General features: G+C 63.9%; 105 protein-coding genes and 3 tRNA genes (1 of these 108 cut by a window edge). 41 read left to right on the top strand and 67 right to left on the bottom strand.

From position 1 onward, the window contains the following. Both fliF and fliE read right to left on the bottom strand, forming a co-directional pair. On the bottom strand, window positions 1–1,329 hold the 5' portion of the coding sequence (gene fliF, locus BMZ48_RS05320; protein WP_091532671.1) for a flagellar basal-body MS-ring/collar protein FliF. The gene continues 312 nt to the left of window position 1, outside the view; the window shows 1,329 of its 1,641 coding nt (coding positions 1–1,329); it begins with the start codon at window positions 1,327–1,329; its stop codon lies beyond the left edge, outside the window. A gap of 16 nt (window positions 1,330–1,345) precedes the next feature. After that, the gene (gene fliE / locus BMZ48_RS05315) at window positions 1,346–1,672 is read right to left on the bottom strand and encodes a flagellar hook-basal body complex protein FliE (protein WP_091532669.1); all 327 of its coding nucleotides are present in this window, start codon (window positions 1,670–1,672) and stop codon (window positions 1,346–1,348) included. Between the two features lie 192 nt (window positions 1,673–1,864). On the opposite strand from fliE, the gene BMZ48_RS05310 reads away from it, so the two are divergent. Continuing rightward, the gene (locus BMZ48_RS05310) at window positions 1,865–3,013 is read left to right on the top strand and encodes a CaiB/BaiF CoA transferase family protein (protein WP_091532668.1); all 1,149 of its coding nucleotides are present in this window, start codon (window positions 1,865–1,867) and stop codon (window positions 3,011–3,013) included. Window positions 3,014–3,075: 62 nt separating this feature from the next. Here BMZ48_RS05310 and fadA read toward each other — a convergent pair whose 3' ends face one another. Beyond that, window positions 3,076–4,236 (bottom strand): acetyl-CoA C-acyltransferase FadA, encoded by a 1,161-nt coding sequence (gene fadA, locus BMZ48_RS05305; protein ID WP_091532667.1) that lies wholly within the window; start codon window positions 4,234–4,236, stop codon window positions 3,076–3,078. 30 nt (window positions 4,237–4,266) lie between these two features. Then, complete coding sequence (gene fadB / locus BMZ48_RS05300) at window positions 4,267–6,420, bottom strand: fatty acid oxidation complex subunit alpha FadB (protein ID WP_091532666.1); 2,154 nt, start codon at window positions 6,418–6,420, stop codon at window positions 4,267–4,269. Between the two features lie 549 nt (window positions 6,421–6,969). Between fadB and BMZ48_RS05295 the strand changes: the two genes are divergently transcribed. Beyond that, entirely contained in the window at window positions 6,970–7,533 is a 564-nt protein-coding gene (locus BMZ48_RS05295) for a hypothetical protein (protein ID WP_143383636.1), read from the top strand. A 99-nt stretch (window positions 7,534–7,632) separates the two neighbouring features. Then, a complete protein-coding gene (locus BMZ48_RS05290; protein ID WP_091532662.1) occupies window positions 7,633–8,583 on the top strand; it encodes an ArsR/SmtB family transcription factor in 951 nt (316 codons plus the stop codon). Here BMZ48_RS05290 and BMZ48_RS05285 read toward each other — a convergent pair whose 3' ends face one another. From BMZ48_RS05285 to BMZ48_RS05270, 4 genes are read right to left on the bottom strand one after another with little or no spacing between them, the layout of a single operon-like run. Beyond that, the gene (locus tag BMZ48_RS05285; RefSeq protein WP_091532660.1) at window positions 8,584–9,273 is read right to left on the bottom strand and encodes an SDR family NAD(P)-dependent oxidoreductase; all 690 of its coding nucleotides are present in this window, start codon (window positions 9,271–9,273) and stop codon (window positions 8,584–8,586) included. A gap of 26 nt (window positions 9,274–9,299) precedes the next feature. Then, window positions 9,300–10,019 (bottom strand): DNA polymerase III subunit epsilon, encoded by a 720-nt coding sequence (gene dnaQ / locus BMZ48_RS05280; RefSeq protein ID WP_091532658.1) that lies wholly within the window; start codon window positions 10,017–10,019, stop codon window positions 9,300–9,302. Window positions 10,020–10,049: 30 nt separating this feature from the next. Next, the gene (rnhA, locus tag BMZ48_RS05275; RefSeq protein ID WP_091532656.1) at window positions 10,050–10,508 is read right to left on the bottom strand and encodes a ribonuclease HI; all 459 of its coding nucleotides are present in this window, start codon (window positions 10,506–10,508) and stop codon (window positions 10,050–10,052) included. A gap of 54 nt (window positions 10,509–10,562) precedes the next feature. After that, window positions 10,563–11,369, bottom strand: a complete 807-nt coding sequence (locus BMZ48_RS05270) for a class I SAM-dependent methyltransferase (protein ID WP_234981531.1) — start codon at window positions 11,367–11,369, stop codon at window positions 10,563–10,565. Window positions 11,370–11,379: 10 nt separating this feature from the next. Here BMZ48_RS05270 and gloB point away from each other — a divergent pair, with 10 nt between their 5' ends. Both gloB and BMZ48_RS05260 read left to right on the top strand, forming a co-directional pair. Beyond that, a complete protein-coding gene (gene gloB / locus BMZ48_RS05265; protein ID WP_091532982.1) occupies window positions 11,380–12,165 on the top strand; it encodes a hydroxyacylglutathione hydrolase in 786 nt (261 codons plus the stop codon). A 157-nt stretch (window positions 12,166–12,322) separates the two neighbouring features. Beyond that, entirely contained in the window at window positions 12,323–13,369 is a 1,047-nt protein-coding gene (locus tag BMZ48_RS05260) for a transglycosylase SLT domain-containing protein (RefSeq protein ID WP_159431094.1), read from the top strand. 12 nt (window positions 13,370–13,381) lie between these two features. Here BMZ48_RS05260 and lon read toward each other — a convergent pair whose 3' ends face one another. After that, window positions 13,382–15,715 carry an endopeptidase La gene (lon, locus tag BMZ48_RS05255; RefSeq protein WP_091532981.1) on the bottom strand — a complete coding sequence of 778 codons (2,334 nt, stop codon included), beginning with the start codon at window positions 15,713–15,715 and terminating at the stop codon, window positions 13,382–13,384. Between the two features lie 394 nt (window positions 15,716–16,109). On the opposite strand from lon, the gene BMZ48_RS05250 reads away from it, so the two are divergent. Then, on the top strand, window positions 16,110–16,865 hold the full coding sequence (locus BMZ48_RS05250) for a phosphoadenylyl-sulfate reductase (protein WP_091532651.1): 756 nt from the start codon (window positions 16,110–16,112) through the stop codon (window positions 16,863–16,865). Between the two features lie 48 nt (window positions 16,866–16,913). Here BMZ48_RS05250 and BMZ48_RS05245 read toward each other — a convergent pair whose 3' ends face one another. After that, window positions 16,914–17,567 (bottom strand): MBL fold metallo-hydrolase, encoded by a 654-nt coding sequence (locus BMZ48_RS05245; protein ID WP_091532649.1) that lies wholly within the window; start codon window positions 17,565–17,567, stop codon window positions 16,914–16,916. Then, window positions 17,564–18,718 carry a transaldolase gene (gene tal / locus BMZ48_RS05240; protein ID WP_234981529.1) on the bottom strand — a complete coding sequence of 385 codons (1,155 nt, stop codon included), beginning with the start codon at window positions 18,716–18,718 and terminating at the stop codon, window positions 17,564–17,566. Before tal ends, BMZ48_RS05245 begins: the two co-directional genes overlap by 4 nt. 159 nt (window positions 18,719–18,877) lie before the next feature. On the opposite strand from tal, the gene BMZ48_RS05235 reads away from it, so the two are divergent. The 3 genes from BMZ48_RS05235 to BMZ48_RS05225 all read left to right on the top strand — a co-directional run bounded on the left by BMZ48_RS05235 (window position 18,878) and on the right by BMZ48_RS05225 (window position 21,063). Beyond that, entirely contained in the window at window positions 18,878–19,291 is a 414-nt protein-coding gene (locus BMZ48_RS05235) for a hypothetical protein (protein WP_091532645.1), read from the top strand. 54 nt (window positions 19,292–19,345) lie between these two features. After that, window positions 19,346–19,618: an outer membrane protein assembly factor BamE domain-containing protein gene (bamE, locus tag BMZ48_RS05230; RefSeq protein ID WP_091532979.1), complete on the top strand. Its 273-nt coding sequence runs from the start codon at window positions 19,346–19,348 to the stop codon at window positions 19,616–19,618. A gap of 95 nt (window positions 19,619–19,713) precedes the next feature. Next, on the top strand, window positions 19,714–21,063 hold the full coding sequence (locus BMZ48_RS05225) for an NUDIX domain-containing protein (protein ID WP_159431093.1): 1,350 nt from the start codon (window positions 19,714–19,716) through the stop codon (window positions 21,061–21,063). A 33-nt stretch (window positions 21,064–21,096) separates the two neighbouring features. Here BMZ48_RS05225 and BMZ48_RS05220 read toward each other — a convergent pair whose 3' ends face one another. The 3 genes from BMZ48_RS05220 to purM are packed head-to-tail and all read right to left on the bottom strand — an operon-like array spanning window position 21,097 to window position 23,504. Then, complete coding sequence (locus BMZ48_RS05220) at window positions 21,097–21,807, bottom strand: DUF3108 domain-containing protein (RefSeq protein WP_159431092.1); 711 nt, start codon at window positions 21,805–21,807, stop codon at window positions 21,097–21,099. Continuing rightward, a complete protein-coding gene (gene purN / locus BMZ48_RS05215; protein ID WP_234981528.1) occupies window positions 21,804–22,469 on the bottom strand; it encodes a phosphoribosylglycinamide formyltransferase in 666 nt (221 codons plus the stop codon). Before purN ends, BMZ48_RS05220 begins: the two co-directional genes overlap by 4 nt. 3 nt (window positions 22,470–22,472) lie before the next feature. Next, complete coding sequence (purM, locus tag BMZ48_RS05210) at window positions 22,473–23,504, bottom strand: phosphoribosylformylglycinamidine cyclo-ligase (protein ID WP_091532639.1); 1,032 nt, start codon at window positions 23,502–23,504, stop codon at window positions 22,473–22,475. 91 nt (window positions 23,505–23,595) lie between these two features. On the opposite strand from purM, the gene BMZ48_RS05205 reads away from it, so the two are divergent. The 3 genes from BMZ48_RS05205 to hda are packed head-to-tail and all read left to right on the top strand — an operon-like array spanning window position 23,596 to window position 25,993. Further along, on the top strand, window positions 23,596–24,201 hold the full coding sequence (locus BMZ48_RS05205; RefSeq protein WP_091532637.1) for a DUF8605 domain-containing protein: 606 nt from the start codon (window positions 23,596–23,598) through the stop codon (window positions 24,199–24,201). After that, window positions 24,198–25,304 (top strand): AI-2E family transporter, encoded by a 1,107-nt coding sequence (locus tag BMZ48_RS05200; protein ID WP_091532635.1) that lies wholly within the window; start codon window positions 24,198–24,200, stop codon window positions 25,302–25,304. The genes BMZ48_RS05205 and BMZ48_RS05200 overlap by 4 nt, the downstream gene beginning before the upstream one ends. Next, complete coding sequence (gene hda / locus BMZ48_RS05195; protein WP_159431091.1) at window positions 25,301–25,993, top strand: DnaA regulatory inactivator Hda; 693 nt, start codon at window positions 25,301–25,303, stop codon at window positions 25,991–25,993. The genes BMZ48_RS05200 and hda overlap by 4 nt, the downstream gene beginning before the upstream one ends. Here the strand turns inward: hda and BMZ48_RS05190 are convergent. Both BMZ48_RS05190 and wrbA read right to left on the bottom strand, forming a co-directional pair. Beyond that, a complete protein-coding gene (locus BMZ48_RS05190; protein ID WP_091532631.1) occupies window positions 25,911–26,291 on the bottom strand; it encodes a DUF2069 domain-containing protein in 381 nt (126 codons plus the stop codon). The two genes, hda and BMZ48_RS05190, sit on opposite strands and share 83 nt — an antisense overlap. Then, window positions 26,284–26,892, bottom strand: coding sequence for an NAD(P)H:quinone oxidoreductase (gene wrbA, locus BMZ48_RS05185; RefSeq protein ID WP_091532630.1), 609 nt, complete (start codon window positions 26,890–26,892; stop codon window positions 26,284–26,286). The genes BMZ48_RS05190 and wrbA overlap by 8 nt, the downstream gene beginning before the upstream one ends. Window positions 26,893–26,946: 54 nt before the next feature. Between wrbA and BMZ48_RS05180 the strand changes: the two genes are divergently transcribed. After that, window positions 26,947–27,732, top strand: a complete 786-nt coding sequence (locus tag BMZ48_RS05180) for a LysM peptidoglycan-binding domain-containing protein (protein ID WP_091532628.1) — start codon at window positions 26,947–26,949, stop codon at window positions 27,730–27,732. Window positions 27,733–27,792: 60 nt separating this feature from the next. Here the strand turns inward: BMZ48_RS05180 and BMZ48_RS05175 are convergent, their stop codons facing one another. The 8 genes from BMZ48_RS05175 to hemA form a co-directional block, all read right to left on the bottom strand. Continuing rightward, on the bottom strand, window positions 27,793–28,389 hold the full coding sequence (locus BMZ48_RS05175; RefSeq protein ID WP_091532626.1) for a lytic transglycosylase domain-containing protein: 597 nt from the start codon (window positions 28,387–28,389) through the stop codon (window positions 27,793–27,795). A 14-nt stretch (window positions 28,390–28,403) separates the two neighbouring features. Continuing rightward, on the bottom strand, window positions 28,404–30,107 hold the full coding sequence (locus BMZ48_RS05170) for a proline--tRNA ligase (RefSeq protein ID WP_091532624.1): 1,704 nt from the start codon (window positions 30,105–30,107) through the stop codon (window positions 28,404–28,406). A gap of 69 nt (window positions 30,108–30,176) precedes the next feature. Then, complete coding sequence (locus BMZ48_RS05165) at window positions 30,177–31,739, bottom strand: EAL domain-containing protein (protein ID WP_091532623.1); 1,563 nt, start codon at window positions 31,737–31,739, stop codon at window positions 30,177–30,179. Window positions 31,740–32,123: 384 nt separating this feature from the next. Then, on the bottom strand, window positions 32,124–32,462 hold the full coding sequence (locus BMZ48_RS05160; RefSeq protein ID WP_091532622.1) for a hypothetical protein: 339 nt from the start codon (window positions 32,460–32,462) through the stop codon (window positions 32,124–32,126). After that, window positions 32,455–33,183 carry a HesA/MoeB/ThiF family protein gene (locus BMZ48_RS05155; RefSeq protein WP_091532621.1) on the bottom strand — a complete coding sequence of 243 codons (729 nt, stop codon included), beginning with the start codon at window positions 33,181–33,183 and terminating at the stop codon, window positions 32,455–32,457. Before BMZ48_RS05155 ends, BMZ48_RS05160 begins: the two co-directional genes overlap by 8 nt. Next, window positions 33,180–34,028 (bottom strand): peptide chain release factor N(5)-glutamine methyltransferase, encoded by an 849-nt coding sequence (gene prmC / locus BMZ48_RS05150; RefSeq protein ID WP_091532619.1) that lies wholly within the window; start codon window positions 34,026–34,028, stop codon window positions 33,180–33,182. The genes BMZ48_RS05155 and prmC overlap by 4 nt, the downstream gene beginning before the upstream one ends. Before the next feature lie 11 nt (window positions 34,029–34,039). Continuing rightward, on the bottom strand, window positions 34,040–35,122 hold the full coding sequence (prfA, locus tag BMZ48_RS05145; RefSeq protein WP_091532618.1) for a peptide chain release factor 1: 1,083 nt from the start codon (window positions 35,120–35,122) through the stop codon (window positions 34,040–34,042). A 50-nt stretch (window positions 35,123–35,172) separates the two neighbouring features. Continuing rightward, window positions 35,173–36,429, bottom strand: a complete 1,257-nt coding sequence (gene hemA, locus BMZ48_RS05140) for a glutamyl-tRNA reductase (protein ID WP_091532616.1) — start codon at window positions 36,427–36,429, stop codon at window positions 35,173–35,175. A 137-nt stretch (window positions 36,430–36,566) separates the two neighbouring features. On the opposite strand from hemA, the gene BMZ48_RS05135 reads away from it, so the two are divergent. The 8 genes from BMZ48_RS05135 (at window position 36,567) to ychF (ending at window position 43,682) form a co-directional block, all read left to right on the top strand. Then, window positions 36,567–38,312 carry a tetratricopeptide repeat protein gene (locus tag BMZ48_RS05135; RefSeq protein ID WP_091532614.1) on the top strand — a complete coding sequence of 582 codons (1,746 nt, stop codon included), beginning with the start codon at window positions 36,567–36,569 and terminating at the stop codon, window positions 38,310–38,312. After that, window positions 38,309–38,917, top strand: a complete 609-nt coding sequence (lolB, locus tag BMZ48_RS05130) for a lipoprotein insertase outer membrane protein LolB (protein ID WP_091532612.1) — start codon at window positions 38,309–38,311, stop codon at window positions 38,915–38,917. Before BMZ48_RS05135 ends, lolB begins: the two co-directional genes overlap by 4 nt. A gap of 17 nt (window positions 38,918–38,934) precedes the next feature. After that, window positions 38,935–39,801, top strand: a complete 867-nt coding sequence (gene ispE / locus BMZ48_RS05125) for a 4-(cytidine 5'-diphospho)-2-C-methyl-D-erythritol kinase (protein WP_091532610.1) — start codon at window positions 38,935–38,937, stop codon at window positions 39,799–39,801. Window positions 39,802–39,885: 84 nt separating this feature from the next. Next, window positions 39,886–39,960: transfer RNA gene (locus tag BMZ48_RS05120), tRNA-Gln, on the top strand. A gap of 114 nt (window positions 39,961–40,074) precedes the next feature. Then, on the top strand, window positions 40,075–41,028 hold the full coding sequence (locus BMZ48_RS05115; RefSeq protein WP_091532608.1) for a ribose-phosphate diphosphokinase: 954 nt from the start codon (window positions 40,075–40,077) through the stop codon (window positions 41,026–41,028). A gap of 148 nt (window positions 41,029–41,176) precedes the next feature. Next, the gene (locus BMZ48_RS05110; RefSeq protein ID WP_091532606.1) at window positions 41,177–41,863 is read left to right on the top strand and encodes a 50S ribosomal protein L25/general stress protein Ctc; all 687 of its coding nucleotides are present in this window, start codon (window positions 41,177–41,179) and stop codon (window positions 41,861–41,863) included. A 93-nt stretch (window positions 41,864–41,956) separates the two neighbouring features. After that, on the top strand, window positions 41,957–42,586 hold the full coding sequence (gene pth, locus BMZ48_RS05105; RefSeq protein WP_091532604.1) for an aminoacyl-tRNA hydrolase: 630 nt from the start codon (window positions 41,957–41,959) through the stop codon (window positions 42,584–42,586). Between the two features lies 1 nt (window position 42,587). Further along, entirely contained in the window at window positions 42,588–43,682 is a 1,095-nt protein-coding gene (ychF, locus tag BMZ48_RS05100; RefSeq protein WP_091532602.1) for a redox-regulated ATPase YchF, read from the top strand. A gap of 140 nt (window positions 43,683–43,822) precedes the next feature. On the opposite strand, the gene BMZ48_RS05095 is transcribed toward ychF, so the two are convergent. The 3 genes from BMZ48_RS05095 to dapA form a co-directional block, all read right to left on the bottom strand. Further along, window positions 43,823–43,915 (bottom strand) — tRNA-Ser (locus tag BMZ48_RS05095). Window positions 43,916–43,980: 65 nt separating this feature from the next. Then, entirely contained in the window at window positions 43,981–44,295 is a 315-nt protein-coding gene (locus tag BMZ48_RS05090) for a hypothetical protein (RefSeq protein ID WP_091532600.1), read from the bottom strand. Then, entirely contained in the window at window positions 44,292–45,173 is an 882-nt protein-coding gene (dapA, locus tag BMZ48_RS05085) for a 4-hydroxy-tetrahydrodipicolinate synthase (protein ID WP_091532598.1), read from the bottom strand. The genes BMZ48_RS05090 and dapA overlap by 4 nt, the downstream gene beginning before the upstream one ends. A gap of 171 nt (window positions 45,174–45,344) precedes the next feature. On the opposite strand from dapA, the gene BMZ48_RS05080 reads away from it, so the two are divergent. The 5 genes from BMZ48_RS05080 to BMZ48_RS05060 all read left to right on the top strand — a co-directional run bounded on the left by BMZ48_RS05080 (window position 45,345) and on the right by BMZ48_RS05060 (window position 49,194). After that, complete coding sequence (locus BMZ48_RS05080; RefSeq protein ID WP_091532596.1) at window positions 45,345–45,884, top strand: glycine cleavage system transcriptional repressor; 540 nt, start codon at window positions 45,345–45,347, stop codon at window positions 45,882–45,884. Window positions 45,885–45,913: 29 nt separating this feature from the next. Further along, window positions 45,914–46,372: a peroxiredoxin gene (locus BMZ48_RS05075; RefSeq protein WP_091532594.1), complete on the top strand. Its 459-nt coding sequence runs from the start codon at window positions 45,914–45,916 to the stop codon at window positions 46,370–46,372. A 263-nt stretch (window positions 46,373–46,635) separates the two neighbouring features. Continuing rightward, the gene (locus BMZ48_RS05070) at window positions 46,636–48,066 is read left to right on the top strand and encodes a PhoH family protein (protein WP_091532593.1); all 1,431 of its coding nucleotides are present in this window, start codon (window positions 46,636–46,638) and stop codon (window positions 48,064–48,066) included. A gap of 8 nt (window positions 48,067–48,074) precedes the next feature. Further along, entirely contained in the window at window positions 48,075–48,410 is a 336-nt protein-coding gene (locus BMZ48_RS05065; RefSeq protein WP_091532591.1) for a hypothetical protein, read from the top strand. A gap of 10 nt (window positions 48,411–48,420) precedes the next feature. After that, entirely contained in the window at window positions 48,421–49,194 is a 774-nt protein-coding gene (locus BMZ48_RS05060; protein ID WP_091532589.1) for a sulfite exporter TauE/SafE family protein, read from the top strand. A gap of 36 nt (window positions 49,195–49,230) precedes the next feature. Here the strand turns inward: BMZ48_RS05060 and epmA are convergent, their stop codons facing one another. Then, a complete protein-coding gene (gene epmA, locus BMZ48_RS05055; RefSeq protein WP_091532587.1) occupies window positions 49,231–50,220 on the bottom strand; it encodes an EF-P lysine aminoacylase EpmA in 990 nt (329 codons plus the stop codon). Between the two features lie 13 nt (window positions 50,221–50,233). Next, window positions 50,234–50,803, bottom strand: coding sequence for an elongation factor P (gene efp / locus BMZ48_RS05050; RefSeq protein ID WP_091532585.1), 570 nt, complete (start codon window positions 50,801–50,803; stop codon window positions 50,234–50,236). Window positions 50,804–50,881: 78 nt separating this feature from the next. Here efp and epmB point away from each other — a divergent pair, with 78 nt between their 5' ends. Beyond that, entirely contained in the window at window positions 50,882–51,895 is a 1,014-nt protein-coding gene (gene epmB, locus BMZ48_RS05045; RefSeq protein ID WP_091532581.1) for an EF-P beta-lysylation protein EpmB, read from the top strand. A gap of 62 nt (window positions 51,896–51,957) precedes the next feature. Then, window positions 51,958–53,988, top strand: coding sequence for an EAL domain-containing response regulator (locus BMZ48_RS05040; RefSeq protein ID WP_159431090.1), 2,031 nt, complete (start codon window positions 51,958–51,960; stop codon window positions 53,986–53,988). Window positions 53,989–54,218: 230 nt separating this feature from the next. Here BMZ48_RS05040 and BMZ48_RS05035 read toward each other — a convergent pair whose 3' ends face one another. Then, window positions 54,219–55,493: a hypothetical protein gene (locus BMZ48_RS05035; protein ID WP_091532577.1), complete on the bottom strand. Its 1,275-nt coding sequence runs from the start codon at window positions 55,491–55,493 to the stop codon at window positions 54,219–54,221. 232 nt (window positions 55,494–55,725) lie between these two features. Between BMZ48_RS05035 and BMZ48_RS05030 the strand changes: the two genes are divergently transcribed. Then, window positions 55,726–57,240: an OmpA family protein gene (locus tag BMZ48_RS05030; protein ID WP_091532573.1), complete on the top strand. Its 1,515-nt coding sequence runs from the start codon at window positions 55,726–55,728 to the stop codon at window positions 57,238–57,240. A gap of 196 nt (window positions 57,241–57,436) precedes the next feature. On the opposite strand, the gene prpF is transcribed toward BMZ48_RS05030, so the two are convergent. The 4 genes from prpF to prpB are packed head-to-tail and all read right to left on the bottom strand — an operon-like array spanning window position 57,437 to window position 63,354. Next, a complete protein-coding gene (gene prpF / locus BMZ48_RS05025) occupies window positions 57,437–58,624 on the bottom strand; it encodes a 2-methylaconitate cis-trans isomerase PrpF (protein ID WP_091532570.1) in 1,188 nt (395 codons plus the stop codon). Window position 58,625: 1 nt separating this feature from the next. Beyond that, window positions 58,626–61,241, bottom strand: a complete 2,616-nt coding sequence (acnD, locus tag BMZ48_RS05020; protein WP_091532568.1) for a Fe/S-dependent 2-methylisocitrate dehydratase AcnD — start codon at window positions 61,239–61,241, stop codon at window positions 58,626–58,628. A 13-nt stretch (window positions 61,242–61,254) separates the two neighbouring features. Then, window positions 61,255–62,409 (bottom strand): bifunctional 2-methylcitrate synthase/citrate synthase, encoded by a 1,155-nt coding sequence (gene prpC / locus BMZ48_RS05015; RefSeq protein WP_091532565.1) that lies wholly within the window; start codon window positions 62,407–62,409, stop codon window positions 61,255–61,257. A 54-nt stretch (window positions 62,410–62,463) separates the two neighbouring features. After that, the gene (gene prpB / locus BMZ48_RS05010; protein WP_091532564.1) at window positions 62,464–63,354 is read right to left on the bottom strand and encodes a methylisocitrate lyase; all 891 of its coding nucleotides are present in this window, start codon (window positions 63,352–63,354) and stop codon (window positions 62,464–62,466) included. 127 nt (window positions 63,355–63,481) lie between these two features. On the opposite strand from prpB, the gene BMZ48_RS05005 reads away from it, so the two are divergent. Then, entirely contained in the window at window positions 63,482–64,738 is a 1,257-nt protein-coding gene (locus BMZ48_RS05005; RefSeq protein WP_091532976.1) for a citrate synthase family protein, read from the top strand. 166 nt (window positions 64,739–64,904) lie between these two features. Here BMZ48_RS05005 and rfbD read toward each other — a convergent pair whose 3' ends face one another. Continuing rightward, window positions 64,905–65,792: a dTDP-4-dehydrorhamnose reductase gene (rfbD, locus tag BMZ48_RS05000; RefSeq protein ID WP_091532561.1), complete on the bottom strand. Its 888-nt coding sequence runs from the start codon at window positions 65,790–65,792 to the stop codon at window positions 64,905–64,907. Continuing rightward, window positions 65,789–66,352 (bottom strand): dTDP-4-dehydrorhamnose 3,5-epimerase, encoded by a 564-nt coding sequence (gene rfbC / locus BMZ48_RS04995; RefSeq protein WP_091532558.1) that lies wholly within the window; start codon window positions 66,350–66,352, stop codon window positions 65,789–65,791. The genes rfbD and rfbC overlap by 4 nt, the downstream gene beginning before the upstream one ends. 511 nt (window positions 66,353–66,863) lie before the next feature. On the opposite strand from rfbC, the gene BMZ48_RS04990 reads away from it, so the two are divergent. After that, complete coding sequence (locus tag BMZ48_RS04990; protein WP_091532556.1) at window positions 66,864–68,090, top strand: polysaccharide biosynthesis/export family protein; 1,227 nt, start codon at window positions 66,864–66,866, stop codon at window positions 68,088–68,090. A gap of 69 nt (window positions 68,091–68,159) precedes the next feature. Beyond that, window positions 68,160–70,424, top strand: a complete 2,265-nt coding sequence (locus BMZ48_RS04985) for a polysaccharide biosynthesis tyrosine autokinase (protein ID WP_091532554.1) — start codon at window positions 68,160–68,162, stop codon at window positions 70,422–70,424. Window positions 70,425–70,516: 92 nt separating this feature from the next. Here the strand turns inward: BMZ48_RS04985 and BMZ48_RS04980 are convergent, their stop codons facing one another. The 28 genes from BMZ48_RS04980 to BMZ48_RS04850 form a co-directional block, all read right to left on the bottom strand. Then, on the bottom strand, window positions 70,517–71,650 hold the full coding sequence (locus BMZ48_RS04980; RefSeq protein ID WP_091532553.1) for a glycosyltransferase family 4 protein: 1,134 nt from the start codon (window positions 71,648–71,650) through the stop codon (window positions 70,517–70,519). After that, window positions 71,647–72,612: an EpsG family protein gene (locus BMZ48_RS04975; RefSeq protein WP_159431089.1), complete on the bottom strand. Its 966-nt coding sequence runs from the start codon at window positions 72,610–72,612 to the stop codon at window positions 71,647–71,649. The genes BMZ48_RS04980 and BMZ48_RS04975 overlap by 4 nt, the downstream gene beginning before the upstream one ends. Before the next feature lie 121 nt (window positions 72,613–72,733). Then, complete coding sequence (locus BMZ48_RS04970) at window positions 72,734–73,807, bottom strand: glycosyltransferase family 4 protein (RefSeq protein ID WP_091532551.1); 1,074 nt, start codon at window positions 73,805–73,807, stop codon at window positions 72,734–72,736. Next, entirely contained in the window at window positions 73,773–75,791 is a 2,019-nt protein-coding gene (asnB, locus tag BMZ48_RS04965) for an asparagine synthase (glutamine-hydrolyzing) (protein WP_091532549.1), read from the bottom strand. The genes BMZ48_RS04970 and asnB overlap by 35 nt, the downstream gene beginning before the upstream one ends. 19 nt (window positions 75,792–75,810) lie before the next feature. Beyond that, window positions 75,811–77,004 (bottom strand): glycosyltransferase, encoded by a 1,194-nt coding sequence (locus BMZ48_RS04960; protein WP_091532548.1) that lies wholly within the window; start codon window positions 77,002–77,004, stop codon window positions 75,811–75,813. Next, on the bottom strand, window positions 77,001–78,095 hold the full coding sequence (locus BMZ48_RS04955; RefSeq protein ID WP_268762365.1) for a glycosyltransferase: 1,095 nt from the start codon (window positions 78,093–78,095) through the stop codon (window positions 77,001–77,003). Before BMZ48_RS04955 ends, BMZ48_RS04960 begins: the two co-directional genes overlap by 4 nt. Continuing rightward, window positions 78,085–78,462 (bottom strand): FkbM family methyltransferase, encoded by a 378-nt coding sequence (locus BMZ48_RS04950; RefSeq protein WP_159431088.1) that lies wholly within the window; start codon window positions 78,460–78,462, stop codon window positions 78,085–78,087. The genes BMZ48_RS04955 and BMZ48_RS04950 overlap by 11 nt, the downstream gene beginning before the upstream one ends. Continuing rightward, window positions 78,452–78,955 carry a class I SAM-dependent methyltransferase gene (locus BMZ48_RS12875; protein ID WP_234981526.1) on the bottom strand — a complete coding sequence of 168 codons (504 nt, stop codon included), beginning with the start codon at window positions 78,953–78,955 and terminating at the stop codon, window positions 78,452–78,454. Before BMZ48_RS12875 ends, BMZ48_RS04950 begins: the two co-directional genes overlap by 11 nt. Window positions 78,956–78,985: 30 nt before the next feature. Continuing rightward, a complete protein-coding gene (locus BMZ48_RS04945; RefSeq protein WP_091532543.1) occupies window positions 78,986–80,056 on the bottom strand; it encodes a glycosyltransferase family 2 protein in 1,071 nt (356 codons plus the stop codon). After that, the gene (locus tag BMZ48_RS04940; RefSeq protein WP_091532542.1) at window positions 80,038–81,552 is read right to left on the bottom strand and encodes an O-antigen translocase; all 1,515 of its coding nucleotides are present in this window, start codon (window positions 81,550–81,552) and stop codon (window positions 80,038–80,040) included. The genes BMZ48_RS04945 and BMZ48_RS04940 overlap by 19 nt, the downstream gene beginning before the upstream one ends. After that, a complete protein-coding gene (locus BMZ48_RS04935) occupies window positions 81,549–82,643 on the bottom strand; it encodes a DegT/DnrJ/EryC1/StrS family aminotransferase (RefSeq protein WP_091532540.1) in 1,095 nt (364 codons plus the stop codon). The genes BMZ48_RS04940 and BMZ48_RS04935 overlap by 4 nt, the downstream gene beginning before the upstream one ends. Further along, window positions 82,640–83,068, bottom strand: coding sequence for a sugar 3,4-ketoisomerase (locus tag BMZ48_RS04930; RefSeq protein WP_091532538.1), 429 nt, complete (start codon window positions 83,066–83,068; stop codon window positions 82,640–82,642). Before BMZ48_RS04930 ends, BMZ48_RS04935 begins: the two co-directional genes overlap by 4 nt. Next, window positions 83,040–83,819, bottom strand: coding sequence for a DapH/DapD/GlmU-related protein (locus tag BMZ48_RS04925; protein WP_091532536.1), 780 nt, complete (start codon window positions 83,817–83,819; stop codon window positions 83,040–83,042). Before BMZ48_RS04925 ends, BMZ48_RS04930 begins: the two co-directional genes overlap by 29 nt. A gap of 25 nt (window positions 83,820–83,844) precedes the next feature. After that, the gene (gene rfbA, locus BMZ48_RS04920) at window positions 83,845–84,717 is read right to left on the bottom strand and encodes a glucose-1-phosphate thymidylyltransferase RfbA (protein WP_091532534.1); all 873 of its coding nucleotides are present in this window, start codon (window positions 84,715–84,717) and stop codon (window positions 83,845–83,847) included. Between the two features lie 4 nt (window positions 84,718–84,721). Next, window positions 84,722–85,999 (bottom strand): Vi polysaccharide biosynthesis UDP-N-acetylglucosamine C-6 dehydrogenase TviB, encoded by a 1,278-nt coding sequence (gene tviB, locus BMZ48_RS04915; RefSeq protein ID WP_091532532.1) that lies wholly within the window; start codon window positions 85,997–85,999, stop codon window positions 84,722–84,724. A 3-nt stretch (window positions 86,000–86,002) separates the two neighbouring features. Then, the gene (locus tag BMZ48_RS04910; protein WP_091532529.1) at window positions 86,003–87,025 is read right to left on the bottom strand and encodes an NAD-dependent epimerase; all 1,023 of its coding nucleotides are present in this window, start codon (window positions 87,023–87,025) and stop codon (window positions 86,003–86,005) included. 184 nt (window positions 87,026–87,209) lie between these two features. Next, a complete protein-coding gene (locus BMZ48_RS04905) occupies window positions 87,210–88,277 on the bottom strand; it encodes a glycosyltransferase family 4 protein (protein ID WP_091532527.1) in 1,068 nt (355 codons plus the stop codon). A 582-nt stretch (window positions 88,278–88,859) separates the two neighbouring features. After that, entirely contained in the window at window positions 88,860–89,753 is an 894-nt protein-coding gene (gene secF, locus BMZ48_RS04900; protein ID WP_234981525.1) for a protein translocase subunit SecF, read from the bottom strand. Window positions 89,754–89,886: 133 nt separating this feature from the next. Then, entirely contained in the window at window positions 89,887–91,740 is a 1,854-nt protein-coding gene (secD, locus tag BMZ48_RS04895) for a protein translocase subunit SecD (RefSeq protein ID WP_091532523.1), read from the bottom strand. A gap of 111 nt (window positions 91,741–91,851) precedes the next feature. Next, window positions 91,852–92,190, bottom strand: coding sequence for a preprotein translocase subunit YajC (gene yajC / locus BMZ48_RS04890; protein WP_200769528.1), 339 nt, complete (start codon window positions 92,188–92,190; stop codon window positions 91,852–91,854). Between the two features lie 126 nt (window positions 92,191–92,316). After that, window positions 92,317–93,639, bottom strand: a complete 1,323-nt coding sequence (locus BMZ48_RS04885; protein WP_091532521.1) for a UDP-glucose dehydrogenase family protein — start codon at window positions 93,637–93,639, stop codon at window positions 92,317–92,319. Window positions 93,640–93,663: 24 nt separating this feature from the next. After that, a complete protein-coding gene (locus BMZ48_RS04880) occupies window positions 93,664–94,671 on the bottom strand; it encodes an NAD-dependent epimerase (protein WP_091532519.1) in 1,008 nt (335 codons plus the stop codon). A 63-nt stretch (window positions 94,672–94,734) separates the two neighbouring features. After that, the gene (acpS, locus tag BMZ48_RS04875; protein ID WP_200769527.1) at window positions 94,735–95,136 is read right to left on the bottom strand and encodes a holo-ACP synthase; all 402 of its coding nucleotides are present in this window, start codon (window positions 95,134–95,136) and stop codon (window positions 94,735–94,737) included. A 44-nt stretch (window positions 95,137–95,180) separates the two neighbouring features. Then, window positions 95,181–95,915, bottom strand: coding sequence for a pyridoxine 5'-phosphate synthase (pdxJ, locus tag BMZ48_RS04870; RefSeq protein ID WP_091532516.1), 735 nt, complete (start codon window positions 95,913–95,915; stop codon window positions 95,181–95,183). A 15-nt stretch (window positions 95,916–95,930) separates the two neighbouring features. Further along, window positions 95,931–96,497, bottom strand: a complete 567-nt coding sequence (gene dcd, locus BMZ48_RS04865; protein WP_091532514.1) for a dCTP deaminase — start codon at window positions 96,495–96,497, stop codon at window positions 95,931–95,933. Between the two features lie 30 nt (window positions 96,498–96,527). Beyond that, complete coding sequence (gene apbC / locus BMZ48_RS04860) at window positions 96,528–97,607, bottom strand: iron-sulfur cluster carrier protein ApbC (protein WP_091532512.1); 1,080 nt, start codon at window positions 97,605–97,607, stop codon at window positions 96,528–96,530. Between the two features lie 99 nt (window positions 97,608–97,706). Further along, entirely contained in the window at window positions 97,707–98,843 is a 1,137-nt protein-coding gene (locus BMZ48_RS04855; protein WP_200769539.1) for a S8 family peptidase, read from the bottom strand. 261 nt (window positions 98,844–99,104) lie between these two features. Continuing rightward, entirely contained in the window at window positions 99,105–100,112 is a 1,008-nt protein-coding gene (locus BMZ48_RS04850; RefSeq protein WP_091532507.1) for a trypsin-like peptidase domain-containing protein, read from the bottom strand. A 265-nt stretch (window positions 100,113–100,377) separates the two neighbouring features. On the opposite strand from BMZ48_RS04850, the gene metG reads away from it, so the two are divergent. The 8 genes from metG to nth all read left to right on the top strand — a co-directional run bounded on the left by metG (window position 100,378) and on the right by nth (window position 108,197). Beyond that, entirely contained in the window at window positions 100,378–102,438 is a 2,061-nt protein-coding gene (metG, locus tag BMZ48_RS04845; protein WP_091532505.1) for a methionine--tRNA ligase, read from the top strand. A gap of 91 nt (window positions 102,439–102,529) precedes the next feature. Then, window positions 102,530–103,105 carry an electron transport complex subunit RsxA gene (gene rsxA / locus BMZ48_RS04840; RefSeq protein ID WP_091532503.1) on the top strand — a complete coding sequence of 192 codons (576 nt, stop codon included), beginning with the start codon at window positions 102,530–102,532 and terminating at the stop codon, window positions 103,103–103,105. Window positions 103,106–103,108: 3 nt separating this feature from the next. Continuing rightward, entirely contained in the window at window positions 103,109–103,654 is a 546-nt protein-coding gene (gene rsxB / locus BMZ48_RS04835; RefSeq protein WP_091532501.1) for an electron transport complex subunit RsxB, read from the top strand. Then, on the top strand, window positions 103,651–105,249 hold the full coding sequence (gene rsxC / locus BMZ48_RS04830; protein ID WP_091532969.1) for an electron transport complex subunit RsxC: 1,599 nt from the start codon (window positions 103,651–103,653) through the stop codon (window positions 105,247–105,249). Before rsxB ends, rsxC begins: the two co-directional genes overlap by 4 nt. Continuing rightward, a complete protein-coding gene (locus BMZ48_RS04825) occupies window positions 105,246–106,226 on the top strand; it encodes an RnfABCDGE type electron transport complex subunit D (RefSeq protein ID WP_091532499.1) in 981 nt (326 codons plus the stop codon). The genes rsxC and BMZ48_RS04825 overlap by 4 nt, the downstream gene beginning before the upstream one ends. After that, a complete protein-coding gene (rsxG, locus tag BMZ48_RS04820) occupies window positions 106,223–106,852 on the top strand; it encodes an electron transport complex subunit RsxG (protein WP_200769526.1) in 630 nt (209 codons plus the stop codon). The genes BMZ48_RS04825 and rsxG overlap by 4 nt, the downstream gene beginning before the upstream one ends. Beyond that, on the top strand, window positions 106,849–107,544 hold the full coding sequence (locus BMZ48_RS04815) for an electron transport complex subunit E (RefSeq protein ID WP_091532496.1): 696 nt from the start codon (window positions 106,849–106,851) through the stop codon (window positions 107,542–107,544). Before rsxG ends, BMZ48_RS04815 begins: the two co-directional genes overlap by 4 nt. After that, window positions 107,541–108,197: an endonuclease III gene (gene nth / locus BMZ48_RS04810; protein ID WP_091532494.1), complete on the top strand. Its 657-nt coding sequence runs from the start codon at window positions 107,541–107,543 to the stop codon at window positions 108,195–108,197. Before BMZ48_RS04815 ends, nth begins: the two co-directional genes overlap by 4 nt. A 38-nt stretch (window positions 108,198–108,235) precedes the next feature. On the opposite strand, the gene ald is transcribed toward nth, so the two are convergent. Further along, window positions 108,236–109,351 carry an alanine dehydrogenase gene (gene ald / locus BMZ48_RS04805; RefSeq protein WP_091532965.1) on the bottom strand — a complete coding sequence of 372 codons (1,116 nt, stop codon included), beginning with the start codon at window positions 109,349–109,351 and terminating at the stop codon, window positions 108,236–108,238. Between the two features lie 130 nt (window positions 109,352–109,481). Here ald and BMZ48_RS04800 point away from each other — a divergent pair, with 130 nt between their 5' ends. After that, the gene (locus BMZ48_RS04800; RefSeq protein WP_143383632.1) at window positions 109,482–109,835 is read left to right on the top strand and encodes a hypothetical protein; all 354 of its coding nucleotides are present in this window, start codon (window positions 109,482–109,484) and stop codon (window positions 109,833–109,835) included. A gap of 143 nt (window positions 109,836–109,978) precedes the next feature. Here BMZ48_RS04800 and BMZ48_RS04795 read toward each other — a convergent pair whose 3' ends face one another. Both BMZ48_RS04795 and BMZ48_RS04790 read right to left on the bottom strand, forming a co-directional pair. Next, entirely contained in the window at window positions 109,979–114,664 is a 4,686-nt protein-coding gene (locus tag BMZ48_RS04795) for a beta strand repeat-containing protein (RefSeq protein ID WP_268762364.1), read from the bottom strand. Window positions 114,665–114,820: 156 nt separating this feature from the next. Further along, window positions 114,821–114,896: transfer RNA gene (locus BMZ48_RS04790), tRNA-Arg, on the bottom strand. Window positions 114,897–114,973: the final 77 nt, after the last annotated feature.

Genomic DNA, 114,973 nt, shown 5'->3' with positions numbered 1-114,973 from the left:
CATCTGCGGCTGCTGCCAGAACGGCAGCGGCTCCGGTGCAGACAGCTCGGCCGCAACGAACGGCGCATTCTGTACGCTCACCGAGTCGCCGCGCTGGGCATTAAAACCCACCGCCTCGCGCACCAGGGCCTCGACCTTGGCCAGCTCTTCCGCGGACAGGGGCACGGGTTCGGTCTCACCGGGATTGCCCCCCGGTTTGGGCCGCGGCACATGATCCACGAGCACCGCCACCGAAAGGCGCCGGATACGCCCGACGGACTGGCGCGTATGGCTGACGGTGCGGTCGAGCTCGTAGTTACGGATCATCTGGCGCGACTGGTTGTGCACATCATCGCCCGTCGCGACGGCCGAGTTGAGCGGCGGGTTGGCGCTGGCCTGCGGCGGCTGGTTGCTGGTCGCGCCGGGAATGCCGACGGCGGTCTTGCTGCCCCGGGTCGTGTCCTCGACGATCTGCTCGCTGCGCAGCTTCGCCGGATCCGGGTTGTATGTCTCGCGTGCTTCCTCGGTCACCGAATAGTCCATATCGGCGGTGACCTGTGCGCTGACCCGGCCAGGCCCGAGCATCGGTGCCAGCAGTTCGTGGATACGGCGCACGTAATCCGACTCCAGCCGGCGCGTGTGTTCGAGCTGCTCGGCGCTGCGCGCCACGCCCTCGTCGCCGCCCTGATTGCTCAACAGGCGGCCATATTGGTCGATGACGGTCACGGCGCTGGCCGGCATCCCGGCGACACTGGACGCAACCAGGTGCACGATCGAGGCCACCTGACTCTGCTCGAGCTGGCGCCCCGGATGCAGTTCGACCAGCACCGAGGCGCTGGGCGTGCCCTCGCTGCGCGCGAAAGCCGAAGGCTTGGGAATGGCCAGATGCACGCGCGCGGCACGCACCGGCTGCAGACTGGTCACGGTCCGTGCCAGCTCGGTCTCCAGCGCGTGCTGGTAACGCGCATTCTCGATGAACTGGCTGGTCCCGAAACCCTGGTTCTGCTGCATGATCTCGAAACCGATTCCACCGCTGCGCGGCAGACCCTGTTCGGCCAGACTCAGCCGCGCCTGATCGAGCTGGTCTTGCGGCACGCTGACCACGCCACTGCCCGGTTCATACCGGAATGGCACGCCGACGGCGCGCAACGCGGCGGCGACATCGGCGGCGTCGCGATCGGCCAGACCGCTGTACAGCGGCGCGTACACCGGCTGCTGCGCCCAGCGATACCCCCACAAACCCAGGGCGACCGCAAAAGCCACACCCAGCAGCAAGGTCACCTGGCGCAGGGCCGGAACGTCCTTGAGCTGGACAAAACGGGGCAATGCCATCTGTGCCGTCTGTGCCATCGGTCAGCTACTCCCGTCAGACCGGCATGTTCATGATGTCCTGGTACGCCGCGACCAGCCGGTTGCGCACCTCGGTCATCGCCTTGAAATTCACCTGCGCCTTGGCCGAGGCGAGCATCACATCGGCGAGCTCGACCGTGCGCTCACCGCGCGAAAATGCCTCCTGCAGCCGTGCGGCGGCCTGCTGGCTGTCGTTGACCTGGCCGATCGCTTTTTTCAGCAGATCGTCGAAACCGGTCTTGGGTGGCGCTGCGGCGGCACCGGGCGCAGCCGGCCTGAGCGCCGCCTGCGCCTGCAATGCCCGGATCTGTGCCAGTACCCGGCTGACGTCCATATCGCTCATCGCAAACCTCGTACCGAGACGGACCTGCCACGCTCAAGGCAACTTCCGTTCCCGTCGGCATGTCGCCCCGGCGTCAAAGATCCGACTCGATCTCGCACGCCGTCTTTTCCGGAATCCGATGGTCCGCTATCGTCGGCACGTTACCCGCGCGCCCAGCCGCATGGGCCCCATCACATCCACATACCACTTGCCATGACCAATCCGCTGCTGCGCGATCTGCGCATCCTCGATCTCTCGCGACTATTGCCGGGGCCGTTCTGCACGCTGTATCTGGCGCAGCTCGGCGCGACGGTGATCAAGATCGAAGAGCCACACGGCGGCGATTACGCGCGTGCGCTGTCGCCGGAGATGTTCGCGCTGATCAACCGCGGCAAGCAGTCCGTGACGCTCGACCTGCGCAAGCCCGAAGGCGTTGCGCTGCTCAAGAGACTCGCCGCTGGCGCCGACGTGCTGATCGAATCCTTCCGGCCCGGCGTGATGGACAAGCTCGGCTGCGGCTACGAGGCGCTCAAGACCGTCAATCCGAAGCTGGTTTACGCCGCTCTGACCGGCTACGGCCACAGCGGCCCGTACCGCGACCGTGCCGGCCACGACATGAATTACTGCGCCTATGCTGGTGCGCTCGACCAGATCGGCTCCGCCGGTGGGCCGCCCGTGCTGTCCAATACGCAGCTCGCCGATCTGGCCGGCGGCGCGCTGACCTGTGCGATCGGCATCCTCGCCGCCGTGCATGGCGCGCGCGCTTCCGGTCAAGGCTGCTTCGTCGATGCCGCGATGCTCGACGGCACGCTGGCGCTGCAGGTGGTCGCCTTGTCCACGCTGCGCACGCTCGGACACACGCAGCCCCGCGGCACCGACATGCTCACCGGCGCGCTGCCCAATTACAGCCTCTACGAATGCGCCGATGGCAAATGGTTTGCACTGGGCGCGCTGGAGCCGAAATTCTGGCAGGCCTTCTGCGCCGCCATCGGCAAGCCCGAGCTGGGACGCAAGCCGATGTCGCCGGGACCCACGGCCGAGGCGGTGCGTGCGGAAGTGTCCGCCGTGCTCAAAACACGCCCGCGCGACGAATGGGAACGTCTGCTCGCCCCGGCGGACGCCTGCACCAGCGGCATTTACACGCTCGAAGAAGCGCTGGCGAACGAGCAGGTCCGTGCCCGCGGCATCGTCGAAAACGTCAACGGCAAGCCGGCGTTCGCCTCCCCGCTGCAGTTCCGCGACGCCGCAACCGCATCGGCGACCCCGGCACCGGAGCTCGGCGCCGACACCGCTGCGGTGCTGGCCACCATCGGCATCGATGACGCCGAGCTGGCGCGCCTGCGCGCCGCCGGCGTCGTCTGATCCACCGCACCGACGAAAAAGGCCGGGCATATGCCCGGCCTCGTCGTACGTCGCAAGCGTCTTCAGGCGACGCGTTCGAGCACGGTCGCCACACCCTGACCCATGCCGATGCACATCGTCGCGACGCCGAACTGCGCGTTCTGCTCGCAGAGGATGTGTGCGAGCGCGCCGGTGATGCGCGCGCCCGAGCAGCCGAGCGGATGACCGAGCGCGATCGCGCCACCTTTGATGTTGACACGATCCATGCGCTCGAGCAGCTTCAGCTCCTTGAGCACGGCCAGCGACTGCGCGGCGAAAGCCTCGTTCAGCTCGAAATAGTCGATGTTGTCGAGCGACAGGCCTGCGCGTTTGAGCACCTTCTGCGTCGCCGGCACCGGGCCGATACCCATGATCGACGGATTGCAGCCGGACGCGGCCACCGCCCTGATCCGGGCCAGCGGCTTGAGACCGAGCGATCTGGCCTTGTCTTCGGCCATCACCAGCACGCAGCTCGCCCCATCGGAGATCGCCGAGCTGTTGCCAGCGGTGACGCTGCCCTTGGGGTTGAACGCCGGCTTGAGTTTGCCAAGGTCGGCGAGGTTGGCATCCGCCCGCACGACCTCATCGTAATCGACGAGGATCGGCAGGCCATCGGCGTCATGACCGTGGATGCCGATCATCTCGTTCTTGAAGCGGCCTTCCTTCCAGGCCTTGTAGGCCTTCTGGTGCGAGGACAGCGCGAACTGATCCTGCTGCTCGCGTGAAATCTGGTGCGTCTGCGTCAGCATCTCGGCGGTCAGGCCCATCATCGCGGAGGCCTTGGCCGTGGTCAGCGCCAGGCCCGGATCGCCGTCGAAGCCATGCGTCATCGGCACATGGCCCATGTGCTCGACCCCACCGCAGATATAGGTATCGCCGATGCCGGCCTTGATCGACGCATGCGCGATGTGGATCGCGGTCATCGAGGAGCCGCACAGCCGGTTGACGGTCTGGCCCGGCACGCTGATCGGCAGGCCGGCCTTGAGCGCGGCATTGCGCGCGATGTTGAAGCCCTGCTCCAGCGTCTGCTGTACGCAGCCCCAGATCACGTCCTCGACTTCCGATGGCTTGACCGCGGGGTTGCGCTTGAGAATCGCCTTGATCAGCTCGGCGGAGAGGTCTTCCGCGCGCACGTTGCGGAAGACACCGCCCTTGGAACGGCCCATCGGGGTGCGGACCGCATCGACAATGACAACTTCAGTCATCTCAATTCTCCAGAATTCGGATGGCGCGCGTTACTTGGGGAAGAACAAGCGGCCCTCGGATGCCATCTTCTTCATCGACGCGGTGGGCTCGTAGAGCTTGCCCAGCGCAGCGTACTTGGCGCACTTGTCGAGGATGGTCTTCATGCCGACGGTATCGGCGTACTTGAGCGCGCCGCCGCGGAACGGCGGAAAACCGATGCCATAAACCAGCCCCATATCGGCCTCGGCCGGCGTCTCGACGATGCCTTCGTCGAGACAACGCACGGTCTCGATGATCATCGGCAGCATCAGACGGTCGATGATTTCTTCCTCGCTGAAATCACGCTGGCCCTTGGGTTGCACGGAGGCGATCAGCTCCGCGGTCTGCGGATCGACGGTCTTGATCGGCTTGCCCTTCTTGTCCTCCTGATATTTGTAGAAGCCGACGCCGTTCTTCTGGCCGTAGCGCTTGTGCTCGTACATCACGTCGAGCGCGGACTTGAATTCCTTGTTCGACATGCGGTCCGGATAGCCTTCTGCGAGCACGTCGCCGACATGGTGCGAGGTATCGATGCCGACGACGTCCTGCAGATAGGCCGGCCCCATCGGCCAGCCGAAGCTCTCCATGACCTTGTCGATCTGCAGATAGTCGGCGCCATCGCGCAGCGCCATCGACCAGCCGCCGAAATACGGGAACAGGATGCGGTTGACGAGGAAACCCGGGCAGTTCTTGACCACGATCGGCGTCTTGCCCATCGCGCTTGCGTAGGCGGCGATCGTGGCGATCGCTTCCTTGGATGTCTTCTCGCCGTAGATCACCTCGACCAGCGGCATGCGGTGCACCGGATTGAAGAAGTGCATGCCGAGGAAGTTTTCGGGCCGCTTGAGGGCCGTGGCGAGCTCGTCGATGGAAATCGACGAGGTATTGGACGCAATGATCGTCTGCGGCTTGACCAGCGCCTCGACCTCGGCGAGCACGGTCTTCTTGACCTTGGGATTCTCGACCACTGCCTCGACGACGACATCGACGCCGCCGAAGTCACCGTAGTTCAGCGTCGGCCGGATCATCGACAGGATCTTGCCGGCCTGCTCGGGGCTGAGCTTGCCGCGCTCGACCTGCTTGGCGAGGAGCTTGTTGGCCTCGCCCATGCCCAGGTCCAACGCCTTGGCGGCGATGTCCTTCATGATGATCGGGATGCCCTTGACCGCGCTCTGGTAGGCGATACCCCCACCCATGATGCCGGCGCCGAGCACGGCGGCCTGCTCGACCTTGCGGCCCGCCTTGATATACCCCTTGGCTTTCTTCTTGAGGAACTGGTCGTTCAAGAAGATACCGATCAGCGCATCGGCGACCGTGGTCTTGGCCATCTTGGCGAAGCTACTGCCCTCGATCTTGAGGGCTTCGTCGCGCGACTTGGACGCCGCTTTCTGGATCGACTTCACGGCCTCGACCGGCGCCGGATAGTGCTTGCCGGCCTTGCCCTGAATGAACGGGATCGCGGTGCCGAACACCATCATGCTCTCGATGGCATCGAGCTTGAGCGGACCTTTCTTCTGCGCGCGGCGCGCCTGCCAGTCGTACTTGCCTTCAGCGGCCTGCTGGACGAGCCGGATCGCGGCGTCGCGCAGCTTCTCAAGCGGCACCACCGCATCGACCGCGTGGATCTTGAGTGCGGCCTCGGCCTTGTTCTGCTCGCCGCCGGCGATCCACTCGATCGCATTGTCGGCGCCGACCAGCCGCGGGAAACGTACGGTGCCACCAAAACCCGGGATGATGCCGAGCTTGACCTCGGGGAAACCGACTTGTGCGGTCGTAGCCATCACCCGGTAGTCGGTGGCCAGCGCCATCTCAAAACCGCCGCCGAGGGCAAAACCGTTGATCGCCGTGCAGCTCGGAAACGGCAAATCCTCGATGGCATTGAACACCTTGTTGGCCTCGTAGGCCCAGGCCGCGATTTCCTCCTCGGAACGCTGGAAGCTGGCGCCGAATTCGGTGATGTCGGCGCCGACGATGAACACGTCCTTGGCGCTGGTGACGATCAAGCCCCTGACCCCGGAAGCGCGGGCGAGTGCCTCGCCGGCCTCCTTGAGTTCCTGGACCGTGCGTGCGTCGAACTTGTTGATCGCGTCATCCTTGCGATCGAAACACAGCTCGGCGATGCCGTCGTCGAGCAGCGCGACTCGGATGGACTGCCCTTGATACATGGGTAGATCACCTCGTGGATGGAGAAAGCGGTGCGGTGCGCAAGGCCACGTCGGTTAGCCCGACACATCCGGGAACGAACCCGTTGCAGACCCGCGCGTGACATTAAAAAAGGGCGGCCATCATAGCCCCCATGCTGCAATGCCGTAAACCAAGGCGGCGGGCGGATTTTCGGTATGCGGCGGCGTACGGCGCGCGGCAGCGCGGCCGTTTTGACAGCACCGCCCCACGGTCCTACACTCGCGAACAACTTTTGGGGGAAAAGTCAAGGGTGATCGGATGGCTGCTGGATTGCGGCAGTCCGCGCAAACGACGGATCTGAACCCGGGCTCCGGCAGGGCTCCGCGGGTTGTGGTCCACCGCTGCCGATCCGCCATCTCCTGCCTGCGCCCATCCCCGCATCCATCCCCGGCCTCGTGCGCCGGCTTGCATGCCACCGGCTCTCTGCGTGCCGTCGCCGTCGACGGCATTGCGACGTATCGCGCGTCTGTACACGGACGCGCCTCTTCCCGGCCCCGGCGGCCGCACCACGTATGGAGCTCGTCACGCATATGAAGAAGTCCGCACGAAAAAGCAGTGCCAAAGGCGCCAAGAAGACCACGGGCAAGAAGGTTGCCGTGAAGAAGGCCAAGACCGCACCCAAGGCGGCGAAAAAATCCTCGCTCAAGGCCAAGGTCAAAAAAGCGGTCAGCTCCGTGAAAAAGGACCTCGCCAAAGCCAAATCCGCGGTCAAACAAGCGGCCAAGAAGGTGGCCCGCACGGCGAAAAAAGACGTGGCCCTCGCCCGCAAGACCGTCAAAGCAGTCAAGGCCGACGTCGCCAAGACCAAGAAAACCGTCAAGGCTGACGTCGCCAAAGCCAAGCGGGCGATCCGGAAGGCGCAGGATACTGTCAGCAGCACGCTCGGCACGATCGAGAAGAAAGTCGCCGAAGCGGCCGCGCCAGTCGTCGCCGCCGCGCAGACGATCACGCCCTCGCCTCTGTCGCGCGCTTTTCTCGCCACCACGCAGGGCAAGAAAGAGGCCGCCGACCGGGGACTCACCCCGAGCGAGACCCCCGCGCCAGCACCGGCGGCGGGCGACTCGTCCAGCACCCCGTCGGATACGCAGACTTAAAACGCCACGGCGTCTCACCCGGCCCGCCGTACACCGGCGGGCTTTTTGTTCGCAGCGGCAGCGTTCACAATGCCGTAGATTTCATATCCGCCCATCCGCATGAGCCTGTCGCTCGACCAGAGCACGCAGCTGTGCAGCCTGCTGGCTGATCCCAGCCGCGTGCGGCTGCTGTTGCTGCTCGAACAGCACGAGCTGAGCGTCGCCGAACTCACCGAGATCACCGGGCTTGCACAAAGCCGTGTGTCCACGCATCTTGCGCGGCTCAAGCGCGCCGGGCTGGTCCAGGACAAACGCAGCGGCAATGCCGCGCTGTACTCGGTCGTGCCGCCCCGCGAAGACGGCGGCGCGCTGTGGTCGCTGCTGCGCGAACGCCTCGATGACAACCGGCTGCGCGTCGATCGCGAGCGCGCCGAACAGGTCATCGCTGCACGCAAGCACGGCAAAACCTGGGCCGAATCGGTCGCCGGCCGCATGGAATTGCACTACTCACCCGGCCGCACCTGGGAAGCCACGGCGCGGGCATTGATCGGCCTGCTCGAACTCGGCGACGTCGCCGACATCGCCTGCGGTGACGGCGTGCTGTCCGAATTGATTGCCGAGCGCGCCCGCCGTGTCACCTGCGTGGACATCAGCGCCACTGTCATCGCCGCCGCCCGCAAACGCCTCGCGCGCCTCGCCAACGTCGAATTCTGCGAAGCCGACATGCATGCCCTGCCGCTCGCGGACACTGCCTATGACCACGTGTTTCTGATGCATGCGCTGTCGTACACGCAAACGCCGCAAACGGTGATCGCCGAGGCCGCACGCCTGCTCAAGCCGAATGGGCGGCTGATCGTCGCCGCGCTGGCCGAGCACACGCACACGGAGACGATGCGCGCCTACGACCATCTCAACCTGGGCATCGCACCGGGGCGACTGCATGAACTGTTGCTCGCCTGCGGCCTGATCGTCGAGAGCTGCCGCATCAGCTCGCGCGAGATGCGTCCACCGTACTTTGAGGTCATCACCGCGATCGCGCGGCGGGCAGCAGGCACGAAAACCGCCGGCTGATCACCAGGGGACGACGGCGCGCCGGCGCAGCAGACAGCCATGAGGCCCATCCGCCGGCAAGGTCGCCGCCCACACCACATCGGCAGCGGCGTCTTCGACCGCCCGGGGCGCCTGCGGGCCACCCATGCGCGTGCGCACCCAGCCGGGGTCGACGGCATTGACCTTGACATCGCCGGAAGACGCGCGCGCGAGCATCAGGGTAATCGCATTGAGCGCGGCCTTCGACAGGCTATAAGGCGCCGGCCCGTCAAGACCGGTCGAGAAACAACCGTAGCCGCTCGCGAGGTTGACGATGCGCCCCCACCCGCGCGCGAGCATCCCCGGCATGAACGCGCGTGCACACCACAGCGCACCGAATGCATTGACCGCCATCGCTTGTGCAAAACAAGCCTCCGGGGCATCGAGCACGCTGCCCTGGAGATATAGGCCGGCGTTGTTGATCAGGATGTCGATGTGACCGCCGGTGGCTTCGATCCGCCGGGCACAGGCGGCAATGCTCGCGGTATCGGCGACGTCGATGGTGACCGGATGCACCCCGGCGAATCCCTCCGCGGCGAGCGCGTCGGCACAGGCGCGTGCCGCAGCCGGATCGCGCGCACCCAGCCAGACCTCGATGCCGCTGGCGGCGAGCTGGCGCACCGTGGCAAGACCAATACCGCGGTTGCCGCCGGTCACGAGTGCAGTGGGCATGCTTTTGTCGTCAGCGCAGGTGTCGATCAGACCGGCGAGGGCAGATCGGATGCCCACAGGCACTTGCCCTTGGCGGCGAGCTTTTGCAGACGCGCCCGGTGCGCGGCGAGTTCTTCAGGGCTCGCCCGCCGCACCGGCAACGGCCCGGTGCCCGCATCGGCGCCGAGGATTTCGACGAAGCGCGAACGGCGTGCGCCGCTGGATGATGCCTCGTCGAGACTGAGCCGGCTCTGGCCACCGGTCATCGCCAGATACACGTCCGCGAGCAAGCCGGCATCGAGCAGCGCGCCGTGGAACGTCCGGTTGGAGTTGTCGATCTCGTAGCGTTTGCACAAGGCATCCAGGCTCACCCGCTGCCCTGGATGCAGCCGGCGCGCCAGCGCCACCGTGTCGGTGATCGTGCAAACGTCTTCGAGCCGGCCGAACCCGCAACGCGCAAACTCCATGTTGAGAAAACCCAGGTCGAAGGGCGCGTTGTGGATGATCAGCTCCGCCCCGGCAAGATAATCCCACAGCGTGGGCGCCAGATCGCGGAAGCGCGGCTTGTCGGCGAGATCGGCCATCGTGATGCCGTGGACCTCGGCCGCACCCGGATCGATCTCCTTCTCCTCCGGGTGCACGTACTGGTGGAAGTTGTTGTGCGTGAACCGGCGGTTGCGCAGCTCGACGCAGCCGATCTCGATGATGCGATGCCCTTGTTCGACTTCCAGCCCGGTGGTTTCGGTATCGAGGACGATCTGGCGCATGATTCACGAAGTGCAGAGGATGCCGACAGATTATCGCGCCTGTGCTGGCAGGTTCGCCTGCGCTTCGGCACAACCCTCGTTGGCGAGGCGGTCGGCCTCCTCATTACCAGGGTGACCGGCATGGCCCTTGACCCAGCGCCATTCGACGACGTGGCGCGCCGCCGCGGCATCCAGGCGCATCCACAAATCCTGGTTTTTCACCGGTTTGTTGTCAGCCGTGCGCCAGCCGCGTGCTTTCCAGCCCGGCAGCCATTCGGTGAGCCCTTGCATGAGATAGACGGAATCGGTGAATACGGTGACGCGGCACGGCTCCTTGAGCGCTTCCAGGGCACGGATCGCCGCCGTCAGTTCCATCCGGTTGTTGGTGGTCTGCGCCTCGCCGCCCTTGAGCCGACGCGTGTGCCCGTTGAACTCGAGGACCGCGCCCCAGCCGCCGGGTCCGGGATTGCCCTTGCAAGCTCCGTCGGTATGAATGATCACGTGTTTCAAATCGCGCTGCCGTCTGTTGCCGGACCCATCATTATGCGGTGCTTTATGCGGTGCTCAGACGGTCGTGCCGGACTCGTTCTGGCTCATGCCCCGCTGCGCCGCGGGCAGACCGACACCCACCAGCGGCTTGACCTGCGCACGCTGCACGCGGCCGACGAAATTCATCGGTAGCACGCGCTTGCGCGCGCAGATCAGATAGGCCTCGGACAGTGGCGCAAGCAGGCTCGCCGGGGACCACGGTTCGCCGACCGCACGCGATGCCAGCCATGGAAAACCGACGCTGTAACGCCGCACCTCGGTGACGTCGAAGCCGAGCAGCTCCAGCCAGTCATGCACACGGCCGGCGCTGTAGAAACGGGCGCCGCGCGGAAACGCGCGGTGCCGCAAGCCCAGGCGGGCACGCCAGGACCACGCCCCCCAGGGACTGAATCCAAGCACGAACAACCGTCCACGGTCGTTGAGGACCCGGTCGACCTCGCGCAAGACATCGTGCGGCGAGGGTGAGAACTCCAGCGTGTGCGGCAGCACGATCGCATCGACGCTTTTCGCCGGCAGCGGCAGGGCCTGCGGATCGACCACCGCGGCCACGGCGCTGTCGCCGGCGGTGCCGAGCACGGCGTGGTGCAACGTGCCGGCGCTGGCGATGAGTGCGCTGCCACTGCCCCAACTGCCGATCTGGAGCACGTGCCGGCCGAACACATCCGGCAGGAAACGGGCGAGCTCCTGCGACTCGATCTGCAGCAGGCGCCGGCCGCGCGGCGACCGCCGCCATGACTCGAGGGCGTGACGGTCCAGGGGGCGACCGCCGCTGGCGTGACGGGTCTTCAGCATGAGGGTACCCTCGTCCTGTGACCGTTTCATGGTAACGCCGATGCAAGTCCACGCCATCCCCGCCTTCACCGACAACTACATCTGGACCCTGATCGAGGCAAACCGGGCCGCCGTTGTCGATCCCGGCGACGCCGCGCCGGTACTCGCGTTTCTCGCCGAACGGGAACTGCAGCTCGCGGCAATCCTGATCACGCACCACCATCCGGATCACATCGGCGGCGTGCCAGAGCTGCTGCGTCATTACGAGGTGCCGGTGTACGGCCCTGCTGACGAGGCACAGCGTATCGGCACGCTGAGCCACCGGCTGCACGACGGCGATGAACTCGACGTACTGGGGCTTCGCCTGCAGGTGCTTGCCGTCCCCGGCCATACGCTCGGACACATCGCGTATCACTGTGCAAGTGCCATCGGCACCGGCCTGCTGCTGTGTGGAGATACGCTGTTCTCGGCCGGTTGCGGCCGGCTGTTCGAGGGCACGCCGGAACAAATGTACGCCTCGCTGGCGCGCCTTGCAGCGCTGCCGCCGGCCACCCAAGTCTTTTGCACGCACGAATACACGCTGTCCAATCTGGCATTCGCACAAACGGTAGAGCCGGACAACGTCGACGTCGCCGCCCACCTGGCGCAGGTGCGCACCTGGCGCCACCAAGGCCGCATCAGCCTGCCCTCGACCCTGGAGCTGGAGCGGCGCATCAACCCTTTCCTGCGCACTGCAGAACCAGCGGTGCGCACGGCGGCGGAGCGGTATGCCGGTCACGCCCTGCCCACGGAAACCGCGGTCTTCGCCGCGCTCCGGCGCTGGAAAGATGGCTTCCGCCCGACCTGATCGAAACTCGGCCACAGCGCTTGGGGCGAATCGCCCGGCCCACTCGGACCACCCCTGGTTGGGGGGAATCGAACGTGCGCGACACTCGCCTACAATCGGACAAGGTCGCGGTCTTTGTGCGCCAGCACGGGTGCAGACCGCCACCAGGGGGAGATCGATGAACCTACGCCGCTGCGCCATCGCCGCGCTGTTCGCCGTCTGCCTGGGACAGCCGGCCACGGCCCAGGAAAACGAACCGTCCATCTGGCCGCGCCTCGTCGCCGACATGCGCCTGGTCGACGACGAGCAACCCGAAGTACGCCGCTGGGCAGCGTACTACGCCCGTTATCCCGACTCCTTCCAGCGCGTTCTGGCCCGCGCGCAGCCCTTTCTGTGGCACATCGTCGAAGCCGTCGAACGACGCGACATGCCGGCCGAGATCGCATTGTTGCCGGCCGTCGAATCCGGCTTCGACCCGCATGCGCGTTCACCCCAGCAAGCGCATGGACTCTGGCAGTTCGTCCCCGGCACCGGCCGTGCGCTGGGGCTGCACACGACGCGGGACTACGATGCCCGTCGCGACCTCGTCGCCAGCACCGAGGCCGCGCTGGATTACCTGCAGGACTTGCACGAACGCTTCCATGACTGGCATCTCGCACTTGCCGCTTACAACGTCGGCAGTGCGCGCCTGACCACGCTGCTGCGCAGCCAGCCCGACGCAGCGGACTTCTGGTCGCTGAATCTCCCACGCGAGACGCATGAACATGTGCGCCGGCTCATGGGCATCGCGCTGCTCGTGGAAATGCCACAGGCATTCGGCGTGAGCCTGCCGGCGATCCCCGACCGCAAAACCACCGAGCTCATCGCCCTGGAAAGACCGGTGAACCTGCAACGCGCGGCACATCGCGCCGGCATCGACGAAGCGCTGATCCGCGCCTACAACCCCGGGCTGCAGAATCTGCGCAACTCATCTGGCAAGAAAGTGCTGGTCTTACCCAACGCAGAGGCCGCGCGCATGCGCGCTGCGCTCGCCAGTGAGCGTTTCCCACCAGAGGGCACGGCCGCACGAAACGTGGTCGTGTATGTGGTGCAACCGGGTGATTCGCTATGGCAGATCGCGCGCCGCTATGACGTCCGCGTCCGCGATATCCTCCGTCACAACGGCTTGACTGACGCCGCCATCATCCGCCCCGGCCGCCGCATCGAAGTGCCGGTATCGAGCTGAAGGTGCAGGCCGTCAGTGCGCGCGTGCGGCCTCGGCGGCTGCCTCCTCCTTGCTGACGGTCGGGGCAACGACGGGGCGTGGCTCGGGCAACCGCTCCAGTGCAATGCGCAGCACATCCTCGATCCAGCGCACCGGCTCGATATTGAGCCTGGACTTCACCGTCTCCGGGATGTCGGCCAGATCTTTGACGTTCTCGTGCGGGATGATCACGGTCTGGATACCCCCGCGCTGCGCCGCGAGCAGCTTTTCCTTGAGGCCGCCGATCGGCAGCACCTCACCGCGCAGGGTAATCTCGCCGGTCATCGCGACATCGGCCCGCACCGGAATGCCGGTCAGTGCCGACACCAGCGCCGTGCACATCGCAATGCCCGCCGAGGGCCCATCCTTGGGCGTCGCACCTTCCGGCACGTGCACGTGGATGTCGTTGGACTCATAAAACTTTGGATCGATCCCCAGCGTCTGGCTGCGCGCACGCACGACGGTCAGCGCCGCCTGGATCGACTCCTGCATCACGTTGCCGAGCGAACCGGTCTGGATCAGCTTGCCCTTGCCGGGTGCCAGCGCCGCCTCGATGGTCAGCAGCTCACCGCCGACCTCGGTCCACGCCAGCCCGGTGACCTGGCCGATCTGGTTTTTTTCCTCGGCACGGCCATAGCGGTACTGCGGAACGCCGAGGAAATCGGCGAGATTGTCTGCACTGACGCGGATCGTCCGCACGGATGGCTCGCTCAATAGTTGCTTGACCACCTTGCGGCAGACCTTGCTGATCAGACGCTCCAGATTGCGCACGCCGGCTTCGCGCGTATAGAGGCGGATCATGGCGGTGATCGCATCCTCGGTGAGTTCGAGCTCGCCTTCGCGCACGCCGTTGTTCTTCATCTGCTTGGGCAGCAGGTACTGCCGCGCGATGTTGAGTTTCTCCTCCTCGGTATAACCGGCAAGACGGATGACCTCCATGCGGTCGAGCAGCGGGGCCGGAATGTTCAATGTATTGGCGGTGGCGATGAACATCACGTCGGAGAGATCGAACTCCACCTCCAGGTAATGGTCCTGGAAGGTCGCGTTCTGCTCGGGGTCGAGCACCTCCAGCAACGCCGCCGACGGATCGCCGCGGAAATCCATCGCCATCTTGTCGATCTCATCCAGCAGGAACAACGGATTCTTGACCCCGACCTTGGCCATGTTCTGGATGATCTTGCCGGGCATCGAACCGATGTAAGTCCGCCGGTGACCGCGGATCTCGGCTTCGTCGCGCACCCCGCCCAGGCTCATGCGCACGAACTTGCGGTTCACCGCTTCGGCGATGGAACGGCCCAGCGAAGTCTTGCCGACACCCGGAGGCCCGACCAGACACAGGATCGGCCCCTTCATCTTCTGGGTGCGGGCCTGCACCGCGAGATACTCGACGATGCGCTCCTTGACCTTCTCGAGCCCGTAATGATCGGCGTCGAGCTTCTTCTGGCAGGCATCGAGATCGATACGGGTCTTGCTGCGCTTCTTCCACGGCACCTGGATCAGCCAGTCGAGGTAGTTGCGCACGACGGTGGCTTCCGCCGACATCGGCGGCATCATCTTGAGCTTGTTGAGTTCGGCACGCGCCTTGGCCTTGGCCTCTTTGGGCATGCCGGCTTTCTCGATTCTCCTGGCAAGCTCTTCTTGTTCGCTGGGGGCATCCTCGCTCTCGCCAAGCTCGCGCTGGATCGCCTTCATCTGCTCGTTGAGGTAGTACTCGCGCTGGTTTTTCTCCATCTGCGCTTTCACGCGCGAGCGAATCCTCTTTTCGATCTGCAGCACGTCGATCTCGCCCTCGAGCGCGGCGAGCACGCGCTCGAGCCGTGCCTTGGGATCGTCGATTTCCAGCACGTCCTGCTTGTCTTCGAGCTTGAGACTGAGATGCGCGGCGACGGTGTCGGCCAGTCGCCCCGGAGAATCCATGCTCGCCAGCGACGGCAGCAACTCGGCCGGCACTTTTTTGTTGAGTTTGGCGTAGGTCTCGAACTGGGCCAGGATCGAACGGCACAGCGCATCGATCTCCTTGTCATCGGTGATCGTCTGCTTGTCGTCCGGCAGAACCCGGCACTCGGCCATCACGAATTCCCCGCCCATGTCGAAGCGCAGCACGCGCGCCCGGCTCTGGCCTTCGACCAGCACTTTCACGGTGCCATCCGGGAGCTTGAGCATCTGCAGAATGCTCGCCAGCGTGCCGACCGCATACAGGTCTTTCTCGCGCGGATCGTCAGTGTCCGCCGTGCGCTGCGCCAGCAGCAGAATCCGCTTGTCGTCGCGCATCGCCGCGGCCAGGGCCTTGATCGATTTTTCACGGCCGACGAACAGCGGGATCGCCATGTGTGGGAACACCACCACGTCGCGCAGTGGCAGAACGGGGGCGGTGCGGTCGGCGGCAGTCGTCACGGCAACTCCTTGATGTGTGCGGCGGCACCGGCATTATGCCGGATCGGATCTACCGACTATGGGGACGCGGGTGCGTAAATCAAGCGCGCCAACCCACAAAGCCTCGCGCCGCAGCACCCGGCTGGCCTAGCCATTGCCTTAGCCATTCATTCCGCTTCAGTGGCTTGTGGGGGTGGTCGCGATCAGACCGCGGCGCTTGAGTGGCGGTTCAATGCGCAGTTCGCACCTGCGCAACGCGCGGATGGCCTGCTATATCGATATTCGATTTCACCGCCGGCATCCCATTTCGATTGTCGGGCAAAAAACTCGCTCTTAGACTCGCCGGCCTATGGAAAACCTTGATCTACCTACTCTCGAAACCGACGGCGCCAACGGAGCCGACACCGTGCCCGCCGATTCCGGATCGGACCGCATCACCGTGTTCGACGAAGCACGGATCGCCGCCCTCAACGAGGCCTATGCGCCCCTGCATTTCATCGATCGGATCCGCCGTCTCTACCGCGATTTCGATCCGGCGAAAGTGCTGGTGACGTCCTCGTTCGCCGCCACTTCGGCCTACTTTCTGCACATCATCTCGAGCATCCGGCCGGATCAGGTCATCCATTTCATCGACACCGGCTACCACTTTCCGGAAACGCTGGCCTATCGCCAGTACCTGATCGACCTGTTCAAGCTCAAGGTCGAGGATTTGCGCGCGGAGGAGTGGAAGCACCGCTTCACGACCGAGGAGAAAACCTGGCTGCGCGATCCGGACTTCTGCTGCTCGATCAACAAAGTCGAGCCGCTGGAAGCGATCAAGCCGAATTACCACGTCTGGGTGTCGAGCCTGATGCGCTGGCAAACCGAGCACCGTTCGACGCTGAACATCTTCGAGGTGCGCCGCGGGATCATCAAGTTCAACCCGATGATCGACGTCACGCGCGAGGAACGCGACGCCTACATCCGCGAACACAACCTGCCGTTCCACCCGCTGGTCGGCAAGGGCTATTCCTCGATCGGTTGCATACACTGCACGGTGCCGGGAGAGGGCCGCAGCGGCCGCTGGATCGGCAAACCGAAAACGGAGTGCGGTCTGCATCTCTGACCGGCGTACCAGGCGCATGCCGGGTACGAGCGCGGCCCATCCGCCCCGTCAGACACCGTCGCCGACGAACGGATTCGTGCGCCGCTCTTCGCCAAAGGTCGACAGCGGCCCGTGTCCGGGCACGAAGGTGATGTCGTCGCCCAGCGGGAACAGGCGTTCGCGGATCGAGCGGATCAAATCCGCATGATTGCCGCGCGGGAAATCGGTGCGGCCGATCGAACCCTGGAACAGCACATCACCGACGAAAGCGAGTCGGCGCTCGGGCTGGTAAAACACCACGTGCCCGGGAGTATGCCCCGGGCAGTGGATGACCTCGAAGGCAATATTGCCGACGCTGACGCGATCGCCGTGCCGCAGCCAGCGGCTGGGTGTAAACCGCTGCGCCGGCGGGAAACCGTACAGGCGCGCGGCTTCCGGCAGCAGCTCGATCCAGAACGCATCGTCCTCGTGCGGTCCTTCGATCGGCAGCCCCAGACGCTGCGCGAGCTCGCCGACTACACCGATATGATCGAGGTGGCCATGGGTCACCAGCAGCTTCTCCAGCTTCACGCCTCGACGCTGCACCGCATCGAGCAGGCGCTGGGGCTCGCCGCCGGCGTCGATCAGCGCACCGCGCTGCGTATCCGCATCCCAGACCAGCGAACAGTTCTGCTGGAATGGCGTAACCGGAATCACCTCGACCTGCAACGGAGAACCCGTCATCGGCAGGCTCCGGCCAATGGGCGAACCCGCAGCGCATCGCGTTTGGCCGCGATGGCGGCAACAAGCCTGTCATGCGCATCGACGAACAAGCGCAGACCCTCGGTGAGCAAGCGGTCGGCGACCTCGTCGAGAGGCAAACGCCAGTGCTCGACCGCCGCCATCGTCGCCTGAGCCTCGTCGAGTCCATCGAGCAGGCTTGCGCGCACGCAGCCGTGGTCACGAAACGCATCGAGTGTCGCCGGCGGCAGTGTATTGACCGTATCCGGACCGATCAGTGCCTCGACATAGTACACATCGCGATAAGCCGGATTCTTGGTGCTGGTGCTGGCCCATAACAGCCGCTGCGGCCGCGCCCCGCGCGCAGCCAGCGCCTGCCAGCGAGGCTGTGCAGTCAGTTGCCGGTAATCGGCATAGGCGAGCCTGGCATTGGCGATCGCGACACGCCCCAAGAGCGCGCGCAATGCCGTCCGTTCATGGTCATCGTGCGTCGAGGCGATGCGCTGCTCGATACAGGTATCCATCGCCGTGTCGATGCGGCTGATGAAGAAACTGGCGACGCTTGCGACGCGTCCGATCTCGCCACCGGCTGCGGCGAACGCCTCGAGTCCGTCGGCGTAGGCATCGGCCACGGCACGGTAGGCGCTGCGCGCGAACAGCAAGGTGACGTTGACATTAATCCCCTCGCCGATCAGACGGCGGACGGCGGCGATCCCCGGCGCCGTGCCTGGCACCTTGATCATCAGGTTGGGCCGATCGACGGCGCGCCACAGCCGCTGCGCCGCGCGCACCGTCGCATCCTCATCCAGCGCAAGATGGGGTGAGACTTCCAGGCTGACATAGCCGTCAGCGCCGCCGCTGCGCTCATAGACCAGACGCAGCCGGTCGGCCGCACGGCGGATGTCGGTGATCGCCAGTTGCTCGTACAAATCCTGCGGATCGCGCACCCCCATTGCGACAAGCGCGGCGAGTTCGGCGTCGTATTCGTCACTGCCGCCGATCGCCTTTTCAAAAATCGCGGGGTTCGAGGTCAGCCCGCTGATGCCATCGGCATCGATCAGACGCTGCAATCCATCCCCGTCGAGCAGCTTGCGGGCGATGAAATCGAGCCAGATCGACTGGCCCAGACGTTGGCATTCCAGAAGCGGATTCACGGCAGATTCACTCGCTGACATGGACACGGATGTTCGACCCCCTACCCGGCTCAACAGGATACCGGCAGTGCGGTCATCCGAGACATCGGCAGTTCAGTCGCGATTCATTGCAGACTGCTGCAATCATCTCCACCATCCAGCAACCATTGAGGACCATCCATGTACGCCAGAACCCTGCTGCTCGCCGTCATCGTCGCTATCGCGCCCACGGCGTGGGCCGATTCCATCTCAATCGATACCGGCGATGTGCGCATCGTGCTCACCGACCATGAACGCGACATCATCCGCGAGTATTACCGGCAACTGCCCGCACCGCCGGCCAAGCCCTTGAACAAGGGCATGCAAAAGCGCCTGGAGAAAGGCAAGAGCCTCCCGCCCGGCTGGCAGAAAAAACTTGTCCGTGGGGCAGTCATTCCGGCCGACATCTGGGCCTGGCACGAGCCGCTGCCACACGACGTCTTGGTGCGCTTGCCGCCCCAGCCGGAAGGCGTGATCACCGTCCGCATCGACAGCCAGATCGTGCGCGTGATCGCCGCAACCCATGTACTGCTGGACGCTTTCGCGATCGACTGAGATGATCATCGTGTCCCGATGATCATGTTCATCCCAACATCAGCGCTCGCCGTCATGAAAACCGTCATCACCGCTGTGTTCGTCTGTGTGCTGCTGACCCTGGCGGCGTGTTCCCGGATCACCCCGGAAAATTACGCCAAGCTCGAAGCCGGGATGACCCGGGAAGAGGTGTATCGGCTGCTCGGCAAACCCGACGACGTCTCCGGTAGCGGCATCGGTCAGCTCACGCTCACCACCGAGACCTGGACTGGCCCCAAGCACATCGTCCGTGTCACGTTTGCCGGTGACAAGGTCACGCTCAAGCGCATCCAACCGCGTCAGGAGTAGTCCACGCGAAATCGGCCGGCAAAGCCGGCCTCTGGGTTTCCACCGGGGCAGCGCGCAGGGTAATGTGCGCTGTCTTCTCGCTGATGCCGCCGCCCATGAGCCGTATCGTCGATGCCGTCACCGCCGTGCTGATCCATGACGGCGAGATCCTGGTCACGCATCGCCAGGACTTCCTGAAAGCCTTTCCGGGCTATCGTGCATTTCCGGGTGGCAAAGTGGATGGCGCCGATGACAGCGGCCTTGTGCCCTCTCCGATCTGGGACGGACACGACGCGCGCCTCGTACGCGCACTGATCCGCGAGTTGCGCGAGGAAATCGCCCTCGACGTGGAGCAGGAGCCCGATCTGCTCTCGCAGCTACGCCATCTGGGCATCGCCTTGACACCTCCGCCGGCACCGCTGCGTTTCAACACCCACTTCTTTGCCCTCGAACTCACACGGCGACCGCACCTACGCCCCGATCCGCAAGAAATCGCCCAACTCGAATGGGCCACGCCGGCACAGTGGCTGCGCCGCTATGAAAACGGTGAGCTGCTGGCGGCGCCGCCGACGGTAGCGGTGTGGCGCGCACTCGCCGAGGACATTCAGGCGCGCGACATTCCCGGCCTGCATTTCGAAACACGCACGGCTTTCGAACTCCCGCTGATCGAGTCGATCTACGGCGTGCGCCAGATCATCGTGCGTTCGAACACCCTGCCGCCGGCACAGCACACCAATTGTTTCCTGCTCGGGGATCCGCAATCTCATCGCGTGCTGGTCGATCCGTCGCCAGCCGACGATGCCGAAATGGAGCGGCTCTGCGCACTCGTGCAGCGTTTCGGCATCCACGAAATCTTTCTCACCCACCACCATCCCGACCATCGCGAGCGGGCCAATCTGATGGCGCGCTGCTTCGAAGTCCCCATCGGCATGTCGGCGGATACGCGGGCGCGCATCGTCAGCCGCAGCGGCAGCGACTGGCTCGATGGCATCGCCGTGCATGAGTATCGCGAAAACGACGTGCTGTGCCGCTGGCTCGGACGCCCGGTGCGCATCATCGAAGTGCCGGGCCACGACGAAGGTCAGCTCGCGCTGATGCCGGACGATCGCGCCTGGTGTCTGGTCGGCGATCTGATCCAGGGCCTGGGCACGGTGGTGATTGCCAAGCCCGAGGGACACATGGGGCGGTATTTTGCCTCGCTGCGCAAGCTCATCGCACTCGCGCCCCGTGCCATCTACCCATCGCATGGCATGGGCATGGGCGGCACCCACCGCCTGCGCGAAACCCTGGCGCACCGGGAACTGCGCGAACAACAGGTATTGGCCCTGTACCGCGAAGGGCGCAGCATCGAGCAGATGCTGCCAGTGATCTATGCCGACATCGACCCGCGTCTGTTACCACTGGCACGCATGAACATCGAGAGCCATCTCGACAAACTGCGCGAGGATGGCGTGATTCCAGCCTGACCGGGAAATCTCTTGAGAGCGCCGTCGGAGTTGCTACGGCAGCAAGGTCATGCGCAGTTCGACCTTGCCTTTTTTCAGATGTTCGAGTTTGACCGGCACGTAATCCCGGCTCGGCGCCAGCCAGTAGTGAAACGGACGCCTGGGATCGTCGATGCGGTCGATCCGGATCGCATCGAAGCTGCCGGCCGGCGTCTTCACGATCTCCCGGCCGACGACGGCAAAGCGATAGGTCTTCATGCGATCGTCGTCCACCATCGTGAACTCGGCCTGGGCGGGCGCCTCGCCGGCCGCATGGCGGATCACCCACAGCCGCACCGCTTCGCGAATGACGAAACGGTCGTAAGCGCGTCCCGGCAATTCGCGCACCGTCATCACCCCGCCCTTGAGGGTCTTGACCTCGTTCCTGCGCCAGTCGAAATCGAGCATGAAGCTCTCGGCCTCGCGCTTGTCGTTGACGTACTGGAAATGCCGGGATTCGATCTCGCCGTCACGCAGGCAGAAACGGCTGATCTCGCGCGGCGCGCCGTAAGTCCAGCGCACCAGGGCGATCGGATCGGTGCTCGAACTGTAACGCCAGCAGCCATCGACATCGGGCGATAGCGCGATCGTGCCCTCGCCGAGCGTGATGCCTCCCCACTCCACCGCATAGCGGTCGCTGCGCGGTGCAAGGTACGCACCGGGGTCGAATGCCCTGGCGCTCACGGCGGTGACGAGCAGCAGCGCGAGTACGGCAATGCGGATCACTTGAACGTCTCGTCGAGTGCATCGAGCGCAAGCGGCGCATCGAGCCAGCGTCCGCGGAACCAGACCCGATCGTCGATCATTCGCAGCTCGTCGCGGGCCAGCCACGCGACCGCCTGCGGATAGATCTTGAGCTCGATGTCGTGCATGACGCGCTCGGCCAGAGAGTCGGGCGTATCTTCCGGCCGCACCGTTAACTTCCCCTGAATGATCCGCGGCCCGCCATCGAGCTGCTCGGTGACGAAATGCACGGTCGCGCCATGCTCGGTGTCTCCGGCCAGAAGGGCGCGACGATGGGTATCCAATCCAGGGTGGCGGGGCAGCAGCGAGGGGTGGATGTTGAGCATGCGGCCACGGTAGCGGCCCACGAAGGCTGGCGTGAGAATGCGCATGAAGCCGGCAAGCGCCACGATATTCGGCGCATACCGATCGAGCAGCGCACCGAGGGCGGCATCGTATGCCGCGCGATCGGCATGATCGCGCGGCGAGAGTACCGCCGTGTCGATTCCGGCGGCCTGCGCACGCGCCAGACCCAGGGCATCGGCGCGGCTGCTGACGACCACGCCGATATGTCCGTCGATACGGCCATCGGCACAGGCATCGATCAGCGCCTGCAGATTGCGGCCACGCCCCGAGATCAGCACTGCAATCCGAGCACTGCCCACGGCTTATGCGAAACGCACGTCCTGGTTGCCGGCAACGATCTCGCCGAGTATCCAGGGCTTGGTGCCGGCAGCCTTGAGCTGCGCGAGCGCAGCATCGGCCTTGAGGCGTGGAACCACGAGCGCAAAACCGAGCCCACAGTTGAATACCCGACGCATCTCGTCTTCGTCGATGTCACCCTGGGCTTGCAGCCAGTTGAAAATCTCCGGCCGACGCCAGCTCTGCAGATCGACGACGGCACCGACCCCCTTGGGGAAGCAGCGCGGCAGGTTGCCGGGAATGCCGCCGCCGGTGATATGGGCCATGCCACGCACCGGCACACCGGCGGCGAGCAGATCGAGCACCGGTTTGACGTAAATCGTCGTCGGTGCCATCAGCGCCTCGGCGAGCGTTGCCTTGCCGAAAGGCTGGTCGAGACGGGTCTTGCGCAGATCGAGAATGCGGCGCACCAGCGAATACCCGTTGGAATGCGGGCCGCTCGAGGGCAATCCGATCAGCACGTCGCCGCGCTTGATTTTCGAGCCGTCGATGACCTTGCCCTTTTCGGCGACGGCGACACAAAACCCGGCAAGATCGAAATCGCCAGGCGGGTACATGCCGGGCATCTCGGCGGTTTCGCCACCGACCAGCGCACACCCCGCGAGCTTGCAACCACGCGCAATACCGCGAATCACCCGGGCGGCGACACGCCTGTCGAGCTTGCCGGTGGCGTAGTAATCGAGAAAAAACAGCGGCTCGGCGCCACACACGAGCACGTCGTTGACGCACATCGCGACCAGATCCTGGCCCAGACCTTCGATCAGGCCGGTCTTCAGGCCGAGCATCAATTTGGTACCGACGCCATCGGTGCCACTGACCAGTACCGGGTTCTTGTACTTCTTCGGGATTCCGACCACGGCGCCGAAGCCGCCGACACCGGCGAGCACCTCCGGCCGCTGCGTGGATCTGACGATTTTTTGGATGTCGCCGACGAGCGCGTCGCCCTCGTCGATGTCGACCCCGGCGTCGCGGTAGGTCAAACCAGCCTTCTTGCCCATCGATGACTTCCCTCGAGAATGCGTACGGCCCAGGAAAAGCCGGGCCGCAGAGTGCCTATCATTTTAGCGGGCAGCCCCGGATAATTTCCCCATGCGTGCATGGATTCTTCTGATCGGTCTGGTGTGGACCGTCCTGGCGGCTGCGCAGATGCCATCGGCGATGCAGGCCTATGAGGCGCGCGTGCCGGTGGCCGACCAGTCACCTGCGGAGCGGGACCGCGCCCTGCGCGAAGCTCTGCGCGAGGTCGTCGCCCGCATCACCGGCGATGCAATCCCCGGAGAACAAGCCCAGAGCGTGATCGACCAGGCTGCGCGGCTGGTCCAGCGTTATGGCTATGCGCGCGAACCCGACGGCAGCCTCGTACTCATCGCCGGTTTCGACGGCCGCGCCGTGGAAGCACGCCTCAAGGCCCTGGGTCTTCCGGTCTGGGGGGTCTATGCAGCGGCGATCGAAGACGTGCAGATGCAGATTGCCGGCATCACCGATGCCGCGGCCTATGCGCGCGCGCTCGAGGCGCTGCGCAGTGTGCCCGCTGTACGCAGCGTCCAAGCCGTGCGCGCCAACGGCAACCGGCTCGAACTGCACCTGCGTGTCGAAGGAGGCGCTAGCCGCCTCGTCGGCGCATTGTCCGCCACCGCTACGTTCGTGCAAGACCCGTTGGGAACCTCCGAACTGTCGTATCGCCTGGTCCGGTGAGCAACACTTTGCGTCAGCACTGGTACTGGTATGCGGCCGGCATCGGCCTGGTGCTGTTTTTCTGGCTGCTGGCACCGATCCTGACCCCGTTCGTCCTCGGCGCCGGACTCGCTTACCTGGGTGATCCCATCGTCGATCGCCTGCAGCGCTGGGGCTTGTCGCGCACCCTTGGCGTCGTCGTCGTTTTCCTGATCCTGACCCTGCTCGGGCTGATCGCGCTGGTGCTCGTCGCCCCGATGCTCTACCAGCAGTCGCTCGCCCTACTCAAAAACATTCCCGACTGGCTCGCTTGGATCCAGAACGTAGCCCTGCCTTACCTCGGCGTGAGTCTGCCGCCCGGCGTACAACTGGACGTGCAAGGCCTCAAAGCCATCGTCGCCGAGCACTGGAGCAGCGCCGGCGATCTCGCCCGCCTGGTGTGGGCCCAGATCTCGCAATCTGGCGCGCTGCTGATCACGGCGGCCGCCAACCTGCTGCTGGTGCCGATCGTCACCTTCTATCTGCTGCGCGACTGGGATCATCTGGTCGATTGGATCCGCAGCATGATTCCGCCGCGTCATCTGCCTCTGATCAGCCGGCTCGCAGCCGAAACCGATGCAGTCATGGGCTCGTTCGTGCGTGGCCAGTTCAGCGTGATGATGGCGCTTGCAGTGCTCTACAGCATCGGCCTGGCGCTGGCCGGCCTCAAGCTCGCGCTCGTGATCGGATTCATCGCCGGCATGCTCAGCTTCGTACCCTACCTCGGCTTTGCCGTCGGCTTCATCGCGGCGGCACTGGCGATGCTCGTCCAGGAGCAGGCGCTGCTGCCACTCGTGTGGGTCGCGCTGGTCTTTGGCGCCGGCCAAATCATCGAGAGCTGGTGGCTGACACCGACGCTGGTCGGTGACCGTATCGGCCTGCATCCCGTTGCCGTCATCTTCGCACTGATGGCGGGTGGCCATTTGTTCGGCTTCGTCGGTGTCCTGCTGGCGCTCCCAGGATCGGCAGTGATCGCGGTGCTGCTGCGTCATGCCAAGCAGCAATGGCTGCGCAGCCCGCTCTACGGCGGCGGCGCACCAGCGGCACCGCCCGATACCGCAACCGACCACGACACCCTGCCATGAGAGGCGCGCAATTGCCGCTCGCCGTGCAGCTGCGCGACACGGCGAGTTTCGACAGCTACTTCATCGGGCCGAACACGGAGGCCGTTGCCGCCCTGCGCGAGCTGCGCGAACCGATCCTGATCTATGGCAGCGCCGGGAGCGGTCGCACGCATCTACTGCAAGCAGCCTGCCGCCTGCACGGCGGGGCCTACCTGCCGCTCGCCGCGCTCCGCGACATCGGACCCGCGGCACTGGATGGATATGCAAGCCCGCATGCCGTCTTCATCGATGATGCCGACTGCGTCGGCATGGAGCGGACCTGGTGCTGGGCACTGCTCCGCCTGCTCGACCGCCTGCGCAGCGAGGGACGCCGCTTCGCGCTTGCCGCTTGCGCCACACCAGACCGCTTGGATCTGGCCGTCCCCGACCTGCGCACACGGCTCGCCCAGTGTGCGGTGATCGGCCTGCGTCCGCTCGACGACGCCCAGCGCGCCGAACTGCTGCGCCTGCGCGCACGCCAACGCGGCCTGGATTTGCCCGATGAGGTCACCCGCTGGCTGTTGCGCACATGGCCACGCGACACCGGCAGCCTGCTCGCTGCGCTCGACATCCTCGACCGCGGCACGCTCACCGCGAAGCGGCGCCTGACGCTGCCGCTCGCCCAGTCTCTTCTCGGTTCCGCCAGCGCACATAAAGCACCTGACCGATGAAATCGGCGGCGGCCAGGCCGGCGATGGCGAAGGCAACGACGCGCCGTGCCGGATCGGCCCACCCCTCGGCGAGCCACAGCGCGCAATAGCACGCGATCAGCATCGACGACCACTGATACGTGTAAATCCGCCCGCGCAGAATGCCGGGCAAGGACACCGCCAGTAACAGCGCCCCGAGCCAGGACAGAGAACTGCCGCGAGCCATCAGCGCCAGCAAAAGCAGCGTATGCGCGGTGACCGCCAGCGCGCGTGCGTACCGGCTGAGCGGTCGCTGCCGATAAAAACCGCATTCAGCCATCACGACCTCGCCGCAGGCAGACGGCAACTTGGGCGACGCGCCGCCCCAGGGCCTCACACAACACCGCCTCCTCGCGTGTCAGTGCCTGGGGCTTATTGCCGACGCCCGCGTAATGACTGGCTCCGTAAGGCGTGCCGCCGGCCCTCGTCGCCGACAATTCCGGCTCGGTGTACGGCAATCCGACGAGCAGCATCCCGTGGTGCAGCAGCGGCAGCATCATCGACAGCAGCGTCGTTTCCTGGCCGCCGTGCAACGTGCCGGTGGAGGTGAACACGCCCGCCGGCTTGCCGACGAGCGCGCCGGACAGCCACAGCGCCGACGTGCCGTCGAGAAAATGCTTGAGCGGCGCCGCCATGTTGCCGAAGCGGGTCGGGCTGCCGAGGATCAGACCATCGCAGTCGCGCAAATCCTCGTCTTGCGCATACGGCGGGCCTTCAGCGGGAATCTCGGGCCCGCCCGCCGCGCAGTCGGTGGTCACCGGCGGCACCGTGCGCAGCCGGGCGCATGCCCCGCGCACCGATTCGATGCCGCGTGCGACCAGGCGCGCCATCTGCGCCACCGAACCATGTCGCGAGTAGTAGAGCACGAGGATTTCGGCCACGACGGTCTCCGCCGGTAATTTTCAAGAGCAACGCCGTATTGTAGGGTTTGATCGATGATCCCGAATCGATATCGATGGGCGGCACCGGCCATCCTTGCCATTGCCCTGACCGCCTGCGGCCTGCACCGTATCCCGCCACCGTCCCAGCGCATCGCGCCTGCGGTTGCGCCGGAACAGGCCAGCGCGACGCCGCCGGCCCAATCCGCGCAGACGCTCGCTGACGGTTTGCTCGCGGCGGCCCGCGCCCGCCATGCCGAAGCCGCCGCCGCATGGCCCGATTGGCCCGAGCGCGGCGAAACCGAACGCTTGTTGACCGCGGCCGAGCGCGCCGCACGCACCGGCGACGACGGCCGCATGCGTGATCTCGCCACACAAGCCTTGCAGCGCGCCGACGAAGCACTCGACACCGCCTACCTGCTGCGTGCCGACGTCGAACTGCAAAAACTCCAGACCTACACCGGCTTGAGCGACGAGCAACTCGAACGGATGCGCGTGGCCGAGCTCGCCCTCGCGCGCCGGCAGGGCCGTTCGGCCTGGGAATTGCTCAACGCCCTCAACCGCGAGCTGGCCCAAGCCAACAAGCGCTACGTCGTTGCCGCCGGCGACAGCCTCTGGGTCATTTCCGGCCGCCCGGAAATTTACGGCAACCCATATCTGTGGCCACTGGTCTGGGAAGCGAATCTCGACGTGATCCGCGATCCGAATCGGCTGCGTGCCGGCCAGCAGCTGCGCATCCGCCTCCATCCGACGATCGAGCAGGTCGTGCGCGCGATCGAAACCGCGCGCAGCTACCGCCGAACGACCGTCCATATCGGCGAGGTCCGCGAAACCACGCCTTGAGCCACCGCGCGCAGTCCAGATTCCTTCGTCTGTAGCTACCCGCCTCCGTCACATGCCGGCTCAGCCGCGATACCAGCGCCGGTTCAGCGCCTCGATCACTTTCGCCGGGTATTCGATGCGGCCGTAGCTGCCGTTGTAGCGCGCCAGCGCGTTGATCAGATTGCCGCGCTCCTTGTCGAGATAAAACTTCAGAATCGTGCATCCCATGCGCAGGTTCGTGCGCACGTGGAACAGGTTGTCATCCGGACGGCCGATTTCCTCGAGCCAGAACGGCATGATCTGCATGAGCCCCTGTGCGCCGGCCACCGACACGGCATAGCGGTCAAAGCGGCTTTCGACTTCGATGACGGCGAGCACCAGCTCCGGCGAGAGTTTCGCGCGCCGGGCCTCGCTGTGGACGAGGCGCAAAAGTTCGAGACGTTCTGCGTCATCGGGCAGAAACGGGCGCAGGCGCGCGGACATATCGACGAGCCAGACCTCGGCGTCGTAGCGGTGCTCGAAACTGTCGGCGGCGCCGACCGTCCGCGCGAGCAGCTCGCGCAGCTCCGGCTCCGGCGGCTGCGTCGGCGCCGCGTGCACGGCGCATGTCCACAGCACACACCCCACCCACGCGCAGACGGCGATGGCTGTCACCGACACCGTGGCGCGCGTGCACATCCCGATCACGGCCTTTAGGTTCCGAGCTTCTCCAGCACCGCCGCGGTTGTCGCCGGAATCATCTCGGGCTTTCCGGCGCGACGATGCTTGTATTCGTACTGCTGCTGCGCAAGTCCCTTGTCGCCGATGACGATGCGGTGCGGAATGCCGATCAGATCGGCATCGGCGAACATCACACCCGGCCGCTGGCCACGGTCATCGAGCAGTACATCGACGCCCGCGGCAACGAGCTCTGCGTAGAGGGTTTCCACGGCCACGCGCACAGTCTCGGACTTGTCCATCCCGATCGGACAGAGGATGACCCGGAATGGAGCGATGGCATCCGGCCAGATCATGCCGGCGGCATCGTGGGATTGCTCGATCACCGCTGCGGCCAGGCGCGTGACGCCAATGCCATAACAGCCCATCTCGGGGACCACCGCCTGGCCCTTGTCGTCGAGCACGGACAAATGCATGGCGGCGCTGTATTTGCGCCCGAGCTGGAAAATATGCCCGCCTTCGATGCCACGATAGAACTTGATACGACCGACGCCATCCGGGCTCGGATCACCCTCGACGATCATGCGCAGATCGGCGACCTGCGGCTCGCGACAATCGCGCCCCCAGTTGACGCCGCGCAGATGGTGATCGTTTTCATTGGCGCCGCAGACGAAATCCGCGATGGCAGCAGCGGCATGATCGGCGATCACGGGAATCGGGCATCTCACCGGTCCGAGATAACCCACCTCGCAGCCAAACACCCGCTGCACCTCCTCGGGCGCGGCGAAGGTCAGCGGACTCGCGACGAGCGGGTGCTTGGCCGCCTTGATCTCATTGAGTTGATGATCACCGCGCAGCGCAAGGGCGACGAGTCCGCCATCGGCACCCTTGACGACGAGTAGCTTGACCTTGCCGGTCAGCGGCACGTTCAAAAACTTGGCAACCTGCTCGCAAGTCCTCTGTCCTGGCGTTGCGACTTTCTCCAGCGCCTGCGTCGGCGCCGGACGGGGTGTCTGTGGCGGCAGACAGGCGGCGGCCTCGACATTGGCCGCATAGGATCCGCTGTCGGACACGGCCAGCAAATCCTCGCCCGATCCGGCGAGGATGTGGAATTCCTCCGATTGGGAGCCCCCGATATTGCCGGAATCGGCCTGGACGATGCGGAAATCCACCCCCAGACGCGTGAAGATGCGCGCATAGGTCTGGCGCATGTTTTCGTATTCCCGCGCGAGATCCTCGCGGTCCATGTGGAAGGAATAGGCATCCTTCATGATGAACTCGCGCGCGCGCATCACACCGAAGCGCGGACGGCGCTCGTCACGGAACTTGGTCTGGATCTGATAGAAGTTCACCGGCAGCTGCCGGTAGGAACGGAAATCCTGACGGAAGTGATGGCAGATCACTTCCTCATGCGTCGGACCGTAGGCGAAATCGTTCTGGTGACGGTCCTTGAAGCGCAGCATCTCCTCGCCCATCTGCTGCCAGCGGCCCGACTCCTGCCACAGCTCGGCGGGATGCACGGATGGCATCAGCACCTCGACCGCACCGGCACGGTTCATCTCCTCGCGGATGATCGCCTCGATCTTGTGTAGGACGCGCAGCCCGATCGGCAGCCAGGTATAAAGCCCGGCGCCGAGCTTGCGGATATAACCCGCGCGCAGCATCAACTGGTGCGAGACGACCTCGGCGTCGGCCGGGGTTTCCTTGGTGGTGTGCAGCGGAAATCTGGAAAGGCGCATGACGGTCGGCAATCGTGGTCGGCGCAGATTGTAGGACAGCCGCGCCCGGTCACGCCTCAAGCCCGCACGTCACGGCAGCGACCAGGGCTCCGGACGGTGCAGATGGAAACCCTGTGCATAGTGCACGCCGAGCTCACCCAGGCGCGTGAGCGCCTCCGCGTTCTCGACACATTCGGCGATGGTTTTCAGGCCGCGCAGACGGGCGACCTTGACCATGCTCTCCACCGTCGCCGCATCGACGGCATCGTGAGCGACATTGCGCACGAAACTGCCGTCGATCTTGAGCGCATCGACGGCGAGGGTCTTGAGATAGCTGAACGAGGACATCCCCGCCCCAAAATCATCGAGCGCCACCGAACATCCGAGCGCCTTGAGCGCATCGACGAGCGCCACGGCACGGGTGGTATTGGCGATTGCCGCCGTCTCGGTGATCTCGAAACAGATCAGATCGGGCGAGACCTCGTGGTATTCGAGCTGGCGGGCGATATAGGAGGCGAGTCCCTGATCGCCGAGACTGTGCCCGGACAGATTGACGGCAATGACCGGCCGCTGCGCCGGCGGGATACCCGCCATCTCGCGCAGCACACGCGCGATCACGCGGCGATCCACCTGCGGCATCAAGCCATAACGCTCGGCGGCGGCCACGAACTCCGCCGGCGTGGACCAGCCAGAGGCGCCGCGCACCCGCAGCAGCGCTTCGTAATGCGGACGGCCGTTCGCCGACGCCAGCGGCTCGATCCGCTGGCGATACAGGGCAAACCGGTTGGCTTCGAGCGTGTCCAGTACACGTGCGCCCCAGGATTGCGCGCCGCGCAGCCGGCTCAGCTCGTCGTCGGACCGCCGATAAATCTCGATGCGGTTGCGCCCGCGCGCCCTGGCCGTCTCGCAGGCGGCATCCGATGCCGCCATCAGTTCGGTGAAATCAAAGAAAGCATCGGCAAACGCAACGACGCCGGCGCTCACGGTCACGTCGTACGCATGGCCATTCCATTCGAAGCCCTGGGCGGCGACCTGCAGGCGCACGCGCTCGGCGATCTGCCAGGCGCGCTCGGCGTCGGTGTCCTCGACGCTGACCGCGAATCCGTCGCCGTTCAGGCGGGCCGGCTCGTCTTCTTCGCGCAGCAGCGAGGCGATCAACTGTCCGAACTGCGCGATCAGACGCTCGCTCGCCTGCCGGCCGTACGCATCATGGATCAGTTTGAACTGATCGATCTCGAAGCGGATGAACACGCCGTCCCGCTGCCGGGCCAGGCGCATCCGCAGCCGTTCCTCGAATGCGCGTTGGGTCAGCAGACCGGTGAGTTCGTCGCGCTGCGCGGCGTACCGGCCATGACCCTCTCCGGGCGACCACAGCAGGACGTGGCCTGCGTCGAGCCGCAAGGGATAGGCCTGCTCCGACGGCTCGCCTGCCTCACCCGCGTCGGCAAGCCGTTGCTTGAGCTGCGCCAGGGTCATCTCCTCGAGCGCATCCTGCGACAGCGCACAGCGGTGCAAAAGCGCCGGGTTGGCGGCGAGAACACGGCCTTCGGTGTCGATCAGCGCAAGCAGCTGCGGCAGTTGCCGCAGCAGCTCGGATGCCGGCAGGCGTTCGAAAAGATCCCGCAGTGCCTGCGGCGAATTCACATCATCCATAAATCACACTCACCGAGCCGCATCTCTCCCCGACTGAATGGGCCCTGATACAAGAAACGGTATGGGCGGCTCGCGCGGCGAAGGCGCAAACCATAAGGCGGCGCGCATGTTACCCGAAAGTCAATGAAGATAGACATGCCGCCACACTCAACCGCAATCGCGCGCCGTAAAACGCGCGGCCCGAGAATCAAGACCGCGCGTGCCCACGCAACCGACCGCTCTGGGCCTATCGATCTGCCTTGCAGCTCGTTGCGTCAACCATGCTGAACTTTGCGCCCGGCGATGGGCCAGCGGGCGATCGACCTGACCTGCGCAGCCCAAAACACGATGAGCGGCAATCCGCCCCGGTTGTCACCGATAGGATCATACGGGCGGTGCGCTTTTTCAGTCTTTGATCGCGATCGGCTGCTCGCACGCCATGGCGTTTTCCAGCCGCCAGGCGCGCAGTTCGAGCACCCCTTTGGTATTGAGCGAGACCACCAGGCACAACGCGCCATCGGCAAGTTCCTCGACGCCGGGCACGGCCGCACGCTGTGGATTCGACCACACCCGCGCCCAGCAAGGCTCGTCGGGTGGCGGCGATGCAGGCTCGATGTACACCCGATCCGGCTCACCGCCGCGCGCACCGACCACGCCCCGGATCGATGCCGGGGATGCTGCCTGCGCGGCGTGCAGGATGCGCACGGCCAGGCGCCGTGGAATGACGAGAACGGATTCATCCACGGCGCACTCCGCAGACGGCACACGCGGGGTCGATACCGATGCGATGGGAATACCAGCGCATACGACGTGCATCCCAGTGATGCAAACGCCCGGCATCATCACCGATGCCGAGCAGCAGCTTGAGTGCAGCAAGCGCTTGCAGGCATCCGATCGTACCGACCACCGGACCGAGGATGCCGGCCTGTTCGCAGGCTTCCGCCGCCGCACCGGTATCGGCATAAAGACAGTGGTAGCACGGTCCGCCGCGGCGCAGATCGAAAACGGCAATTTGTCCTTCGAGGCGAATCGCCGCGCCGCTGATCAGCGGTTTGCGGGCCCGCACACAGGCTGCGTTGATCGCATAGCGCGTCGGGAAGTTATCGGTACAGTCGAGCACGACATCGGCCTGAGGCAGTGCAGCGGGCCAGGTTTCGGCGTCGAAGCAGCCGATCTCGATCTCGCCATTGAGCGCGCGCAGCTGGGCAGCGGCAGCGGCAACCTTGGCGTGCCCGACATCGGCCTGGCGGTATAGCGTCTGTCGCTGCAGATTGCTGACATCGACGCGGTCTCGATCCGAGAGCCACAAGCGACCGACGCCGGCACCGGCCAGATACTGGGCCGCGGCCGTCCCCAGCCCGCCAAGTCCGATGAGCAACACCGTCGAATCACGCAGCAAGGCCTGCCCGTTGACACCCACCTCGGGCAGGATCACCTGCCGGCTGTAGCGGGAGAATTCCGTCATGCCGAGGTCCCGTGACGCAGGAAGCGCCCCGCGGTGGCGCGTTCGCGCCCGCCATAATCGCAACGCGTGGTGACGCCGTCGAAACCCGCCTGCGCGAACAGCGCGCGCACGGCCGGACCCTGCTCGTAACCATGCTCGACGAGCAGCCAGCCGCCGGCGACGAGGTAAGCCGGCGCGCCCGCGATGATTTCGCGCAGCGCGTTGAGACCGTCCGCGCCGTCGGTGAGCGCGATCGCCGGCTCGTATGTCAAGGTTTGCAGATGCGGATCGTCGTGGGCGATGTAGGGGGGATTGCTCACGATCAGATCGTAGGTTTGCCGCATCAATGGCGCCAGCCAGTGCCCGGCGTGGAAACGCACGCGTCCGGGCAGCAGTCTTTGCGCATTCTCCTGTGCAACCGCGAGCGCCGCTGCAGAAAATTCTGTCGCCTCGACCTGCGCATCGGGCCGCTCCGAAGCCAAGGCCAGGGCCAGGGCACCGCTGCCGGTGCCCAGATCGGCGATGCGCGGTGCCTTGCACCCGGCGATGAGCTGCAGCCCCCACTCCACCAGCAGTTCGGTTTCCGGGCGCGGAATCAGCACTGCAGGCGTCACCTTGAGATTCAACGTCCAGAATTCCTTGTCGCCAGTGAGATACGCCACCGGCTCGCCGCGTGCGCGACGCTGGACGAGGGCATCGAAACACTCGGCTTCATGCCTCGGCAGCAGCTGATCCAGACGCGCGAGCAGCTGCGCGCGCCCCAGACCTGTAACCTGCCCGAGCAGCAGTTCCGCGTCGAGACGCGGACTGTCGGAGATGACCGCGATCCGCTTTTGCGCTGCCATCAAGGCTTCGCCGATGCGCATGTGTGCTCTCGTCAGATCTCGCCCAGCTCGGCGAGCTGTGCCGCCTGGTACTCGGCGAGCAGCGGCTGGATCACCGGATCGAGATCGCCCTCGATGATGCGATCGAGCTGGTAGAGCGTGAGATTGATGCGGTGATCGGTCACCCGCCCCTGCGGAAAGTTGTAAGTCCGGATCCGCTCGGAGCGGTCCCCGCTGCCAATCAGTTGCCTGCGTTGCGCGGCCATGTCCGCCGCTTGCCGGCTGCGCTCGGCATCGATCAGGCGTGCCTGCAGCAGGGCCATCGCCTTGGCACGATTCTTGTGCTGCGAGCGTTCCTCCTGGCATTCGACGACGATTCCAGTCGGAATGTGGGTGATGCGGATCGCCGATTCCGTCTTGTTGACATGCTGACCGCCGGCGCCACCTGAGCGGAACGTATCGATTTTCAGATCCGCCGGGTTGATCGTGATCTGGGATTCCTCGACCTCCGGCAGCACGGCGACCGTCGCGGCCGAGGTGTGGATGCGCCCCTGAGCCTCGGTTTGCGGCACGCGCTGCACGCGGTGTGCGCCCGATTCGAACTTCAGTTGCGAATAGACCCCAAAGCCGATCACCCGCGAGATGATTTCTTTGTAGCCGCCGTGCTCGCCCTCGCTCGCCGACAGGATCTCGACCCGCCAGCCACGGGCTTCGGCGTAGCGCGAGTACATGCGGAACAGATCACCGGCGAACAGCGCCGCTTCGTCACCACCGGTACCGGCACGGATTTCGAGGAACACGTTGTTGTTGTCGAGTGGATCGCGCGGCACCAGATGGCCGCGCAAGGCCTGCTCGAGGCTTTCGATGCGGGTCTTGACCTGCGGATACTCGGCCGCGGCGAGCGCACGCAGTTCCGCATCCGGATCGCGCTGCATCTGTTCGAGCTCGGCCAAGGTCTTGAGCGCATCGCGATAGGCATTGAACGTCTCGACCACCGGACCGAGTTGCGCGTACTCCTGCGACAAACGGCGGAACCTGTCGGTATCGCCGATCACGGCCGGATCACCGAGCTCGCGCGCGATCTCGTCGCGGTGCTCGGCCATCTGCTCCAGCTTGGCAATCAGAGAGGGTTTCATGGGCAGGCAATCATAGCGGCCGATGGCCGCAGCGGCGTGCGATACACGCGCTAGTCTTCCGGCAGATCGAACAGGCGCCGCGCCGCGTTGAGCAGCAAGGCCTGCTCCACCGCATCGGCACGGCGCAGTGCCTGCGAAGGCGCGTGCAGGATCTTGTTGCTGAGCGTGTCGGCGACGAAGGCCAGCACATCTTCGGCGGGTTCGCCGGCAGCCAGACGGCGGCGCGCCTTGTCCAGAACCTCGTCACGGCTGGCGCGCGCGCGCGCGCGAATGGCCTGGATCGTCGAGGCCGCATCGCGGCTCTCGAGCCAGCGGGCGAACTCCTCGGCCTGGGTCTGCACCAGCACCTCGGCCTGACGCGCGGCCTCTTCGCGCAGTTTCAAGTTCTCGGCGACGATGTCGCGCAAATCGTCGATGCTGTACAGATAGATGTCCTCGAGATCGGCGATGCGCGGGTCGATGTCGCGCGGCACGGCGAGATCGATCATGAACACCGGCTTGCGCCGCCGCGCGTGTACGGCGCGCTGCATCGTGTCACGATCGATGATGTAGCCGCGTGCAGCCGTCGACGAGACGATCAGATCGGCATCGCCGAGGTAAGCGGGCAAGTCATTGAGGCTGATGGCATAGCCGTGCAAATCGCGGGCGAGCTTCTCGGCGCGTTCGAGGCTGCGATTGGCGACGACGATGCGGCCGACGCCGTGCTGGTGCAAGTGCCGGCCGACGAGCTGCATCATCTCGCCGGCACCGATCAGCAGCGCGGTCTGCTGGTGCAGATCGGCAAAGATGCGGCGCGCCATCTGCAGCGCGGCGTAAGCCACCGACACCGGATGCGCGCCGATCTGGGTCTGGGAACGCACCAGCTTGGCCACGGCAAAAGCGTGCTGGAACAACCGCCCCAGCACCGGCCCGAGCGCGCGCACCTGGCTGGCGATGGCATACGTCTGCTTCATCTGGCCGAGGATCTGCGGCTCGCCGACGACCAGCGAATCCAGTCCGGCGGCCACGCGCAGGCTGTGGCGCACGCTGCCCAAGTCCCGGTGCGTGTAGAGATATTTCTCGATGTAGCCCTCGGGTGCTTGACGCTCGCGTCGCCACCACTCGATCAGTTTCGACTCTGCCTCGAGCGCGGTCACCGCCATGATCTCGGTGCGGTTGCAGGTCGACAGGATCGCGGCTTCGTCGATGCCCGGCAACGCACGCAGCCGGATCAGCGCCGACGGCAAGTCCGACTCGGTGAACGCAAGCCGCTCGCGCGCCTCGACCGGCGCACGGTGATGGCTCAGACCGAGAGTGAGCAGGGCCATAGCTGTCCGTTGCGTTGACCGCACAATTTTACGCTGGCCTGGCAACGGACAAACGCCATTGAAGACACGGGCAATGCCGCCCATCCGGCGCCCGGTTTGGGGATAATCTCGACCGACACTTCTGCCCGAGCATACCCGTGCCATCGCCCCCCCGCTTTCGCTCCGCCCTCCTGGGCCTGCCGCTGCTGGTCCTGGCCTGTGCCGCGACGCCGCGTGACGAACGTCCCAACGCGCCGCCGCCCGAGACCGAGGCCCCCTTGGTTGCACAAACCGTTCCGGAACAGCCACTCGCCACCGACAGCGCCCGCGCCCAATACCACATCCTGGCCGGCGAGATGGCGGCTGGCCGCGACCAGCCCGAACAGGCCGCGCGGGAATTCCTTGCTGCGCTGGCATACATCGACGACGTCGAACTCGCCCAGCGCGCAACAGCGCTCGCGATCGTCGCCCGCAATGAGGATTTGTCGCTGCAGGCGGCGCGGCGCTGGCTCGCGCTCGACCCCACCTCCGCCGATGCACGCGAGGTCATCGCGAGCTTGAGTCTCAAGCGCGGTGAATTGGCGGAAACCCTGACGCAGTGCCGGGAGCTGATCCAGGGGCACCCGGGCGGCCCCGCCGAGGGCTTCATGCTCGTACTGCCGGTGCTGTCCCAGGCCGGCGCCGATCGCGCCGATGGCGCGCTGTCGGTGATGCGCCAGCTCGTCGAAGAATGGCCGGATCTGGCCGCCGCCCACCTCGCACTGGGCCTGACGGCCCTGCATTACGGCCGTCTCGAACTCGCCGAAGCCGCGGCGCGCAAAGCCCAAGCCCTGGATCCGCAAGAACGCAAGTATGTGCTACTGCTGATCAGCATCTGGGTGCGCGCAAACCGCATCGCCGAGGCGGACGCGCGCATCGACCAGCTGGCCCGCACCGACACCCCAGCGGCGGATCTGCGCATCGGCTATGCCCAGCTTTTGCTCGAATTTGGCCACCGCGACGCGGCACGGCGCCAGCTCGAATCCGTGCTCAAGCTGGATCCGCGCAATGCCGATGCACGCTATGCGCTGGGCACGCTCGCTTTCGAGGATGGCGATCTCGTCACGGCGCAGAAAAACTTCGAAGGTCTGCTCGACGGCCCGCGCAGCAGCGACGCCGCACTGCAACTCGGGCGCATCGCCGAAACGCAGCAGCGCTACGCCCAGGCTCTCGCGTACTACCGCCGCATCACCCAGGGTCAGGCCAGCGTCGAGGCTGCCGTGCGCAGCGCCTACGTGCTCGCGCGCATGAAGCGCCTGGCGGAGGCGCGCGCGCTGCTCCAGGAACTGCGCGAGCGCCTTCCACAAATGGCGATCCGCTTCCATCTCGCCGAGGGCGAGCTGCTGATCGACGCCGGGCAAAGTCAGGCTGCCGTCGAACTGTATAACGCCGCGCTCGACGAGGACGCCGACAATCCGGATCTGCTCTATGGCCGCTCGCTGGCTTACGAGCGGCTCGGGCAGATCGATGCCGCCGAGCGGGATCTGCGCCGCATCCTGGCCGACGAGCCCGACGATGCACGCGCGCTCAACGCGCTCGGTTACATGCTCGTGGTCCACGCGCCCGAACGCATCGCCGAGGCCGAGACGCTGATCACGCGCGCGCTGGCACTCGAACCCGACGACGCGGCGATCATCGACAGCATGGGCTGGCTGCAATTCAAGCTCGGCCGCCCTGAACAGGCGCTCGAATGGCTACAGAAAGCCTATGCCAAGTTCCCCGATCCGGAAGTCGCCGCGCATCTCGGCGAAGTGCTGTGGGTGCTCAATCGCCGCGAAGAGGCCCAGAACGTGTGGACATCGGCCCTGCGCAAGAATCCGGATCACCCGGTGCTGCGGGAAACCATGCAGCGTCTGTCGCCATGAGACGCACGCTCACCGGCTGCCTGATTCTGCTGCTCGCCGCCTGCGCACCACTTACACCACCTGCGGTGGACGAATCCGCCGTCGGTCTGCGCTGGTCACAGCGTCGCGAATCGCTGGCCGCCGTGCTCGGTTTTGCGCTGCAAGGACGCATAGCCGAAACCCACCTCGGCCGCAGCGGTGAACTCCTCTGGCGCCAGCACGCCGACGGCCGTTTCGAACTGCAGCTCAATGGTCCATTCGGCGTCGGCGCCGTCGCCATCGAAGGGGACTCCAAGCGCGTCGCCGTACGCACCAAAGACGGCACTACATACACCGACGATCCGCAAGACTGGATGCAGACGCACCTGGGCTGGCACCTTCCGCTCGACAGTCTGCGCGCCTGGGCCATGGGTCTGCCGGCGCAGGGCGAGTTCGAACACCTAAGCCTCGATGACGAGGGCCGCCTGTTAAGCCTGAGCCAGCACGGCTGGACATTGCGCTACGACGGCTATCAGAAAGTCGGCGCCCTGGAGCTGCCGCGCAGACTCGAAGCGCAGTCGCCGACCACCCGCCTGCGCCTGGTGATCGACCGCTGGACGGCCGTCGATCTCGCGACCCGCATGTAACCCGCATGTGAAACCCTATGCCCGCTTTTCCCCACGGTGCGTTCACCGCCGAATGTCCATGGCCGGCTCCAGCCAAGCTGAACCTGTTCCTGCACGTGACCGGCCGCCGCCCCGATGGCTATCACCAGCTGCAGACGGTCTTCCAGTTCCTGGATTACGGCGACAGCCTGTTCTTCACACCTCGCGGCGATACCGAGATCCGCCGCGTCGAAGGACCACGGTCGATCCCGCCCGAGCAGGATCTGGTCGTGCGCGCGGCACGCGCGATTCAGCGCGCCTCCGGTTGCCGACTCGGCGCCGAGATCCGCATCGACAAGCGCATCCCGGTCGGTGGCGGTCTGGGCGGAGGCTCCAGTGATGCGGCGACGACCCTGGTTGCCCTCAACCGTCTCTGGAATCTCGGCCTGACCACCGACGAGCTGGCGACGCTCGGGCTGGCGCTGGGCGCCGACGTACCGGTGTTCGTGCGCGGCCACGCGGCGTGGGCGGAAGGCATCGGCGAACGACTGACGGCGGTCGAACTTCCCGAATCCTGGTTCGTCGTCCTGACCCCGCCGGTTGCGGTCGCAACCCGGGAGATCTTCGGCGCGCCCGAGCTGGAACGTCACAGCACCCCGGTGACCCTCGCGGATTTTCTCGCCGGCCGCACCGGCAATGTCTGCGAGCCGGTGACGTGCCAGCGCTACCCGCAAGTCGCCGCAGCGCTGGCCTGGCTGCGCCGGTTCGGCGATGCGCGCATGTCCGGCACCGGCGCCTCGGTGTTCTTGCCCTGCACGACGCGCGCGCAGGCCGCCGATATCGCCGCGCAGGCCCCATCCGACTGGCACCGCATCGTCGCACGCGGACTCAACCGCTCGCCGCTGCATGCTGCCGCCCAGCGCTGAAGGCACATCGGCGCACGCATCATCCCGTAGCATCATCCCGTATAATGCGCACCCCGCGCGACCATGGTCCGCGGGACACTCTGCTGGGGCGTCGCCAAGTGGTAAGGCAGCGGGTTTTGATCCCGCCATTCGGTGGTTCGAATCCATCCGCCCCAACCACTTTCAGCCGGCTTTGCGCGACGCCGCACCGGGCCGGCAACTGACGTTCCGCTCACCCGCAGACGCGGGCGCAACGCCACTGACATCGACACACGCAGGACCGAGAGGCAGGGCATGTCCGACTCGAAGCTGATGCTGTTTTCCGGGAATGCGAATCCCAAGCTGTCACGGGACATCGCGGCCTATCTGAAAACTTCGATCGGGCAGGCCATCGTCGGCAAATTCTCCGATGGCGAGATCCAGATCGAGATCCTGGAAAACGTGCGCGGCAAGGATGTCTTCGTCATCCAGCCGACCTGCGAGCCGACCAACGACAACCTGATGGAACTGTTGCTGATGCTCGATGCGCTCAAACGCGCGTCGGCCAGCCGCATCACCGCGGTGATTCCGTATTTCGGCTATGCCCGCCAAGACCGCCGCCCGCGCTCGACGCGCGTGCCGATCTCGGCCAAGGTCGTCGCCGACATGATCGGCGAATGCGGCGCCGACCGGGTGCTCACGGTGGATCTGCACGCCGACCAGATCCAGGGTTTCTTCGACATCCCGGTGGACAATGTCTATGCCAGCCCCGTGCTGCTCGGCGAAATCTGGCGCCAGAAATACGAAAACCTGATCGTCGTCGCGCCGGACGTGGGCGGCGTGGTGCGCGCACGGGCGGTCGCCAAACGGCTCGACGATGCCGATCTTGCGATCATCGACAAGCGCCGCCCCAAGCCGAACGAATCGCGTGTGATGAACATCATCGGCGAAGTCGAAGGCCGCACCTGCGTGCTCGTCGATGACCTCGTCGATACCGCCGGCACCTTGTGCAAGGCCGCCGCGGCACTCAAGGAGGAAGGCGCACTCAAGGTCGTCGCCTACGTCACCCATCCGGTGCTCTCCGGCCCGGCGGTCACCAACATCACCCATTCCGAGCTCGACGAGCTCGTGGTCACCGACAGCATTCCCTTGTCCCCGGCGGCCAGGGCCTGCCCGAAGATCCGCCAGCTATCGATCGGCGGCCTGCTCGCGGAAACGATCCGGCGCATCTCGGCCGAGGAATCCGTCAGCTCGCTGTACGTGGATTGACCCGCAGCCGCCTGTCTGCAGCCAGTACCATCCCCTGCGGCCAATTCGTTGAACAACAACCCAAACCGGACAGGGGAAATTTTTCTGTATAATCCGCGCCCCCCACCGCCTGGTCGCGGGCGGTGGTTTTCCTTTTTGGAGCATGTAGATGAAAGAAACTTTCGTTGTCAACGCCGAAAGCCGCGCTGACCAGGGCAAGGGTGCGAGCCGCCGCCTGCGTCGCCAAGGCAAAATCCCGGCGATCGTCTATGGCGGCACCGAACCGCCGACCCCCATTGCCGTATCGGCCAACGAGATGACCCAACATCTCAAGACCGAGGCCTTTTATTCCCACCTGCTGACCCTGCAGCTCGACGGCCAGAGCCTGCAGGTGGTGCTCAAGGACCTGCAGCGCCACCCGGTGAGCGGCTACGCCATCCACGCCGACTTCATGCGCGTGCAGGCCGACAGGGTGCTGCGCATGCACGTGCCGCTGCATTTCAAGGGCGCCGACATCGCACCGGGCGTGAAGACCGGTGGCGGCATCGTCGAGCACCACCTCAACCAGGTCGAGGTCGAGTGCTTGCCCAAGGATCTGCCCGAGTACATCGAGGTCGATCTCTCGCACCTGCAAGTCAACGAGTCGATCCACCTGTCGCAGCTCAAGCTGCCGCAGGGTGTCACCCTGGTGGAACTCAAGCACGGCAACGACCAGTCCGTCGCCTCCATCCACTTGCCGCGCGCCGTCGTCGAAGAAGAGACGCCAGCCGCGCAGGCCACGCCGGCCGAGGGCGCTGCTGCCCAGCCCGCTGCAGGAACCACAGAACCGAAGAAGGAAGAGAAAGAAAAGAAGTGATTCAGGCGTCTCGCGGCCGCGCCGCGGGACGTTCCGGTCCGGCCCGTCCGCGCTGCCCTGCCCGGACGGGCTTTCTCTTTGGAGCCAGCCTCAATGCCATCGGCGCCCGTACTTCACGCCATCATCGGCCTCGGCAATCCCGGGGACGAATACGCGCGCACGCGTCATAACGCCGGCTTCTGGCTGGTGGACCGCCTCGTGGAGCGCACCGGGGCCGTTTTACGGCGCGAGGCCAAGTTTCAGGGCGAGCTGGGCCGCACCAGACTGGGGCCCAGCGACGTCTTGTTGCTCAAACCGCACACGTTCATGAACCGCAGCGGCTCAGCCGTGCAGACACTCGCGCAGTTCTACAAACTGCCGCCAGAGCGCATCCTCGTCGCACACGACGAACTCGACCTGCCGGCCGGCACACTGCGCCTGAAGTTCGGCGGCGGCCACGGCGGCCACAACGGCCTGCGCGACGTCCACCGCGCGCTCGGCGAGCACTATCGCCGCCTGCGCATCGGAATTGGCCATCCCGGCGACAAGAACCTCGTGCTTAACTATGTTCTGGGACGGCCGGATCGCGACGACGAACGGGCGATCCGTGACGGGATCGACCGCGCGCTCGATGCGCTGGAAACCTGGCTGACCCAGGGCTGGGAACGCGCGATCACGCAACTACACTCCGTCAAACCAGCGAAACCGGCTGCCGCACCGCGACGGCCAGAACCAGGACTCTGATATGGGCATTCAATGCGGCATCGTCGGCCTGCCAAACGTCGGCAAGTCCACCCTGTTCAACGCGCTGACGCGGGCGCAGATCGCTGCCGAGAATTACCCGTTCTGCACGATCGATCCGAACGTCGGCGTGGTGATGGTGCCGGATCCGCGGCTCGATGCGCTCTGCGCAATCGTCAAGCCGCAGCGCGTGGTGCCGGCCACCGTTGAATTCGTGGACATCGCCGGATTGGTCGCCGGCGCCAGCAAGGGTGAAGGCCTGGGCAACCAATTCCTCGCGCACATCCGGGAAACCGACGCCATCGCCCATGTTGTGCGCTGCTTCGACAACCCGGACGTCATTCATGTCGCCGGCTCCACCGACCCGATCCGCGACATCGAGATCATCAACACCGAGCTGGTACTCGCCGATCTCGACACGGTCAGCAAGGCGCTCGAGCGCGCGGCGCGAGCCGCCAAGACCGGCCACAAAGACGCCATCGCCAGACATGCCCTGCTCGGCCGTCTGCACGCGCATCTGGATAGCGGCGCACCGGCACGCAGCTTCGCGGTCGAGGCTGAGGACCGCCCGCAGCTACGCGAGCTGCAGCTGATCACCGCCAAACCAGTGCTATATATCGCCAACGTCGACGAACCCGGCTTGCGGCACGGCAATGATCATCTCCGGCGGGTGCAAGCCTATGCCGCGACCGAAGGTGCGCAAGTGGTCGCGGTCTGCGCCGCGATCGAAGCGGAGATCGCGCAGCTCGACGATGCCGACAAGGCCGCCTTCCTGGCCGACCTGGGCCTTGAAGAACCCGGACTCCATCGCGTGATCCGCGCCGCTTACGCCCTGCTCGGCCTGCAGACCTATTTCACTGCCGGTCCGCAGGAGGTGCGTGCCTGGACGATCAAGAAGGGCGCCACCGCCCCGCAGGCCGCCGGTGTCATCCACAGCGACTTTGAGAAAGGCTTCATCCGCGCCGAGGTCATCGCCTACGACGACTACATCCGCTATCACGGCGAGAGCGGCGCAAAAGAAGCCGGTAAGTGGCGGCTGGAAGGCAAAGATTACGTCGTCCAGGAGGGCGACGTGATGCACTTCCGTTTCAACGTCTGATCCGCACCCGGCGACCGCGCCGGTGCCTGTGCGCTGCCTTGGCGCAACGCACCGGGAGCAATGGCCGCGTGTACTGCCAGACCGGAATCAGGGGCGGGGTCAGGGGATATCCGCTGCGTGCGCGCAACGGCACTTCGAACTGGCGGAGAGAGCGGGATTCGAACCCGCGATACGGCTTATCACCGTATACACGCTTTCCAGGCGTGCTCCTTCAACCACTCGGACATCTCTCCGGAGACGACGGCAACGAGCAACCCTCTCGCCGTCGAGGGGCGCCCATTATAGCTTTGGCGGCGGCTTACGCCTTGGGCGCTGGCGTAACCGGTTCGGCCGGCTCGGATCTCATCCGCGGCGGAATATCGAGACATTCGATGCGCGTCTTGTCGGGGTTGTCTGGATCCTGGACTTGACGCGCGAACGGCACGACCGTCTGCGGCTCAGGCGGAATACGCAACGCCGACGGTGATTCGGGCACCTGCAGTCCCGGGACCTCGGCGGGTGGCGGCAAGGTCTGTGCCCGCTGGTAGTCAAACTCGCCCTCGCAGTGGCGGCTGATGCCCCCGCAGGCGGAAACGAACAAGCCGGCGCACAGCAAGATCGACCGGCGCATCATGCCAGCACTCCGGCACCCCGCAGCGCGGCGCGGACGGTGTCGTGATGGGCGACGTCGAGCGGCACCAGCGGCAGGCGCAAACCACCCTGGATTTTCTTCATCTCACTGAGCGCCCATTTCACGGGGATGGGGTTGGGTTCCACGAACAAATCCTTGTGCAAGGCACGCAACTGTGCATCGAGCGCTTCGGCGGTCGCCCGGTCTCCGGCCAGTGCCGCAGCGCACATCTGGTGCATTTTGCCGGGCGCGACGTTGGCCGTCACGGAAATATCGCCGTGACAGCCCGCGAGAATGGAGGCACAGGCGGTGGCGTCGTCGCCCGAATAAATCGCAAAGCCGTCGCCCAGGCCCAGCGCAAGCAAGGCCTGGATCCGCGACAGTTCACCCTTGGCTTCCTTAATCCCCACGATGTTGGGAATGCGGGCGAGGCGTGCGACCGTCTCGGGCAACATGTCGCAACCCGTGCGGCCAGGCACGTTGTAGAGAATCTGGGGCAGATCGACCGCCTCGGCAACGGCCTTGTAATGCCGATACAAACCCTCCTGCGGCGGCTTGTTGTAGTAAGGCGTCACCAGCAGCGCCGCATCGGCCCCGACCTCCTTGGCAGCACGGGTCAGCTCGATCGCCTCACGTGTGGAATTCGAACCCGTGCCGGCAATCACCGGGATGCGCTTGCGCACCTGACGCACGACTCGGCGGATCACTTCGATGTGCTCGTCATAATCGAGCGTCGCGGATTCGCCGGTCGTGCCGACGGCAACGATCGCATCGGTCCCCTCCGCGATGTGCCATTCGACCAGTTCATCCAGTCCTTTCCAGTCGAGCGCACCATCCGGGAACATGGGCGTGACGATGGCGACGATGCTGCCCTTGATCATGGCTGTGGAACCCGGTGCGATGGTGGCATGGGAGGCGGCTTTGATAGGGCCGCAAGTATAGCGGCAGGCTCGCCCTGCCGGCGACCGCGCGCACCGGCCCAACACCGCCGGATGCGCCCTCTCATGCGTGCAAATGGATTAAAATTTTTCCTCTTTCTGTACTCGATCTCCATGGCACAGACCGACAATCTGCTCACCATTTCAGCGATCGGCAAACCCAAGGGCAATGTCCCGCTGGAGCTGTTCAAGGCCATCCGCGAACGCGGTGGCGAGGTCGAGGATTGCCGCATCGCCCAGATTGGCGATCGCCTGACCGCAAACCTCCTGGTCTCCGGCAATTGGAGCACGCTCGGCCGGCTCGAAACCGCGTTGCCCGGTATTGCCGAAAAGCTCGACCTGCAAGTCCGCTTCGAGCGCTGCGAAGCCCGCCCGTTCAACCCGGATTACCGCCCCTATGCGGCGGAAGTGGTCGCCCCCCAGGACCCGAACCTGCTCGTCAACATCCTCGAATTCTTCCAGCACCAGGATGTGATCGTCGTCGAGATCTCCACGCAGAAGTACCAGTCCACCTACACCGGCGCCGAGATGGCAAGCGTGCAAATGGTGCTCCACGTGCCGGTGAACCAGCATCCGCAGGCGCTGCGCGAGTCGTTCATGGACTTGTGCGACGATCTCAACGCCGACGGCATGCTCGATCCGATCAAGACTTGAGGGCACCGCATCACGACGAGGGAGGCACCATGCAGCTCGGTGACGAGATTCCCGACCTCACCCTGCCGGCCACCGGCGGCCGCGACATCTCGCTGCGCGATTTCAAGGGTCGGATCCTGGTGGTTTACTTCTACCCCAAGGACAATACCTCGGGCTGTACGCAGGAAGGCCAGGATTTCCGCGACCTCTATCCCCAGTTTCGTAAGGCCGGCGCGGAAATCCTCGGTATCTCGCGCGACAGCCTCCGCTCGCACGAAAACTTCGCCGCCAAACACGGCTTTCCGTTCCCCTTGTTGTCGGACACCGACGAAGCCGCGTGCAAGGCCTTCGACGTGCTGCGCGAAAAAAGCCTGTACGGGCGCAAATACCTGGGCGTGGAGCGCAGCACTTTTCTGTTCGATGCCCAAGGCTTGCTGCGGCGGCAATGGCGCAACGTCAAGGTCAAGGGCCACGTCCAGGACGTGCTCGCTGCGATCGGCGAGTGCTGACCCCCAGCGGTTTGTCACGATACCGTCACGGCGGACGATCCGTCATCCCTTCCGCCTGCCATCGTTCTTGGGCTAGATTGACGGCCGTGCCTGTCCTGCAGGCACGGTTTTCCCCAGCCCGTCTCACCGACAACGATTCGTACGCACTTCCTAAAGTGTGCCTCGTGCGACCGCCTGGATATCGGGACACGGTCGTTGCGCCCTCCATATATCCGCACGATGCCCATGGTCACTGGCCGTGGGCCAGCACCCGCCTTGTATCCATGAACAAGCGCAAGATCTTCGTTCTCGACACCAACGTCCTACTCCACGATCCGACCAGTCTGTTCCGCTTTGAAGAGCACGACCTGTTCATCCCGATGGTGGTGCTCGAGGAACTGGATGCTTCCAAGAAGGGCACCAGTGAAGTTGCGCGCAATGCGCGTCAGGTCAGCCGTTTTTTCGACGAATTGATGCACGGTACCGACCATGCGCAGATCGAAAAAGGGCTGCCGTTGCCAAGCGTGCGTAGCGGCAACGGCCACGGCAGCGGACGTGGCCGCGGCGGCAAGCCGGCCAGCGGGCGGCTGTTCTTCCAGACGCGTCCGGCCGACACCTCCCTGCCCGGCCTGATTCCCGGCAACAAGCCCGATAACAGCATTCTCGTCGTCGCCCTGGAATTGCAGACCCAGCACCCGACGCGCAAGGTCACGCTGGTCAGCAAGGACATCAACCTGCGCATCAAGGCCGCGATCGTCGGCGTGCACACCGAGGACTATCACAATGACCAAGTCCTCGATGATCTGGATCTGCTCTACACCGGCTACAAGGAGCTGCCCGCGAATTTCTGGTCCACCCACGGCGACAAAATGCAGAGCTGGCAAGACAGCCGCGGGCGCGCCATGTACCGCATCGAGGGTCCATTGGTGAAAGACTGGTACGTCAACCAGTTCCTGTATATCCCCGACGAAGGCGGCCGCGGACTGGAGCTGATGGTCAGCCGCATCGAGGGCAACAGCGCCGAGCTGCGCGTGATCCGCGACTACCGCCACGGCAAAAGCAGCGTCTGGGGCATCCACGCGAAGAATCGTGAGCAAAACTTCACCCTCAACCTGCTGCTCGATCCCGAGATCGATTTCGTCACCATTCTGGGCACCGCGGGCACCGGCAAAACGCTACTCGCGCTCGCCGCCGGGCTGGCGCAGACGCTGGACGAACCCCGCTACCGTGAAATCATCATGACCCGCGTCACCGTGCCGGTCGGCGAAGACATCGGCTTTCTGCCGGGAACCGAGGAAGAAAAAATGACGCCGTGGATGGGGGCGCTGATGGACAATCTGGAGGTGCTCACGCAAAACAGCCATGCCGGAGACTGGGAACGCGCCGCGACCAACGACCTGCTCGCCAAGCGCATCAAGATCCGCTCACTCAACTTCATGCGTGGCCGCACCTTCCTCAACCGTTACATCATCATCGACGAAGCGCAGAACCTCACCGCCAAACAGATGAAGACGCTGATCACCCGCGTCGGACCGGGCTCGAAAATGGTCTGCCTCGGCAACCTCGGCCAGATCGACACCCCGTATCTGACGGAGACGACGTCGGGGCTGACCTATGTCGTCGATCGCTTTCGCGGCTGGCCCCATGGCGGCCACGTGACCCTGGCACGCGGCGAGCGCTCACGACTGGCGGCGTATGCTTCCGAGATCCTGTAGGAGAAGCCATGGTCATCGGCAAACTCGGCAAAGCGATGAAAGACAGTGCGCTGGGCATCGGCCTGCGCACTTTCTTCAACGAAAAATTCGGCGAATACGGCGAAGTCCGCGACTGTACGGTCGATACCGCGGCCGGGCGCATCGTCGCCCACGTGCTCATGCGCGGCGAGCGTGAGCCGATCACGATCACCATCGATCGCTACGAGCTGCTTCAGGAAAACGGCAAGACCTACATCGTCATCCGGAAACTCTCGACGACACGGCAGTGGATCACGCTGCTGCTCAACCGCGTGCTCGACGGCCGCCGTTTCGAAATCCCGACCAGCGTCAGCAAGATTCTCTAGTCCTCACGCGATGGAATTCGCGCCGGAAGTGCTGGCGCTGTGTACGTTCGCTTTCCTGGCCGGCTTCATGGATGCCGTCGTCGGCGGTGGCGGGCTGATCCAGATCCCGGCCTTGTTCGTGCTCCTGCCAGAAATCGCACCCGCGACCCTGCTGGGAACGAACAAATTCGCCAGCATCTTTGGCACGGCCTCGGCAACGGTTCACTATCTGCGTCGCGTGCCGATCGCGTGGCCCGCCACGGTGCCGACCGCCTGTGCGGCGCTGATCTGCAGCTTTCTGGGCGCGCGTACCGCATCCGCCCTGCCCGTGCAGGTCTTCCGCCCGCTGATCCTGGCCCTGCTCGTCGGCGTACTCGTCTATACGCTCTGGAAAAAAGATCTGGGCAGACTACACGCGCCGCACCTAGAACCAGCCCGGCAGTTGTGGTTCGCGCTCGCCACAGGCGCCGCGATCGGTTTTTACGACGGCTTATTCGGCCCTGGCACCGGCAGCTTCCTGGTCATCGCCTTCGTCGGCCTCTTCGGACTGGGGTTCCTTGCCGCCTCGGCCTCGGCCAAGCTGGTCAACGTCATCACCAATCTTGCCGCGCTCGTCTACTTCATCGGTGCCGGTCACGTGCGCTATGACATCGCTGCCCCGATGGCCGCCTTCAATGTCGCCGGCAGCCTCGTCGGCACGACGCTGGCGATCCGCAAAGGCGACGCCTTCGTGCGGCATTTTTTCATCGCCGTCGTCGTGCTGATGATTCTGCGCTTCGCCTGGGATATTGGCCGGTCGGCATGAGAAGAAGCGCACGTCTTGGGCGTCCTCGCCGCCCGCTCAGGCACGGTCGCCGGCAAAGGCCAACGTCTCGGCCACCGAGGGAAGTGCGAGCTTGAGCATCAGCAGACGGTCGAGACCGACGGCGACACCGGCACACGGGGGTAACCCGGCGCGCAGCGCCTCGATCAAATGCCTGTCGTACGGCAAATCCGACCGGCCGTGGGCGGCACGCCAGCGGCGGTCGGCCTCAAACCGCCGCTGCTGCTCGTCGGCATCGGTCAGCTCATGGAAGCCATTGGCGAGCTCCACGCCTTTCCAGAACAGTTCAAAACGTTCTGCGAGCGGCGGCGTGCCGGGGCGCACGCGCGCCAGCGCGGCCTGCGTCGCCGGAAAGTCATAGACGAATTCGGGCGTCTGCGTACCCAGGCACGGACCGACGACTTGCGACATCCACAGATCGAGCCAGAAATCGGCATCGCCGATCTCCTCGGCACTCAGACCCTGCGGCTCGGCGAGGCCACGCGCACGCAAGCGCTCGCGCAAGGTACAGGCGTCGAGCATATGCGGGTCGAATCCCGCATGCCGCTCGAAAGCCTCGCGGTAACTCAGCCGCGCGCAAGGTCCTGCAATCCCGCAGTGCGCGAGCAGCTCGGCGAGTTCGTCCATCAAGGCATGATGGTCGAACCCCGGGCGGTACCATTCGAGCAAGGTGAATTCGGGGTTGTGATACCGCCCTTGCTCGCCGGCCCGGAACACGCGGGCGATCTGGAAAATCGGCCCGCTACCGGATGCGAGCAAGCGCTTCATCGCAAATTCCGGCGACGTCTGCAGAAAGCCAACATGCGCAGCACCGGTGGCGCGGGGCGCGGACACGGCGAAGCTGTCGATGTGGCGATCGACCGTCGCATGATGCGAAAGAATCGGCGTCTCGACCTCGAGCACACCGCGCGCGGCAAAAAAAGAGCGGACGGAGCCATACAGCTCCGCCCGCGCCTTGAGGGTTGCAAGGGTAGCGGATGGGCGCCAGTGCGGCACCGCACACCCCATGCTCACGAACCGATCACTTGCCGGCGCGTGCCAGATACTCGCCGGTGCGTGTATCGACCTTGATTTTCTCGCCTTGCTGGATGAACAACGGCACGCGCACGACGGCCCCGGTTTCCAGCTTGGCGGGCTTGCTGCCACCGGTGGCGGTATCACCCTTGAGACCAGGATCGGTATCGATGACCGTCAGCTCGACGGTGTTGGGGGGATAGACGACCAGCGGCACTTCGTTCCAGAACGTCACGCGCACGATCTCTTCACCCTTGAGCCACTGCGCGGCCTCGGCCATGGCTTCCTTGCCGGCCTGGACCTGCTCATAGGTCTTCGGATCCATGAAGGTCCAGAACTCGCCGTCGTTGTAGAGATACTGCATGTCCTTGTCCTCGACGTCGGCGACCTCCAGGGTGTCGCCCGACTTCAAGGTCCGCTCGAGGACGCGGCCAGTCTTGAGATTGCGGATCTTGATCGTGTTGGTGGCCTGACCTTTGCCGGGCTTGCGGTATTCGTTGTCAATGACCGCGTACGGCTCGCCATCGATCAGGAGCTTGGTACCGGCCTTCATTTCGTTGGTGCTGACAGTCGCCATGGGTGTATGCAGTGCTGGAATTGGGAAACCGCGGCCAGAATGGACGCGGCGATGCCGGGGTCGGCGTAGAATCTGGAAATGATACCTTCCCCGACCACTCCACGTCAGCAGGCCCCCGCCTGGCAGCACGCCTTGCGCGAAGCGTTCACCCGGCCGGACGAGCTGCTGCGCTTTCTCGAACTCGACCCCGATCTGCCCGCGCTCGGGCCGGCGCGTCTGCGCGCGTTTCCGCTGCGTGTACCGCGCGGCTTTGCCCGGCGCATGCGCAAAGGCGATGCGCAAGATCCCTTGTTCCGGCAAGTCTGGCCGGCCACGGCCGAGGGTGTGTCGGCATCGGGCTTCACGGTCGATGCGGTCGGCGATCTACGCAAGCTGCGCAGCGGCGGCATCATCCATAAGTATCATGGCCGTGCGCTGCTCGTTGCGACCGGCGCCTGCGCCATTCACTGCCGCTATTGTTTCCGCCGCCATTTCCCGTATGGCGAACATCTGGCGGCACGTGAACACTGGCAGGCGGCTCTGGAGACGATCGCGGCCGACAGCAGCCTCCACGAAATCATCCTCTCCGGCGGTGATCCCCTCTCGCTGTCCGACGATAAACTCGCCGAACTGGCCGACGCCCTCGAGGCGATTCCCCACGTGCGCCGCCTGCGCGTGCACACACGCCAGCCGATCGTGCTGCCGGAACGCATCGACGAGCGTCTGCTGGCCTGGCTCGGACGCGGCCGCCTGACCAAGCTCATGGTCCTGCACGTCAACCACGCCAACGAAATCGATGCCTCGGTAGTGACCGCTCTGCAGCCGCTGCGTGCGCTGGGCATCCCGCTGCTGAACCAGTCGGTGCTGCTGCGCGGCGTCAATGATTCCGTCGATGCGCTGGCTCAGCTCTCCGAGCGGCTGTTCGAATGTGGCATTCTCCCCTACTATCTGCACCTGCTCGACCGGGTGCAGGGTGCGGCCCATTTCGAGGTGGAGGAGTCGCGTGCCCGCGCGTTGATGCGCGGACTTGCGGCACGGCTGCCGGGCTATCTCGTCCCGCGGCTGGTTCGGGAAGAACCAGGAGCCACAGCAAAAACATCGATCGCATGGTAGCTACAGCGGAAAGCATCCGGAAAGAAAGGGCCGCGCATGCGGCACCGAGTCATATCGCGCTGGTGGTCGCCGCCTCGGAGAGCGTCGCCAAGCGCATCGAAAGTTACCTGCGCAACGCCGGACATCCGGTGCGCTGTCCCTGGGCCACCGATCTGGAGGATGTCGAAGACGCCCTGCGCGGTGGCACACCGGATCTATTGATCTGTGCCGAGGGCCTGCAAACCGCCCCCATCAAGGACGTCATCGAAACCGTACGCCGCCAGATGCCCGATCTGCCGGTCCTCGTCCTCAAAGCGCAGTTCACGCCAGAGGACAGGGTCGCCGCACTGGCGTGCGGCGCCAGCGACCAGGTCTCCGACGAAGACCTGCGCCATCTGCGCCATCTCGAGCTGGTCGTCCTGCGCGAGATCACCCAGCACAGCCGCCTGCGCGAGCTGCGCAGCCTGCGCAAACGCCTCGCCGAATTCGAGGCGCGCCACCAGCAACTGCTGGCCGGAACCCAGGATGCCGTCGCACATATCCAGGAAGGTATCTTGTCGGACGTCAACCCGGCGTTTGCCCAGCTGCTCGGCTATACGCAGCCCGATCTGCAGTCGGTGCCGCTGATGGATCTGGTCGCGCCGGACCATCAGCCCAAGGTCAAGGAATATCTGAAGCTGCTCCTGCGCGGCAAGAACGAGGGCAAACCGCTGGAATGCTGCCTGCTGCACAAAGATGGCCGGCGCGTCGCGATCCATGCCCGCGTGACGCTCACCGCAGTAGAGGGCGAGCCGCTCATCGAAATGCTGATCCGCTCGGAAACTCCCAGCACCGTGCATACGGTGGCTGGCACTGCCCCGGCGATGAAGGGGCGGCTCGAGTTCTTCGAAGCACTGGCCTCCGCGATCGCCGCCGCCAGCCAGCAAAAAGACCAGCGTGCCGCGCTTTTGTGCGTCGTCAATGATTTCACAGCGACCGAGGAACGCCTCGGCCTGCACGATGCGGCCGAGGCCGTCGAGCAGCTACAGAACTGGCTGCAGGACAGGCTCGCGCCCCAGGATCAGCTCTTCCGTTTCTCCACCCACGAAATCGCCCTCTTGCTCTCGCGCAACAGCGGCGCCGAGATCATCGAATTCGGCGAGACGCTCGCGCGCGAGGTCGGCAAGCAGATCTTCAATACGGCCGGACACGAAGTGCAGCTGGCCGTGACGGTCGCAGCCTATCCCTTCGTGGGCAGTGAGGACGCTGCCACGCTCACTGCCGAGCTGGTTCGCGACACACGCAAACTCTCGGGCAAGGGTGGCAGCCAGTTCGCCAATCTCGGCCCCACGGCAAAAACCTCGCTACAAGAGCGCGAGGAAGCACGCAAGGCGGAGATGGTGAAAAAAGCGCTCGAGGACAATCGTCTCAAACTGGCCTATCAATCGATCGCGAGTCTCGAGGGCGACACGCGTCAGCATTTCGACATACTGGTGCGCCTCATCGACGAAAACGGCAAAGAGCTGCACGCCTCCGAGTTCATCGGCGCCGCGGAAAAATTCAGCCTGATTAAGGCCATCGACCGCTGGGTTACTGCCCGCGCCCTCAAGATTCAAGCCAAGCGCGATACCGCCCAGCAAGCCTCCAGCCTGTTCGTCAAGCTTTCTCAGGACACTCTCAAGGATGCCGAAAGCTTCATTCCCTGGCTTGGCGAGCAGCTCAAGCAACGACCGCTGCGCCCGGGCGAGATCGTCTTCGAGATGCAGGAGCTGGTCGTCCAAAACCACATCCGTAAAACCCGCCTGCTGACCAAGGCCCTGATCGAGATGGGCGCACAGATCGCGATCGAACACTTTGGGATTGGCTCGAACTCGGCACAGATGATCGAGCACATCCCGATGCACTTCGTGAAATTCCACCCATCATTCACAGCCAACTTCAACGACAAGGAAACGCACCGCAAGATGGTCGAGCTGATGGAATCGGCCAAGAACAAGCAGATCAAGATCATCGTCTCCCACGTCGAGGAAGCCAACGTGATGGCGCGCCTCTGGCAGATGGGAGTCAACTTCATCCAGGGCTATCACGTCCAGGAACCCGAGGTGGTGCTGCTGTCCGCCGACGTGCGCATGTGACCGGAACTGGCGGCATCCGCCCCGGCAAGCATCCTTTTTCGCAAGGCTGCTGGTGTCGCGCAGCCTTGCAGACGCCTGCGCGCCACTGCCGGCATGCCTTGCGTGCAGACCAGTCCGGCATGATCAGCCGCACCGCGCGCCGGGCACGGACCGCATGGAGCCGCGCCCGCCCACCCATGTCAGGCGCGCGTCGGGCGCGACAGCAGCCGTCGCACCCCCCAAGAATCCGGTCAGGGAGCGGGCGGGATGGCCACGCCGCAGGCGGTGTTGACGCGCAGGCTGGATAGCAGATTCACCAAACCACCATCGAAGGTCAGGCGCAGGCCATTGGCGGCCGTCGTCACTGGCGGAGTCGAGATGAGAACGGTCGCATCGTCCCCCACCAGGCCGAAACCCAGCAGCGACAAAAGCAACGCGTTATCCTGCCCGCTGAACGATTCGACCACCGTGCATGCACCGGCGGCATTGCATTGCAGCGTCTCGACCGTCAGCGACGACAGCAACTCGGCCGAGACCAGATCAGCGAACGGACGGCTGACGACGAAGCCGGTCGGGCTGCCCGGCGTGATGCGCACGGTCGTGGTGTCGTACACCGTCAGGCTCGTATTGGCCAGGAACAGCAGGCCGGCGGTGATGTTCATCGTCGCGAAGGTGTCAAGATCACCGTCGATCACCAGCTCCGGCTGCTCCACCGAGCATCCGAGGCAAGCCGCCGAGGCGGCGCCGCTGGCCACTGCGGCCGGCGCGCGAAATTCGGAGGCACAAAAGGCGTTGACCTCACGCACCTCGAGCGTGGCACTGGCCGCATCCGGCACAAGACCGGTCACATTGGTCACCTGGCCGGTGATCGCTGCCGTGCCCACGGCGTTGGTCGTGAACGTACGGCCGCCGCTGCCGTTGGTCGCCACACCGGTATCATCGCTGCTCCAGGTGACCTGGAACTGGTTCGCTCCCGTACCCTCGACGAGGCGACGCACCGAGCCATCGCTGAACCGGCCGTAGATTTCAAAAGGCACGATGCTGCCGGAAATCACCGAGTAAGTGTTGTTGGTCGCGCGCGGCGTTCCCTCGGGCTTGACGTATTCGACGCCTTGGAGTACGGCATCGGTCACCGTCACATCGACGGTGTCGGTGAGGCCTTCGAAGCTTGCGCTGATCGTCACCACGCCCGGCGCCACTGCGGTGACGACGCCGCGATCGACGCGGGCGACCGCCGTATTGCTGCTGGTCCATTGAGCCTGGGAGGTGACCGTCTGGGTTTCCTGCCGATGCGTGATCGGATTGCCATTGGCATCGCGCGTTCCCGGCGGTACGGTTTGCGAAACCAGCGCTTCGGCATCCAGTCGCAGTACAGTACCTGCAGGCAGGCTCTGCGCCACTCCGGGGACGATGTCGAGCTGCTCGACCGTCGTGACGACCGTGAAATCCGGGCTCTGGATGCTGCCGTCCCCACATCCGGCGAGAACCACGGCGACGACCGCGGCCCAGCGACGAAACGATCTCATCTGTCTGCTCCCACGAAAACTTGAAGGGTTGCCTGACACGATTCCCTGCCGCAACGATATTTACGGCCTACCTAAGTCCCATCATAATGCATCCGCCGTCGCAAGAGAGAGAAGTCGGGACCGCAATTGTGTCGGAATCCTCCGTATAAAGTCGGGGGCTTGCTCACACGGTGAAAGGGAATCTCTCGGTTTTGCCGGTGGGATCACAATACAGGGATTCGGAGATACGCTGATGTCCAAGCATGGGAGACTGGGCGCCATCGCGTTGCTGGTCTGCGGGGCCGTCTCGGCGCAGGGGAGTGAGTTTGACGATCGCTTCTATCTATCGCCGATGGTGGGCGGCGTCATCTCGGGTTCGGATGACCTCGACAGCGGCCCCTTCGGCGGGCTCGTGGTCGGCAAAGGCATCTCGCCGCATTTCGGTCTCGAACTCGAGGCCACCTATAGCAAGCTCGACGTCAGCCATCTGCCGGAAGGCAATTTCTATGAACGCCTCACGCTCGGCGCAAACCTCGTTGGCTACCTGGCTCCCGACACCGCGCGCATCCGCCCTTTTTTGCTGATCAACGGCAATGGGCACGACATCGATTTTCTGACCGTCGGCCTCAATGGCGTCGGCCTGGGAGCCGGTGGCGGAGCGCTGTTCAAGCTCGGCGAGCGCTGGGATGCACGCCTGGACATCCGTTACAACCTCGACTTCATCAATGGCACGACCGAGAACGGCGTCACCGTGCCGGATGACACGTTCTACCTCTGGACCGGCGCGCTCGGCGTGAGCTACAAGTTCGGCGCCAACCCCTACGATGAAGACGGTGACGGCGTGCCGGATGCGCAGGACAAGTGCCCCGGCACTCCCAAGGGGGTCACGGTCTATTCCGACGGCTGCCCCACCGACCTCGACCAGGACGGCGTGCCGGATTATCTCGACAAGTGTCCGAACACGCCCAAGGGGACGCTGGTCGGATCGGATGGCTGCGAACTTGACAGCGACGGCGACGGCGTGCCCGACGCCCGTGACCAGTGCCCGAACACCCCGCGCGGTGTCCCGGTCAATGTCAACGGCTGCCCGCTCGACTCCGATGGCGACGGCGTGCCCGACTACCTCGACAAATGCCCTGGCACTCCGCCCGGAACGCGCGTGAACGCCGAAGGCTGCTCGCTCGAGGATCGCGATAACGACGGCATCCCCGATGAACTCGACAAATGCCCGGGAACACCGCCCGGCGTGCCGGTGGGACCTGACGGCTGTCCGCTCGACTCCGATGGCGATGGCATCCCCGATTACCTCGATGAATGCCCGCGCACACCGCCCGGCGCCAAGGTGCTGCCCAATGGCTGCGCCCTGACCGGCGACTGCCGCAAACCGCGGCCCGGCGAACAGGTGGACGCCAATGGCTGCGCGATCGAGCAGAGCTTCATCCTGCGCGGTGTGAAGTTCGAGTTCGACTCCGACCGGCTGACGCCGCAGGCGCGCGAGATCCTCAACGAGGTCGCCGAGACGCTCAAGGCCTATCCGAACATCGATGTCGAGCTCGAAGGCCATACCGACTCGATCGGCACCGACAGCTACAACCTCGGCCTGTCCGAGCGCCGCGCCAATGCCGTCAAGGTCTATCTCGAAGGCCGGGGCGTGCAGGGTAAGCGCATGCGGCCGGTCGGATATGGCGAGAGCCGCCCGATCGCATCCAACGACACGGAAGAAGGTCGCGAAGAAAACCGTCGCGTAGAACTGCGCGTCATCGAGTAAGCGCAGGCACGGATCGGGCACCAGGCGGCGGGTATCCCCCGCCGCCTGTTTTTTGGGCGATTGCGTCGTGCGATCCGGCTCCCCCAAGCGCAAGGCAAAACTTCACCGGCGAGGCCGAGCGCCTTCCGGCGCGGGAATCAAAAACCCGGCCATGGCGGGCCGGGTCTTCGTGGTCAGCACTTGTCCAATGCAGGCCTCAGAAAGCATCGGCCGGAACACGCACCCAGCCTTCCATGAGAATGCGGGCAGAGCGTGACATCACCGCCTTCCTGACGATCCACTCGCCGTTGACCTGCTCCACCGTGGCACCGACGCGCAGTGTCCCCGAGGGATGCCCGAAACGCACCGACTCCCGCATCCCGCCACCGGCAGCGCGGTTGACCAGTGTGCCGGGGATCGCGGCTGCGGTGGCGATCGCAACCGCGGCCGTGCCCATCATGGCGTGGTGCAGCTTGCCCATGGACAGTGCCCGCACGTTCAAATCGATTTCGCTGGCCTTGATGAGTCTGCCGTTGGACGCGACGTAATCCCGTGGCGGTGCGACAAATGCGATCTTGGGCGTGTGCTGGCGCACCGCCGCCTCCTCGGGTTTGTGGATCAACCCCATGCGCAGCGCGCCGGCCACCCGGATCGCCTCGAACTTCGCCAGCGCCGCGGGATCGGTGTTGATCGTCTCGCGCAGCTCGGTGCCGGTATAACCCAGCGCCTCGGCCTCGACGAACACGGTCGGGATACCGGACGTGATCAGTGTCGCCGCAAGCCGACCCACCCCTGGCACGTCGAGCACGTCGATCAACTGCCCCGTCGGGAACATCGAGCCGCCGGATGCACCGTCATCGGAGGGATCGAGAAACTCGAGCACGATCTCGGCGGATGGAAAGGTCACGCCGTCGAGCTCGAAATCGCCGGTCTCCTGCACCTGCCCGTCGGTGACCGGCACGTGCGCGATGATGGTTTTACCGATGTTGGCCTGCCAGATGCGCACGGTACATATTCCGTCGCGCATCACCCGCGCCGGATCGATCAAGCCGGCATGGATCGCAAACGCTCCGGCTGCGGTCGACAGATTGCCGCAATTGCCGCTCCAGTCGACGAACGGCTTGTCGATCGCAACCTGGCCGTAAAGGTAATCCACGTCGTGATCCGGGCGCGTGCTCTTCGACAGAATGACGCATTTGCTGGTGCTCGACGTCGCGCCCCCCATGCCGTCGATATGCGCACCATATGGATCGGGACTGCCGATGACGCGCATCAAGAGGCGATCACGCGCCTCGCCGGGCACCTGACAGCGCGCCGGTAAATCCGCGAGCCGGAAGAACACACCCTTGCTGGTCCCCCCGCGCATGTAAGTCGCGGGAATCCTGATTTGTGCCGGATACGCCATGTCAGGCCACCTTGGCCGAGGCCTCGAGAAAATCCTGCGCAAAGCGCTGCAGCACGCCGCCGGCCTCGTAGATCGACACTTCCTCGTCGGAATCGAGCCGGCATATGACCGGCACTTCCAGCGTCTCGCCGCTGCGGCGATGGATGACGAGCGTCAGCCGCGCGCGCGGCCGGCGGGTCCCGATCACGTCGTAAGTTTCGCTGCCATCGAGTTTGAGCGTCAAACGGTTCACACCCGGCTCGAACTGCAGGGGCAACACGCCCATGCCGATCAAGTTGGTGCGATGGATACGCTCGAAACCCTCGGCGACGATCGCCTCGACGCCGGCCAGACGCACGCCCTTGGCGGCCCAGTCGCGCGAGGAACCCTGGCCATAATCCATGCCGGCGATGATGATCAGCGGCTGGCGGCGGGCGAGATAGGTTTCGATCGCCTCCCACATGCGCATGACCACCCCTTCCGGCTCCACACGCGCGAGCGAGCCCTTGCGGATGCTGCCGTCGGGGTTGCGCACCATCTCGTTCTGCAGCGTCGGATTGGCAAAGGTGGCGCGCATGGCCGTGAGGTGGTCACCGCGATGCGTGGCGTACGAATTGAAGTCCTCTTCCGGCAATCCCATCCGGGCCAGATACTCACCCGCGGCGGAATCGGGAAGAATCGCATTCGACGGCGAGATGTGGTCGGTGGTGATGTTGTCGCCGAAGATCGCCAGCGGGCGCATGCCCTTGAGCGTACGGGGATAGGCGGCGAGCGCGCCGACGCCTTCCTTGTCCCAGTACGGCGGGCGCCGGATGTAGGTGCTCTGCGAACGCCAGTCGTACAGCGGGCTGACCTTTTCGTCCACGGCCTTGAAGTTGAACATCGGCCCGTACACGCGGCGGAAGAATTCCGGCTTCACGCTCCTGGCGATGATGGCATCGATCTCCTCATCGCTGGGCCACAAGTCCTTGAGCGTGACCGGCGTGCCGTCGGCATCCACGCCGAGCGCGTCTTTTTCGATATCGAAGCGGATCGTGCCGGCGATCGCATAGGCGACGACCAGCGGCGGGCTGGCGAGAAAAGCCTGCTTGGCGTACGGATGGATGCGACCGTCGAAGTTGCGATTGCCCGAGAGCACCGCCACCGTGTAGAGGTCGCGCTCGATGATTTCCTGCTGGATCTTCGGATCGAGCGCGCCGGACATGCCGTTGCACGTCGTGCAGGCAAAGCCGACGATGCCAAAGCCGAGCTGCTCGAGCGGTTCGAGCAAACCGGCCTCGCGCAGGTACAGCTCGACGGTCTTGGAGCCGGGCGCCAGCGAGGTCTTGACCCAGGGCTTGCGCGCCAAGCCCTTGCGCACCGCGTTGCGCGCCAAAAGCCCGGCGGCGATCACATTGCGCGGGTTAGAGGTATTGGTGCACGAGGTGATCGCGGCAATGATCACGGCGCCGTCCGGCATCGTACCCGCTTGCGGCATCTGCCAGGGTCCGGCGATACCGCGCTCGGCGAGCGCCGACGTCGGCAGGCGCCGGTGCGGGTTGGAAGGCCCCGCCATGTTGCGGACCACGGTGGAGAGATCGAACCGCAGAACGCGCTCATACTCGGCAGTCTTGAGCGCATCGGCCCACAGCCCCGTGTGCTTGGCGTAGATCTCGACCAGCCTGACCTGCTGCTCGTCGCGTCCGGTCAGGCGCAGATAGTCGAGCGTGTTCTGGTCGATGAAAAACATCGCCGCGGTGGCGCCGTATTCCGGGGCCATGTTCGAGATCGTCGCGCGGTCGGCGAGCGTCAGCGCCGATGCCCCCTCACCGAAAAATTCCAGATACGCCCCCACCACCTTTTCCTTGCGCAGAAACTCGGTGAGCGCGAGCACGACATCCGTCGCCGTGATCCCCGGCCCCGGCCGGCCCGTGAGTTCGACGCCGACGATGTCGGGCAGGCGCATCCACGAGGCGCGGCCGAGCATCACATTCTCCGCCTCGAGGCCGCCGACACCGATGGCGATGACACCGAGGGCATCCACGTGCGGCGTGTGACTGTCGGTGCCGACACAGGTATCGGGGAAAGCCACACCATCCTGAACGTAGACCACCGGGCTCATCTTCTCCAGATTGATCTGGTGCATGATGCCGTTGCCTGGCGGAATCACATCCACGTTCTTGAACGCGCGCCGCGTCCAGTCGATGAAATGGAAGCGGTCGTCGTTGCGCCGATCCTCGATCGCCCGATTCTTGGCGAACGCGTCTTTCTCGAAACCCGCATGCTCCACCGCGAGCGAATGATCGACGATGAGCTGCACCGGCACCACGGGATTGACCTGCGCCGGATCACCGCCTTGCTGGGCAATGGCATCCCGCAGGCCGGCGAGATCCACCAACGCCGTCTGGCCCAGGATGTCATGGCAGACGACGCGCACCGGATACCACGGAAAATCCAGATCCCGCCGGCGTTCGATCAACTGTGTCAGGTAATCGCGGATCTTCTCCGGCTCGGCGCGGCGCACGATGTTCTCGGCATGCACCCGTGCGGTATACGGCAGCCTGTCGTACGCACCCGGCTGGATCCGATCCACGGCCTCGCGCGCATCGAAATAATCGAGCGCGGTGCCCGGCAGTCTCTTGCGGTAGGCGGTGTTCATACGGTCACTTCGGCTATTGGCGGTCCTCGATGCGCACGAACCGGCGGTTTTCCGGACCGATGTAATTGGCGCTCGGACGGATGATCTTGCCGTCGATACGCTGCTCGATGATGTGCGCGCTCCAGCCTGCGGTGCGGGCGATGACGAACAGCGGCGTGAACATGGCCGTCGGCACCCCCATCATGTGATAGCTCACCGCTGAGAACCAGTCGAGGTTCGGGAACATCTTTTTGACCTCCCACATTACCTTTTCCAGACGTTCGGCGATGTCGAACATCTTGGTATTGCCGGCCTCCTGCGACAGGCGGCGCGCCACTTCCTTGATCACCTTGTTGCGCGGATCGGAAACCGTGTAAACGGGATGACCAAAGCCGATGATCACTTCTTTGTTCTCGACCCGTTTGCGGATGTCGGCCTCGGCCTCGTCGGGCGTCTCGTAGCGTTTCTGGATTTCAAAAGCGACCTCGTTGGCGCCGCCGTGCTTGGGTCCGCGCAGTGCGCCGATACCGCCGCAGATCGCCGAATACATGTCCGAGCCGGTACCCGCGATCACCCGGCAGGTGAAGGTGCTGGCGTTGAATTCGTGTTCGGCGTACAGAATCAGCGAGGTATGCATCGCACGCACCCACGATGCCCTGGGCTTTTCGCCGTGCAAAAGATGCAGGAAATGTCCGCCGATGGAATCGTCATCGGTCTCGACATCGATGATGCGGCCGTTGTGGCTGTAGTGATACCAGTACAGCAGCATCGATCCGAGCGAGGCGAGCAGACGGTCGGCGATGTCGCGCGCACCGGGATGATTGTGATCGTCTTTCTCCGGCAGCACGCAGCCCAGCGCCGAAACGCCGGTGCGCATCACGTCCATCGGATGACTGTTGGCCGGCAACTCCTCGAGCACCGATTTCACATGCGCCGGCAGACCGCGCAGCGATTTGAGCTTGGCTTTGTAGGCCGCCAGCTCCGCGACGTTCGGCAGCTTGCCGTGCACGAGCAAGTACGCGATCTCCTCAAACTCGCAGACATCGGCGATATCGAGAATGTCGTACCCGCGATAATGCAGATCGTTGCCGGTGCGACCGACTGTGCACAGCGCGGTATTGCCGGCGGCAACACCCGACAGCGCAACGGATTTCTTGGGTTTGAAGCCGGGGGTTACGGTTTCGCTCATGTCGTCTCCTGATGGGGGTATGACGCTGGCGCGATGGGAGGATCGCTCACCTCGTCACCGCTTGTGCTGTGCGAACAGCGCATCGAGTTTCTGCTCGTAGGCGTGGTACCCGATCGACGCATACAGTTCCATACGCGTCTGCATCGTATCGAGAACATTCTTCTGCGTGCCGTCGCGGCGGATCGCGGTATAGACGTTCAGCGCCGCCTTGTTCATCGCCCGGAATGCAGAGAGCGGATACAACACCAGGCTCACGTCGGCGCCCCGCAGCTCCTCGACGGTGTACAGCGGAGTTGCACCGAACTCGGTGATGTTGGCGAGGATCGGCACCTTCACGGCGGCGGCGAATCGCTTGTACATCGCCAGATCCGTCATCGCCTCCGGGAAAATCATGTCTGCACCGGCCTCGACGCAGGCCACCGCACGCTCGATCGCCCGCTCCAGACCCTCGACGGCGAGCGCATCGGTCCGCGCCATGATGACGAAATCGTCGTCCGTCCGCGCATCGACGGCGGCCTTGATCCGGTCGACCATCTCCTGCTGCGAGACGATTTCCTTGCCGGGGCGGTGCCCGCAACGCTTGGCACCGACCTGGTCTTCGATGTGCATCCCGGCGGCCCCGAATTTGATCAGGCTCTTGGTCGTCCGCGCGACGTTGAATGCACTCGGACCAAAACCGGTATCGGCATCGACGAGCAACGGCAGATCGCAGACATCGGTAATGCGACGCACGTCGGTGAGGACATCGTCGAGCGTGGAAATACCTAGATCCGGCAGTCCCAGCGAACCCGCCGCGACTCCACCCCCGGAAAGATAAATCGCCTTAAAACCGACCGACTTCGCCAGCAGGGCGTGGTTGGCGTTGATCGTGCCGACCACCTGCAAGGGTTTTTCGGCGGCGAGCGCGGCGCGCAGGCGTGCGCCCGCGGATGTCTGGGTGCTCATGTCGAGACTCCTTGATATCCCATCGATGGCGGACATTCCGGATCTGCCGGGATGGATCGATACTCTGGCACTCGCCCACGCATTGATCAATCTTGATTGATCTCGTCAATATATGGGCATGAATGCGATGAGCAGCGAATACCTCAGCGCACGCGAAGCCGCTGCACGCCTGGGCGTGAGCCTGGCCACGCTGTACGCCTATGTCAGCCGCGGCCATGTGCATTCCCGGCCCGGGCCGGACCCCCGCCGCCGGCTTTACCTCGCCCAGGACATCGACCGCCTGATCGAACGCCGCCGTGCCGGGCGCAGCGCGGCCCAGGGCGCCGCGCACAGTCTCGCCTGGGGGTTGCCGGTGCTGGAAACCCGCATCTCGCTGATCCGCCCGGAGGGCCATTACTACCGCGGGCAGGCAGTGACCGATCTCGTCGACAACGGCGCCAGCCTGGAGGACGTCGCCCGGCTGCTGTGGGATTGCGGCACGGACGACCCCTTCTCCCTGCCGCCGCCCGACCCGTGGCCTGCTGCCGTACGCACCCTGCTCCATCAGCCGGACCTTCCCGCCCTCGAGCGAACCGCCGCCGCGCTGCCCCTGCTCGCCCCCGGTTCGGTGCGCGATCTGTCCATGGACCCGGCACGTCGCCGCCAGAGCGCCGCCGCGCTGCTACGCCAGACCACAGCATTGCTCGCCGGTACCGAACCCAGCGCGCGCCCGGCCCATCGGGTCATCGCCGATGCCTGGCGCCCCGGCGATACGCGCCTGGCCGAACTGATACGCACCGCGCTGCTGCTGTGCGCGGACCATGAGCTCAATGCATCCGCCTTTGCCGCGCGGGTCGTCGCATCCACCGGTGCGAGCCTCCACGCCGCCGTCGCCGCCGGCCTTGCCGCCCTCTCCGGACCCGCACACGGTGGCGGCACGGCGCGTGCCTATGCCTTCATCCAGGACGCCCTCAAGGCACCCTCGATCCAGCGCTATGTGCTCAGTCGCCTGCAGCGCGGCGAGGGCCTGCCGACGTTCGGGCACCCGCTGTACCCGCAGGGCGATCCACGCGCAGCGCTACTGCTGCGCAAACTTTCGCAACTACGCCCACGCCCCGCGCGCCTTGCGCGGCTGCAAACCCTGATCGACGCCGTCGGCGAGGCAACCGGCAAGGCCCCGAGCACGGATTTCGCCCTCGCCGCGCTCGCCGATGTCTACGAGCTGGGCCCACAAGCCGGTCTTGCCCTGTTCGGCGCCGGACGCGTCGCCGGCTGGCTCGCCCATGCACTCGAACAGCAAGCCAGCGGCGTACTGATCCGCCCGCGGGCGAGCTACGTGGGTCTGCTCCCCGCACACTTGCCGACCATCCATTCGCGTCGGAAACGTCATCGGCGAGAGCGCTAACCAGCCGTTGAAACATCGGGAGAATGGCCGATGCAAGGCGGCAAGAGCGCTGCAAGAGATTTTTCTGTCGAGACCGATCAAAAGATCGGCAAGGCAGCGAGCACTGCGCAACGCCGCAGATAGTTCAGCCAATCGTTTTTCAACGGCCCGCCAAGCCGGCCACCGCTCAGGCGGCGCGCAATTCTGCCAGCGCAAGATCCAGGCCCACGCGCCAGTCCGGCCGTGGCAGGCCCAGCACGCTGGCGGTCGCGCTGCAATCCATCCGCGAATTCAGCGGCCGCCGCGCCGGTGTCGGGTATTCGGCCGTGGCGATCGGCACGAGGCGCGGCGCGCGCACCAAAATGCCGGCGGCGACGGCACGGGCGAAAATCTCGCCGGCAAACGCGTACCAGCTCACGTCCGGCGCTCCGGCGTAGTGGTACGTCCCCCACGCAAGGGTGCCATCCCGGCGGTAACGGTCCACCATGTGCAGCGCCGCATCGGCGATGTGGCCGGCATAAGTCGGCCCGCCGACCTGATCGGCGACGATGCGCAACTCATCGCGCTGTGCGCCGAGCCGCAGCATGGTGCGCACGAAATTGGCGCCATGCCCGGCAAACACCCAGCTGATCCGGAAAATCAGATGCTGGGGACAGCCCGCGCGCAGCGCGCGCTCACCCGCGAGCTTGGTGGCGCCATAGACCCCGAGGGGGGCGGTGGCATCCTCGGGGCGGTAGGGGTGTTCTGCATCGCCCGGGAACACATAGTCGGTCGAAAAATGCAGCACCGGCACGTGGCGCGCCGCGCAGGCCTTTGCGAGTTCGCCAGGGGCACGCGCATTCACCGCCTCGGCCAGATCGGGCTCGCTCTCGGCCTTGTCCACCGCCGTGTACGCCCCGGCATTGATGACGATATCCGGCGCATACCGATGCACGGCGACAGCCACCTCTCCGGGCCGCGCCAGATCCAGTTCCGCGCGCGTCGGGGCGATGACGGTCAGGCCATCCCATCGGTGCACCCGCCGGCGGATCTCGGTACCGACTTGGCCGCTGCCCCCGGTGAGCAGAATCTTCATCGCACGTAGACCGGCAACTGGTCGGGAGAGACCCGGCACAGTCTCGGATGGTGAGCGTCCTTGGCCGAAACCTGTGGCGTCAAATCCGCCAGCGGCCAGTCGATGGCCAGATCCGGATCATCCCACGCAATGCCGCGGTCAGAAGGCGCGTCGTAGTACGCCGTGCACTTGTAAACGAAATCGGCTTCATCCGAGAGCACGAGAAAACCATGCGCAAACCCTGGCGGGATGTAGACCATACGGTGATGCACATCGTCGAGAATCACACCATGCCAGCGCCCAAAATGCGGAGAGCCATGACGGATGTCCACCGCCACATCGAACACGCGGCCACGCGCCACCCGCACCAGCTTGCCCTGGGGTTCGTTGAGCTGGTAGTGCAGGCCGCGCAGCACGCCGCGCCGGGAGCGCGAATGGTTGTCCTGCACAAAGCGGACGTGATGACCGGCCTCGGCAAGCCAGGTCTCGCGGAACGTCTCTACGAAAAAGCCGCGCTCGTCGGCGAATACCCGGGGTTCGAACAACACGACCCCCGGCAGCGGCGTCTGGATGATGTTCATGAAATGGTGGGTGAGATGAATGAAGTCGGGTGAGGATCTTGGTTCTACGCAGGACTGCCCGCGAAACCGTTCGCGAACGGCAAAATCATGACGGATGCGATCGCCCCTGGACAACAGAGAAGCTCTCCCCTGCACTGGCGAATGAACTGCACCTCATTCGATCAAGCAATCACCAAGACTTCACTGTCATACAAAGCACGCCTGCGAATCCCGTCCGGTGCCCTGGACCACCGGGTGCCTGTCGGCCATCCGGGTTACGCGCATTGGCGGATCGTGAGAGATCCGACTCAATTCAGTCCAACACAAAGCTCGCCAGACGATCCAGTCTACTTCCGGAACCCGTTCTGATAAGCTTTCAACATCTCGAAGGCGAGTCGGGCAAGAGCAAAGATCGGGAACGCGGACCTTATTCCTCTTGCTGCGCTTCGGTGCACGCCGCGCACGGCAAGCAGTGGACGCATGGGGCTACCGCTTGCGAAAAGTCATCGATCTTTTTTGACTCACCACAATTTTGATCTGGATCACATTTGATTACGCCCGGATGGCTACAGTTACCCGTCCCTATCACCCCCAAACCACGATGAGAGGCGTACCCTCCTTTTTTGAGGCATTCCGAAGCACGCTGCGGCTACTGGCGACCAGCATGCTCGCCGTCTTGATCAGTGGATGCGCCGGCATGGTTCAGCGCTTCGACGAACCCGCCTCTGCCAATCAAATCCCCTTCACGGTAGAACCGGTGACGCCCGCTCTGGTCGCCAGCCTGGCGCAGCAGCCCCCAGCCATTCCGGAAATCCCGCCGGGCACTCCACAACTCTCCGAATACGTCTACCGCATCGGACCCGGAGACGTGCTATCGATCTTTCTCAATCAGTCCTTGTTTGCCGATACCCGCACAAATTCAGTGGCATTGGTTGACCGTGTGGCTGAGTCGACTTATGTGGTCGACAGCGATGGCCGGGTCTTTCTGCCGCTGCACGGGCCACTGCGCGTCGCCGGACTCACACCGGGCGAGGCCTACACCGCGGTGCGCGACGCGCTCGCTCGGTTCATCAACCAGCCGCAGGTCAATCTGCGAGTGAGCGAGTACCGCTCACAGCGGGTGGCCGTGGCGGGTGAAGTCGAAAAGCCGGGCTTTTTCCCGATCACCGACCGGCCGATGACCATCACCGAAGCCGTCATCACCGCCGGCGTGAAGCCGGAGGGTGATCTGCGCCGCGTGGTGCTCAAGCGGGGCGAGATCGACTATCCCGTGGATGTCTTCCAACTCCTGCAAAGCCCGGACTTCGGCCAGCGCTGGGTCTTGAAGGACGGCGACGTGGTCTTCGTGCCGCGCAACATCAACAAGGTGTATGTTTTGGGCGAAGCGCCCAACCGCACCGAGTTCATCGACCCCTACACCACCTCGCTGGCGCAGATCCTGGTACCTTCCGATCAGCGCGGCACGGCGGTGCTGGCCGGAGCCAACTATCTTCAGGCCGGCACCGCCCGGCCGGGGAGCATCTTCGTGATCCGTGCCGATGGAAATCAGGCGCGTGTCTTTCACCTCAACGGCAAGAGCCCGGAATCATTCATTCTCGCGGATCGCTTCCAGCTCGCGAGCGGCGACATCGTCTATGTTTCGACACGCGAAGTCACCCGCTTCAACCGCTTCATCGCCCAGATCCTGCCCAGCCTGACCTCGCTGGTGGCGCCGGTATTCGTGATCGACCGGCTGGACCAGGTGTTCTCCAACGACTGACCCATCGCCACCTTGCCTCGGCCGGGGTGTCCTCCCCGGCCGGACTCGCGTGACAATCTTCCCCAATCGATGACTGCTGAGCTCCCCACAACCGCACCACTCGAAAACGACGATCAGATCGACCTGCGCGAGCTGATCGGCATCCTGATCGCCAGCTGGCCGGTGATCGCCGGTTTTGTCGGTGCGGCCGCGTTCCTGGCCCTGACCTACCTGTACATCGCCCCCCCGCGCTACACCACAGACGCACTGGTGCAGGTGGAATCCAACGCCAATCCTGCGCGCGTGGCGTTTGCCCAGGTGGCCGAGGCCTTCACCACGGAAATTCCGGTCACGGCCGAGGTGGAAATCCTCAAAAGTCGCCTGGTGATTGGCGCCGTGGTCGATCGGTTGGGGCTGGACGTGGTGGCCGAGCCGCGCAGTCTGCCGTTACTCGGCCCAGCCATCGCGCGTCGCCAGCGCAGCGCGCGCTTCGGGGAGCCGCCGTTCTGGCTCAAACCCTTCGACCGCAGCGCGTACGCCTGGGGCGGCGAGGCGATCACGGTCTCCACGTTCCAGGTCCCCCCCCAGGCACTGAACCGGCCGTTTTACCTGCGCTTGCTCGATACGGACGGCCAGTACCAGATCCTGGACGAGGAACAACGGCCCTTGGGCGAGGGGCGGGTCGGCGTGCTGGCCACGCTCCCTCTCAGTGATGACACCGACCCCATCGAATTATTCGTGCAAGAACTGCGCGGCGAGCCCGGCACCGAGTACACCGTCATGCGCATGCGCCGGGACGCCGCCATCCGCGCCGTTCAGGACGCGCTCACGGTCACCGCCTCGCGCACGGCGCTCGGCATGGTCAACCTCAGCTACACCGCCGAGAGTCCGCAGCAGGCCCAACGGGTGCTCACCGAAATCCTGAACGCCTATCAAAAGCAAAACGTGGAGCGACGCTCCGCCGAGGCCGAGCAGACGCTGAGCTTCCTCAAGGCGCAATTGCCGGAACTCAAGGCCAAACTCGAGACTGCCGAGGCGCGTCTCAACCAGTTCAAGGTCGAGCAGGGCACCGCCGATCTGACCCAAGAAACCTCCCTGGTGCTCTCCCGCAGCGTCGAGCTCGAGCGGAACAAAGCCGAGCTGCTCCAGCAGCGCAACGAAGCCTTGCAGCGCTTCACCGTCAACCACCCGGTGGTGCAGGCCCTCGACGCGCAAATTGCGCAGATCGACGCCCAGCTCCGTCAGGTCAACGCCCGGATCCGCCAGTTGCCGGACATCGAGCAGCACACCCTGCAATTGATGCGCGACGTGCAAGTCGCCACGGCGCTGTACGTGGCGCTCCTCAACCGCACGCAAGAGCTCGAGGTCGTCCGCAGCGGCACCATCGGCAGTATCCGCATCATCGACACACCCTTTCTGCCGAGCTTTCCCTCCCAACCCAAGCGCCTGCTGGTGGGTACGCTCTCGCTGATTCTCGGAGGCTTGCTTGGGGTCATCGCCGTGTTCGTGCTCAACGCCCTGCGCACCGGCGTCGAGGACCCTGCCATCGTCGAGAAAAAACTGGGTCTGCCGACGTATGGCGCCATTCCCTACTCCGAGGAACAAGCCAGGCTCGCGCGCGCACTCAAACGCGGCAAAAGCCAGCCGGATGGCCTGCTCGTACTGCGCGAACCCAATGGGGTGGCCGTGGAAGCGCTGCGCAGCCTGCGCACGGCGCTGCACTTTGCGCAGATGGATGCACCGAACAACCGTATCATGCTCACGGGCCCGGAACCGGATCTTGGCAAATCCTTCGTCAGCATCAACCTCGGCGCCGTGCTCGCCCAGGCCAAGCGCCGCGTCGTGGTGGTGGACGCCGACCTGCGCCGCGGCCACATCAACAAGCTGATCGCCGCACCGCGCGCCCCGGGTCTCTCCGAGCTGATCAGCGGCGCCGCCACACTCGAACAGATCCTCTGCCCCACACCCGTCGAGGGCTTGATGCTGATCCCCACCGGCACCTACCCGCCCAACCCGGCGGAGCTGCTGATCAACGAGCGCTTCGTGGAACTGCTGCAAGGGCTTTCTGAACGCTTCGACCACGTTCTCATCGATACCCCGCCGGTACTTGCCGTCACCGACGCAGCCATCATCGGCCGCCACGCCGGCATCACCCTGGTGGTGCTCAAGGCCGGGGAACACCCGCTACGGATGATCGAGGAAACCGTCAACCGCCTGACCCGCGCCGGCGTCGCGGTGCGCGGCACGCTGTTCAACCAGATCGGCCGCACGCGCCAGGGGCGGTATGGCTACAAGTACGGCTACTACTACGGCGGTTATCGCTACGACTATCGCAAACGCCCGAGCGGGAGCTAAACCCGGCAGGTTCCATCAAACAAGGGCAAAGATAGCAGCCGGAATGCGCTGCGCACGACGAGAAGGAGTTACCTTAACACACCTCTGCCGGATCAACCGGACAGCTCGGTGTAAACCTTGAGCGTCTGCTCGATCACGATGCGCTCATCAAAGCGTTCCAAAACTTTCTTGCGGGCCGCTGCGCCGAGGCGGGCGCGCAAAGCGGCATCGGACGAAAGCCGCGCGATGGCCTCGGTCAGCGCCTGGGCGTCCCGGACCGGCACCAGCAAACCTTCTTGTTCGTGCGTCACCACTTCCCGGCAGCCGGGCGCATCAGTGGTCACGATCGGCAGACCGCAGGCCGCTGCCTCGATCAGCGTCTTGGGCAGACCTTCACGGTAGCTTGGCAGCACCATGATATCGGCCGAAGCATAGAGTGCGGGCATATCCTCCACGTGCCCCAGCCAATCGATCACGCCCTCATCCTGCCACTGCTGGACGGTAGCCACCGGAATGGCGGCGGGATTGCCCTCATCCGGTGTGCCAGCCAGCAGAAAATGCAGAGCAAGCCCCCTGCGCCTGAGCATACGCGCGGCTTCCACGTATTCCGCAATGCCCTTGTCCCAGAGCAGGCGGGCCACCAGCAGCACCCGCAACGCTTGCCCTGCTGGACGATTGCCCGCTTCCGGCCCGGGCGTAAAACGCTGGGCATCCACCCCCGAACCATAGATCAGGCGAATCTTGTCGGCGTCCACCAATCCAGCCTGCCGGAACAAGGTGACATCGTCCGGGTTCTGCAGAATCAGCCGTGCCCCCTCGCCGCCCAGCGCCCAGCGTATCAGCCTGCGCACCACCGGACGCAGCAACCGGGCCTTGAAATCCTCGCTGGTAAAGACATAGCCCATGCCGGCCACTGCCCCGACCCGGGCTGGCACACCGGCCCAACGCGCCGAGATCGCGCCATAGACCGCGCACTTGATGGTAAAGCCATGCACCAGATCCACGCGCTCGCGTCTCAGCAAACCCCTGAGCCACCACAGCAGCGCCAACTCCCGCAAAGGATTGAGACTGCGCCGATCCATCGGCACCGGCTGCCAGCGCAAACCCAGGGCTTGCAGCCGCGCTGCATAGGGACCGGGCGGAGAAAGCAGCAATGGCTCATACCCCGCGTCGCGGATCGCCAGCGCCAAGGACCGGCGAAAGTTGTAGAGATACCAGTCCGTATTGGCAAAGAGCGCGATCTTCACAGCAGCTCGAAGAGATAAAAGCGGTAAGGGAGCCAATACTGGGCGTGACTGGCAAACAACAGCCAGACGAACAGCACGGCCGCGTAGTAGGCGAGGATCGAAACGATCCAGATCCGCCGTCCGCCAAACCTCGCCAACCAATCCGGCAGGCGCGAGAAAACGAAGGGTTGTAGCGGAATGAGATACAGCGCCATGCGATCCACTGCCGTCGAGGACGGCAGCAGGATGAGCAAAGGAATGGTCGCCAGTGCGGCCCAGGCCATCAGGCTCCAGAGATTGCGCTCGGCTGCGCTTTGCCAGACCACGCGGCGGCGGAACAGCAGCAGGAGCATGGCCGGCAAGGCATTCATGGTAACCCGGATGGCGGCGCCCTCCGATTCATACTCGTACTCGGCCACGATGTAGTTGGTCACCAGGGCATCCACGCTTTCGGCCAACAATGCCCAATACATGAGCGCCGCGGTGATTCCGACCCACAGCGCCGACCACAGACGCCCGCGTGGATTGGCCAGCACCGCGAGCGGAATCAGCAGCACCGCGGTCTTGTGAAAGGTGGCGGCCAGACCCACGCACAACACAAACTGCAAGTTCTGATGACGCGCCAGCCGCACCAGACCGAGCATGGCCAGGCCGATGGCCACTCCCTGACGGCTGTAACCCATGGCCACGACAGTCACCAGATACGGCACTGCCACGGCCAGCGCCAGCCAGGGCCGGGGTTGGGCTTGGCAAAAAGCGAGCAGACCCCAGCTAAACAGAACTCCGCAAACGGTATTGACCAGAAAGACGCCCAGCCCCCACTGAGCCGATAGCCAGGTCAGCAGGTAATAACCAGGATCGGGCCTTTCTAGAACCTCCCCCAAAGGCACATCCAAGACGTCGAAGTAATGGGCTTGATAGTTAAACCAATCACCGCCGACCTCGAATCGGAAGCCGATCATCAAGACCAGCACGATACCCATGATCGGCCAGGTCAGTGCCCCATAGCGACCTTTGGCATGCGGCCGCGTGGCCGACATCGCTGCGGAAAAACTCGGCAACAGAAACAAAAACCAGTACGGCCACATGAGCAGGTTCAAGGCCTTAACCAGCGCCCAAGGCTGCGTTTCTCAACAACTGCGCAACGCGCGGGCCCCAGACTTGCAGAGAATAATGCGTTTCCACCTTTTTACGCCCCGCCTGCCCCATTCGCCGGCGCAAATCGGCGTCGCGCAGCAGGGTGGACAGAGCCTCTCGCCACTCGGCTTCTGTTCTAGCCAAAAAGCCATTCACACCATGTTCGACGATCTCGCAGTTGACCCCGACAGGAGAAGCCACCACGGGTAAGCCGCAGGCCATGTATTGGATGAGCTTGTAGCCACACTTGCCCCGTGACCATGGGCTATCGTCGAGGGGCATGATCCCGATGTCCATCTGCTGGATGTCGCTCACTTCGGTGGCTTCGGACCAGGGCCGAAGCTCCAGCAGCGGATGGGCCTCGGCGGCCGGGCCTGCGCCCACCACCCGCAAACGGGCTCCATGGGCACCGGCGACCTCGATCAGCAAGGGCATCATCGGCGTCATGTAATCACGCCAGGTTCCGGGCGTACCGATCCAGCCGATGCGCAACTGGCCTTCGTCATCCGCGATGCGCTTGAAGCGGTAATGCTCCAAATCCACCACGGTTGGCACGGTTTCAACCTGTCGGGCCCCGGCTCTGATCGCATGGTCGGCAAGATAACGATTACCCGCCATGACCAGGCGGGAAGCTGCCATTACCGCGCCGATTTTGGAACCAAGCAGCCAGCGCACAAAGCGGCTGCGGTGTAAATCGTAGCGATGAAAGACCGCGTCGTCGTAATCCGAAACGATGGGCACATGACGTGGCAACAATCTGCGCTCAAACCACCACGGCAACCATGGTAAAGCCTCTTTTTCCAGCCAGATGAGATCTGCCCCAGAGTCGGTCAACAACCGCGAGAAACGCCGACAAAACGCCCTGATGACACTGCCGTAGGCCGGACTGCCTGCGTACAACCGGTGCAGATAACACTCATCAAAAAACGGCGCTTCAATGACCTCGATGCCTTGCGCCCGCAAAATCGGTAAATACTGCAAAAAGCGCAGCCGGGTCGAGGCGCCGTTACGGCTGTAACGCGGCAGTAACAAAATCTTCACGAATGCTCCCTGACCAGGCTTGAAACATCAGCACGCCCCACAGCCGGGTTGTCCAATCCCTTCGGCCAGACAGATGCTCGGCCCAGACCTTCTGAATGGGCTCAGGATTCAGTAAACCGGTTCTTTGTAGGTTGCCATGAGAGAGCAGCTCATCCGCCCAAGGCCGCAAAGGTCCGCGCAGCCACTCGCCAACCGGAATGCCAAAACCCATTTTGGGGCGCTCGATCAGCTCACGGGGTACGTATCGATAAAGCACCTGCCGGACCGCCCATTTGCCCTGACCCGCCCGAATTTTCATCGTCAGTGGCAGGCGGAACGCCAGTTCCACGACATCGGCATCCAAAAAGGGCGCCCGGGTCTCAAGGCTCACCCCCATGGCGGCGCGATCCACCTTGCAGAGAATGTCATCGGGCAGGTAGGTCCGTAGATCCTGCACCATCATGCGGGTAATAGCGTCATATTCCAAACCCTCGGGCAGGGGATCATCCAGCAACGAGACAGGCTCGGTGGTCTGCTGCTGCAGTAACTGTGGAGGTCTTGTCCACTCACTGACCAAGCTGCGATAAAGCCCATCGAGGTCTTTTACAGTCCTAAGCCTTGCGCCCAGCTTGTGAGCCTTGTCACCAGCACGGACGATGGGCTCTGCGCCGAGTGCGGCACCTATTTTGGCAGCGGTGTCCCATGCGGAAACCGGAATGCTTTGCAGCAGATGCCCTACTGCCATACGTAAAGGGTGCGGTAGCCACGCAACTTTGCGCCAGATACGAGTCCCCCAGAAATAGCGGTTGTAACCACCAAAAAGCTCATCGCCGCCATCACCCGAGAGCGCAACCGTCACCTGCTGCCGTGCCACCCGAGCAACCAGATGAGTCGGGATTTGCGAGGAATCGGCAAAGGGTTCGTCGTACAGCCTGGGTAGCGCGGGAATTACCTCTCGAGCCTCGGTGTCTGTCACCTTGAGCATCGTGTGATCGGTACCCAAGTGCCTGGCGACGGCTGCGGCATGGCCGGATTCATCGTATCCAGGCCTATCAAAACCGATCGTGAAGGTTTTGACTGGCCTCACGCTGTGCCGCTGCATCAGGGCGACGATAGTAGAGCTGTCGATTCCGCCGGAGAGAAAGGCGCCCAAAGGCACATCGGCCAGCATCTGCCTTTGCACCGATACTGCCAGCGTATTTTCCAGTTGCTGGATCGCGTCGGCCTCGCTTGCAATCTGCTGCCGCAGACCGGCCTGTACCACGTCATTCAAAAACCAGTAGCGCCGGATGTGGATAGAGCCATAACTCTGATCTGGGCGCAGCGGTTGCGCAGGGGGCAGCGTTGGCCAGCCAGACGATACCTGCAAAATTGTGCCAGGCTCCAGCTTGTAGATGCCCGGGTGGATGCTACGCGGAGCTGGTACATAGTTGAAGCGAAAGTACTGGATCAAAGCTTGCGGGCAAACACCAGCATTAAAATCAGGGTGCGCACGTAAGGCTTTCAGCTCGGAAGCAAACACGAGCTGCTGTCCGCACCACCCCCAGTAGAGCGGCTTTTCTCCCAAGCGATCCCGCGCCAGTTGCAGAATTTTGGCTTGGCGATCCCACAGGGCGATGGCGAACATGCCCCGGCTGCGGCGCAAGGTTTCGTCTAACCCCCAGCAGGCGATGCCGGCCAGCAAGGTTTCGGTATCGGAATGTCCACGCCAAGCCGGTGCGCCACCCACTGCTTGTAAAGCACGACGTAAATCCAGGTGGTTGTAAATCTCCCCGTTGAAAACGATCACGTAGCGTCCGCAAGCGGAGTGCATGGGCTGCGCGCCTGCAGGGCTGAGCTCCAGGATGGATAAGCGCCGGTGACCCAAGGCCACGCCTGCTTCAGCCCAAGCACCCTCAGCATCTGGGCCACGCATCTGCAGGCGGGCAGCCATGGCTAAAGCCAGGCTCCGCAGCGCATCATCTTGCCAGCCGTCGGCCGCCCAGATCCCCGTTAAGCCACACACTGATGATCCCCTTTTATTTTCAACGCAGTATGTCCTGATAAAGTGCCCGATAAGCCGCTGTGCCGCTGCGGAGTGAAAACACCGCCTCTGCCGCCGCGCGGCAACGTTGCGGCAGATCTGGCTCCTGCATCAGTGCGCACAGGGCTTGCCAGGCCGCCTGCAAGTGGTGGGGCTGTGTACCCTCCAGCAGCACGCCCACGCGATGAGTTTGCACGATGCTGGCGACATCCCCCACCCCTGCATTCGCCACCACGGGCTGGCCGGTTGCGAGTACCTCGCCCATGCGGGTGGGTGAACGCCCGAGCTCAGAGGGTTGACCGCCAGCGTAAAACATGGCAGAAACCTCATGCTTCCTAATTGCCGCAGGCATTTCGGCTGGCGCGCAGGCGCGGATGGAGAGCCGCTCACCGAGCACGCGGTTGGGATCGAGCGCTGCGCGCACGGCCTGCGGATCATCCCGCGTGATCACCTCGAATCGCGCTTGGGGCTGCTGCTCGGCCACATAGGCCCACCAGGCAGCCAACCAGTCCACCTTGAACCAGCCACTCAGGAGCGTCCCAATACAACCGTGCAGGGGCTGGAAACCGGCATCTCCCTCACGCATGGCGAAGCGATCCAGATCCACGCAGGTGGGAATCACGGCCACGCGCTGCCCGGCCAATTCGGTGGGATAAACGTGGCGCAGGTAGTCCACGGCGGCATGAGTCAGGGAAACCACCGCCGCCGCGTCACGCAGGCAAACGCGTTCTGCGGCGACGATGATCCGGTGCAGCCGCGACCCGCGTCGCAGCCGCCCAGCAGTAATGAGCTCTTCAGGCCAGAGCGCCCGCATGTCGAAAATAAAGGGCACGCCGGTCAGCCGCGAGAGCACCCACCCCACCGCTGCTGGAATATAGGACCGCGCGTGGATCAGGCGAACACGCTGCTCCCGCACGGCGCGCCATGCCAGCCAGACCATGCGCAGCATGGACAGTGCTGGGGCCACAATCTTCGGCTGTGGCCAAAAGCGTTGCGGCAACCAGCGGATACCAAGCCGCTCGCATTCTTCGCGTGCTGCGGACATCCGCGCGGCGTCCCGCCAGTCCTCCTCTTTTTCGTAGGTGATCAGTGTAATGTGGTACTCGCGCGACAACCCCCGCAGATAAGCCAGCACCTGGCTTTGCCCCAAGGGTTCGAGCAGGCCGTTGCGGGTAAGGTAGAGCGTGGGAATCACGACAAGCCTAACAACTCCAGATACTTTTGAGCGGCAATTTCAGGGTCAAAATCAGCCGCACGGCGGATCAGGGCATCACGGTCTGCCGGCATGTTGAGAGCGGTTTCTATGCCACGGGCAAGGGCAACGGCATCCCCCACTGGTACCAACTGCCCAAAACGTCCGTCTTCTAGGATTTCGGCAGGACCTGAAGGGCAGTCGGTAGAGACAACGGGTAAACCAAAAGATAGAGCTTCGACAATCACGTTGCCAAATCCTTCGTAGCTGGAGGAGAGCACAAACAAGTCTGCCGTGGCGTAAAAGGGGGAGGGATCAGCGTGAAATCCAGCAAAGATAACGCGATCGGCAATCCCTAGCTCTTGAGCCTGTTGGTGCAACGCATCCTTCAATGGCCCACAGCCGACCAACATCAGGCGTGCATCGAGATCATTCAGAATTGCAAGAGCACGCAAAAGGAGCGCGTGGTTTTTTTGTTCTTTTAAGTTGCCGACGGTAAGAATCCGCCTCTTACACGAACCCCAAAGGGCATTTGCTTCTCTCAGTTTCTCCGGCAGTGGTTGGCTAGGTCGACGAACTGGATTGTAGATAACGGTAAATTGATCCTGCGGCAGACGGGACAGTTTGGCCATGTCAGCACATACACCCACTGAAACACCGACACGGGCTGACGCTAAACGATACCCCCAAAAGGCTGACGCTTGAAGTGCGAGGTTGTGGACTAAACCCCATGTTCTGTACTGTTGCGTGAGAACACAGTGTTCACTGACCACCACTTTGCCATTAAACCCCGCAAAGCGGGTAGCCACAGGAGCAATCACCGTCAGCGGCCACATGTCCACGAGCAATGCCTTGGGGCGACGTTGGCGCAGATAACGGACAAGCGCTGGCAGTACATTGCGCACTCGGGGCGCTCCAAGATCAACAACCGGAAATTCCCGCTGTGCCTCGGGCAATAATTCCCCCTGAGCACGCATCAGGACAAATTCGACACCGTGTCCACGACGGGCAAACTCGTGTGCGAGCACGAGGCTCATACGCTCGACTCCACCGCCACGCAGATCAGGCAAAAATATAGCGATATCAGCTTGCACTTTTATTTTTTATCGCTATTTTATTCATGGAATCAAGGGCCTTGATTTGAAAGCCCTGATCGATTAAAAAATTAGTGGCATCAGTCCGTGGGTTCCAAGCCTCAAATATGACAACATCAATTTTACTAAGAGCCTTTCCAGCGCCTGACAAAGCTAAAATTTCATTACCTTCAACATCAAGCTTCATCAGAGCGATCTTTTTTATATCTGACAGCAATACATCTAACGTTGTGGTAACCACCTCAACTTGTTCACCAACACTATTTGTTCCCAATCTAGCCTGCCCAAATTTACCGGGCAAAACAGACGCAATCACTTTTTCGCCTGCTTGATTAGATAGCGCCGCCTCAACGATGTCAATATTCACAAGCTGATTTATCTTGATATTCCCGCAGTATTGTTGCGGTTTGCGGCATCATTTCAACTGAAATAACTCTCCCTTCTGTCCCAACAATTCGGCTCGCAAGAATACTGTAGAACCCGATGTTTGCCCCCGCATCCACGAAAACATCCCCGGGACGTAGTATCGAGCGTATAGCGCCTTCGACGGCAGGTTCCTGCCCAGGAAGCGCATGAAAAAGATCGTCAGACCACGCACGTACGCGAAACTCACCGACACCTTTCGCTACCACCGTGCAATTTTGGCTAACCATTGGAAACTGCCACTGATCTAGGTCTTTCCAAACTGTCTGCCACGAGTTCTTAATTGCCGCGTTCAGAATTTCCTGATCTATAGGCGTTTTACCACTCAATTCTCGACGTACACGCTGCCAAATGGCGAGGCGACGGATGACTGCACGCAATCTTCCTAGTGGACGCCGAATGACACTCGGCACAAATCTTCGGGCATTATTCATCATAATATCTTGAAAATTTAGACAGCATTGCAATTATGTATTAGTACGCTTTTTAAACAATGACGAAGCAAAATTAAAATATTTAGCTTCAAAAATCCCCGAGACGTTGGCTGCGTCTATACATCTATTTAGAAAGGCTGCAGAAGTCGGATACATGATTATGTATTTAAATAAAAACTTTAACCTATCCAAGTAATTTTCTGGTCGTTCTCCTGAAAGCGCGAAATGAGAAAGGCGCTTTATTTTCTTTTTGTAGACCGCCTTCAGGCGAACTTTTAACTCAGGATCAAGAGTAGTCATCTCCACATCCCGCAAGTTATTAAAAGACGAAATAATTCGACTCATAATGAGGAGGTTCCATCGCTTTTGGTCGCTGATTGAGTACCCAGTACCTGAAGTTTTATGCGACTTTCGGATACTCACCAATGCTTCATTTGTCGATATCATCCTTGAAGTGGCTAGACACCGAAGTGCCATTGGACCATCTTCAATGATGCTTCCACCAATCAGCGGTGGATAGTCGGCAAATAGATTGGCAGTGTACGCACATGTTGGAGAAAGAAATGGCAACACGTTTTTCAATAACCACTTTCGGCAATCCGTCTGGTCCATATTGCCGGTTCGCGCTGGAACAATTTTGAGTGTTTTCCCGCCATCCTCAAAATAGACGGCTCCGCTGTGGATGCAACAGCTCGGCCTTCCGTGCCTCAACCACAGATCAACAATAACGCTCGAGCGCTGTGCTTTTGAAATATCGTCGCCAGCAGCGACAATAATAAGACTACCGTGCGACAACTTGGCGACGGCGCTGACATGGGCAGCTGTCCCCAAATTAACCTCACCCCGCCTCACCACCACCCGATGCGGCCCGCGGTATTCCCGCGCCATCTGTTCCATGATCTCGAAAGTGCGATCGCTGGAGCAGTCGTCTGACAGGATGATTTCCAGCGGGCTGTAGGTCTGGGCAAAGGCACCCTCCACCGCTTCGCGGATGTATTTCTCCTGGTTGTAGGCAAACACGGCAAAGGTCACCAGGGGGCGTTCCGGCGTGCTCTCTGGCAGATTGGGATTACCGTAGGTACGTATCACGGCGTGGTGATCCATCGCTTCAATCGCTCTCCAAACTCTCCGATCCGGCCCAGTGCGCCGCCGACACCCGCTTTCGATGAGAGGCGCATGAGTGCCCACAGGCCCATGCCAGTCGCCAGCACGAGCCCCAGGACCCCCCCGGCCAGGTCGGACCATCGCGCGGTGAGGTCCACCACCACGGCGGCACTGATCACGGCCAGCGCCTGCCGCTTGACCACGCGGGTCCAGCGAAAACCAATCCTGCGGCCACCGAACCACCAGACGGTGGGCAGATAAACGATGTACATCGCCAGAAACGCGAGCCCCGTGGCTTCAACGCCCATCAGCGGCATCAACAGCGGCACACCCAGCACGAACACCCCTATTCCAACCGACTCGGTAAACACGAAGGTCTTGCCGGCACCCGTGACCAGAATGGCAAAACCCAGCGGCCAGCTCATGACTTTGAGAATGTCACCCAACAACTGCCAGCGCAGGATGTCCACTGCCGGACCAAACTCTGCGGTGTAAAGCATCCGAATCACCCATGGTGCCAAGCCGAGCATGGCCAGCAAAACGGGCGCGCACAGCAGCAAAGCCACTTCCGTCTGCTCATTGACCAGGCGGGTAGCGGTGACAGGGTCACCGATCGCTGCGGTCAGGCGAGGATAGTAGTCCGTCCCCATCGCCCCCAGGACAAAGCCCAGATAGGTCATGCCAATGGCCCAGGCCGCCTGGAAATGCCCCAGTGCCTCGGTCCCGAGTTCGCGCTGCACCAGCGTACGCACCGCGAGATGGCCGAGCGTGGTCACAAGCCCGCTGAGCATGAAGGCAAAGCCCAGCATGATCATCACCCGGATCTCATGCGCCAATTCCGCAAGTCGAGAAGGCGCCCCTGCTGGCAGCCCTAACCGGGCAACATAAACATGCCCGAGCAGAAAGGTGACGGCTGGGGCCACCAGCACCATGCCCACCACCCCTTGTGCTCCCCAGAGCCAGACGGCCAGCACGCCGAGCGCAGCCCCCAGGACACCTGACGCGACGTTGATCCGCGCCAGATCGCCCACGCGGCGCATGCCATTGAGCAGTGCAGCCTGTGACCCTGCCGCCACGGTGAGCGCAACTCCCACAGATAACCAGGCCACTTCCACTTGGCGGCTGGCATCGTCAAGCACCAGCCGCGCAATCGTGCCGCTGGCGAGGGCGAACAGCCCTGCACCGATAAGCGCCAGTGCCAAGGTGCCCCAGAACAGCGCGCGGCGTGTGCGCCCCACAGCGATTGCGCCACCCGAAGCCTGCGCCGCCGCAATCTGCCGCGTACCGACGTTGCCCAGCCCCAACGCGGCGATGGAGGAGGCCGTCTGGATCAAGCTGACGTAGAGCCCGGCAAGCCCCACACCAGCGGGCCCCAAGAGCACCGCCACGGCCTTCATCTTTGCGAGGCCAACGGCGATGTTGACCGCCTGCGACCCGCCAATGATCGACGACGAGCGCAGAATGGTCCGGTAAGAGCTGGGCGGCTGGTTGGTCATTGCTGGGCTTTGACCGCAGCCACCACCTGCGCCGCCTGATCCTGAGTCAAATGCGGCCCGATGGGCAGACTCAGCACCTGCTGGGCCATCGCCTCGGCCCGTGGAAAGCTACCCGCACCAAGGCCCAGCGCGGCATAGGCTGCCTGGCGGTGCGGTGGGATGGGGTAATGGACGAGCGTGCCGATGCCGGCCTCGGTGAGCGCCTGCTGAAGTTGGTCGCGCACGGGCGTGCGCACAACATACAGGTGCCACACTGGTTCGGCCCAGGCGGGTACCTGCGGCAGCACAAGATCTGTGCCGGCAAGTTCGGACTGATAAATAGCTGCAATCGCTTGCCGCCGTTCGTTCCACGCATCCAGGTGCTTGAGCTTGACCCGCAGGATGGCCGCCTGCAGCGGATCCAGCCGCGAGTTTACGCCCTGCACTTCGTTGACGTATTTCACCCGGCTGCCGTAGTTACGCAGCACACGGATACGATCAGCCACGTCTTCACGGTTTGTGGTGATGGCGCCGGCATCGCCCATCGCCCCCAGGTTCTTGCCGGGGTAAAAGCTCCAGCAGACCACATCGCCATGGGCGCCGATGCGCCGGCCCCTATAGCGCGCGCCGTGTGCCTGGGCGGCATCCTCTACAACCGCCAGGCCATGAGCTCTGGCCAAGGCCAGGATGGGATCCAGGTCCGCGGGTTGACCGTAGAGGTGCACTGGCAAAATGGCCCTGGTGCGCGGCGTGATCGCCGCCGAAATCAACGTCGGATCGATGTCATAGGTAGCCTCATCCGGCTCCACCGGCACCGGCGTTGCACCCACGGCCGACACCGCGAGCCAGGTGGCGATGTAGGTATTGGACGGCACAATCACCTCGTCCCCTGGCCCCACGCCCAGCGCCCGCAGGGCCAGAACCAGCGCATCCAGACCGTTGGCAACCCCCACGCAATGCTGGGCGCCGCAATAGGCCGCATATTCCCGCTCGAAAGCATCAACCTCGGGGCCGAGGATGTACCAGCCGGAATCCCGAACCCGCGCCCATACCTCATCCAGTTCCGACTGCAACTCTTGATGCGGCGCTTTCAAATCAAGAAACGGAATCACTGCTCACCCCGCACCAGTCTCAGGAACTCGTCGTAATCCCGGATGTAGTCATCCGGATCGTAGTAATGCGAGGCGAACACTAGCAGCGCGGCATCCGGCGAATATTTGTGCTGAACGCCCCACGTCATGGGTGGCATATAGAAACCGACATCCGGACGATCTAACACATGCTCTTGGCGAGAAAAGCCGTCATCGCCAATCACAGATATCCTTCCCCGAACACAAACGAGAAACTCATGACACGTCTTGTGTGCATGTTCGCCACGCACCTCCACCAAAGGAACTTGGTAAATTAAGAAATAACGCCGAACCTCGAAAGGAATATTCCGACCGAATTCACCAAACACCAGATTGCCACGCACATCAATTACTTTTGGCAAATCAATCAATTGCGCTCTAGGCATTTTTTTGAACCCATGCATCATAGCCAATCCCTTGCCACGGCATCCCACGGTCAAAGTGGTAGCGCCAGGGATACACGCTCCCCCCGTCTTTTTTCGATTTTATGTCGCGCACGGTCGCTACTTTTTTTGCAGGATTACCTACGACCACACTCTCAGCCTCGACATTACGATTGACGACAGAACCAGCGCCAACCAACGCGTCTTTTCCAATGCTCACCCCAGGCAGAATGACAGACATGGTGGCAATAACTGCAAAATCTTCAATATTGACTCCAACCTGAAACTCTGATGGCGGATGCGGATCATTCGTCAGCACAACATAAGGGAATATCCAGACAAAGTTGCCTATTCGGCTCTTATGCCCAACGTGAACATTACTATGTAAGCGAACATAATCGCCGATATGACAATGACCCTGAATATCAGAAAGCGTGCCGACGCGAAAATTTTTTCCCGCACGGGTACCTTCACGAATGGTGACGCGATGCCCTGTCTCCAACCCATCACCAAAACTACTTCCCGCATACAGTACCGACCCCGACCTGATGCGCGCCCCGCTCCCAATCTCAAGAATCCGATTTGAGTAATTTGCATCGGCACCGTAAAAGTCGGCGCAAGGCTCCCCAAGAATTACATGAGCCCCTATCACACTGTCGTCACCGATGTAGACATTGTCATAAATGACCGTATGCGGACCCACGGTGACATTTCTACCAAGCATCACCCCATCGCCGATTAGCGCCGTCGGATGAATGCCTTCAAAGTTTTTCATATCCCCCTCCCCAAAAACCGTATGTTTATTTACCCCCAAGCAACCCCAGCAAATACTCCCCATACCCACTCTTCCCCAGCGGCCGCGCCAGTTCGCGCAGGGCGGCATCGTCGATCCAGCCGTTGCGCCAGGCGATCTCCTCCGGGCAGCACACGCGCAGGCCCTGGCGCTTCTCGATGGTTTCCATGTACGCCGCCGCCTCCACCAGCGATTCGTGGGTGCCAGTATCCAGCCAGGCAAAGCCGCGACCGAGGGTCTCCAGGTGCAGGCTGCCGTCTTCAAGATAGCGGCGGTTGAGGTCGGTGATTTCCAGCTCGCCGCGCGCCGACGGTTTCAATTGCGCTGCGAAATCGCTGGCGCGCGCGTCGTAGAAATACAGGCCGGTGACGGCGTAGTGGGATTTCGGCTGCGCCGGTTTTTCCTCCAGCCCGATCACCCGCCCCTGCGCATCGAACTCGGCCACGCCGTAGCGCTGCGGGTCGCGCACCCGGTAGCCGAACACGGTGGCGCCCTCGATACGGGCATCGGCGCGGCGCAGCAGTTCGGTCAGGCCCCGGCCATGGAAGATGTTGTCGCCCAGCACCAGGCAGCAGGGCGCACCTGCCAGGAACTCGCGGCCGATCAGCAGCGCCTGCGCGAGCCCGTCCGGGCGGGGCTGTACGGCGTATTCGATGTGCATGCCCCACTGGCGGCCGTCGCCCAGCAGGCGCTGGAACAGGGCTTGCTCGTGCGGGGTAGTGATGATCAACACCTGCCGGATGCCAGCCAGCATCAGCACGCCTAGTGGGTAGTACACCATCGGTTTATCGTAGACCGGCAGGAGCTGCTTGGACACCGCCAGCGTGATGGGATACAGCCGGGTACCAGAGCCACCGGCGAGCACGATGCCTTTACGCATGGATTTACAAGCGCCCATCGCAGAGTGTGCGTGGTAATACCCCTTTGACATCAAACACTACACCCTGGGGCTTGAGCAGACTGGCGAGCACGGATGCGTCCAGCTCGCGGAACTGCCTATGGCTCACGGCCAGAACAACCGCCGTGTAGCGCTGGTCGGCAGGCAGTTCGGTGAGACATTCAAGGCCGTATTCATGACGGGCCTCGGCGGCATCGACCCAGGGATCATACACATCCACCTGCACGGTGTAATCCCGCAACGCGGCGATGATATCCACGACCTTGGTGTTGCGGATATCCGGGCAGTTCTCTTTGAAGGTGAGGCCCAGCACCAGCACGCGCGCACCACTGACGGCGTGCCCCTTTTGCAGCATGAGTTTGATGACACGCCCGGCCACCTCCTCGCCCATGCTGTCGTTGATGCGGCGCCCGGCCAGGATAACTTCCGGGTGATAGCCAACCTGCTGCGCCTTGTGGGTGAGGTAGTAAGGGTCCACTCCGATGCAGTGCCCGCCCACAAGTCCAGGACGAAAGGGCAGGAAATTCCATTTGGTGCCGGCCGCCTCGAGCACGTCCAGCGTGTCGATTCCGAGTTTGTGGAAGATGAGCGCGAGCTCGTTCATGAGTGCGATGTTGAGATCGCGCTGGGTGTTTTCGATGACCTTGGCAGCCTCGGCGACCTTGATGCTGGGCGCCTTGTGCGTGCCTGCGGTGACGATGCTGGCGTAGAGCGCATCGACGATGTCCGCCACTTCGGGCGTGGAGCCGCTGGTTACCTTCTTGATGGTGGTCAAGCGGTGTTCCTTGTCCCCAGGATTGATGCGCTCCGGACTATAGCCGCAGAAGAAATCCCGGTTGAACTTGAGCCCAGAGAATCGTTCCAGAATCGGCACACAGTCTTCCTCTGTGCAGCCGGGATAGACCGTGGATTCGTAGATGACGATGTCACCCTTTTTGAGCACCCGGCCGACGGTCTCCGAGGCACGCATCAATGGGGTCAGATCCGGCCGCCGGTAAACATCGACCGGGGTCGGAACGGTGACGATGTAGAGATTACGGTCGGCAAGATCCTTGGGATCGCTGGAATAGCGCAGGTAACGGGCGGCGACGAGCGCCTGCGGCTCAACTTCCAGGGTGTGGTCATGACCTTGCCGCAGCTCGTCGATCCGGGCTTTGCGGATATCAAAACCGAGAACGTCGTAACGCTTGCCAAATTCCACGGCGAGGGGCAGGCCAACATAGCCCAGCCCGATGATGGCGATTTTGTGATGGCGGGCGCTCATGGCTTAAACCCGGTAATACTGGCGATACCACTCGACGAAGCGCGCCACCCCCACGCGCACCGGCGTGCCGGGCCTGTAGGCGACGGCGCGCTCGAGTTCGGACACGTCAGCAAAAGTATCGGGCACGTCACCCGCCTGCAGCGGCAAGAGTTCCATCTGCGCCTTTTTGCCCAGGCATTCTTCCAGCGCGGCGATGTACTCGGTGAGCTTGACCGGGGCATTGTTACCGATGTTGAAAATCCGCCAGGGCGCATGGCTGGTGGCGGGATCGGGGTCTCGGCCATCCCAGTCTGGGTTGGGCTGGGCAATCTGATCCGAGGCGCGGATCACACCCTCGACGATGTCGTCGATATACGTGAAATCGCGGGTGTGGTTGCCGTAATTGAAAACCTGGATGGGTTTGCCCTCCAGAATGTTCTTGGTGAAAAGAAACAAGGCCATATCCGGCCGACCCCAGGGGCCATAGACCGTGAAAAAGCGCAAGCCCGTGGTCGGCAGACGGAACAGATGGCTATAAGCATGGGCCATCAGTTCGTTGGCGCGCTTGGTGGCGGCGTAGAACTGCAAGGGATGCACCGTGGCCATGTGTTCGGAAAACGGCATGGCGGTGTTGGCGCCGTACACGCTGCTGGTGCTGGCGTAGGTCAGGTGGGGCACGGCGGCGTGGCGGCAGGCTTCAAGAATGTTGGTGAAGCCGGTGAGGTTGCTCTCGACATACGCATGCGGGTTGACGAGCGAGTAACGCACGCCCGCCTGGGCAGCCAGATGAATCACCCGATCGAAGCGGTGTGCCTGAAAGCAGGCATTGACCGCCTGGCCATCGGCGAGATTGGCCCGGATGAACTGGAAACGACTGCCGGTTGCAGCAGCCGCTTTCTCCAGCTCGCGTAAACGCGCTTCCTTGATGGCTGGATCGTAATAAGTATTGACGACATCAAAACCCACTACGTCATCGCCGCGACGCAGCAACGCCTGGGTCACGTGAAAACCAATGAAACCGGCAGCGCCGGTGACGAGAATCTTCATTTGATCAATGCTTTAGTCAGTCTTTGAAACCAAGCGGCGGGACCACGCCGCCTCGCCAGCGGACCGTTTTTGCCCGCGCACTTATGCTGCAGTCGGGCGGCGAGCCGCAAGGACTCCCCTGGGCATCCCCCGCTTGCACACTAGAAAACTTTGGTGGGCCAACCCCAGCCTGACCGGGCAAGCATCAGTGCTCGGAAAGATGTCCAGGGAGTCTGGCTTTGAATAGCCCCCTTATCTGTATCGCGTTGACGGGCAGCATCACACTGAGCATCAGCATGACGAGAAACAGAACGAACATGAGCAGCTCTGGCACCCCTGCCCGCTCCATCAGCCAACCGAATCCAGCGATAAGCAAAGCAAGAACCGTCAAAAAATAGGTCACATACCGGTCGCGCAACCCGCTATCGGTCAGAATATGGTGAAGGTGATCGCGTCCCGGAGTGAACAGGTGAACGCCTCTGGAAACACGACGCCACATGACCCCGGCTCCATCAAGCAGAGGGAGGGCCAGCAGGTAGAGCGCAAAAACAGGCCGGAACAACCCCGCCTGAGCGGCCGCGATGACGATCCAGGCGATGAGCAGTCCAATGAGTGTAGAGCCGTTGTCGCCAAGGAATGTGAGCGCTTTTTTCCGACCGGGCAAGGGATAGTTCATGACCAAAAACACGCAAAGCCCTGCCCCCGCCGCCAGACACAGCTCGAACAGCGGAGCCTCTCCAGCAAACCAGGCCAGACCAGTCACGAATGCGATGGGGATGGCGGCCAGCCCGCCCGCAAGCCCATCGATGCCGTCCACCATGTTGTAAGCGTTTTGCGCCGCGGCGACCGCAAAAACGGTCATCGGCAGAGCAATCCACAACCCCAAGTGCAACGGACCCGTACCCAGCAGGTCGCCGAAATTGTCCAGCACAACCCCAGCCCAGAGCGCCATCAAGAGTCCCAGCACTGCCTGTACGAGCAAACGCAGTTTGGCGTTGAGCTCACGGCGGTCATCGAGACACCCCACCACCACCGTCACAGTAGCCAGAGTAAGCAGTGCGAACACCTGTACAGACATCCTGCCCGTTACTGGCAGAGCCCACAGCGCTGCGTAAATGAGCAAACCTCCGACAAGCGGGGTTGGGGCGCAATGCCGTTTGCGCCCCCCGGGATGGTCAACCAGCCCCAGACGCGGGGACAGTAAAAGCACAATTGGCGCCAGGATGCCCGCGATGATCAATCCGATCAGAAAAACAGAAAGACTCTCTGGCATATCACACCTCACTCACAGAGGACCACCATGGCTCCCAGAGAATCTGGGCCGTTCAGCACATCCCGCACAAACCTGCTAGCGGAACGGGGAATCGGCCCTGTGTCGGAATCGCCACTTCGCTGTCCAACCTCTCCGAAACTTCGATATCGCCGGTCTAAATCGAACATAGATAAGGGCAAATAGGGGCTGACACCAACAAGCTCATGTACCCATCAGCAGCGCAGCCTGACTATCAACCGCCGTGATGCCGCGAGCCATGCCCCGTGCCCCCGGAAGGATGCGCAAGTGCCTTATTGGGTATCCACTCAAACACCCGAGGACCTCTGGGCAGTGATCCAGGCAGTGGTTCCCGTTTACAGCCTTGCGCTCAAGACTTGGCCGACCCCAGGGTACCTGAAAGGCATTTCAAGCACGTTGCAGTGCACTCTACACCCCCTACCTTTTGTATGCGATTGATTATAGGCCGGATCAAAGTGCACGGGCGTGCGCCAGTTCACAGGCGCAGGCGTCTTTAGAGTCGCGATGCGCGCTGGGCATGACTTGCCAGCACGCCTTGTCAGCTGACGCCTACATGGCGACGGTTCAAAGCGTCGCGCCGAGTTCCTTGTCTTCCGGCGGTAGCAAGTCCTCGCGGGAGACACCGAGGGCCACGGCCAGGTTGGTGGATATGTAGATCGAGGAGTAGGTCGCGACGATCACGCCAAAAATCAGCGCGACCGAGAAGCTGTGCACGCTCGGCCCACCCAGCAGCAGCAGCGCGAACAGCACCAGCAGGGTGGTCAGGTGGGTGATCACTGAACGAAGCAGGGTCTGGTTCACCGACAGATTGATGACGTCCAGGATATCGGTTCGGCGCTGATGAATGAGGTTCTCGCGGACGCGGTCGAAGATGACGATGGTTTCGTTGTTGGAATAGCCGATCAGCGCCAGGATCGCCGCCAGCGTGGTGATGTCGAATTCGACTTGCAGCAGCGCCAGATAGCCGAGCACCATCACCGCATCGTGGACCAGCGCCGCGATCGCACCGACCGAGAATTTCCATTCGAAGCGGAAGGCGATGTACACCATGATGCCGATGAAGGCGAACAGCAACGCAAGGCCGCCCTTCTCCGCCAGCTCTTCCCCAACCTGCGGGCCGACGAACTCGATGCGCCGCAGCGAGATGCCGCTCTCCTCGGCATGCAGCGCCCGCAGGATGTTGGTGCTCACCTGGGCGGAGGACGCGTTCTCGGCAGGCGGCAGGCGGATCAGCACTGCGGTGGTCGAGCCGAAGTACTGAACCACCGCCCGCTCATAGCCGGCTTCGGCGAGATGGCGGCGCACCGTATCGAGCTCGACGCTCTGCGGGTATTCCACTTCCACGAGCACGCCGCCGGTGAAGTCGATCCCCAGATTGAGTCCGCGGATCGCAACCAGCAGGATCGCCGCCACCGTTAGCACGGCCGAGACGGCAAGCCCAAGCTTGCGCTGCGCCATGAAATTGATATTGGGAACGCGGGCAAAGAACTTCATGGCATCTTCCGTTGGAAATGAACACCCTCGACCTTGGCAGCGCTCGGAATCGATATCCGCCGCGAATCCAGGCGCCCGGCCTGATCGGTACGGAGGCTCACCATACCGGAACGTCCTTGAGCGGCCGCTTGGCGAAGATCAACTGGGCCAGCGCGCGGCTACCGACGATGGCGGTGAACTGCGAGGTGATGATGCCGATCGCCAGCGTGATGGCAAACCCCTTGATGGGCCCTTCACCCAGTGCGAAGAGCACGATGGTGGCAATCAGGCCGGTGATGTTGGCATCGGCAATCGTGAGGAAAGCGCGGTCATAACCCGCCTCGATCGCGGCATGCGGCTTGGTGCCGGCGCGTAGCTCCTCGCGGATGCGCTCGTAGATGAGCACATTGGCGTCCACTGCGATACCCATGTGCAACACGATACCGACGATGCCCGGCATGGTCAGCGTGGCCTGCATAACCGATAGGATCGCCACGAGCAAGATCAGATTGAGCAGCAGCGCGGCGATCGCAAACAGACCGAACACTCGGTAATACACGGCCATGAAGATCACGACCAGGGCAAGCCCCAGCACGGCGGCGGAGAAACCCTGCTGGATATTGTCGGCGCCCAGGCTCGGCCCGACGGTGCGCTCTTCGACGATCTCCACCGGCGCTGCGAGCGCACCGGCCTTGAGCAGCAACGCCAGGTCATGAGCTTCCTTGCTGGTCAGACCCGTGGTCTGGAAACGCTTGCCAAAGACGCCGCGGATGGTGGCAATGGAAATCACCTCTTCGACCTGCCGGTGCTCGCGGATCGGCTCGCCCTTGGCGTTGTAGTTGGTGACGACCTCACGCTCCTTGAACAGCACCGCCATCGGCTTGCCGACGTTTTTCTCGGTGAATGCGAACATGCGCTTGGCGCCGGCGCCATCGAGCGTGACGCTGACCGCAGGACCACCGTTCTCGTCGACGGTGGCAGCGGCATCGACGAGATTGTCACCGCCAGCGATGACTTCGCGCTTGAGCAGCACCGGGCGACGATCGCCGCGGGTATAGAACAGTTCGGTACCCGGCGGCACGATGCCGGTGCTGGCCGCCGCGTAGGGATCTTCCTCGGCCACGGCGCGGTATTCGAGGGTTGCCGTGGCGCCGAGTAAATCTTTGACGCGTGTCGTGTCCTGCACACCCGGCAACTGCACGACGATGCGGTTGGCGCCCTGGCGCTGGACAACCGGCTCGGCCACACCGAGCTGGTTGACGCGGTTGCGCAGCGTCTGCAGGTTTTGTTGTACCGCAAAATCGACGATGCGCTTGGCCTCGGCTTCGGACAGGCGCACCTGCAGCGACAGCGGTGCATCCGGCGGTGTGATCAGATCGTATTCGCGGAATGCTTCGGCGATGGCGCGGTGCGCGGCCTCCAGCCGTTCTTGATCCGGAAAATCCAGCTGTGCCGCTTCGGCAAGCACGCGGCGGCCGGTGTAACGGATACCCTCCTTGCGCAGCAAAGCGGGCACCTCGTTGACGATGCGCTCGATGGCGCGAGTGCGCACGTCATCCACATCCACCTCGAGCAGGAAATGGACGCCACCGCGCAGATCCAGGCCCAGGTTCATTGGCCGTGCGCCAATCGCGCGCAGCCATGCCGGGGTCTTGGACGCGAGATGGAGGGCGACGACATAACCACGACCGAGCTCGCGCTTGAGCGCATCGGCAGCCTTGAGCTGGGCACCGGTATCGGCGAAGCGCACGACCCAGTGCCGATCCTCGATGCCGCTGGCCAGCGGCACGAGCTGTTCGGCGTTGAGCACCGCCTGCACCCGTTCGCCAAAACCCTCGGGCAAGGGCTCGCCGTTCTCCTGCGAGATCTGGACCGAAGGATCGTCCCCGTAGAGGTTGGGCGCGGCGTACAGCGCGCCGAATACGATCGCGAGGACGAGAACGACGTATTTCCAGGTGGCGTATGGTTTCATGGAAACGAATGGCGTGGCTGCGAGCCGTTGGCGAGTCCGCGGTCGTTCACAACGAGGATCGCAGGCTACACCAGGCAGTCCGTATCCGCCGGTGGTGGTGGATGACGGCCATCAAAGCGTCTTGAGCGTGCCTTTGGGCAACACGCTGCTGATCGAACCCTTCTGCACTTTGATGGCGACGTTGTCGGCGACTTCGATCGACACATAGGCCTCGCCGATCCCGACGACCTTGCCGGCGATGCCACCGGCGGTGACCACCTCGTCTCCCTTGGCGATCTTGCTGAGCATCTCGCGGTGTTCGCGGTTGCGCTTCATCTGCGGGCGGATCAGCAGAAAGTAAAACACGATCACCAGCAGAATGAGCGGCAGGAATTGCATCAGCACACTGGGCTGCTGCGGGGTCGCAGCCTGGGCATAGGCGGGGCTGATCAAGATGTCGAGCACGGTCATGAGGTTTCAGGAAACGAGGCTGTTTGCGAAGGCGCGAATTATGCCACGCACCCGGCCACCGCCGCGTGCCGGCACACACTCGGGCCCCGGGCATCGGCGATCCCCCGGTGCCGGGTTCGGCGCGGTTCAACCCTTGCGGCCAATACCCTGATAGTGGAATCCGAGCGCACGCAGCGTTCCCGGATCGTAGAGATTGCGGCCGTCAAAAATTGCCGGGTTGCGCATGCGGGCCTTGATCGCGGCGAAATCTGGACTGCGGAATTGCGCCCATTCGGTGACAAGGACGAGGGCATCGGCACCCTCACAAGCCGCCTCTGCACTATCGGCGAGGATGAGGTCCGGCCGCGGGCCGTAAAGCCTGCGCGTGGCCTCCATCGCAATCGGATCGTAGGCGTGCACGGTTGCGCCTTCCGCCCACAACGCCTCCATCAGCACGCGGCTCGGCGCTTCGCGCATGTCGTCGGTGTTGGGTTTGAATGCCAGCCCCCAGAGCGCGATGGTCTTGCCGCGCACGCTGCCGAGATGGGCCTTGATGCGCGTAAAGAGCAGCGTCTTTTGATGCGCGTTGGCCTGCTCGACCGCCTTGAGAATGCCCAGCGTCACCCCCTGCTCTGCGCCGGTGTGGATCAGGGCCTTGACGTCCTTGGGAAAACAGGATCCGCCGTAGCCACAGCCGGCGTACAGGAACTGATAACCAATGCGCGGATCGGACCCGATGCCGCGGCGCACGGCCTCGATGTCCGCACCCACCTTCTCGGCGAGCAGCGCGAGCTCGTTCATGAAACTGATCCGCGTGGCGAGCATCGCGTTGGCTGCGTACTTGGTCAGCTCGGCGGATTCGACATCCATCGCCATCAGGCGGTCGTGGTTGCGGTTGAACGGCGCGTAGAGCGCGCGCATCAGATGCAGTGCACGGGCGCTGTCAGTGCCAACGATGATGCGGTCCGGACGCATGAAGTCTTCGACCGCCGCACCCTCCTTGAGAAACTCCGGATTGGAGACGACGTCGAAATCCACCACGACGCCGCGCGCTGCGAGCGCCGATGCGACCGTTTCGCGGACCTTGCGCGACGTACCCACCGGCACCGTGGATTTGGTGCAGATCACGCGGTAATCGCGCATGTGCTGCCCGATGGTTCGCGCCACGGCCAGCACGTACTGCAAATCCGCCGATCCATCCTCCTGCGGCGGCGTGCCGACGGCGATGAAGAGAATCTCGCCGTGCTCCACGCCGGCGGCAGGATCGGTGGTGAAACGCATGCGGCCGGCGCGCGCGTTGCGTGCGAGCAAGTCCTCCACACCGGGCTCATAGAAGGGACAGCGGCCGACCTCGAGGGTGGCAATGCGCTCGGCATCCACGTCCACACACAGCACGTGATTGCCTGCATCGGCAAGACAAACCCCCGTGACGAGGCCGACGTAACCAGAACCGAAAACCGTGATTTTCATGAGAGTGTCAGACGAAAGAATGGATCAGATCCGATGGTACTGCCGGTACCATTCGACGAAGCGCGAAAGCCCGGTTTCGATGGGTGTGTGCGGGCAAAACCCGACGTCTCGCATCAGGTCGTCGACGTCGGCGTAGGTGCGGTGCACATCGCCCGCGGCCATCGGTTTGAACCGTTTGTCGGCGCGGCGACCGGTGAGTTGTTCGAGCAGTTCAATGAAACGCAGCAGTTTCACCGGCGCGTGGTTGCCGATGTTGTAGAGCCGGTATGGGGCCCGGCTGCGCCCCAGCACTGGCGGATCGCCGGACCAGGTCGCATCGGGCTGCGGAGGACGGTCGAGCACGCGCACGATGCCATCGACGATGTCATCGATATACGTGAAGTCGCGCTCCATGTCGCCGCCATTAAAGACATCGATCGGCCGGCCCTCGAGAATCGCCTTCGTGAACGCGTAATAAGCCATATCCGGCCGCCCCCACGGCCCGTAAACGGTGAAGAAGCGCAGGCCCGTCGTCGGAATGCGGTAGAGGTCGCTGTACGCATGCGCCATCGCTTCATTGGCCTTCTTGGTCGCGGCGTAAAGACTGACGGGGTGGTCGGTGGGGTCGGTTACGGCAAATGGCACCTTGGTGTTGGCGCCATATACCGAGCTCGACGAGGCGAACACCAGATGACGGACGGGATGGTGTCGGCAGCATTCGAGCAGGTTTGCAAACCCGACGAGATTGCTGTCGATATAGGCGCGCGGATGAGTCAGCGAATAGCGCACACCGGCCTGGGCCGCGAGATGGATGACGGCATCGGGGACAAAATCGCGGAATACGGTTTCGAGCGCCGACGCATCGACAAGATCGAGACGTACGAAGCGGAACCCCGCCTGCTCGCGCAGCAGCGCCAGACGTGCCTCTTTGAGCGCGGGATCATAGTAATCGTTGAGATTGTCGCAGCCGAACACGACATCACCGCGCGCGAGCAGTGCCTGTGCGGTGTGCAGCCCGATGAAACCGGCGGCGCCGGTGAGCAGGACGTTCATACCACGCATTGTAGGGTCACGCTCTTCCGCCGGCAGCTCAGCAGCCGGTCTGTCATGCCGGCATCAGATGGCGCGCACCATCTGCTTTTCGAGCACCACGCAGGCGCAGACCACACCGCCGTCATCGCTTAAGGACACGTGGGCGGCGGCGATGCCCTCGCGCCGCAGGCGTGCCTGCATGCGTCGGCTGAAGACGAGCCGCGGCCGACCGCCGGGTTCGCGCACGACACCGGCATCTTTGTAGCCGACACCGGCAAAGCCCGTGCCCAAGGCCTTGACGAAAGCTTCCTTGGCTGCGAAACACATCGCCAGCGCCCGTGCGGGATCGCGGCGTGTGCGCAGCTCGCGCCGCTCGGCGACGCACAGCAATTTGTCGAGCAGGCGGCGGCCATGGCGGTCGAGCAGTTTTTGCATGCGTTCGACCCGCAGGATGTCGATACCGACGCCATGCAGCACCGCTGCCATGCGGCATGCATCCGACGTCCCGGCCGGGGTTGTGCGCGCTTTCCTCACCATCCACGCGCGTCAATCATCGCGCGGCGCATTTCGGCGACCGCTGCCGGCAGGCCGACGAAGAGAGCGCGCGCGATGATGCTGTGGCCAATGTTGAGTTCGACGATCGGTGCAATGCGCGCGATCGGCCCGACGTTGTCCAGGTTCAGCCCATGACCGGCGTGAACCTCGAACCCGGCCGATGCCGCCTGCACGGCGAAGCGCTCGATGCGCGCCCGCTCGGCCGCCCGGCGCCGGCCGGTGGCCTCGGCATAACGCCCGGTATGGATCTCCAGATGCGGCGCGCCGGTTGCGCGCGCGGCTTTAAGTTGCGCCGGCTCCGGATCGATGAACAGCGCGACCTGGACTTTTGCGCGCGCCAGCCGGCGGCACGCGGCGGTCACGGCCTCGATCTGGCCGGCGACGTCGAGGCCGCCTTCAGTGGTCAGCTCCTGGCGTCGCTCGGGCACCAGACAGACGAAATGCGGCTTCACACGGCAGGCAAAGGCGATCATTTCCTCGGTGACCGCCATCTCCAGATTGATCGGCACCGGACAACGTGCCTTGAGCCGGCGCACGTCGTGCTCCTGGATGTGACGGCGGTCCTCGCGCAGATGGATCGTGATGCTATCCGCCCCGGCAGCGGCGGCGATCAGACCCGCCTCGACCGGATCGGGATACGCGGTCCCGCGCGCCTGGCGCACGGTGGCGACGTGATCGACGTTGACACCCAGCCGGATCGGAGCACTCATCGCCGCATCCCGCTGTCACGTCTTGGGCAGGGTGACGCCGCGCTGTCCTTGATACTTGCCGCCACGGTCGCGGTAGGAGGTCTCGCAAATCTCGTCGGACTCATAGAACAGCATCTGGGCGACGCCCTCATTGGCATAGATCTTTGCCGGCAGCGGCGTGGTGTTGGAGAACTCGAGAGTGACATGACCCTCCCACTCCGGCTCCAGCGGTGTGACGTTGACGATGATGCCGCAGCGCGCATAAGTGCTTTTGCCGAGACACACGACAAGCACGTTGCGCGGGATGCGGAAGTATTCGACGGTGCGTGCGAGCGCGAACGAATTGGGCGGGATGATGCAGACATCGGCGGTCACGTCGACGAACGATTTCTCGTCGAAGTTCTTGGGATCGACGATCGTCGAATTGATATTCGTGAAGATCTTGAATTCGTTGGCGCAGCGAACGTCGTAACCATAGCTGGACGTGCCGTACGAGACGATCTTGTGCCCGTCGGGCGCTAGGCGTACCTGCCCCGGCTCGAACGGCTCGATCATGCCCTGTGCCGCCATCCGGCGGATCCACCTGTCGGACTTGATACTCATCGGCTCTTTTCCGTTTTTTAGTGCGCCCGGTCAATCGTCGCTGATCTCGATGGCCGGAAAGTCCGGTGCCTGCACCCCATAGGCCAGGCGCGCCGCCGCGCGGCGCGCGATGTCCCGGTACCGCTGCGCCAGATCCGACTCCGGCGCGGCAACGACGGTCGGACATCCGCCATCGGCCTGCTCGCGGATCCGCATGTCCAGTGGCAACTGCCCGAGCAGCTCCACACCATACTGCTGCGCCAGCTGCGCACCGCCCCCCTCACCGAAGATCGGCTCGCGGTGACCGCAGTGCGTACACACGTGCCAGGCCATGTTCTCGATGATGCCCAGTACCGGCACCTCGACCTTGCGGAACATCTGCAGCCCCTTGCGCGCATCGAGCAGTGCGATGTCCTGCGGCGTCGTGACGATCAGCGCACCGCTGACCGGGATGCGCTGTGCCAGCGATAGCTGTATGTCGCCGGTACCCGGCGGCAGATCGACGATCAGGTAATCGAGATCGCGCCACAGCGTTTCGGCGAGCAGCTGCCCCAGCGCCTGGGTCACCATCGGACCGCGCCAGATCATCGGCTGCTCCTCATCGACGAGAAAGCCGATGCTCATCGCCTGCAGCCCGTGCGCGACGATCGGATTCATGTGCTTGCCATCCGGCGAGGTCGGCTTGTCGCGGCTGCCGAGCATGCGCGGCTGGCTCGGTCCGTAGATATCGGCATCGAGAATGCCTACGCGCGCGCCCTCGGCGTGCAGCGCCAATGCCAGATTGACCGCGACGGTGGATTTGCCGACGCCGCCCTTGCCGCTGGCCACGGCGATGATGTTGCGGATCTGCGCCAGCGGCTTGAGGTTCTTCTGCACCGCGTGCGATTCGATGCGCCAGCCGATGGCCACGTCGGCGTCAAGACCAGTCGCCGCGCGCACTGCCTGCGCCACTGAGCCGGCGAGCGCGTGGCGGTAACCGGCAGCAGGAAAACCCAGTTCGAGCTCGATTTGCGCGCGGCCGCCGGTGACTTCTGCACGCTTGACCGCGCCGCAGGCCAACAGCCCCCGGCCGATCAGCGGATCGACATAGGCATCGAGCGCGGCAAGCAAGGCATCACGGGTAGCGGACATGGCACGGCTTCCAAGGGTGCGCAAGTCTAGCCGGCCTTGCCGATGGCGCAAAACGAACGGCGGGCCGAGGCCCGCCGCTGCCTGCCGCCGATCACGGGTTCAGGGACCGACGTAGAGCAATGCGTTGGGAGAACCGCTGCCCGGGCTGGTCACGACACCCAGCGTCGTAGTGCCGACGATCGTATCCCGCACCTGTGCGGGCGTCGCCGCAGGATTGGCGCCGAGCACCAGCGCAGCCGCGCCGGCGACATGTGGCGCCGCCATCGACGTACCGCTGATCGTATTCGTCGCCGTGTTGCTGGTGTACCAGGCCGAGGTGATGTCCGAACCGGGCGCAAACAAATCCAGGCAACTACCGTAATTCGAATACGATGCGCGGGCATCGGTGCGGGTGGTTGCGCCCACCGTGATCGCCTCCGGCACCTTGTTCGGCGAACCGCTGCAGGCGTTGGCGTTGTCGTTGCCGGCCGCCACCACGAACGTCACGCCCGAGGCGATCGCGTTCTGCACGGCCTGATCGAGCGCCGCGGAATCACCGCCTCCGAGTGACATGTTCGCCACCGCCGGCAGCACGGCATTGGCGGCAACCCAGTCGACACCGGCGATCACAGCGGAATTGCTGCCGCTGCCGTTGCAACCGAGCACGCGGACCGCGTGCACCGTCGCGCGCTTGGCTACGCCATAGGTCGTACCCACCGCAGTACCAGCGACATGCGTGCCGTGACCATTGCAGTCGGCGGTGTTGACGGGGTCCGGCGCCGGACATCCCAGCCCGACGAGCTGGCATAGCAGGCTGCCCCCCGCATTCGGCGCAAAATTGCGACCCGCGCCGATCCGGCCACTGAATTCGGTATGGCCGGCATTGATGCCGGTATCGATGATGTACACGTGCACACCCGCGCCGGCACTGTCCGGATAGACATAGGTACTGTTCAGCGGCAGGTTGCGCTGGTCGATCCGATCAAGCCCCCAGGTCGCACCGGCCTGCGTTGCGCTGACATGCACCTGTTGATCCTGTTCCACCCACCGCACCAGCGGCAGCCTGGCCAGCGCCGCGGCCTGTGCCGCACTCATCCGCACGCTGAAACCGCGCAGCGCATAGTCATAGCGATGGAGCAGCGTGCCACCTCCGACCTGCGCGAGCAGATCTGCAGCCGCCTGCCCCACGGAACGAACCGAATCGTCGAGCACGACAATGTACTGGTCCTTGATCGGCTGTGATGCCTGCGCCGGCATCACAACCCACGCCCAGCCCAAGGCCAGTACGGCCCACACTTGCCTGATGAACGCCATCTCTCTCCGTCTCCCTGACTTTGGATCGTTGCATTTACCCCGATGTACGCCCGCATCCATACGGGCGCCTGGTGCAACGCCGCGACGATAGGTAACGAACCGGCAAACGGCAACTACCGCCGATCGGGACAGCGCCTGGTGCAGCGGTGAACATCCGCGCCGTTCATCGGGAGTCGGCGGATTCCGATAGCCGTCTGGGGGTTTTCATCCAGCACACTCCCGTACGGTGGCGCGATGGCGCAGCGCGAGAACGCAGAACAGCAGGATCAGCACCGTCTGCGGCGTCAGCGACCCACCGCCGGCACCATCGGATGCATCGTTCGAACCGGCAGGCGCGGCTGCATTCTGCGCATCAGATGCTCCCTGTGTCGAACGCGCATCGAGCTGCCTGAATCCGCGCGCATCGGGATCCAGCCAGAATTTCAGACTGTTTTGAGACGTACCGCCACCTTCCCAGGCAACCGCCAGCTGCTGATAGTCGTTGCCTTGGACATCGCCGCTACAAATCACACCGCGCGATAACACAGCGCAGACCCGTGCAGCATCGTCGAACAATCCGCTGCCCGAAGCACCGTACGGAGTCGAACCCCTGACGAGGCGCGTGTACCAGGTGTGAGCCACGATGCCCAACGTATCGAGCACGATATAGACGAGGTTGCCGGACTCGACCTGCTGCACGACAAACTGCTTGTATCCGCCATTGCCGTGATGGATACCAAAACGTGTGCCATGGACCGAGCCACTGGCGTCGAGTCCCGCGAACCAGGCCATTGCCTCGTCCGGAACCGGATCGATCGCTTCGATCAACCAGATATCCTCAAAGGAAGCCCGGTGTATTGCACCGTATCGCACCAGTCCGGCATCGTGATTGGCGCTGTCGCAAGACAGCTCGCGCCGATAAACGATTTGCACCGCTGCTGCGAGCCTGTCGAGTTGCTCGTCCGGAACCGCTCCCGCGCAATGACGCGCAGTGAGGATGAAAGGGCGGCCATCGTTGCGTCCATTGTTCACGAGCGTTCCCGTGCACTGGCTGGCACCAGCGAAACGCAACATGACCGTCGCCGCGCCCGCGTGTTCCACTGCTGCCGAAACCGAGGCCTCGCAGCGGTAATTGACCGTACTGCATTCGGCGGCAGCCCCGCCTGCCGCACACGCAAGCAACAGAGCACTCATGCAGGCGCGCAGACGCCCACGGTCATCGAACAGGCTCACGACAACTCCCGATGAAACAGGACCGTGACAAGCAGTACACCGGCATCGGCCGGCAGGCCTGGCCGGCCCGACTCATGCCGCGGTGACTTTAGCGGCCGAGCGTGCCCGCCGATGAGCGGGTTCAGACCGAGCGGCGCGAACCGACTGGCGAGCGGTCCGATACACGACGCGCAAGCCGGGGCGTGGGGTCCTGCGGCGCTGCGTGCAAGATGGCCGCAAGAGCCATGCGATAATCCGCGGCCCGACGCCAGCCGACCCCAAACCGATGACGCGCAGAATCCTGGTCACCAACGCCTTGCCGTACGCCAATGGCCCGCTGCACCTCGGCCATATGGTGGGATACGTACAGGCAGACGTCTGGGTGCGCTTCCAGCGCATGCGCGGGCACACGGTGCATTACGTCTGCGCGGACGACGCGCACGGCACGCCGATCATGCTTGCCGCAGAAAAGGCCGGCGTGAACCCGGAAGCCTTCATCGAAGGCATCCGCATCGAGCACGCGCGCGATTTCGCCGATTTCGGTGTCGCCTTCGATCACTACCATTCCACGCACTCCGACGAGAACCGCGCGCTCGCGGAGCTGATCTACAAGCGCCTGCTCGCGCGCGGCGCGATCACGCGGCGCACCATCCAGCAGCTCTACGATCCGGTCAAGCAGATGTTCCTGCCGGACCGTTACATCAAGGGCGAATGCCCCCGGTGCGGCACGGCCGATCAGTACGGCGACAACTGCGAGCACTGCGGCGCCGCCTATGCCCCCACGGATCTGAAAAACCCGCGCTCGGTCGTATCGGGCGCCACGCCGGTGTTGCGCGATTCCGAGCACTATTTCTTCGCCGTCGCCCAGTTCAAGGACGTGCTCGGGCAGTGGCTGGCCGGCGACGTCGCGCATCCTTCGGTCAAGGCCAAGCTACGCGAATGGTTCGACGCCGGTTTGCGCGACTGGGACATCTCGCGCGACGCACCTTACTTTGGCTTCCCGATTCCGGATGCGCCGGGCAAGTTCTTCTACGTCTGGCTCGATGCACCGATCGGTTACATGGCTTCGTTTTGCGCACTCTGCGCAAAGCGTGGCGCGAATGCGCAAGAAGAGTTCGACGCGTACTGGAGCGCCGACGCGACGACCGAGCTGCATCATTTCATCGGCAAGGACATCGTCAACTTCCATGGCCTGTTCTGGCCGGCGATGCTGCACGGATCCGGCCATCGCATGCCGACCAAACTGCACGTCAACGGTTATCTGACGATCAACGGCGCCAAGATGTCCAAGTCGCGCGGCACCTTCGTGCGCGCGCGCACCTACCTCAACCATTTGAATCCGGAGTACCTGCGCTACTACTTCGCGGCCAAGCTCGGCGCCGGCGTCGATGATCTTGACCTCAATCTCGAAGACTTCGGCAACCGCATCAACAGCGACATCGTCGGTAAATACGTGAACATCGCCAGCCGTTGCGCCGGCTTCATCGAGAAGCGCTACGGCGGACGCCTGGCCCGCACCCTGCACGATCCACAGCTGTTCGAAGCGTTCGCCGCCCAATCAGAGCACCTCGCAAAGCTCTATGAGGATGGCGAATACGCCGCAGTGGTCCGCGAGATCATGCTGATGGCCGACACCGCCAATGCGGAGATCCAAAAACTCGCGCCTTGGCTCATGGCCAAGGATCCGGCCAATGGCGAGGCACTGCACCGCGTCTGCACGACCTTCATCAACCTGTTCCGGCAGTTGACGGTTTATCTCAAGCCGATCCTGCCCAGCCTTGCCGCCCGGGCCGAAGCGTTTCTCGACGTACCACCACTGGCCTGGCGCGACGCTGAAATGCCGCTGCTCGATCACGGCATCCGCGCGTACCAGCCTCTTGCGACCCGGGTGGAGAAAACGGCGGTGGACGCCATGCTTGCCGAGGAAAAAGAGCCGGCGCCCGGCACGAGCGGACGGCAAACGACTACGACCCAGACCACGGTAGCTGCCGCCGATGCCGCGACGGCGACAAACACGCCGACGATCACGATCGAGGATTTCAACAAGCTCGACCTGCGCATCGCCCGCATCGTCGCAGCCGAGACCGTCCAAGGCGCGGATAAGCTGCTGCGCCTGCAGCTCGACGTCGGTGCCCTCGGCATGCGCCAGGTCTTCGCCGGCATCAAGTCGGCCTATGCGCCGGAACAACTGGTCGGCCGGCTGACGGTGATGGTCGCCAACCTCGCGCCACGCAAGATGAAGTTCGGCCTGTCGGAAGGCATGGTGCTGGCCGCGAGCGGCGAGAGCGGCGGACCCTTCCTGCTGTATCCGGACGAGGGCGCACACCCCGGGATGAAGGTCAAATAGCATCCGGAATTCTGGCGATCCGGTACGCGCTGGCAGTTGCCCGCCGGCCGGCAGGGCCGCATCATCGCGCGGTTGTCAACGCACGTTTCCCGTGACCGAGTATCTGCTCATCCTCGTCGGCGCGGTCCTGGTCCACAACTTCGTGCTGGTCCAGTTCCTCGGGCTGTGTCCGTTCATGGGTACCTCGAAGAAGCTGGGTACATCCTTCGGCCTTGCGCTGGCGACAACCTTTGTGCTGACCCTGACCGCGGCGGCCACGTATCTCACCCATACCTACATCCTCGCACCGCTCGGTCTTGCATATCTGCGCACAATCGCATTCATCCTCGTGATCGCCGCCGCCGTGCAGACGGTGGAGATGGTCGTGCACAAGACCAGTCCGCTGCTCTACCAGGTGCTGGGCATCTATCTGCCGCTGATCACGACCAACTGCATCGTGCTGGGCGTTGCGCTGCTCAACGTGCGCGAGGCGCAGAATTTCATGGCATCGCTGCTGACCGGGCTCGGCGCGGGACTCGGATTCTCGCTGGTGCTGCTTTTGTTCGCCGCGATCCGCGAGCGGCTCGCCGTGGCCGATGTCCCCGCCCCATTCAAGGGCGCGCCGATCGCGCTGATCACCGCCGGCATCATGAGCCTGGCATTCATGGGCTTCGCAGGTCTGGACTGACCGATGCTCGCCGCAGTTCTCGCGCTCACCGCTCTGGCGGCCGTCTTCGGGCTGGGGCTCGGCTACGCCGCGATCCGGTTCAAGGTCGAAGGCAACCCGCTGGTAGAGAAAATTGACAGAATCCTGCCGCAAACACAGTGCGGCCAGTGCGGCTATCCCGGCTGCCGGCCGTATGCCGCCGCGATCGCGGCCAACGAGGCCGACATCAACCAGTGCCCGCCAGGTGGCGAGGAGGGCGTCCTCAAGCTCGCCGAGCTGCTCGGACGGGAACCCAAGCCGCTCAATCCGGACAATGGTGTCGCCAAGACCATCCCCACCGTCGCCGTGATCGACGAAAGTCTGTGCATCGGTTGCACCAAATGCATCCAGGCCTGTCCGGTGGATGCCATTCTCGGCGCGCCGCAGCAGATGCATACGGTCATCGCCGCGGAGTGCACCGGCTGCGCGCTGTGCATTCCACCCTGCCCGGTCGATTGCATTTCGATGCAGCCGGTCGCGCAAACCCCCAAAACCTGGAAATGGCCGGCGCCGGAGGCCGATGCCGCATGAGCATCCTGCGCAAGCGCTCCGGCTTTCGCGGCGGCCTGGCGCTGGATGGCCGCAAGAAGCTTTCCACACGGCAGCCGATCCGCGTGGCACCGGTACCGCCGCAACTCATCCTGCCCCTGTCGCAGCATGCCGGCGATCCAGCCATTCCCGTGGTCGAAATCGGTGCGCGGGTCTTGCGCGGGCAGACCATCGCCCGGCCCGACGGCTATGTGTCGGTCCCGGTCCATGCGAGCAGCTCGGGCGTGGTCACCGCAATCGAGCCGCGACCGATCCCGCACGTCTCCAATCTTGCCGCCCCCTGCATCGTCATCGATACGGACGGGCGCGACGAGCCACTGCCGCAGCCGGAATGGACGCCGGTCGAAGATTTCCGCGCGCTCGCTCCGCAAACCGTGCGCGAGATCGTGCGCCGCGCCGGCATCGCCGGCCTGGGAGGGGCCGGCTTTCCGAGTTTCATCAAGCTCTCGCCCGGCAAACCGATCGAAACCCTGATCATCAATGGCGCCGAGTGCGAACCCTATATCACCTGCGACCAGCAGTTGATGAGCGAGGCCGCGGACGAGATCGTCGGTGGCATCCAGGTGATGCTGCACGCACTCGGCGCTGCCCGCTGCATCATCGGCGTCGAAGACAACAAGCCGGCCGCGATCGCGGCGCTACGCGATGCCGCGCGGCAGGATGCGCGCATTCACATCGCCGTGGTGCCGACGCGCTATCCCCAGGGCGGCGAGAAACAATTGATCCAGACCCTCACCGGGCTTGAAGTCCCCAGTGAAGGTTTGCCGCTCGATCTCGGCCTGGTCGTCCACAATCCCGGTACCGCACGCGCGGTCTGGCGCGCACTGCGCTACGCCGAGCCGCTGATCGCGCGGGTGGTCACCGTCACCGGCGGTGCCGTCGCGCAGCCGCAGAACATCGAGGCGCGGCTGGGTACGCCAATGCGATTTCTGATCGACCTCGCCGGTGGGTATGTCCAGCCGCCGGGACGCCTGCTGATGGGCGGGCCGATGATGGGGCTGGCCCTGCCGTCCGATACGCTGCCGGTCATCAAGAGCACCAATTGCATCCTCGCCGCCGCACCGGAGGAACTGCGCCCGCACGACGATACCGCCATGCCCTGCATCCGCTGCGGCGCCTGCCAGGAAGTCTGCCCGGCCAACCTCTTGCCACAGCAACTGTACTGGCACGCGCGTGGCCGGGAATACGAACGCGCGCGCGCGCTGCACGTGTTCGACTGCATCGAATGCGGCTGCTGCGCTCAGGTCTGCCCCAGCCACATTCCCCTGGTGCAGTATTTCCGTCACGCCAAGACCGAGTTGTGGGCCGCCGAGGCAGCCCGGCGCAAGGCCGATACCGCACGCGCGCGCCACGAGGCGCGTCAGGCACGGCTCGAACGCGAACGGCGCGAGCGGGAAGAAGCCCGCGCGCGCAAGAAAGCGCAGCTTGCCACCCGCTCCAACATCGCCCCTGGCATGGCACCGGAGACGGCAAATCCCGCAAGCGCATCATTGGATGATGATCCGGTCGCACGGGCAATCGCCGCAGCCAGGGCGAGAAAGACCGCACGTGACGCCAGCGGCGGTGATCCGGCATGAAACACGAGAGTCCACCGTTTCTGCCCGTGACCACGAGCTTCGGCGCGGTGATGCGCGAGGTGCTGATCGCACTGACCCCCGGCGTGCTGCTGTACACGGCGCTGTTCGGCTGGGGCGTGCTGCGCAACATCCTGCTCGCGGTGCTGACCTGCATGCTCGCCGAGGCGCTGGCCTTGCATCTGCGCCGCAAACCGCTCAAGCCTTTCCTGCTCGATGGCAGCGCGATCGTCACCGGGGTGCTGCTGGCCCTGAGCCTGCCACCGATCGCACCTGCATGGATCGCCGTGGTCGGCAGTCTGTTCGCGATTCTGCTCGGCAAGCATGTCTATGGCGGCCTCGGGTACAACCCGTTCAATCCGGCGATGGTGGGCTATGTCGTGCTGCTGATCTCGTTCCCGGTGCAGATGACCACCTGGCCGGTGCTGCAGCCGCTGTGGGCGCCGGCGCCGGATGCGCTCAGCGGTGCCACGGCGCTCGACCACGTGCGCACCCAGCTCGGACTGGCGCGCACCCTGTCCGAGATCCGCGACGATGCACCCATCGGTCTGATTGCCGGCCACGGCTGGGAGTGGATTGCGCTCGCCTGGCTCGGCGGCGGACTGTATCTGCTCTGGCGCGGCACGATCCGCTGGCAGATTCCGGTCGGCATGCTCGCCGGGCTGAGCTCGATCGCCCTGCCATTGTGGGCCACCGATCCCGATCGTTATGCGTCCCCTCTGTTCCACTGCTTTGCCGGGGCGACGATGCTCGGCGCCTTCTTCATCGCCACCGATCCGGTTTCTGCAGCGACGACCCCGCGCGGCCGGCTGATCTACGGCTGTGCGATCGGCATCCTCGTCTATGTGATCCGCACCTGGGGCGGTTATCCGGACGGCGTCGCCTTCGCCGTCTTGCTGCTCAACCTGTGCGCACCGATGATCGACCGTTACACGCCGCCGCGCGTCTACGGTCACCGCAGCAACCGCAGCGAGCCATGAGCACGCTGACGCAGATGACCCGATCGGGCCTGGTGCTGGCTGCGTTCGCGGCCATCGCCGCGACGCTGCTGGCTTCCACCTACGCGCTGACCGCGGACCGCATCCGTGCTGCGGAACAGCAGCGTCTGCTCCGTCAGCTAGAGGCGGTACTCCCAGCCGGGGCCTATGACAACGACGTCGCCAGCGACATCATCCGGCGGCCGATCGCCGAGCTGCGCGCCGATGCGCCGGTCACGATCTACCGCGCGCGCCGGGGCGGCACACCGGTTGCCGCCGTGCTCACCGTGACGGCCCCGGATGGCTACGGCGGCCCCATCGAGCTGCTCGTCGGCATCGGTGCGGACGGCCGACTCACCGGCGTGCGCGTCACTGCGCACCAGGAAACCCCCGGCCTCGGCGATAAAATCGAGATCGACCGCAGCGACTGGATCCGCGCGTTCACGGGCCGCTCGCTCACCGACCCTCCGCCGCCGCGATGGGCCGTGCGCAAGGACGGCGGCGTTTTCGACCAGTTCACCGGCGCTACGATCACACCCCGTGCCGTGATCAAGGCGGTGCGGCAGGCGCTGGAATATTTCGAGCACCACCGTGCAGACATCTTCGCCACGGCAGACGCGATGCCATGAACAGGAACGCCATCCACCCCTACGCCAAAATCGCCCGCGACGGGATCTGGACCCACAACCCTGGTCTCGTCCAGCTACTCGGACTCTGCCCGCTGCTGGCCACCAGCAACACCCTGGTCAATGGCCTCGCGCTGGGTCTGGCCACACTGCTGGTGCTGACGATGTCGAATACCCTCGTCGCGCTGATCCGCCCGGTCGTGACGGCGGAGATCCGCATCCCGGTTTACGTGATCGTGATCGCCTCGCTGGTGACCGTCGTCGAACTTCTGATGAATGCCTATTTCAACGCGCTTTACATGATCCTCGGCATTTTTCTGCCGATCATCACGACCAACTGCATCATCATCGGCCGTGCCGAGGCTTATGCCTCGAAGAACAGCGTCCCGCGCGCGGCCTTCGACGGACTGATGATGGGCCTGGGCTTTACCCTCGCGCTGGTGCTGCTCGGCGGTCTGCGCGAACTGCTCGCACAGGGCACGCTGGGCGACGGCCTGCACCTGCTGCTCGGCGAGCGCTTCAAGGGCATGCATCTGACGCTGATCCCGGCGTATCAGGGTCTGCTGCTTGCGGCGCTGCCGCCGGGGGCATTCATCGGTCTGGGCCTGCTCATCGCGGGCAAGAACTGGATCGATGCGCGCTACTCGGCGCGTCCGGCGACGGCCGCCACTGCGGCCGCCGCCCCGGCGCGATGAACGCGCGCCAGCGCGCCGAGCTGTATGCGCGGCTGCGCCAGGCCAACCCCAAGCCGACGACGGAACTACGCTACTCGACGCCATTTGAGCTGCTCGTCGCCGTCGTGCTGTCGGCTCAGGCCACCGACGTCGGCGTCAACAAAGCCACCGCCAGACTCTTTCCGGTCGCCAACACACCGCAGGCGATCCTTGCCCTCGGCGAAGCCGGACTGCGCGAATACATCAAAACCATCGGCCTGTACCCAACCAAGGCCCGGCACATCATTGGACTGTGCCAGGCCTTGATCGAGCGCCACGGCGGCGAGGTGCCACGCGCGCGTGAAGCCCTGGAAGCGCTACCCGGTGTCGGCCGCAAGACCGCCAATGTCGTGCTCAACACGGCCTTCGGTGAACCGACGATCGCGGTCGACACGCACATCTTCCGCGTCGCCAACCGCACCGGTCTTGCGCCGGGCAAAACCGTACGCGCGGTCGAAGAGCGCTTGCTGAAAGTGACGCCGAAGGAATTCGTCAAGGACGCCCATCACTGGCTGATCCTGCACGGGCGTTACATATGCAAGGCGCGCAATCCGGCGTGCATGCGCTGCCCGATCGTCGATCTGTGCGAATACCCGCACAAACGGCTGGATCCGGATAAAACACACGCCCGGTGAGACGCGAACGTTGCGCGCTCAGCGGATCCGCACCACTGCTAGGTGAGCGCCTCCAGCGCCGGCGTGTAGGGCTGCCCCAGCGCCTCGGCCACCGCCCTGTGCGTGATGCGCCCGCGATGCACGTTGAGCCCGTCGCGCAGATGCGGATCGTCGATCAACGCCTGACGCCAGCCCTTGTCGGCGAGTGCAATCACGTGCGGCAGCGTGGCATTGGTCAGCGCGAATGTGGACGTCCGCGCCACACCGCCGGGCATGTTGGCCACACAGTAATGCACGACACCCTCGACGACATACGTCGGATCCTGGTGGGTGGTCGGACGCGAGGTTTCGAAGCATCCGCCCTGATCGATGGCCACATCGACCATCACCACACCGTTGCGGATCGATTTGAGCATCTCGCGTGTCACCAGCTTGGGCGCCGCTGCGCCAGGCACGAGCACGGCGCCGATGATCAGATCCGCCTTCATCACCGCGCTCTCGACGGCGTCGCGGGTCGAATACAGCGTCGTCGCACGGTTCTCGAAGACGCTGTCCAGCCAGTTCAGCCGCGGCAACGAGCGATCGAGGATCGTCACCCGCGCACCCATACCGATCGCGATGCGCGCCGCGTTGTATCCCACCACGCCACCGCCGATGATGACCACTTCTGCGGCCGGTACGCCCGGCACCCCGCCGAGCAGAACACCATTGCCACCGGCCGCCTTCTCCATCGCGTGCGCCCCGGCCTGGATCGACATCCGCCCGGCGACCTCGCTCATCGGCGCCAACAGCGGCAGACCGCCACGACCATCGGTGACCGTCTCATAGGCGATGGCGATGCAACCCGCGTCCATCAAGCCGCGCGCCTGCTCCGGATCCGGCGCCAGGTGCAGATAAGTGAACAACACCTGATCCTCGCGCAGCATCCGGCATTCCACCGGCTGCGGCTCCTTGACCTTGACGATCATATCGGCCGTGGCGAACACCTCCTCGGCATCGGGCACGATACGCGCCCCGGCGGCAGCGTATTCGGCATCGGTGAGACCAATCCCCAAGCCGGCTCCGGTTTCGATCAGCACCTCGTGGCCATGCGCAACCAGCTCGCGCACTCCGGCCGGCGTGAGCCCCACGCGATACTCGTGAACCTTGATCTCCTTGGGTGTGCCGATGCGCATGGCCATCCTCCTTCGCACGACTCTGGCAGCGGATTATTCCACTGCCGCGGTCATTGCCGCGCGCTGGAATTCACCCAGCACCGGATCATGTCCCGTAGAATCGCGGGCCATGCTGCCGTCACCGAGTGCCATGCAACCCCACCGCCCGCGTCTCACCTCGCTGCCCGCCCTGCTGCTCGCCGTCGGCCTCGGCCTGGTCGGCTACTACGGCGTCGAGTGGTACACCCTGCCCGAATACAGCGAAGCCGACATCGAAGCCTCGGTGGAACTCAACCTGCAACTCGACCTGCAACGGCGCGGGCCGCATCTGCAACCGGACGCCGAACGCCTCGAACTACTGCGCAAAACCATCCGCGCCGAGGTCGAAACCGAGATCCGCAAGGAGCGGGAAAAAGTGCAGCTGCGCTTCGGCGTCGGGCTGATCGCGCTGGTGCTGGGTGTGGGACAGATCGTGGGCAATCGCTGGGCCATTCCCAAGAACTGATCCCGGGGCTCATCGCGACGGTGAGGTCGTATAGCTCGGCCGCTTCACGCTCGCACACCCCCGGAGGCTGGACAGCGGTTGGCCAAGCGGCCCGCAGCCGGCCTGCCGCGCACGAACGGCGTGGCAGGCCGCACCGAGGTCCGTCAGATACCCTGCACCGTGATCGTTGCAGTGGTATCTGCGCCCAGGCAGGTGATGGTCGCGGTTCCTTTGGCACCGGTTCCGCTGCTGGTGATCGTGACCGATCCCCTCCCATCGACGTCCGTTTCTTGGAAACCGTCCGAGTTCGTGTTGACGGCCACCGTCACGCCGAACGTACCGGGATCCAGGGCATCGTCACCCAACGCCGACACAAAACAGCTCAACCCAACGTACGGCAACGGGATCCTATCGCCACCATCCCTCAGTTCCAGGCCTACTACAGCCGAGCCGCCCAGCCCAAGGGCGATCTCACTCGGCAATGGGGTCAGCGAGCTACCGGCTATGGCCTTGAAGCAATAGTCACCGGCGTTAATGCCCGTGGCGACCGGTCCCGAATTGGCGACCACGATGACCTGGCGTGACTGCGGCACACTGTCGCGTCGATCACGATCGTCATAAGAACGATCGGGATAGGGATACCCATAGCAACCGCTCAGGATGGTCCTTGGGTTGGCCGGATAGGTCACGCGGAATTCCGCAATGCCGTCCTTGGTCACTCCGGTTCCCGGTGTCAGATCCCCATTCGATGCGAGACCCGCAATCTGCGCCCCCATGGCCGAGGCCCCCACCCAGAACTCGCCGTTGTTCAGCGTGTTCAGGTAGGGAGTCTGGACGGTCAACTGGGTGGCTCCGCCGACACTGGAGACGAAGCGCCGCTTGTCGGCCGACTGTGCATTGCGAATCGCCACGATGTCACCGGCCTGGATGAAGCGCGGCACATCATTGCGGGTGATCGGCGAAGTGAAATCGCTCGCCCCCGTCAGCGCACCTCGCGCACCACAGCCACTGGCCTCGCCACCAGGCGTGGGTTCACTGGTGCAGCGCCGGCGGATCAGACTATTGCCAGAACGGGCGAGCGTAGAGCCATTCGCGGTCGTTGCGCCGGTGATGTCATGCACGATCACCGAATCGATCAGTGACAGGTTGACCACCGTGCCATCCGGCACGCTGTTGCCGTACCGGTCGGTCACGTCGACCTTCCCCTTGAGCCGGTAGTTACCGTTGTTCAGGTCTTCGATCGCATCGGTAATCGGCTGCGTAAAGCTGATCGTGTGTGGTGGCCCTCCGGCGATCGATACCTGTGGCAGCGCGGCGACCGCAGCGACGTCTGCCGGCACATTGAAATCGGTGCCGGTGAATTCGAGCACCGAGAAGCGAACCTGTACGACCCCAGGCAGCGTCCCCGCGCGCAAGGTCAGGATCGCCGTGCCGTTGCGGGTGCGCACATCGACGATCCCGCTCGCGTCATTGCTGACGACTGTCGAGCTCGCATCCGTGCCGGTCAGCGACTCGCCACCATCGGGCCGGCTCACTAACTGCGCGCGCAGATTGTTCAGCGCGCTATTGCCATAGCGCGACTCGTCGATCGGATTGCCGGAGGAATCGAGCACCGTGACCGTGATCTGCGTCTGATCCGTTTGCCCGACACCCGCGACGCTGATGCGCGTCTGCACCACCGAGAACCGGATCGAGGCAGGATCGCCCGCGCTGGCCGACTCGAATGCAACCGGCACGGAAAGCCCAGGTACACCGACCACGCGCACCGTAGCCGTACCGGTTCCAGGCGTAGAGCGCAGCGTGAACGTTGCACGTCCGCTGGCGAGCGTGGAGACGGTGTTCAGCAGTTGTCCACGCGTCGTGGTCAACTGCACTGGCGTTCCATCGGCCAACGGGTTGCCAAAGGCATCATTGAGAACCACAGTGATCTGGGACGTGGAATTGCCATCCGCGAGAATCGCCGCCGGATCGGCTGCGATGATCGACTGCGCCGCATCGGCAGGACCGGGTACGACGGACAATGTCGCCTCGGCTCTGAATCCTGATGCAACGGCAGCGAGCGTGACGGAGCCGATGTCGGTCGGCGGCGTCAGCCGTACCTCCGCGACGCCGTCAGAATCGGTCAGTGCGCTGGCCGCACTCAAGGTGCCGCGGGTGGCCGTGAACCCGACCGTCAAGCCAGCGACCGGCGCCCCCGCCGTGTCGAGGACCGTGGCGCGCACGGTAACGTCATCACCGCCTGCCGGAACCGAACTGCTCCCCAGATCCAGTATCAAACTGGCAACGCGCTGGGCCTGCGCATTCGCCGTCAATGCAACGTTCTGCGACAGACTAGCGCTGCGCACCGTAATCGATTCCGTGCCCGCGGAACCGCGGTGCGTATACGTCGCCGCAGCTTCACCGTTGGCATCGGTTTCCACAACCGCCGGCGAGAGACTCGAACTGCTGGCGCTGGGCAGCAAGAACTGCACCTGCACGCCAGGAACGGGATTGCCGTTGGCGTCACGCAGGCGTGACCGGACAGTGGCCTGTCCCCCCACATTCACCACACCCGGCAAAGCCTGGACGTCGAGTGTCGCAGGTGCCCCCGGAACGAACTGCACCACCGTCGTCGCCGACAATCCCCCGGTGACGTCAGCCTGGAGCACCGCCTCGCCTGCGATACTACCCGCCGTGAGGGTGAAGCTGGCTTCGCCCTGCGCATTCGTCGGCACCGGCGTTCCGGCGCTCGGCGTCAGCGTACCGGCGCTCGAGCGCAAGCGCACATCGGCATTGCGCACTGGTGCCCCGCTCGTATCGCGCACCACGGCGCGCACCACGGTCTGGGCGCTGCCGTCGGCCACCAGTGTGGGTTGTGCAGCGGAGAGGGTCAGGCTGCCCAACTGCGGCACAACGCTCAGATTGATACTGCTCACCAGACTGGTGTTGGCCACGCGCACCTGCAGCCGGTCCGTCGTTGCCGAGCCCGTCGCAGGACCAGTCGTGTACGAGGTCGTCGCACGTCCGTTCGCGTCCGTCGTCACCTGCGCACTCGCCAAGGTGCCACGCGATCCATTCACCGGAACATCAAACAGCACCAACACACCAGGTACTGGATTGCGGTTGGCGTCGAGTACCGTCGCACGCACCGTCGTCGCCGTGTTGTACGGCATCGTCGGGGCATCGGCCACAAACAAATCCAGCAGCGACGGAACCCCCGCACCCACCTGCACGTCCACGGTCGCATTGAATCCACCGATCGCAGCACGAACCGTGACCACCCCAGGATCCGTCGGCGCCGTCAGCGTTACTTCCGCCTCACCACGGCCATTCGTGGTCGCCGTGGACGCGCTCAGGCTCGCACCCAATGCCGATGTCGAAAACGCCACCGTTTTGCCCGCAATCTGCCCGGAGCTGGTCGTCACCGTCGCACGAATCACGACCGTACCGCCCGGCGCAACCTGCGCACTGCCCGCGCTGAGTGTCAAACCGGTGATCACCGCCGCACTGGCATCGATCACCACGTTACCGCTCACCGGAGATACCGCACCAAACTGCGGCAGACTCGCCGATACCGTGTCCGTGCCCGTCTGCGAAAGCGCCGTATACACCACGCTCGCCTCACCCGCGCCATCGGTCTGCGCCGTCTGCTGCGACAAACCGCCCAGCGTGGCGTTCGCGTTGCTGAACCGCACCGTCACGCCAGATATCCGGTTGCCATTGGCATCTTGCACTGTCGCACGTACCGTGCTGCTGCCGTTCGGCGTGATACTCGACGGCGCCAGCGCCAGCGTCAGCGCCGATGGCGTACCCGCCGCAAACTCCAGATCCGCCGTCTGCTCAAAACCGCCAGTAAATGCGCGCACCACCACCGACTGCGCCACCGTGCTCGAGGTCAACCGCACCTCCGCCACGCCCGACGCGTTGGTCGTCGCCGAGCTCGCAGACAACGTGCCCGCGCTCGCAGTAAACCCAACCGCCTGATTCACCACCGGATTACCGTTGAGATCCCGCACCGTCGCACGCAGCGCAACCGTTGACAGCCCATCCGCCACAATCCGCGACGCCCCCGTCTGCAGGGTCAGCGAACCCACCTGGGCCACGCCGACATTGATCGCCACCGATCGCGTCACCACCAGCGTACCCGTGCCACTGCCCGCTCGCGCACGCAAGGTGTCCGTCCCCGGCGACGCGCCAGCAAAGTAGCGCACCTGCGCAAAACCGTTCGCGTCCGTGGCTACCAGCGTGTGCTCAAACCGCCCGCCACTGGCATTGCTCGGCACATCGAACTGAATCAGCTCGTCTGACACCGGATTGCCCTGGGCATCCAGCGCACGCAATCCAACACTGGCCACCCCGCCAGGCGCCAGAACGTCAGGCGATACAACGAAATCCACCAGATTGGCAACCGGACCAGACGTGAACCGAACCGTGGTGTTCGCACTCAGACCCGTCGCGTGCCGTACCGTCACCGTCGACTGCGTCACCAGCGTCGTCGAACGCAACCGCAACCGCGCACGGCCCTGCGTGTCAGTCATCGCAAACGTCGCATTCGCCGTGTTGCCTACGTCGCGCAACGTCCCCGCCGTCGCGCTGAAATCCAGCCGCTCACCAGCAATCGGATTGCCCTGGTCATCCACCAAAGTCGCCGTCAACAACACCGTAGAACTGCCGTCGGCCAAGATTGCAGTCTGTGCTGGCGTCAACTCGACCAATGCGGGTGGGCCACCGGTCGATCCGCCTGTCGATCCGCCTGTGGTGCCGCCGCCCGTAGTCCCGCCCAGCGTACCGCCAGTGGTCTGGCCGCTCCCCAAGGTCGCACCGCCCCCACAAGCGCTTAGCAGCAATGCGAACAAGGCCGCAACAGCCACAGCCCAGTTATTCGTCTTGACAATAAGTCCCCGTCACCTGCCGCAGCCCCCGCGGCACTCGATGAATGACGCTACCGATCCTAAACCCGAAATGCCCCGGAAAACAAGAAAATCGGGCAGCTTGTGAATGCGGATTGAGAAGTTATCCACTGGCGCTGGCGCCCTTGGCAGGAATCGAACCTGCGACCCTCCGCTTAGGAGGCGGATGCTCTATCCACTGAGCTACAAGGGCGTATCTCGACAACCGCTACCACCCGAGCCATCCCTGGCGCCGGGATCCTGCCCGCACATCCCTGTGCGGGCGTTCGC

It is taken from the genome of Fontimonas thermophila, assembly GCF_900113085.1.
GTDB lineage: Bacteria > Pseudomonadota > Gammaproteobacteria > Nevskiales > Nevskiaceae > Solimonas > Solimonas thermophila.
The sequence above is the reverse complement of the archived record's forward strand: the minus strand, read 5'-3'. Positions and strand labels throughout refer to the sequence as shown.

What these genes read in the sequence shown, in the direction of transcription:
- acpS (WP_200769527.1), bottom strand. Translation starts at nt 95,136, where the DNA reads ATGGCAGCGGTGCTGCATGGCGTCGGTATCGACATCCTGCGGGTCGAA.
- BMZ48_RS04940 (WP_091532542.1), bottom strand. Translation starts at nt 81,552, where the DNA reads ATGACCAACCAGCCGCCCAGCTCTTACCGGACCATTCTGCGCTCGTCG.
- BMZ48_RS05205 (WP_091532637.1), top strand. Translation starts at nt 23,596, where the DNA reads ATGCGTGCATGGATTCTTCTGATCGGTCTGGTGTGGACCGTCCTGGCG.
- BMZ48_RS05235 (WP_091532645.1), top strand. Translation starts at nt 18,878, where the DNA reads ATGTACGCCAGAACCCTGCTGCTCGCCGTCATCGTCGCTATCGCGCCC.
- ispE (WP_091532610.1), top strand. Translation starts at nt 38,935, where the DNA reads ATGCCCGCTTTTCCCCACGGTGCGTTCACCGCCGAATGTCCATGGCCG.
- BMZ48_RS05180 (WP_091532628.1), top strand. Translation starts at nt 26,947, where the DNA reads ATGATCCCGAATCGATATCGATGGGCGGCACCGGCCATCCTTGCCATT.
- BMZ48_RS05270 (WP_234981531.1), bottom strand. Translation starts at nt 11,369, where the DNA reads ATGAAACGGTCACAGGACGAGGGTACCCTCATGCTGAAGACCCGTCAC.
- BMZ48_RS05290 (WP_091532662.1), top strand. Translation starts at nt 7,633, where the DNA reads ATGAGCCTGTCGCTCGACCAGAGCACGCAGCTGTGCAGCCTGCTGGCT.
- rsxB (WP_091532501.1), top strand. Translation starts at nt 103,109, where the DNA reads ATGCTCGCCGCAGTTCTCGCGCTCACCGCTCTGGCGGCCGTCTTCGGG.
- BMZ48_RS05155 (WP_091532621.1), bottom strand. Translation starts at nt 33,183, where the DNA reads ATGACGGAATTCTCCCGCTACAGCCGGCAGGTGATCCTGCCCGAGGTG.
- prfA (WP_091532618.1), bottom strand. Translation starts at nt 35,122, where the DNA reads ATGAAACCCTCTCTGATTGCCAAGCTGGAGCAGATGGCCGAGCACCGC.
- BMZ48_RS04855 (WP_200769539.1), bottom strand. Translation starts at nt 98,843, where the DNA reads ATGCCGGCGCAGGCATCACAGCCGATCAAGGACCAGTACATTGTCGTG.
- BMZ48_RS05005 (WP_091532976.1), top strand. Translation starts at nt 63,482, where the DNA reads ATGAGCAGCGAATACCTCAGCGCACGCGAAGCCGCTGCACGCCTGGGC.
- acnD (WP_091532568.1), bottom strand. Translation starts at nt 61,241, where the DNA reads ATGAACACCGCCTACCGCAAGAGACTGCCGGGCACCGCGCTCGATTAT.
- BMZ48_RS05060 (WP_091532589.1), top strand. Translation starts at nt 48,421, where the DNA reads ATGGAATTCGCGCCGGAAGTGCTGGCGCTGTGTACGTTCGCTTTCCTG.
- fliE (WP_091532669.1), bottom strand. Translation starts at nt 1,672, where the DNA reads ATGAGCGATATGGACGTCAGCCGGGTACTGGCACAGATCCGGGCATTG.
- hemA (WP_091532616.1), bottom strand. Translation starts at nt 36,429, where the DNA reads ATGGCCCTGCTCACTCTCGGTCTGAGCCATCACCGTGCGCCGGTCGAG.
- BMZ48_RS05225 (WP_159431093.1), top strand. Translation starts at nt 19,714, where the DNA reads ATGAGCCGTATCGTCGATGCCGTCACCGCCGTGCTGATCCATGACGGC.
- BMZ48_RS05250 (WP_091532651.1), top strand. Translation starts at nt 16,110, where the DNA reads ATGGAAAACCTTGATCTACCTACTCTCGAAACCGACGGCGCCAACGGA.
- BMZ48_RS04925 (WP_091532536.1), bottom strand. Translation starts at nt 83,819, where the DNA reads ATGAAAAACTTTGAAGGCATTCATCCGACGGCGCTAATCGGCGATGGG.
- nth (WP_091532494.1), top strand. Translation starts at nt 107,541, where the DNA reads ATGAACGCGCGCCAGCGCGCCGAGCTGTATGCGCGGCTGCGCCAGGCC.
- secF (WP_234981525.1), bottom strand. Translation starts at nt 89,753, where the DNA reads ATGGCGCAGCGCAAGCTTGGGCTTGCCGTCTCGGCCGTGCTAACGGTG.
- BMZ48_RS05115 (WP_091532608.1), top strand. Translation starts at nt 40,075, where the DNA reads ATGTCCGACTCGAAGCTGATGCTGTTTTCCGGGAATGCGAATCCCAAG.
- BMZ48_RS04975 (WP_159431089.1), bottom strand. Translation starts at nt 72,612, where the DNA reads ATGGGTATCGTGCTGGTCTTGATGATCGGCTTCCGATTCGAGGTCGGC.
- BMZ48_RS04825 (WP_091532499.1), top strand. Translation starts at nt 105,246, where the DNA reads ATGAAACACGAGAGTCCACCGTTTCTGCCCGTGACCACGAGCTTCGGC.
- BMZ48_RS04930 (WP_091532538.1), bottom strand. Translation starts at nt 83,068, where the DNA reads ATGATGCATGGGTTCAAAAAAATGCCTAGAGCGCAATTGATTGATTTG.
- BMZ48_RS05310 (WP_091532668.1), top strand. Translation starts at nt 1,865, where the DNA reads ATGACCAATCCGCTGCTGCGCGATCTGCGCATCCTCGATCTCTCGCGA.
- yajC (WP_200769528.1), bottom strand. Translation starts at nt 92,190, where the DNA reads ATGACCGTGCTCGACATCTTGATCAGCCCCGCCTATGCCCAGGCTGCG.
- BMZ48_RS05080 (WP_091532596.1), top strand. Translation starts at nt 45,345, where the DNA reads ATGGCACAGACCGACAATCTGCTCACCATTTCAGCGATCGGCAAACCC.
- rsxG (WP_200769526.1), top strand. Translation starts at nt 106,223, where the DNA reads ATGAGCACGCTGACGCAGATGACCCGATCGGGCCTGGTGCTGGCTGCG.
- dcd (WP_091532514.1), bottom strand. Translation starts at nt 96,497, where the DNA reads ATGAGTATCAAGTCCGACAGGTGGATCCGCCGGATGGCGGCACAGGGC.
- efp (WP_091532585.1), bottom strand. Translation starts at nt 50,803, where the DNA reads ATGGCGACTGTCAGCACCAACGAAATGAAGGCCGGTACCAAGCTCCTG.
- pdxJ (WP_091532516.1), bottom strand. Translation starts at nt 95,915, where the DNA reads ATGAGTGCTCCGATCCGGCTGGGTGTCAACGTCGATCACGTCGCCACC.
- BMZ48_RS12875 (WP_234981526.1), bottom strand. Translation starts at nt 78,955, where the DNA reads ATGATGAATAATGCCCGAAGATTTGTGCCGAGTGTCATTCGGCGTCCA.
- BMZ48_RS05070 (WP_091532593.1), top strand. Translation starts at nt 46,636, where the DNA reads ATGAACAAGCGCAAGATCTTCGTTCTCGACACCAACGTCCTACTCCAC.
- lon (WP_091532981.1), bottom strand. Translation starts at nt 15,715, where the DNA reads ATGGCGATCCCGCTGTTCGTCGGCCGTGAAAAATCGATCAAGGCCCTG.
- BMZ48_RS05110 (WP_091532606.1), top strand. Translation starts at nt 41,177, where the DNA reads ATGAAAGAAACTTTCGTTGTCAACGCCGAAAGCCGCGCTGACCAGGGC.
- BMZ48_RS04880 (WP_091532519.1), bottom strand. Translation starts at nt 94,671, where the DNA reads ATGAACGTCCTGCTCACCGGCGCCGCCGGTTTCATCGGGCTGCACACC.
- rfbA (WP_091532534.1), bottom strand. Translation starts at nt 84,717, where the DNA reads ATGCGTAAAGGCATCGTGCTCGCCGGTGGCTCTGGTACCCGGCTGTAT.
- ald (WP_091532965.1), bottom strand. Translation starts at nt 109,351, where the DNA reads ATGCGCATCGGCACACCCAAGGAGATCAAGGTTCACGAGTATCGCGTG.
- prpF (WP_091532570.1), bottom strand. Translation starts at nt 58,624, where the DNA reads ATGGCGTATCCGGCACAAATCAGGATTCCCGCGACTTACATGCGCGGG.
- prpB (WP_091532564.1), bottom strand. Translation starts at nt 63,354, where the DNA reads ATGAGCACCCAGACATCCGCGGGCGCACGCCTGCGCGCCGCGCTCGCC.
- BMZ48_RS05260 (WP_159431094.1), top strand. Translation starts at nt 12,323, where the DNA reads ATGAACCTACGCCGCTGCGCCATCGCCGCGCTGTTCGCCGTCTGCCTG.
- BMZ48_RS04800 (WP_143383632.1), top strand. Translation starts at nt 109,482, where the DNA reads ATGCAACCCCACCGCCCGCGTCTCACCTCGCTGCCCGCCCTGCTGCTC.
- epmB (WP_091532581.1), top strand. Translation starts at nt 50,882, where the DNA reads ATGATACCTTCCCCGACCACTCCACGTCAGCAGGCCCCCGCCTGGCAG.
- tviB (WP_091532532.1), bottom strand. Translation starts at nt 85,999, where the DNA reads ATGAGCGCCCGCCATCACAAAATCGCCATCATCGGGCTGGGCTATGTT.
- BMZ48_RS05090 (WP_091532600.1), bottom strand. Translation starts at nt 44,295, where the DNA reads ATGATGCGCCGGTCGATCTTGCTGTGCGCCGGCTTGTTCGTTTCCGCC.
- BMZ48_RS04985 (WP_091532554.1), top strand. Translation starts at nt 68,160, where the DNA reads ATGACTGCTGAGCTCCCCACAACCGCACCACTCGAAAACGACGATCAG.
- hda (WP_159431091.1), top strand. Translation starts at nt 25,301, where the DNA reads ATGAGAGGCGCGCAATTGCCGCTCGCCGTGCAGCTGCGCGACACGGCG.
- purM (WP_091532639.1), bottom strand. Translation starts at nt 23,504, where the DNA reads ATGGGCAAGAAGGCTGGTTTGACCTACCGCGACGCCGGGGTCGACATC.
- BMZ48_RS05190 (WP_091532631.1), bottom strand. Translation starts at nt 26,291, where the DNA reads ATGGCTGAATGCGGTTTTTATCGGCAGCGACCGCTCAGCCGGTACGCA.
- BMZ48_RS05170 (WP_091532624.1), bottom strand. Translation starts at nt 30,107, where the DNA reads ATGCGCCTTTCCAGATTTCCGCTGCACACCACCAAGGAAACCCCGGCC.
- BMZ48_RS04885 (WP_091532521.1), bottom strand. Translation starts at nt 93,639, where the DNA reads ATGAAAATCACGGTTTTCGGTTCTGGTTACGTCGGCCTCGTCACGGGG.
- dapA (WP_091532598.1), bottom strand. Translation starts at nt 45,173, where the DNA reads ATGATCAAGGGCAGCATCGTCGCCATCGTCACGCCCATGTTCCCGGAT.
- BMZ48_RS04945 (WP_091532543.1), bottom strand. Translation starts at nt 80,056, where the DNA reads ATGGATCACCACGCCGTGATACGTACCTACGGTAATCCCAATCTGCCA.
- BMZ48_RS04910 (WP_091532529.1), bottom strand. Translation starts at nt 87,025, where the DNA reads ATGAAGATTCTCGTCACCGGCGCTGCCGGTTTCATTGGTTTTCACGTG.
- BMZ48_RS04815 (WP_091532496.1), top strand. Translation starts at nt 106,849, where the DNA reads ATGAACAGGAACGCCATCCACCCCTACGCCAAAATCGCCCGCGACGGG.
- rfbD (WP_091532561.1), bottom strand. Translation starts at nt 65,792, where the DNA reads ATGAAGATTCTGCTCACCGGGGGCAGCGGCCAAGTCGGTACCGAGATC.
- BMZ48_RS05245 (WP_091532649.1), bottom strand. Translation starts at nt 17,567, where the DNA reads ATGACGGGTTCTCCGTTGCAGGTCGAGGTGATTCCGGTTACGCCATTC.
- epmA (WP_091532587.1), bottom strand. Translation starts at nt 50,220, where the DNA reads ATGGGGTGTGCGGTGCCGCACTGGCGCCCATCCGCTACCCTTGCAACC.
- ychF (WP_091532602.1), top strand. Translation starts at nt 42,588, where the DNA reads ATGGGCATTCAATGCGGCATCGTCGGCCTGCCAAACGTCGGCAAGTCC.
- BMZ48_RS05295 (WP_143383636.1), top strand. Translation starts at nt 6,970, where the DNA reads ATGAAGAAGTCCGCACGAAAAAGCAGTGCCAAAGGCGCCAAGAAGACC.
- dnaQ (WP_091532658.1), bottom strand. Translation starts at nt 10,019, where the DNA reads ATGCGCCAGATCGTCCTCGATACCGAAACCACCGGGCTGGAAGTCGAA.
- BMZ48_RS05175 (WP_091532626.1), bottom strand. Translation starts at nt 28,389, where the DNA reads ATGTGCACGCGCGCCACGGTGTCGGTGACAGCCATCGCCGTCTGCGCG.
- secD (WP_091532523.1), bottom strand. Translation starts at nt 91,740, where the DNA reads ATGAAACCATACGCCACCTGGAAATACGTCGTTCTCGTCCTCGCGATC.
- metG (WP_091532505.1), top strand. Translation starts at nt 100,378, where the DNA reads ATGACGCGCAGAATCCTGGTCACCAACGCCTTGCCGTACGCCAATGGC.
- prpC (WP_091532565.1), bottom strand. Translation starts at nt 62,409, where the DNA reads ATGAGCGAAACCGTAACCCCCGGCTTCAAACCCAAGAAATCCGTTGCG.
- lolB (WP_091532612.1), top strand. Translation starts at nt 38,309, where the DNA reads ATGAGACGCACGCTCACCGGCTGCCTGATTCTGCTGCTCGCCGCCTGC.
- fadA (WP_091532667.1), bottom strand. Translation starts at nt 4,236, where the DNA reads ATGACTGAAGTTGTCATTGTCGATGCGGTCCGCACCCCGATGGGCCGT.
- rsxC (WP_091532969.1), top strand. Translation starts at nt 103,651, where the DNA reads ATGAGCATCCTGCGCAAGCGCTCCGGCTTTCGCGGCGGCCTGGCGCTG.
- BMZ48_RS05065 (WP_091532591.1), top strand. Translation starts at nt 48,075, where the DNA reads ATGGTCATCGGCAAACTCGGCAAAGCGATGAAAGACAGTGCGCTGGGC.
- prmC (WP_091532619.1), bottom strand. Translation starts at nt 34,028, where the DNA reads ATGCGCATCGGCGAAGCCTTGATGGCAGCGCAAAAGCGGATCGCGGTC.
- BMZ48_RS05030 (WP_091532573.1), top strand. Translation starts at nt 55,726, where the DNA reads ATGTCCAAGCATGGGAGACTGGGCGCCATCGCGTTGCTGGTCTGCGGG.
- BMZ48_RS04905 (WP_091532527.1), bottom strand. Translation starts at nt 88,277, where the DNA reads ATGCCAGAGAGTCTTTCTGTTTTTCTGATCGGATTGATCATCGCGGGC.
- BMZ48_RS05035 (WP_091532577.1), bottom strand. Translation starts at nt 55,493, where the DNA reads ATGAGATCGTTTCGTCGCTGGGCCGCGGTCGTCGCCGTGGTTCTCGCC.
- BMZ48_RS05285 (WP_091532660.1), bottom strand. Translation starts at nt 9,273, where the DNA reads ATGCCCACTGCACTCGTGACCGGCGGCAACCGCGGTATTGGTCTTGCC.
- bamE (WP_091532979.1), top strand. Translation starts at nt 19,346, where the DNA reads ATGAAAACCGTCATCACCGCTGTGTTCGTCTGTGTGCTGCTGACCCTG.
- BMZ48_RS05165 (WP_091532623.1), bottom strand. Translation starts at nt 31,739, where the DNA reads ATGGATGATGTGAATTCGCCGCAGGCACTGCGGGATCTTTTCGAACGC.
- BMZ48_RS05075 (WP_091532594.1), top strand. Translation starts at nt 45,914, where the DNA reads ATGCAGCTCGGTGACGAGATTCCCGACCTCACCCTGCCGGCCACCGGC.
- gloB (WP_091532982.1), top strand. Translation starts at nt 11,380, where the DNA reads ATGCAAGTCCACGCCATCCCCGCCTTCACCGACAACTACATCTGGACC.
- pth (WP_091532604.1), top strand. Translation starts at nt 41,957, where the DNA reads ATGCCATCGGCGCCCGTACTTCACGCCATCATCGGCCTCGGCAATCCC.
- apbC (WP_091532512.1), bottom strand. Translation starts at nt 97,607, where the DNA reads ATGTCCGCTACCCGTGATGCCTTGCTTGCCGCGCTCGATGCCTATGTC.
- rfbC (WP_091532558.1), bottom strand. Translation starts at nt 66,352, where the DNA reads ATGAACATCATCCAGACGCCGCTGCCGGGGGTCGTGTTGTTCGAACCC.
- fadB (WP_091532666.1), bottom strand. Translation starts at nt 6,420, where the DNA reads ATGTATCAAGGGCAGTCCATCCGAGTCGCGCTGCTCGACGACGGCATC.